Below are 115,343 nucleotides of genomic sequence, written 5' to 3'. Positions count from 1 at the left end.
CGAAGGGCAATTCAAAGATGACCATCGACCCGTCCTCCATTCCGAACTTCGGGGGCCAGCCCGATCCGCAGGATTCAGGACCGGCGGGCCCCGTCGTTCCCGACCAGGATCTGGTCAAGCAGCTCCTTGAGCAGATGGAGCTGAAGTACGTCCTGGACGACGAGGGTGACCTCGCCGCGCCGTGGGAGGAATTCCGCACGTACTTCATGTTCCGCGGTGAGGACGACCAGCAGGTCTTCTCCGTGCGGACGTTCTACGACCGCCCGCACGGCATCGAGGAGAAGGTCCAGCTCCTGGAGCTGATCGACGACTGGAACCGCCGCACCCTGTGGCCCAAGGTCTACACGCACACCCACGACGACGGCAGCGTCCGGCTCATCGGTGAGGCGCAGATGCTCATCGGCACCGGCGTGGCCCTGGAGCACTTCGTGTCGTCCACGGTCAGCTGGGTCCGCGCCTCGATCGAGTTCGACAAGTGGCTCGTCGAGCAGCTCGGTCTTGAGCAGGACCTGGAGTCCGGCAAGGGCGACGACGAGCCGGGCGGCGACGCCTGAGCGGAGTCGGCGCCTCGGCGAGCCCGCACTTGAGCGGAGCCCGCACTTGAGCGGAGTCGGCGGCAACCGCGCTCACAGCGGTACGTCCGCGTCCGTCAGGAGATAGGCGCCGTAGCCGAGCGACAGCCCGGCCAGGACGGTGATCACCACGATCACGGTCCTGGGCCGGGCTTTCGCCATTGCCCACGCCACCGGCAGCAGCAGCGGGAAGGCGGGCAGCAGGAAGCGCGGTCTGCACTCGAAGAACCCGCTGCCGCCCACGACCACCAGCAGCAGCGCGCCCGTGTACACGAGCACCGGCAGCGGCGGCCGGCCGCGGTCCCGCAGGAGCCGCACGAAGAGCACCGCGGCGATCCCCACGAGCACCACGCTGACCAGCACCGCAGGCGGCCGCTCACCCAGCGCGATCTGCTCCAGGACCGGCGGCCATCCCGCGCCGAAGTCGAACCGCGACCCCCAGCCGTCCTGCACGGTGAAGTACCCGCCGAGCAGATCGCCGGTGCGCGCCCCGGCCCACAGGACGTACCCGGCCCAGCCGAGCGGTGCGATCACCGCTGCCGCGTGGACCCTTCCGCGGGCGCGCCCCCGGACCATCTCGTACAGCGCGGCCGCGCACACCGCCGCCGCCACCGCGTACCCGTTGGGCCGGGTGAGCCCCGCGCCGACGGCCAGCGCGGCGGCCCACAGCCATCGCCCGGTCAGCAGCGCGTAGAGCGACCAGGCGGCGAACGCCGTGAGCAGCGGCTCGGTGTACGCCATCGACAGCACGACGGAGTGCGGCAGCAGCGCCCACACCAGCACCAGCAGCACCGCCACGCGGCGCCCGTACAGCCGTTCGCCCACCGCGTGGATTCCGCAGGCGCCCAGCGCGGCCGACGCCCAGGAGACCAGCAGCCCGGCGCCGCCCCCGCTGATTCCCAGCACGGCGGAGGCCGCCGCCACGATCCCCGGGTACAGCGGAAAGAAGGCCAGATCGCTGAAGACCCGTCCGTCCGGCCTGAGGAGCGTGCGGCCGTAGCCGTGCGCGGCGATCGAGCTGTACCAGCGGGAGTCCCAGGAGTTCCCGAGCAGCGCCACCGGGTCCCGCCCCTCGTACGAGGCCCAGAGGGCCAGCGCCGCGAGCCCGGCCAGCCGCACGGCGAGGAAGAGCGCGACGGCCGGGGCGGCCCGGCGCAGCAGCGCGGCGCCCCCGGGCAGCGGTGGTGCGCCAGGGGCGGGGAGAGCCGCGGGGAGAGACGGGGACAGAGACGGGCAGAGAGCTGCGGGGCTGGCTTCGGTGGGTCCGGTGTCGGTGGCTTCCGTGCCGGATCCTTCCGCGTCGGCGGACAGGGGGCACCTCCGTGGTGCGCGCTGAGTCGGTCGGTCCTTCCGACTCTCCGCGCCGCCCGGCGCCCGCGCGACCGGGGTCGGCCGACCGGGTCAGCCGACCGGGTCAGCCGCCCAGCCGGCTCAGCCGTTCGCTCGCGTCCCGGAGCACCTCGTCCCGCTTGCAGAACGTGAAGCGCACCTGACTGCGGCCCGGCTCCGGGTCGTCGTAGAACACCGAACTCGGCACCGCCACCACACCGCAGCGCTCCGGCAGCGCCCGGCAGAAGGCGAGCGCGTCCTTCTCGCCGAAGGGGGCGACGTCGGTGGTGATGAAGTACGTGCCCTGCGGCTCGTACACGGTGAATCCGGCGGCGCGCAGGCCAGCGTCGAGCAGGTCGCGCTTGCGCAGCAGATCGGTCCGCAGGGTGGTGAAGTAGCTGTCCGGGAGCCGCAGGGCCTCGGCGACGGCGTACTGGAACGGTCCCGCGCTCACATAGGTCAGATACTGCTTCGCCGTGCGGACCGCCGCGACCAGGGCCGGGGAGCCGGTGACCCAGCCGACCTTCCATCCCGTGAACGAGTACGTCTTGCCCGCCGACGAGATGGAGACGGTGCGCTCGCGCATTCCGGGCAGCGCCGCGATGGGGCGGTGGGTGCCTTCGTAGACCAGGTGTTCGTACACCTCGTCGGTGACCACGAGCAGGTCGTGTTCGACGGCGAGTCCGGCGATGGCACTCCGCTCGTCATCGGTCAGGACCATGCCGGTGGGGTTGTGCGGCGAGTTGAGCAGCAGCATCCGGGTGCGGGGTGTGACGGCGTCCCGCAGCGCGTCGAGGTCGGGGCGGAAGTCCGGGGCGCGGAGGGTCAGCGGTACGCGGACGGCGCCCGCCATGGCGATGCAGGCGGCGTACGAGTCGTAGAACGGCTCGAAGGCGATCACCTCGTCGCCCGGCTCCAGCAGGGCGAGCATCGCGGCGGCGATGGCCTCCGTGGCCCCCGCGGTGACCAGCACCTCCGTGTCGGGGTCGAAACCGATGCCGTAGAAGCGCCGCTGGTGGTCGGCGATCGCCGAGCGGAGTTCCGGGATGCCCGGACCCGGCGGGTACTGGTTGCCGCGGCCGTCGCGCAGCGCCCGGACCGCCGCCTCGCGGACTTCCGCCGGGCCGTCGGTGTCCGGGAAACCCTGCCCCAGATTGATCGCGCCGGTGGCCGTGGCCAGCGCGGACATCTCCGCGAAGATCGTCGTGCCGAGTCCGTCCAGCCGGCGGTTGAGCAGCGGCCGTCCGCCGACGTGTCCCGTGGAGCTTCGCGTAGTGGTCATGGCGGCCATCCTGCGCCGAACCTCTGGACTTCCTCAACTCCTGCTTGAGCGGGTGCGTACCGGGGATTTGCCTGTCACACGAGAAGTCCGGCAGCCGGGCGGGGACCGACGGGGGGCCCGCTCCGCCGGACGGAGAAGAGGTGAGGGCCGTGGGCGTTTTCATCTTGGCAGTGGTGGTGTGCGTGCTGGTCGCGCTGTTGGCCGCGGACCGGAAACGCCGTGGGCGGGGCGGGCGTGGCGGCAGCCGGAGCGGTTCGTCCACCGCGGGCGGGGTCGCGGGCGGTACGGCGGGCGGCAGCTGGTGGGCCGGGGACAGCGGCTCGGGGGGTCACTCGGGCGGCCACCACTCGGGCGGGCATTCCGGCGGGCACCACTCCTGCGGCGGTGGCGGCCACTCGTCCTGCGGCGGCGGGTCGTCCTGCGGGGGCGGGTCGTCGTGCGGCGGTGGCGGCGGGGGCTGCGGCTCCAGCTGACCGGGTGAGTCTTACGCGGGTCAGTCTTACGCGGGTCGGTTTGCGCGGGCCGGTTCGACGCCGTTCAGTTCTGCGGCCCCGGCCCTCGACTCCGCCCCGTGGCCCGTCTGTTCACCGGCCCGGACCCTCAACTCCGTACTGCGGGGGCCTTCCCAGGGCGCCCGCCGGTCAACACCCGGCGGGCGCCTTCTGTCTGTCTGTGCCGGTACCCGCTGTGTCCGCACCGGCGCCCGCTGCCGTGACCCATCTCTCCAGCTGGTCACGGAGCCCGGACGCTCAGCCGCTCGCGGCCCGGCAGCAGGGCGCACCGTCCGCCCCACAGCTCCCCTCTCGGCTTGCTCCGTATCCCCATCACCGCCGGTTTGTTGAACGTATGAACAGCGGAGCCCCCGGGGGGATGGAAACCCCTTCAACTTGGGTAAAAACGCTGTGAGCGTCGCGTACTTCGTGATTCCCTCCATGTGAGAAAGCAGCCCTCGGACCTGAGACCTGACCGTGGCCCATGCCGGCGTCTCTTTCCCTGACACCTGCTCCGGGGAGAACCCCGTCCATCTGCCGATTGTGTGTTTGCGGAGCCCACCCATGCTCACGACCCTCAGTACTGCCTACACCGACACCCGTGCCGCCGATCTGGCCTGGGCGCTGGGCCGCGAACCGCTGCCGGCGCTCGCGGTCCTCGATCTCGAACTCGGCGGCGCCAAGCTCCAGATGAGGCTCCTCGGCGCCTCCCACCAGGTACTTCTGGAGGAGGAGGGAGGCGCCTGTTCCGAGACCGTCGCCTGCATTCCGGGAAGCAGCACCCCTTTACCGCTCGGCGTCGCGGAGCGCGTCGGCGACTGGGGGTACGAGTTCGCGGCCTGCGTCGAGACGCTCTCGGAATGCTCGTTCGCGGGGCGCGCACAGGAGTTGCTCGCGCTGGTCGCCGACCATCCGAACGGCATCGCCGGTACGTTCCCCGGCTCGCCGCACGCCTTCACCGCGATGCTCGCGCAGCGGCACGAGGGCCAGGTGCACTGGCGCACCTGGCATGCGTACCCGCAGGAGGGGCAACTCGTGGTGACGCGCACCCGGGTTGGGGTGCGTATCCCCGTCGAAGCCTGATCCGCGCCCTCGTGGGTGACAGGTCGCGTGCGCTTCGTGACGTAGCGTTCGTAGCGTGATCGACCAGTCCGCGCCCCCCGAGACCCAGGACGCGCGGCTCTCCGTACGCCCGGGGACCGGCAGACTGCTGGTGCTCGCCACGGTCTTCGTCTGCGCCGCCTGCGGACTGGTCTACGAGCTCGAACTGGTCGCGCTCGCTTCGTACTTGATCGGGGACTCGGTCACCCAGGCGTCCGTCGTGCTGTCCGTCATGGTCTTCGCGATGGGGATCGGCTCGCTCCTCGCCAAACGGCTGCGGGTCCGTGCCGCCGTGGGCTTCGGCCTTGTCGAGGCGGCGCTCGCCCTGACCGGCGGCGGCTCGGCGCTCGTGCTGTACGCGTCGTTCGCCTGGGCGGGTGGCGGTGGTTCGCGGTATGCCCTGGTCGGATTCTCGCTGGCGATCGGTGTGCTGATGGGCGCCGAGATCCCGTTGCTGATGACGCTGATCCAGCGGGTGTCGCGCCAGGACGCGGGCGGCGCCGTGGCCGACCTGTTCGCGGCGGACTACGTGGGCGCCCTGGTCGGCGGTCTCGCCTTCCCGTTCCTGCTCCTCCCCCTGCTCGGCCAGCTCACCGGGGCGCTGCTCACCGGCACGGTCAACGCCGTGGCCGGCGGGGCGCTGGTGCTGTGGCTCTTCCGGCGCGACCTGACGACGCGCGCCCGGACGTGGCTGATCCTGGTGAACGCACTGGTGCTCGCCGTGCTGGCCACGGCGACGGCCCTGGAGAGCGACTTCGAACTGGCGGCGCGGCGTGCGGTGTACGGGGCGCAGGTGCGGGTCGCCGAGCAGACCCGCGTCCAGGAGATCGTCCTGACCCGGTCCGCGCACGGAACCCTCAACCTCTTCCTGGACGGCAGGCTCCGGGTCGATGGCGCGGACGAGCGGCAGTACCACCGGGCGCTGGTCGACCCCGCGATGCGCGGCCCGCACCGGAACGTACTGATCCTGGGCGGCGGCGACGGCCTCGCAGCCCGTGAGGTGCTGCGCCACCGGGGGGTGGCGTCGGTGACGCTGGTCGAGCTGGACCCCGGTGTCGAACGGCTGGCCCGCACCGATCCCGGTCTCTCCGCGCTCAATGGTCACGCGTACCGCGACCCGCGGCTGCGGGTGGTCACGGGCGACGCCTTCAACTGGCTGCGCTCGTCGAGGTCGGCGTACGACGTGGTCGTCACGGATCTGCCCGATCCCGGGATCACCGCGAGCACCAAGCTCTACTCGGAGGAGTTCTACGGGCTGGTGTCGCGGGTGCTGGCCCCGGGCGGCCGGCTGGCCGTCCACGCGGGCCCGGTCGCCACCCGTCCCGGCAGTTTCTGGACGGTCGACGCGACTGTGCGGGCGGCCGGTCTGCGGGCGGTCCCGTACCGGGCGACGGGCCGGGGTGCGGGCTTCGCCGCGGGCCCCGACCGGGCGAAGGGCACGGGGAAGACGTCCAGCGACTGGGGCTTCGTCCTGGCGGCTCGCAAGGATCCGTGGCTGGGGCGGGCTGCCGGGGGCACCTGGTCACGTGTGCCGGGGCGCCCGCCGGGTGTGCCGCCGTCGACGCTGGTGCATCCGCGGTACGGGGGGTGAGCGGGGTGGGGGCGGTGGAGGGGGCACCGGCCGGGGCCGTTTTCTGCCGGCGGGGGCCGAAAGGCAGACGAGTCGGCCGTGGCTGAGTAGGCTCGGCTTCCATGGAGCATGAGGTGTTCGTTCCGGTTCCGGCAGAGTCCGTCCGACGGGTCCTGGCGGACCCAGCCCGTGTGGCCCGCTGCGTACCGGGGCTCCAACAGGACGCGGACAGTACGGACGGCCGGGATGGCGCGCTCGCGGGCCGGCTCAAGGTCCGGATCGACGGGCACACGATCACGTACCGCGGCAGTATGCGCATCGCGGAGCGGCACGGTGGCTACGAGGTCGACGGCGAGGGCACGGAAGCGCGCGGACCGGGCTCGGTGAAACTCTCGCTGAAGGTGGAGCTGACCATGGCCGGTGCCGGTGCCGGTGCCGGCGCGGATGCGGGTGCGGACGACCCCACGGGTACGACCCTGAGGTGTACGGGAACGGTTCAGGCGACCGATGGCCGTCTGGCGGACCTTGCCCCCGAGGCGGTGCTGACGGCCGCGCGGCGCCTGCTTGACCGGTTCGGGGACCGCGTACGGGCCGAGGCCGAGTCTGAGACCGGAACCCAGGCCGGGGCGCGGGGCGCGGACCGCCCGGTACCGGATGAGGACCCGGCGCCTGCGGAGCAGCCGTCCGCGCCCGGCGATTCCGCGCCCGGCGACTCAGGGGGCAAGGGTTCCGGGGCAGAGGGTTCCGGGGCAGAGGGTTCCGGGGACGAGTCCGGGGCGTCCGTGTTCGATACGGAGGTGCCGCCGCCGTCGCTGGACCCGGTGTCCGACGCGGGCTTCACCTCGGCGGGCGATCCGCCAGTGGAGGCCGCACACGCCCGCCGCACGATGATCGGCCGCAGTGCGGAGGAGGTCGACCACGCCCCGCCCCGCGGCCGCTACGCCCCGGTGCCGGCCCCGTCGTCGAGCACGGCGGGAGCGACCCTGCGCTGGGCGGCCCCGGCGGCGGCACTGGCGCTGGCATCGGCGGTCGTGGTGGGCCGGGCGCTGCGACGCCGACGCTGAACCGGGCGGCCGAGCGGTCCCGGTCCCGTTAGGGTCGGGGCGTGAGTAGCGAAGAGGTCCGGCTGGTCGCCGGCGACGTCGAGTTGACCGTGAGCCCCGAGAACGGGTGCCGTATCCGCAGCCTCCGCCTCGGTGGCACCGAACTGCTGCGCCAGGGAGCCAAGTTCGGCTGTTTCCCGATGGTGCCCTGGTGCGGCCGTACCGGGAACGGGCGGTTCACCAACGGCGGCATCCCGCACCAGCTGCCGCTGAACTCCCCGCCGCACGCCATCCACGGCACCGGCCGCAGCACCGCGTGGCGGCGCTCCCGGCCCGGCAGCAACGACGGCTCCGGTGTGGCGGTGTTCACCTACGATCTGGCCGACCCCTGGCCGTACCCGGGCCGGGTCACCCAGTCCTTTGAGCTGACCGAGTCCGCCCTGACTCTCACGCTCGGTGTGGAGACCTACGGCGACTCGTTCCCGGCGCAGGCGGGCTGGCACCCCTGGTTCAACCGGAGCCTGGGCGCCGGAGGCGATGCGCAGGTCGACTTCCAGCCCGCCTGGCAGGAGGAGCGCGGCGAGGACCACCTGCCCACGGGCAAGCGGATCGACCCGCTCCCCGGTCCCTGGGACGACTGCTTCGGGATGCCGGACGGCGTGGATGTGACCCTCACCTGGCCCGGGCAGCTGGAGCTGAAGGTGCAGAGCCGCGACGAGTGGGTCGTGATCTACGACGAGCAGGCGGAAGCGGTCTGCGTCGAGCCCCAGTCCGGGCCGCCGAACGGCCTGAACACGCTGCCCCGCCTGGTGACGCCCATCGACCCGCTGGAGATCGCGACGACCTGGAGCTGGCGCCGCCTCTGAGCCATCGAGGAGCCGGAGTGGAACGGCCCCGAGCCGGCGTGGAACTGACCCCGAGCCGCCGCGAGGCCGCCCGCCGAGCCGCCGCGAGGAAGTCCGGGCGTCATCGCAATTAAGCTCGGGGGCATGACTGACGTACGCGCTGATCTGCTCCAGCACATCAAGAACAAGGCCGTGGTGCACGGCAAGGTGATGCTCTCCTCGGGGCTCGAAGCCGACTGGTACATCGATCTGCGCCGGATCACCCTGGACGGCGTGGCCGCGCCCCTGGTCGGCCAGGTGATGCTGGATCTGACCGACGAACTGGACTTCGACGCGGTCGGCGGCCTGACGCTCGGCGCCGACCCGATCGCGGACGCCATGCTGCACGCCTCCGCCGCACGCGGAAAGACGCTGGACGCCTTCGTCGTACGCAAGGCCGCCAAGGCCCACGGGATGCAGCGCCGCATCGAGGGCCCGGACATCAAGGGCCGCCGCGTCCTGGTCGTCGAGGACACCACCACGACGGGCGGTTCTCCGATGACCGCCGTGGAGGCGGTGCGCGAGGCCGGTGGCGAGGTCGTGGCAGTCGCCACGATCGTGGACCGTGACACCGGCGCCGCCGAGGTCATCGCCGAGGCGGGCGTGCCGTATGTCTTCGCGTACAGCCAGGGCGACCTCGACCTGTGAGGTCCTGACTACCGGGTGTGGTTTCACGTGAAACCACACCCCGTCGCCCGGGTCAAGGCACCACGCCCGGTGGACCCGCGCCAGGAGTCTGGAAAGATGGGGGCGACGATGACGTCGCCCCCAGGTCAGGGACCACATACGCACACCGCACATCCCAAGGAGCGGACAGATGCCCATCGCAACCCCCGAGGTCTACAACGAGATGCTCGACCGGGCGAAGGCAGGCAAGTTCGCCTACCCGGCCATCAATGTGACCTCGACCCAGACCTTGCACGCGGCGCTGCGCGGCTTCGCCGAGGCCGAGAGCGACGGCATCATCCAGATCTCCACCGGCGGTGCGGAGTTCCTGGGCGGCCAGTACGCCAAGGACATGGTCACCGGATCGGTCGCGCTCGCCGAGTTCGCGCACATCGTCGGCGAGAAGTACCCGGTCACGGTCGCGCTGCACACCGACCACTGCCCCAAGGACAAGCTCGACGGCTATGTCCGTCCGCTCCTTGAGGTCTCCCGCAAGCGGGTCGAGGCCGGTCTCAACCCGCTCTTCCAGTCGCACATGTGGGATGGCTCCGCCGAGACCCTCGCCGACAACCTGGCCATCGGCCAGGAGCTGCTGGCGCTGGCTACCGCCGCGAAGATCATTCTTGAGGTCGAGATCACCCCGACCGGCGGCGAGGAGGACGGCGTCAGCCACGAGATCAACGACTCGCTGTACACGACCGTCGACGACGCGCTGCGTACCGCCGAGGCGCTCGGTCTGGGCGAGAAGGGCCGCTACCTGCTGGCCGCTTCCTTCGGCAACGTGCACGGCGTCTACAAGCCGGGCAACGTCGTCCTCCGCCCCGAGCTCCTCAAGGACCTCCAGGAGGGCGTCTCCGCCAAGTACGGCAAGCCCGCCGGCAGCCAGCCGTTCGACTTCGTCTTCCACGGCGGCTCCGGGTCCTCCGCGGAGGAGATCGCCACCGCGCTGGAGAACGGCGTCGTGAAGATGAACCTCGACACCGACACCCAGTACGCCTTCACCCGCCCCGTGGTGGACCACATGTTCCGCAACTACGACGGCGTCCTGAAGGTCGACGGCGAGGTCGGCTCCAAGAAGACCTACGACCCGCGCACCTGGGGCAAGGCCGCCGAGGCCGGCATGGCGAAGCGCGTCACCGAGGCCTGCGCGAACCTGCGCTCCACGGGCACCCGCATCAAGTAGTAGGCACGTCCGTCACGCCGGGCCCGGTATCCCGACCAGGGGTGCCGGGCCCGGCGTATCCGCAGTCACCGTCGGATCAGCCAGGTCAGAGAGGGCACCGCACATGGGGTACGACGCGGAGTACGACTTCGACACCGCTGTCGACCGGCGCGGTTCGTGGAGCGTCCAGTGGGACGGGGTCGCGGACCGGTTCGGCGTGGCCGGGTTGCTGCCCTTCACCATCTCCGACATGGACTTCCGCTGCCCGCCCGAGGTCCTCGCCGCCCTCCACGAGCGGATCGACCACGGGGTCTTCGGCTACACCGACTGGCGGCTCGGGGAGTTCCGGGACGCGATACGCGACTGGTACGCGACCCGCTTCGACACCCGGATCGACACCGGCCGGCTCGTGTACGGGCCCTCCGTGCTCAACCAGCTCTCGCAGCTGCTGCGGATGTGGACCCACGAGGGCGACGGTGTGGTGGTTCACACCCCCACCTACGACGGCTTCACCAAGGCGGTCTCCGGCCTGGGCCGGGAGCTGCGCGGCTGCCCGGTGGACGACGACGCGGAGCTGGAGCGACAGCTCGCCCGGCCGGACAGCAAGGTCCTGCTGCTCTGCTCGCCGCACAATCCCACCGGCCGGGTGTGGACCCACGACGAACTGACCCGGTTCGCCGCACTCGCCGGGCGGTACGGCGCCGCAGTCGTCTGCGACGAGATCCACGCCGACTTCGTGCACGACGGGCACCGGCATCTGCCGTGGACCCGGTACGGGCGCGGCCGCTGGGCACTCGTCACCTCCGGCAGCAAGGCGTTCAACTTCCCGGCGCTGACCGGTTCGTACGGCATGATCGGCGACCCGGACGACCGGGCGGAGTACCTCACCCGTATGGAGACGGCTGAGGGGCTTGCCTCGCCCGCTGTGCTCTCGCTGACGGCGCACATCGCGGCCTACCGGTACGGGGCGGCCTGGCTGGACGCGGTGCGCGCGTACACCGCGGCGAATCTGTCGATGCTCGCCGAGCGGCTGGACACGGCCTTCCCCGGGCTGGGCTGGGCGCCTCCGCAGGCCGGCTATCTCGCCTGGATCGATCTGCGCCCACTGGGCATCGACAGCGCGGCGCTCCAGCGCCGGCTGATCGAGGTGGAGAAGGTGGCGATCATGCCGGGCTCGGTCTACCGGGCGGATGGGTTCGTACGGCTCAACCTGGGCTGCCCGCGGAACAAGGCGGAGGCGGGCGCCGACGCGCTCGTGCGGGCTGTCCGGGCCGTGCGGCCGTAGCCGGGAGCGCTTGCGGGCGACCACGCGACGTCGCGGCACGGCCTGGCGCGAGCGGCCGGGGGAGCGCCTGTCCGGTCCGGGGTCTGCTGCCCGTGGCAGCTGTATCCGCCGGGGCCAGGCAGACTGGCTTCCATGTCCATTCACGAGAATCTGCTCGGGGGCCCTCCCGAGACCCGTCTTCCCGACGACCCCGAACCCCGCGAGCTCCTCGCGGGTGGCACCGCCCCCGCCGATGTGGCGGCGAAGTACCCGACCTCCTCGCTCGCCTGGGCGCAGCTGGCCGACGACGCCTTCGAGCACGGGCGGGTCGTCGAGTCGTACGCCTACGCCCGTACCGGCTACCACCGCGGTCTCGACTCGCTGCGCCGGGCCGGCTGGAAGGGCCACGGCCCCGTGCCGTGGGACCACGAGCCGAACCGCGGCTTCCTGCGCGCCCTGCACGCCCTGGCCCGCGCCGCGCAGTCGATCGGTGAGCACGAGGAGTACGAGCGCTGCACGGAGTTCCTGCGTGACTCCTCGCCGGCTGCGGCGGACACGCTGGGCTGAGCCCGGCGGATTGTGTGCGGCGGCCGGTCCCCGGGGGGTTGCCCGGGGACCGGCCCACCGCGTTCCGGGAGCCGTCGGGCCGTTACGGAGGTGCCCCCATCGCGGCGCGGGCCCGCAGATCATTGCCTGTGCCAGAGCCGTTCCAGGTCGATCAGCTGTTGTTCCGAGCGTCTGTTCGGGCATGGCGGGCAAGGACCGGACACGCACGCATGTGTCCGGTCCTTGCTTGTCTTGCCGAGGAGGAGGTTTGGCGTCAATGATGAAGGTGGGGACCGGGGCCCACCTGTCGACGGAAGGGGCGGACCGCTACCTGGAGCACGACCGAGGAGACAGCGATGTCTACGCCTTCGCACGACCCCGCCCCGAACCACCACCCGGCCCCGAGCCACGCCCCGGCTTCGAGCGACCCGGCCCCGAATCTGGACTTCGCGGGGACCACCCCGTACGAGGACTACGTCCAGGCGGACGTCCTCACCCACCTCCAGCATCTGCGTTCCGACGATCCGGGCGAGATGGTCTTCCTGGTGACCACCCAGGTCATGGAGCTGTGGTTTACCGTGATCGTCCATGAGTGGGAGACCGCGGCGGCAGCCCTGCGCGGTGACGATCTGCCGGCCGCCCTCGCCGCCCTGAAGCGCTCCACGTACGAACTGCAGTCGCTCAACGACTCCTGGCGGCCGCTGGCCCAGCTCACGCCCGCACAGTTCAACGCGTACCGCGGTGCGCTCGGCGAGGGGTCGGGCTTCCAGTCCGCGATGTACCGCAGGCTGGAGTTCCTGCTGGGCGATAAGTCCGCTTCGATGCTGGTCCCGCATCGCGGAGCGCCGCGGGTCCACGCCGAGCTGGAGAAGGCGCTCCAGGAGCCGAGCCTGTACGACGAGGTGCTGCGGTTCCTCGCCCGGCACGGGCAGCCGGTGCCCGCCGCCGTGCTTGAGCGCGATCTCTCTGCGAAGTACGAGCCGTCGCCGGAGGTCGAGGCCGTCTGGACCGCGGTGTACACGGGGGAGCAGGACTCCCCGCTGGTACAGCTCGGCGAGGGGCTGACCGATGTCGGCGAACTGGTGTGGCGCTGGCGCAACGACCATCTGGTCGCGACCCGCAGGGCGATGGGGTCCAAGACCGGCACGGGCGGCTCGGCCGGGGTCGCCTGGCTGGAGAAGCGCGCCGCGAAGAGCGTGTTCCCCGAGCTGTGGACGGCACGCAGCCATGTCTGACCCAGCCACCCGGCAGGACCCGGCCACCCGGCAGGACCCGGCGACCCGGCAGGACCCGGCGACCCGGCAGGACCCGGCCACCCGGCAGGACCCGGCGACCCGGCAGGACCCGGCGACCCATGGCGAAGCCCCGGCGGTGCCGCATTCGCCGATGCCCCCGACGACCTCGATGCCCCCGACGACCTCGATGTCCCCGTCCACCGCGATCCCCCCGACGACCGAGGACCAGCTGATGAAGCCCGCACCGGTGCAGTCCGAGCCCGACCTGTCCGCCCTGCCCGGCCCCTCAGCCCCGTCCGCCCTGTCGGACCTGTCCGACCTGGCCCGCCGGGCCGCCGAGCTCGACGCCGCCGACGAACTGGCCCCGCTCCGGCAGCTGTTCACCGTCGCCCCCGGCACGGTCTACCTCGACGGCAACTCCCTCGGCGCCCTGCCCCGGCACGTTCCCGCGCGGATGCAGGAGGTCATCACCCACGAGTGGGGTGCGATGGGCATCCGCTCCTGGGAGGAGTCCGGCTGGTGGACCGCGCCGGAGCGCATCGGTGACAGGATCGCGCCGCTCGTCGGTGCGGCGCCCGGCACCGTGGTCGTCGGCGACTCGACAAGCGTCAACGTCTTCAAGGCACTTGTGGCAGCGGTCCGGCCGGCCGGGGACGACCGAGACGAGATCCTGGTCGACGCCGCGACCTTCCCGACGGACGGCTACATCGCCGCGTCGGCGGCCCGGATGACCGGCCGGCGGATCGTCCCGTACGCACCGGGCGACCCGGTCGGCCCCCGTACCGCCGCCGCCCTGGTCAACCATGTCGACTACCGCACAGGACGGCTGCACGACCTGCCCGCCGTGACCGCCGCCGTGCACGCGGCGGGCGCGGCGGTCGTCTGGGATCTCTGCCACAGCGCGGGTGCGCTGCCGGTCGGGCTGGCGGCCCACGGCGTCGACTTCGCGGTCGGCTGCACCTACAAGTACCTGAACGGCGGGCCGGGTTCGCCCGCCTTCCTGTACGTGCGCCCGGACCTCCAGGCCTCTTTCGACTCCCCGCTGCCGGGCTGGAACTCGCACCAGGACCCGTTCGGCATGGAGCCCGGATACACCCCGGCCGACGGCGCCCCGCGCGGCCGGGTCGGCACCCCCGACATCCTCTCGATGCTCGCGCTGGAGTCGGCGCTCGATGTATGGGACGGGGTGTCGGTCGAGGCGGTCCGGACCAAGTCACTCGCCCTGACGGACTTCTTCCTGGAGTGCGTGAACCTCGAATCGGTGACCCCGGCCATCCACGAACAGCGGGGCAGCCAGGTGTCGCTGAGGTGCGAGAACGCCGGGGCGGTCATGAAGGAGCTGATCGCCCGCGGCGTCGTCGGTGACTTCAGGCCGCCGGACATCCTGCGCTTCGGGTTCACCCCGCTCTACGTCAGTTTCGGCGATGCGCTGCGTGCCGCGCGCGTTCTGGGGGAGGTACTGGCCTGATAGCGTCCCCGCTGGTCAGGGCAATCCGGCCCGCACAGAGAGAGGTTGAAGCCGTATGTCGGACGACGCAGAGGCCGATTCGGTCCTCGCGCATCCCGCAGTCGCCCCCGATGCCACCGCTGCGTACGGCGAACACCCCGACCAGGCCGTGGACTTCTACGCCCCGCACGGCGGCGAGGGGCCGGTCCCGCTCGTCGTCGTGCTGCACGGCGGCTCCTGGCGGCAGCGGTACGACCGCGGGCACATCTCTCCGTTCGCGGCCTTCCTGGCCCGCCGGGGCTTCGCGGTAGCCAGTGTCGAGTACCGGCGGGGCGGTGCCGAGGAGGCGAGCGCCGGCCGGTGGCCCGACACCCTCGATGACGTCGCCGCCGCCCTGGACGCGCTGCCCGATCTCGTACCGTCCGGCCTGCCGCGTGCCGACCTGCGCCGGACGGTCCTCACCGGGCACTCGGCCGGCGGGCACCTCGCGCTGTGGGCGGCCGCCCGGCACGTACTGCCGCCCGAGGCGCCGTGGCACCGTTCCACGCCGCCCTTCCGTGGGGTGGTCGCGCTGGCCCCGCTCGCACACTTCGCCCTCGCCCGTGAGCTGGGGGTGTGCGAGGGCGCAGTGGAGCAGTTCCTGGCGTCCGCCGACACGGCAGCGGCAGGCACAGCGGGCGCGGACACCACAGCCGTGGTCCGTGCGCAGTGGGCGGACCCGTCCGCTCTGCTCCCCACCGGCATCGCGACCACGGTCGTCCAGGGCCGGGACGACACCACCGTTCCGCCGCAGCTCGCCGACGCGTACGCGGACGCGGCGGCCAAGGAGGGCGAGCTGGTCGGCGTGACACTGCTCGACGGCGTCGGGCACTACGCGCCGATCGACCCGGCGGCCGACGCCTGCGCGGTGGTCGTCGCGGAGATCGAGCAACTGGCCTGGTGAGGACCGGCGCCCGTCGGCAGCACAACTGACCTCAATGAGGTCCGTCCCCCACCGGTAGTACCTGAGGAGGACCTCCCAGGTTCCGCATCAGTGCGGACGACCGGGACGGCGCCGCCGCCTACCGTGGTGCTGTGACCGATACAGAGACGCGGAGCCCAGAGCTACGACTGGCCCAGGGAGTCCTGGCGGGCCTGCGCCAGGACCTCTTCAACGATGCCTTCGCCTACCGCCCGCTGCAGCCGATGCGGACGGACGGACCGCTGACCAGGCGGTTGCCCGGCCGGATACGGGCCCGCGCGAGGTGGATCCCGCACGCGGTGGTGCTGGGCTTCGCCCTGATCACGCTGCTGCTGGCCGCCCACGGCACCGTCAGCTTCGAAGGGCCCCTGTCTCTCCTGACCGGTCTGATCTCGGCCGCTGCGGTCGTGATGACCCTGGTCAGGCCGGTCGGCGCCTGGTGGGTGTCGCTGGCGTCCGCCCCCGTCGTCAGCCTGCTCGGCAGCAGCTGGGGGTCCTGGCCCTGGCCCGACAGCGTCTTCCTCGCGCATCTCGTGGTGGTGACCGTGGTCGCGGCCAGGACCAGTCCGCGGACCGCCGCCTGGATGTGGGCGGGTACGGCGCTGTACGGGTTCCTCACGGGGGCGGTGGTGGGCCCTGTCGATATGAACGGCTCCAACATGGCGCTGATGCTGTTCCTCTCCGCGGTCGCCCTCCTCGTCACCACGACGGTGCAGGTCCGCCGCGAGGCGCACCGCGAGGTCACCGCCCAGCAGACGGTCACCGCCATCGAACGCGACCGGCGCACCCTGCTGGAGGAGCGCACCACCATCGCCCGTGAGCTGCACGACGTCGTCGCCCACCACATGTCGGTGGTCGCCATCCAGGCCGAGGCCGCCCCGTACCGGGTGACCGATCCGCCGCCCGAGCTGACCAGGTCGTTCGAGGTGATCAGGGAGAACGCGGTGGCGGCCCTGACGGAGCTGCGCCGGGTGCTCGGCGTCGTACGGGCCGAGGACTACGAGGCGCCGGACGCCCCGCAGCCCACCCTCGCCGAACTCGAAGGGCTGCTCACCAACGTCCGGGAGGCGGGCCTCGCCGTGGAGAAGACCGTGACCGGCGCGGTACGTGAACTCCCGCAGGGCGTCGAGCTGTCGGCGTACCGCATCATCCAGGAGGCGCTGAGCAACACGCTGCGCCACGCGCCGGGCTCGCAGGCCCGGGTGGAGATCAGTTACGTCCTGGGCGGGCTCGGTCTGCGCGTGATCAACGGGCCGCCGCAGGGCCTTGTCAAGCCTTCCCCGGGAGCCGGCCACGGCCTCACCGGGATGCGGGAGCGGGTCACCATGCTGAACGGTGAGATCACCACGGAGAGCACGGAGGACGGCGGTTACGAGATAGCCGCGTTCATCCCGGTGCAGCGTTCCGCGGAGGAGTCCGAATGACGGCCGCGCCGGCCATCAGAGTCCTGATCGTCGACGACCAGATGATGGTGCGCGAGGGGTTCTCGGTCCTGCTCAACGCGATGCCGGACATCGAGGTGATCGGCGAGGCGGTCAACGGTGTCGAGGCGGTGGCCCAGGTGGCGGCCCTGCGCCCGGACGTGGTCCTGATGGACATCCGGATGCCCGAGCTGAACGGCATCGAGGCGACCCGCGAGATCGTCGCGGCGGACGAGGCGGCGAAGGTGCTGGTCCTGACCACCTTCGACCTCGACGAGTACGTCTACCAGGCGCTGCGCGCGGGGGCGTCGGGCTTTCTGCTGAAGGACGCGTCGGCCCGCCAACTGGCCGATGGCGTAAGGGTGGTGGCGGCCGGCGAGGCGCTGCTCGCCCCCACGATCACCAAGCGACTGATCGTCGAGTTCTCCCGGCTGTCGGACACCCCGAGGCAGCCCTCGCTCGCCCGGGTCGAGGAACTCACGGAGCGCGAGAGTGAGGTGCTGGTGCTGATCGCGCAGGGCCTGTCGAACGCGGAGATCGCCTCCCGGCTGATCGTCGCCGAGTCCACCATCAAAACGCACGTGAGCCGGATCCTGGTGAAACTCGGCCTGCGGGACCGGACCCAGGCGGCGGTCTTCGCATACGAGACCGGGCTGGTCAGGCCGGGGTAGCGATCACTCGAACGGGCGATCGTCGCGGGTTCGGGCCCGGATCGGCGTCCGCCTGGCGACACTGGTGCTCGCACAGAAGGGGGTGCAAGATGACGGTTATGGCAGAGCGCACGTCTCAGATCACGGTCGAGGAATTCGAGAAGATCGCCAAGTTCTCGGCTACGGAGTCCGATGCCGTCAGGCTGGAGTTCATCGACGGTCGGATCGGAGACAGCGGAGTGCCGGACGGGGATCACAACGAGATCTGGATGTGGCTGCAGGGAATCTGTATGCAGCACCGGCCCGAACTCGGACTGTACGGCGGTGACCAGGGTCTGAAGGTCGAGTCGTACCGTAACGGCAGGGCGCGTCCGGACGGTTCTCTTGCCCCGCGGGGCAACTTCGCGGGGCAGGGTGAGTGGGCGGATCCGGACGGTGTGCTGATGACCGTCGAGATCACTTCGTACGACCGTGACACCGACCGCCGGGACCGCAAGGAGAAGCCCGTCGCCTACGCCGGCGCCGGGATTCCCGTCTATCTGCTGGTCGACCGCGAGGCCGGTGCCGTCACGGTGTTCAGTGCGCCGGACCCGGAAGGCGGCGGCTACCGCGACAGTCACACCGTCAAGTTCGGCGAAGTGCTCATGCTGCCCGACCCGGTGGGTATCGAGCTCGACACCGAAGTGCTCCAGAACTACGTGCGCTGACCCCCCGGGGTGAGGGACCCGCCCCCTCACCCGTTCATGTCCCTCCGCCGCAGTGCCGTCAGGCCCCCTGCCACCGGCGCCGCCGTGAGCAGCAGCAGGATCACCACCGGTGACCAGGCCATCTCCGCGCCGGGCACTGGAACTCCCGCAGCCGGTCCTGGGCCAGCCGCGACATGGTCATCAAGCGCTGGGAGGACGCCCTGCGCGAAGGCGTCGCGAACCTGGGGCCCGACTCCCCGCAGGGCTGCGGCTGGGGGGAGACGCTGGCCTTCTTCGAGTTCCTGCACGGGGAACTGGCGGCGCTGATGGAGCGCTGGAACGTGGAGTGCGAGAAGCGCTTCGGCTGACGGTTACGGGGCGGCCTTCCCCGTCGTCCTGCACCGCGACCGCGACCGCGGGCAGCGTCAGCCGCCGCTCCACCGTCCTACACCGCGACCGCGGGCAGCGTCAGCCCCCAGACCCCCGCCCGCACCATCCACGTCCGGGTCCGCACCGGGCCGCCCACCAGACCGTCCCTGCGGTACCGGAAGTCCGCCCCGGAAACGGTCACCGCCAGCGCCTCGGCCGTCAGCCGGTCACCGGAGAGCAGCTCGATGGTCACCTCCGCCTTCCCCGCGCCGCCCCGCGACGAGACCCGGACGTCCGTGACCGGCCGGTCCAGATCGGCCAGCAGGACGCCGTCCGCCTCCACCCGCAGCCGCTGCACCCGGGGCGCCTCCGGCGCGGGCGCAGGCCCGACGAGGGTCCGTACGAGCGAGCGGCAGGCGCCCCACACCGAGTGCGCCCCTTCGTCGTCCGCGCCCGGCAGCCCGGAGCGCGGGGCCGGCACCGGGATCCGCAGATCGCCCAGCACCACCGCGTCGCTGTCGTCCACCAGCAGGTCCAGCCAGCGCACCGCGCCGTCGAGCACCGACCGCGCCGCGGCCACCGCACCCACCGGGACACCCAGCGACCGCGCCAGCTCCAGCGCGGGGGCCGGGCCGACCGGCACCAGGGACAGGGCGCCGCGTGCCCGGTCGGGCTCGCGGTGCAGCAGGGTCACCGCTCTGAGCAGCGCCCGGTCGTCGCCGACCACCACGAGGCGCCGGTGACCGCGTCTCGCGAGCGCCCGCGCGAACTCCTCCGGCCCCTCGGGCAGACAGATCTTGGCGTGTGCGCCGGCGCACAGCACGTCCTTCGCGATCCGTACGGATTCGCCGTCCGCACGGCGGGCGACCGGGTCGATGACCACCAGCAGCTGATGCTCGGTGCTCGCTGGGGGATCTGGAGCCGACACCTCGGTCCTTCCTCGGGTAGCATCTTTGTGCAAGAGCCCCTTGCGCTATTGCGCCAGGGGCTTCGTCTATTCCGGGGCAGCCGGTTCGACGGTTCAGGTATCGGCGTACGCCAGACGTGCGCCCCCTGACCTTGGACATGCCCCGCCCGGAAGGGGTGTACGCCTGTGCCCGCACTTGTGCTGCTCGGTGCTCAGTGGGGTGACGAGGGCAAGGGAAAGGCCACCGACCTCCTCGGTGGATCCGTGGATTACGTGGTGCGCTACCAGGGCGGCAACAATGCCGGCCACACGGTCGTCGTAGGCGACCAGAAGTACGCGCTCCACCTCCTCCCTTCCGGAATCCTCTCACCGGAGTGCACTCCGGTGATCGGTAACGGAGTCGTCGTCGACCCAGCGGTCCTGCTCTCCGAGCTGAGCGGGCTGAACGACCGCGGCGTGGACACGTCCAAGCTGCTGGTCAGCGGTAACGCGCATCTGATCACGCCGTATCACACCACGGTCGACAAGGTGACGGAACGGTTCCTCGGCAAGCGGAAGATCGGCACCACCGGCCGGGGCATCGGCCCGGCCTACGCCGACAAGATCAACCGTGTCGGTATCCGCGTCCAGGACCTCTACGACGAGTCGATCCTGGAGCAGAAGGTCGAGGCCGCGCTCGACGGCAAGAACCAGATCCTCGCCAAGCTCTACAACCGGCGCGCGATCGAGGCCGGCCAGATCGTCGAGGAGCTGCTCGGCTACGGCGAGCAGATCCGCCCGTACGTCGCGGACACCGCGCTCGTCCTGAACAAGGCGCTGGACGAGAACAAGGTCGTCCTCATGGAGGGCGGCCAGGGCACGCTCCTGGACGTCGACCACGGCACGTACCCCTTCGTCACGTCGTCCAACCCGACCGCGGGCGGCGCCTGCACCGGTACCGGCGTCGGCCCGACGAAGATCACCCGGGTCATCGGCATCCTCAAGGCGTACACCACGCGGGTGGGCGCCGGACCGTTCCCGACCGAGCTCTTCGACGAGGACGGCGACAAGCTGCGCTCGATCGGCCACGAGTACGGCGTCACGACCGGCCGCGACCGCCGCTGCGGCTGGTTCGACGCGGTCATCGCGCGCTATGCGACGCGGGTGAACGGGCTGACCGACTTCTTCCTCACCAAGCTCGACATCCTCACGGGCTGGGAGCAGATCCCGGTGTGCGTGGCGTACGAGATCGACGGCAAGCGCGTCGACGAGCTGCCGTTCAGCCAGACGGACTTCCACCACGCGAAGCCGGTCTACGAGTACCTGCCCGGCTGGACCGAGGACATCACCAAGGCGAAGACCTTCGCCGACCTGCCGAAGAACGCGCAGGCGTACGTGAAGGCGCTGGAGGAGATGTCCGGCGCACCGATCTCGGCGATCGGTGTGGGCCCGGGCCGGACCGAGACGATCGAGATCAACTCGTTCATCTGACGGACCTGAGAGGGACCGCGGGCGCACTGTGCGGCGGCCGACCTGTTGCTGTGGTGACGGGGCGGCCGCCGTCGCGCGTCCGGCCGCCCGGGCGAGGTGGTGTGATTACTCTGTCCGCCGCCCGGGCGATAGCTTGCCCGGATGACTGAACTAGGTTCCGCCTCCTGGCCACCCGTCCCGGTCAAGACCGAGCGCCTCGTGCTCCGCGAGTCCGAGGCCCGGGACCGTGCGGCGACCATCGAGCTGCTCGCCTCGCCGGAGGTGGGCGCCTACCTGGGCGGCCCTCGGCCGCGTGCTGAGTTGGAGCGCGCGTTGCCCGAGATACCCGGGAGACATCCGGGCCTTTTCGTGGTCGAGCTCGACGGGGCGATGATCGGCACCATCGAGCTCAATTGGCGCGGCCCGGAGCAGCGGAGTCGTGTCCGTCCGGATCTGCCCGCGCTCGGTTACCTGTTCCTGCCGGATGCCTGGGGACACGGGTACGCCGCAGAGGCGTGCGCGGCGGCGCTCGGCTGGTTCGCCGACGCGCTTCCCGGCCAGCCCGTGGTGCTCTTCACCCAGACCGCCAACGCCCGCTCGATGCGCCTCGCGGCGAAGCTGGGGTTCACCGAGGCGGAGCGGTTCGAGGCGTGGGGCGCCGAACAGTGGTGCGGCGTGTGGTCCCCGGCCACGCCGTAGGCTGGCCGAGGTCGTCGGGCGGAACGGAACTGCCCTGGCGAGGGAGGGAACTCGTGCCTGTCAGAAAGCCGTCCACGGAGCGGCAGCGACGTCTCGGTGCTGAGCTGCGCAGGATGCGGGAGCATGTCGGGCTCTCGCTCACCGACGCGGCCGCGCTGCACCGCGTGGACAAGACAGCGATCAGCAACACCGAGTCCGCCCGATTCGGCGTCAGCGCTGACCGCGTACGCGTCTGGGCGAGCAACTACTCCTGCCCCGACCAGGCTTACGTGGATGCCCTGGCGGACATGGCCAGGGAGCGCGCCGGGGCGAACTGGTGGGACGAGTTCCGGGACTCGATCGCCTCGTTCATGCTCGACCTCGTGGAGCTGGAGCATCACGCCGTCTCGCTGCGCCATGTGCAGATCACACACCTGCCCGGCCTGTTGCAGCATGAGGACTACGCCCGCGCCGTGTTCGGGGAGGCGGTCCCGCCGTTGACCCGCGAGGCGATGGATCTTCACGTGGAATTCCGGATGCGGCGTCGGGCACTGCTCGACCGGCCGAGTCCACCCGACTGTTCGTTTCTCCTCCACGAGGCCGCGCTGCGGATGCTATTCGGCGACCGAGCGGTAGTGCGCGGGCAGTTGGGAGAGCTGTTGAAGTGGTCGGAGCGGGACGAGGTGACGCTGCGCGTCATTCCTTTCGCTGCCGGAGGATTCCCCAGCGCGGGGAGCTCGACGATGTACGCGAGTGGTCCGGTCCGGCAGCTCGACACGGTGCAGATCGATGTGCCCGATGGCCTCACCTTTCTCGATGCCGAGACCCATCTGACGAACTACCGTGCGGTGTTGGATCGTATGGAGACACGGGCGCTGGAGCCTGGGCGGTCACGTGACTTCATTCGCAAGGTGCTGCACGAGCTATGAGAGCTTGAGGGTCGTGGACATTCAGTGGCGTAAGTCTTCGTTCTCGGAACAAGCGGGCAACTGCCTCGAACTTGCCATTGTCGACGGCGAGGTCCTGATGAGGGAAAGCGACGACCCTGCGGTGATCATCCGGACAACTCCCGTGAAGCTGGCGGCATTTCTGGCGGGAGCCAAGTCAGGCGAGTTCGACGACTTGGTGTGATGGCGCGGGGCGCTCCTCGCATATGCCGGTCTGCACATCTTGCGCATCAATGTTGATGCGGCAGCACTTTTGTGGCTAACCTGACGTCGGACGGTAGCCGCCTGGTTACCGTCTGGACCGGAGTGCCCCGGCGGTGTCATCAGCACCCCGGGGCATGGCCAACGCCACAGAGGAGCGTCAGCATGTTCCACCGTATCCGCACTCATCTCGCGCGAAGGCGCGTACCCCTGAACCTGGTGCCCGCCCCGCTCCCCTCCGCGTCCGCGCAACGCCCCCTGCGGCTGCCGCGTACCAGCCTCTGCGCGATCGACGTCGAGCGCCGCACCCGCCGTACCGCGATGCGGCTCGCGCTCGACGGGATCGTGGTCGTGGCAGGGGCGGGTCAGGCGTGCAGCGTCGGTGCCCTCGTGCTCAGGACGACGGGAGCGGCGGCCTGATGAGTGCGGACCAGGTACGGGTGAGCCGGGTGCCCAGCAAGCCCGTGCGGCGGGAGGCGGACGGGTCGCTCTCCATCGACCTGTGGCTGCGCCGCGACGGGGCCTTCGAGGCCGACGCCGCGCTGCGGCTGACGCCCGCCGAGGCCGAGACGCTGCACGCCCAGCTGTGTTACGCGCTCGATGACACCACCGCTGCCCTGATCACCCCGGCGACGAACCAGCCCGACTGCCGAAAGGCAGTCCTCGTCACGCGCCGCCAAGCCTGAGAGGTGCAATTCCCGGGCCCCGCGATTCCCATGCCGCAGCGGAGTTGTGGCGCCCGGGGAGTGGCTCACCGCTTCACAGCCCGCAGGATCACGAACTTCGGGTCGCTCGTCACGACCCGGCAGTTGCCGAACGTCTGCTGGAGCATGACGTGGTAGCTGAGGTGCCGGTTGCCGACGACCCATAGTTCGCCCCCCGTCCGCAGCGCCTCGCGCGCGCCGCGGAACATCCGCCGGGACGTCTGGTCGCTGGTCGCCTGGTGGGTGTGGAACGGCGGGTTGTTCAGTACGAGGTCCACCGAGCCCGCCTCGACGCCCGCGAAGGTGTCGCCGATGCGGAACTCGGCCGGGGCGTCGGGGCCGAGGTTCTTCCGGAAGGTGGCCTCGGCCGATGCGACCGCCTGGAACGACTCGTCGGTGAAGATCACTTCGGCCCGCGGGTTCGCCAGCGCGACGGCCGTGCCGACGACTCCGTTGCCGCACCCCAGGTCGACCACCCGCTCAGGGCCCTCGTGCTGCGGCAGGTGCGGCAGGAAGAAACGGGTACCGATGTCGAGGCGTTCGGCGCAGAAGACCCCCGCGTGGTTGACGACGGTCCGCCCCGAAGCAGCACCGACGCCGGCCGGCAGCTCGTAACTCCGCGGCCAGGGGCTGGGACCCGGGGCGAGCGACGGGTCGGGGGTGCAGAAGATCAGCCGGGCCTTCTTCACGGCGAGGGATGTCTTCGTGACCCCGATGATCTGCTCGAAGAGCTTGAGGGTCGAGGTGTGGATCTCCTTGACCATGCCGGTGCCGACGACGACGGTCCCGGCATGCACGGCGGGTGCGAGCCGGTGCAGCTGGTCCTCAAGGAGCGCGAGGCTCTTCGGGACCCGGACGATCAGCAGGTCGATGCGCTCAGGCGGCACGTCCTGCGTGGAGAGCAGCCGCACGGAGCCGGAGCCGATCCCGTTCCGTTCCAGGTTGGCGCGGGTCGCCTCCTGCCCGAGGAAGGAGTCGGTGATCTGGACGACCTCCCCGGCCCCGCCCGCCGCACCAGCGAGCGCGGTGGTGAGCGCCCCCCACCGGTCACCGGCCACGACGGTGGTTGGCGGGCCGGTGACCGTGGCGGCGATCCCGTTCTCCTCCAGATGGCGCAGGAGATATTCGTCAGCGGCGTCCCAGGCGCGCAGCTGGTCGCGGGGGTCCTCGGGGAACCGGGTGAGGGCGAGCGAGCCTGATGACGTCGGCAAATGGTTCATTGCCGACCAGGCTAGCGGTCTCAGGAAGCGGCCGTCTTCTCGGCCAGTTTCCGGAATTCGCCCAGGTCGTAATTTGCCAGGGTGGAGTCCAGGTTGGTGAGTGCGCCCAGGTGCTCGACGAAGCCCTTGGGGTCGTACTCGATCTGGAGCGTTACCCGGCTAGTGGTGTCGCTGAGGTGGTGGAAGGTGACCACACCGGCGTGGTGGACCCCCTCGATGGTCCGCCAGGCGATCCGGTCCTGCGGCACGACCTCGGTGAGCTCGGCGACGAAGTTCTTGTCGGCGCCCGGCAGCTCCAGCTGCCAGGCGAAGCGCTTCCCGTCCATCGGCTCGACGAGGCGTACGTGGCTCAGGAAGGCGGGCCAGCGGGTGACGTCGCTCCACAGGGCCCAGCTCACGGCGACCGGGGCATTGATGTCCACGGTTTCGACCAGCGATGACGACATGTGTGCCTCTCTTCGTTCGTGGGCTCGTGCTTCACGGGACCGGCTACCCGGAGACCGACCGGCCACACGGAACGGCTGTACGCGCGAGGCTCTTCGGGGCCCGGACGGTCAGGAGACCGGTCCGCTGGGGCGCGTCCTGCGCGGCGAGCAACTGCACGGCGTCGCAAGCGATCTCCTTCCGCCCCAGGCGCGCGACTGGGCGCGGTGGCCGGCCGCCTCAGGAGGCGGCCGCCTTCTCGGCTGGTGTGAGTGAGAACTGCGTTCACACCGCGATGACGTCGACGCCCTCCTCCAGGCCCTTGAAGTCGTCAGCATTCCGTGTGTAGAGCGGCAGGCCCTGAGCTGCGGCTGTGGCGGCGATCATCAGGTCCATCCGGCGGGGACGGACATCACGCTTCGCCCGGAGGGTGAGAGCGACGAGCGTGCCGAATCTGCGGGACGCCTCCCGGTCGAAGGGAACGACCGCAAACTCCCCTTCGACATCCGCAAGGCGCTGCGCTCGCGCCATCATCTCCACCGGGTCCCTCGTCATCGCCACCCCCTGGGCCAACTCCGCGAGGACGATCGAGGAGACGGCCGCCTCCACGGGGAGCAAGCCTGGGTCGATCACCGGCAGATCGATGACCACACATGTGTCCAGCAGCCCGCGCGGCCGCCTGCGGGTCACGTGCGGTCCCATGGATTCTCGTCGTCACCGACACGCTCCTCGGCGCCGAAGAACTCATCGGCCTCCGCGCGCATCCGAGCGGCGTCGACCTGCGGAGCCCGTCGCCATTTCCGCTGGAGCTCCTCCACCGGGACAAAGCGACGCCGGGCAGCGAGGGGGCGCACCTCGGCGATCTCATTGCCATTACGGGTGATGTGGTACGTCTCACCTGCCTCGACATCGTCGAGTACTGCCTTGGAGTGCGCGGCCAGTTCCCGTTGGGTGATGGTCTTCATGGAGCCAGCGTAACGCGCCGTAATGCAGTGTGCTACGCGGTTCCCGGTGCTGTCCGGTCGGCAGGGTCAGTCCTGCTTGGTGTACGTCAGCCTGTCGCCGGTCGCGGTGTTGACTCGGCGCAGGGTGCCGTCCGGCAGCAGGGTCAATTCCGTTGCCTCACCTGGATCGCAGGACGATTTCGGCTTTCCCGCGGTGACGGTCGACGGGCCGATCTCCAGCGGTGAGCCCTCCGCCCCGGCCTGCGCCAGCTCGGCCTTGAAGACGCAGTGGTAGCCGTCGCCGTCGGCGGTGAGGGAGAGGACCGTGTCGCCCGCCTCGCCCTGCCGTATGACCAGCCTGCGGGGGTTGCTGCCCGAGGCGCTGGGCACCGAGCCCTTCCAGGTGCCGAGGTACGCGTCCGGGACCGTGCCGGATGAGTGGGGCGGCGCGGAGGCGTTCGAGGTGTCCGGTGTCGCCGGCGAGCCGTCCCCGGCCGCGTCCTGGGGGCCGGTGGTGGAGTGGGACGCCGGGTCCTTCGGGCCGTTGCTGTCCGTGTTCATGACTGCGTACACCGAGCCGCCCGCGCCGACCGCCACTATCAGGGCCACCACGATCAGGGCGACCGTCCAGCGGCTGCTGCGGTCCGATGGCCCGGGTGCCGGCGCCGGGGTGTAGTAGCTGTATCCGGGCTGCGGCGGGGGCGGGGTCCGTGGATACGGGGCCTGTGGGTACGGGGATTGCGGATGGGCGTACGCGGTGGCGGCGGGATTGTCGCCGGGCGCGGGATCGCCGTTGTCGGACGTGGGACGCCCGTGCTCCGACGGTGGCTCCGGATCCGGCTCCGGTGGGGACTGCGCGTCCGGAAGCGCCCCCTGCCCCGAGCCCTCCCCCTCCCCAGGGTCGGGGTCCTCAGCATCCAGTAACCGGACCGCATGGCACCCCAGTTGGGCGACCAGGGGGGCGGGCAGCCAGGGGCTGCCCGGCGTGGGCTCGTCCGTGCGCTCCAGGATCCGGGCGAGCGTGGGCCGGGCCGCCGGGTCCTTGCGGAGGCAGTCGGCCACCAGGTCCCGCAGGCTCTCGGGCAGCTTTCCGAGGTCCGGCGGCTCCTGCGCGATCCGGAACATCAGCGCGTGCACCCCGCTCTCGGCGGTGCCGAACGGCAGCACCCCGCAGGCCGCGTACGCCAGCACCGTCCCGAGACAGAAGACGTCGCAAGCCGGAGTGATCCGGTCGCCGCGTATCTGCTCGGGAGCCATGAAGCCGGGGGAGCCGACCAGCGCGCCCGTCCGCGTCAGGCCGCTGTCCGACATCGTCTCCAGCGCGCGGGCGATCCCGAAGTCGATCACGCGCGGGCCGTCGATGGTGACCAGCACGTTCGACGGCTTGAGGTCGCGGTGGACCAGACCGGCCGCGTGGATGTCCGCCACGGCGTGGGCCAGGCCCGAGCCGAGAATCCGTACCGACCGCTCGGGCAGCGGTCCGTGCGCACCGGCGACCACGGAGTGGAGGCTGGGGCCCGCGACGTACCCGGTGGCGACCCACGGGGCCGGCGCCTCGGTGTCCGCGTCCAGAACGGGAGCGGCCCACGGCCCGGCGACCCGTCGTGCCGCCCGCACCTCCAGGCGGAAGCGGTCGCGGAACTCGTCGATCTCGGCCAGTTCCTCCCGGACGAGCTTGACCGCGACCGTACGGCCACGGTCCGAGCGCGCCAGATAGACCTGGCCCATTCCGCCCGTCCCGAGCCGCCCCAGCAGCCGGTATGCGCCGATATGGTGTGGATCGCCCGGCTGGAGCTTCTCCATGGCTGTGCCGCCTCCCCAAGGCCGCGCCACCGCGCGCCCGCTGGAGGCGAGGATAGTGCGCTCCGCGCGAGGCGCCGGTATGGCCGGGAGATCCGGGCCTGCAGACCATGCGGACCATTCCGTGACGGCGGACCGCCCGCCCGTTCCGTAACAGCGCCCCTGCCGGCTTTCCCGTTTGTCCGGCGGGGCGACATCCTGCCGACGAATGCCGCCGAGTCCATACAAGATGGCCATGTGCGTCCCGACCTGCGGCTCTCTACGCTGGGACGCATGACCCCTCAGACCCCGCAGCCCGATCCCCGTGCAGGGGCGGCCGTCAAGGCCGCCGACCGTGCGCATGTTTTCCACTCCTGGTCCGCCCAGGACCTGATCGACCCGCTCGCCGTCGCCGGTGCCGAGGGTTCGTACTTCTGGGACTACGAGGGCAACCGGTACCTCGACTTCACCAGTGGCCTCGTCTTCACCAACATCGGCTACCAGCATCCGAAGGTCGTCGCCGCGATCCAGGAGCAGGCGGCGAAGATGACGACGTTCGCCCCCGCCTTCGCGGTCGAATCGCGCTCCGAGGCCGCACGCCTCATCGCCGAGCGCACCCCCGGCGACCTCGACAAGATCTTCTTCACCAACGGCGGCGCCGAGGCGGTCGAGAACGCCGTCCGCATGGCCCGGCTGCACACCGGCCGCGCGAAGGTGCTGAGCGCCTACCGCTCGTACCACGGCGGCACCGCCACCGCGATCAACCTCACCGGCGACCCGCGCCGCTGGGCGTCGGACACGGCCTCGGCGGGTGTGGTGCACTTCTGGGCGCCGTTCCTCTACCGCTCGCCGTTCTACGCGAGCACCGAGGCCGAGGAGAGCGCCCGCGCCCTCCAGCACCTTGAGGACACCATCGCGTACGAGGGTCCGCAGTCGGTGGCCGCGATCATCCTCGAAACCATTCCGGGCACGGCGGGCATCATGACCCCGCCGCCCGGCTACCTCGCGGGCGTCCGGGAGATCTGCGACCGGTACGGCATCGTCTTCATCCTCGACGAGGTGATGGCGGGCTTCGGCCGGACCGGCACCTGGTTCGCCGCCGATCTCTTCGACGTCACCCCCGACCTGCTGACCTTCGCGAAGGGCGTCAACTCGGGGTACGTCCCGCTGGGCGGCGTGGCGATCTCCGGCAAGATCGCCGAGACGTTCGCCAAGCGCCCCTACCCGGGCGGGCTCACCTACTCCGGCCACCCGCTGGCCTGCGCGGCGGCCGTCGCGACGATCAAGGCCATGGAGGAGGAGGACATCGTCGGTCAGGCAGCCCGCCTCGGCACGGATGTCCTGGCCCCGGCCCTGGCGGACCTGGCCGCACGGCACCCGTCGGTCGGCGAGGTGCGCGGCGTGGGCGCGTTCTGGGCGCTGGACCTCGTACGGAACAGGGAGACGCACGAGCCCCTGGTCCCGTACAACGCGACGGGCGAGGCCAACGCGCCGATGGCGGCGTTCGGCGCGGCGGCGAAGAAGCACGGTCTCTGGCCCTTCATCAACATGAACCGCACGCACGTGGTGCCCCCGTGCAACATCACCGACGCGGAGGCGAAGGAGGGCCTGGCGGCCCTGGACGCGGCGCTGTCGGTGGCCGACGAGCACGTGGTCGCGTAGCGGGACCGAGTCGCGTAACGGGACTCACAGTCGGCGGGGGACGGGGGCGCTCAGCGCCTCAGCGTCCCCCGCACGTCTTCCGGTACGCCACCGACGGCAGGTAGGTCCGCCACTGCGCGCGCGACAGCCCGCCGGCCGCTCGCGCGCACACCTCGGCGGCGACCCGCCCCGGTCGCAGCTCCACGGTGCGCGATGCGGTGAGTGAGGCGACGGGCGTTGGCGTGTGTGAGGCCGTGGACGAGGAGGCTGTGTACGGGGTCGTCACCCGGAGTCCCGCGCCTTCGTGGGTGAAGGCCAGCTCCAGCACCGGGCCGTCCACCGGGGGCAGCGCGGCACCCTCGCTGGACGGGTCCGCCGTGTCCCACATCCGCAGCCCGCCGTCCGTGTCGCCGACGGCGACCGAGCGGCCGTCGGCCGAGAAGGCCAGCGCCGGTACGTGCCAGCCGGGCACTGCCCCGCTGGACGGCACACCGGGGGCGAGCACAGCCAGCAGCCGGGCTCCCGAGCCGTCCCACAGTGTCACGCGGCCATTGATGTCGCTCATCGCGAGATAGCGGCCGTCCGGGCTGAAGGCCGCACCGGCCAGCACGTTCTCACCGTGCATGATCCGTCTCGTGCGGCCTGTGCCGCCCGTGCGCGGGTCGGTCAACTCGCGCTCGTCGGTGAGAGTTTGTCCTTGCGGTCCGGTCACCTTCACACGACCGGTACGTGGGCGCGGCGCCCGCTCCGTGCGCAGGTGCACGCCCACGGCACTGTCCAGCGCGACGGAGTGCAGGGCATGGGCGCCCGCGCCGCTCTCTTCGTACCGCAGGACCCGGTGCGCCATGTCCAGGGTGATCCCGTTCAGGCCGGAACCCGTCGCCGCCACACGCAGTACCGGTGCGGCCGGGGCGGCGAGCCGCCAGAGCTGGACCTCGTCGCCGGTGAGCGTCGCCGCGTACGCGCCGTCCCGGCTGAACTCCGCCTCGGACAGGCCGGGTACGGAGAGGCGCGGGCGCTCGTGCCCGGAGCGTACGTCCCAGGTGCGGAGCGCCCCTTGCGCTGCGCCGGTATGCATCGTGAAGGCCAGCGCTCTGCTGTCCGGTGTGAACACGAAGTCCTGGGTGTCGCACAGATCGCGCGCCGCCCACGGCACCGCCACCTTCTGGTGCCGACGGACGTCCCAGACCTGGAGTGGCCCGCCCGCGCAGTACGCCATCAGCCGGTCGTCCGGGCTCATTCGGACCGCGCGCACCTCGTCGTGCGGTTCCGGGACCGTGAGCAGCAGACGCCCGGTGCGCAGATCCCACAGCTGGAGGTCGCGCCTCAGATCATTGACGGCGTATGTCCGCCCGCTCGCCATGAACCAGCTTTCGCCGCCGCCCTGCCCCGTACCTCCGAGGACCCGGCCGGTCAGCCGTCCCGCCACCAGATCCCACCTCCGCAGCCCGCCCGGGACGCGCACCACGGCGGCCCTGGTGTCCGGGCTGATCGCGGCGATCCGTTTCGCGTACGCCCCGAGCCCCGCATATGACGGCAGCCGCCGGTGCGTGGTCACGTCCCACCGGTCGGTGCGCGCCGGGCCGACGACCGTCAGCGTGCGGCCGTCCACGCTCGTCCGGCGCCAGGTGTCGTTGCTGTCCGTCGCGAACTCCGTCGAAGGCCCGCCGAAGACATCCAGGTCGCGCTGGGCGGCAGCCCCGTACAGCGCGCTGCGGGTCTCCGGGAGATCGGCGATCCGCCAGGCCGCGACGCTGAGCCGCATGGCCGTGCGGGGGTCGGTCGTCCGCAGAGCGGAGACGGTCGCAGCCACCCGCCGCGCCTCTGACTGTGCCGCATGCCGTGCGGCGATCCGGCTCTGCCGGCCGGCTGTCAGACCCGCGACGACCGCGACACAGAGCAGGACGGCGAGCGTGGCGGTCAGGCCGCGCAGCCTGCGGGTGGTGCGGGCCGCCGTACGCAGAGCGAGGTCGTGCCCGTCGAGGCTCGCGGCGAGGAAGTCCCGCTCGGACGCGGTGAGATCAGCGGTGGCCGGCAAGGCAAGGGTCGGCCCGGCCCCGAACGTCTCCCGCGCCGATGCCAGCCGCACCCCCCGGTACAGCGCCCCCGGGTCCCGCCCCAGCTCCTCCCACGTACGTGCCGCATCCGTCAGCCGCCGGTGCAGCCGCAGGCGTTCGCGGTCCTCCTCGATCCAGCCGTGCAGCCGGGGCCAGGAGCTGATCAGTGCCTCGTGGGCCAGTTCCACGGTCGTGGTCCCCGAAGTCAACAGGCGGGCTGCGAGAAGCTGTTCCAGTACGACGGCTGTCTCCGTCGAGGTCCCCAGTTCGGCGCGGGTGACCGGGCGCCGGGTGTCCTGGGTGCCGTCGCCGGGTGCGACCAGCCGCAGCAGCAATGCGCGTGCCGTGCGGGCCCGGCCGGCGGTTAATCCGGTGAAGACCTCTTCGGCGGTGTGGGCTATCGCGCCTGCACACCGCCGACCGCCTCGTACGCGGCGAGCGTCAGCGTCCGGCCGCGCCGCCTGCGCCACACTTCCCGCAGGGCGTGCGCCATCAGCGGCAGACCGCCCGGCTCGTCCGCCACATCGGCGACGACGCGTGCCGTCAGCGCCCGCTCGACGATCAGCCGCTCCGCCGTCGCCGGGCCGACGACGGCCTCTCGCAGCTGCGCCCTGGCCATCGGCCCGACCAGCAGGGTCGCGTCCCGCAGGGCGTCGGCCAGTGGCCGGTGTTCGGCGCACCGGCCGTAGAAGTCCGCGCGCACGGCGACGACGACGCGCGCCCCGCCGGTCAGCAGCAGATCGATGAACTCGGCGCGCTCGGCCGGATCGTGGCAGAGGGTGAAGAGTTCTTCGAACTGGTCGACCACGACGACGGTGTCGCCCGCGTCCGCGCTTCCGCGCTGCTCGCCGTCCGGTGTGACCCGCGCGGAGTGCGTGCGGACCGGCTGCCCGCCCGGGGTCAGGATGCGGATCGCCGCAGGCCGGGGGTTTTCCCCCATACGCAGTGCCGGGATCAGACCGGCCCGCAGCAGTGAGGACTTGCCGCTGCCCGACGCGCCCACGACCGCTACGAAACGGCGCCGCCCGGTCAACCGGACGAGGTCGGCGACGAGATCGGCCCGGCCGAAGAAGTGATCTCCCGGTTCGAGACGCCCCAGCCCCGGGTACGGCGATCGCTCCGGGCCGCCCGGTGCCGGCTCATCGGCTGCCGCTGCCTCCCGCCACCGCAGCTCCCAGTCGGCCGGGTCGCCGCCACACGCCGCCACGTAGGCGAGCGTCACAGGAAGCGACGGAAGCTTCTCGCCGGACGCTGCGGCGGAGAGCGTCGGGGCCGAGTACCGCCCGTCGGCGGCCATCGTCCGGTAGGTGGGGCCGCCCGCCCCACCCCGCAGCTTGCGCAGCTCGTAGGCGAAGCGCTGCACCGGGCCCGCCGCCGGGTCCAGCGGCCTCTCTGGACGCCCCATGGACTCAAGGTAATTGATGGGCGTGGCAGGCGGGGGCTGCCCATCAACACCGCTGAGGCTGAGCTGGCACGACGTACCCCTCCCGAACAACGGAGCCCGTCATCGCCACCGCCCTGCGGGCCGCCGGCCCGGCCACTGCCCCTGCCACACCGGCTACAGAGCCGTCCCACCCGTCACCGTGGGCGCCCCGCGCCACCGCCGGCCTCCCCGCCGTACTGGCGCTCGCCGTCGGGATGTGGGGGATCAGGCGCGACGGCACGCTCTGGGGCGACGAGGCGGTGACCTACGAGATGGCGCACCGCGGCGTCGCCGGGATCTGGCGCACGCTCGCCACCGTGGACGCCGTGCACGGGCTCTACTACCTGCTGATGCACGCCGTGTTCGCACTCCATGACGGCGGACTCACCACGCTGCGGCTGCCGTCCGTGCTCGCCACGTCCGCTGCCTCCGCCGGCGTCGGGCTCATCGGCCACCGGCTGGCCGGGCCGCGTGCGGGGCTGTTCGCCGGGCTTGCCATGCCGCTGATCCCGGCCGTGCAGCGGTACGCGCAGGAGGGCCGCTCGTACGCGCTGGTCTGCGCCCTGGTCGTCTGGGCGACGTGGCTGCTGCTCGCGAAACGCTGGACCGCGTACGGCTCGGTGATGCTGGTGGCCTGTCTGCTGCACGAGTTCGCGGTGCTGGCGGTGGCCGCGCACGGTGTGACGGTGTTCGCGCGGCGGGCCGGGCGGGCCGGGTTCGCGCTGTCACGGCGGGCGTTCACCTGGGCGGCCGCAGGCGTCGCGGTCGGTCTCGCGCCGCTCGCCGTGTTCTCCACCACGCAGTCAGCCCAGGTCGAATGGATCGGCAGACCCGGCGTCAGCACGCTCGCCGGGTACGCGGCACTGACCGCCGCCGCGCTGCTCTGCCGCCGGTTCGGCCCGGCTCCCGGGGTACGGGCGCTCGCGCTCCCGCTGCTGCTCGTCCCCAGCTGGCTGCTGCTGGCGGTGTCCTACGTCCACCCGCTGTACGTCGACCGCTATGTCCTCTTCTGCTCCGCCGGATTGGCGCTGCTGACCGGTGCGGTCCTGGACCACTGCTGGTCACGCGCGGTCGGGCTCGCGGCGGTGGCCGCCGCCCTGGTCGCGCTGCTCCCGGTCGGCCTGGAGCTGCGGACCCCGCAGAGCCGGAAGAACGACGTGACGGCGGTCTCCACGGCCGTCGAAGCCGCCGGGCGCCCCGGTGACGGGCTCCTCTTCACCCCCGCGAGGCGCCGGGTGTGGACGCTGTGGCGGCCCGCTGATTTTCGCGGGCTGACCGATCTCTCCCTCAGCCGCACGCCACGCGCCTCCCACACCCTGTCCGGCACCGAGTCGGCGCCGGGCCGTATCCGCGACCGGATCCGCGCCGCGCGGCGGATCGTGGTCGTCTCCGATCTGCCCGGTCAGCCGTTGGACACTGGTGCCCGCGAGGCGGTGAAGCGCCGCGCGCTGCGAACGTACTTCGTGAGCTGCGGCAGCCGGGAGATCACCTCGGCCCTGATCACCGTCTACGCCCGCCCCGGAGGATGCCCGTCCGCCTGGCCGTAGGAGGGCCTGAGCTGTCGCGCCCGGTGCCGGTCAGCGGTTCCGGTCAGCGGTGGCCGGTCAGCGGGATCCGGTCGAGGTCGCTGCCGACCAGCACCCGGCCGTGGAAGCCCTGTTGGGCCCGGCGCAGCCAGGAGCCGTGGGAGACCAGGAAGGTGTCGGCCGGGGTGATGTGGGTGAGCACCAGCGTGTGCACTCCGCAGCGCTGGGCCAGTGGTCCGACCTCGGTGACGTCGGTGTGCGCCGCCGCCATGTGGTGCAGCAGCGCTTCGCTGTAGCCGGTGCTGTTGCGGTAGAAGTCGAGGTCGATCACCTCGTGCACAAGGATGTCGGCGCCCCGCGCCAGCCGGACCATGTTGTCGGACAGCGCGGTGTCCCCGGAGAAGACCACCGAGCCGTCCGGGGTGTCGAAGCGGTACGCGAAGCAGGGGAAGACCAGCCCGTGCGGGACCAGGACCGCACTGACGCGAACCGTTCCGTCGTCCATGACCACGAACGGCTCCATGTCCGGCGCGGTGTTCCGGACCGGGTCGGCGCCCGCCCCGGGAGGCAGTTTGATCTCGCGCACGTCGACATGTGTGTGCGGGTCGGGGCGGCCGGACTCGCGCATGAAGATGTTGCTGCTGTACGCGGTGGCTTCGAGGGACTTCTCCGTCAGGTCCTGGAGACCGGGCGTCGGATCGGCCGGGTCGACGGTCCCCGCCTGCCCGCCGCCGTAGGCCTCCGGCAGCGCGCCCGCCGGGCCGGGGCCGTAGGCGTCGAACGGGGACAGGACGGCGTCACCCACGTCGTTGACACCGTGCGCGCCCAGCAGGATGAAGTTGGCGTAGTCGGCGATGTGGTCGATGTGCAGGTGGGTGATGAAGACCGACTTGAGGTCCTGGAACCTCAGCCCGGTCCTGCCGTACTGGGTGACGGCGGAGCGCCCGCAGTCGACTACGTAGACCTTTCCGCGTACGGAGAGCGCGGAGGCGGTTCCGGCCCGGGTGGTGACCGGCGGCGGGCCGCCGGCGGTGCCCAGCAGGAACAGTTCGGTTCCCTCCGGGGAGACCCGCGCGGGGCGCGCGCTCGACGAAGCCGCTTCGGCCGCTCGGGCAGGGTCCGCGCCGATGGCGGTCGCCGCCGTCCCGCCCGCGGCGAGGACGGCGGCGGAGGCGCCGAGCAGCCGGCGTCGGGAGAGGGGCCCCTCCGTGTTGCGGAGCCGGTCCTCGTCATCGGGGATCCCGCCCTCGGCGGAGGGGGCGGAGCGGTCTCGGCGGCGCTGAGCAGGTGCCATGGTGCGACTCCTGGGCGGGCATGGGGAGGTGGCGGACGCGTCGAGCATAGAGATAGTTAAGGGGTTAGAGAAGAGGAGAGGGGTAGCAGGGTGGAGTGGCGGGGTGAAGGGCAGGGTGAAGTGGCGGGATGGGCCGGCACCGTGAACCCCGGCCCCTCCGTCCGCGCCATGGGCGAGATCAAGCCTGGTTGTCGGGTGGAAACCGCAGCTGACGGACGAGACTCCGCCTCCTTCCGCGAGCCCCCACCTCCCCTCTGCCACCCCCACCGGAACCCCTCCGAGGCCTTCCGCGCACCAGCACTGGCCCCTTTCGGCGATCCGGTCTGATCCAATCGAAAGACGCTGGCCGTAGGGTGTCCCGGAGTCGGACGAGGGGAACAGGACCATGCCCGCGAGCGGAGCGGTGACCCGCAGTACTCTGCGGCAGCAGATCGCCGACGCGCTGCGTGACGAGGTGCTTGCGGGCCGTCTTCAGCCGGGCGAGGTCTTCACCGTCAAGCAGATCGCCGAAGGGTACGGGGTCTCGGCGACCCCGGTCCGTGAGGCGCTCGTCGAGATGTCCGCCCAGGGGCTGCTCGACTCGGACCAGCACAAGGGGTTCCGGGTCCACCAGTTCTCGGTCGACGACTACTGCGCCATGGTCGAGGCCCGGTCGCTGATCATCGACGGGATCTTCCGGCGGCTCACGCTGCGGGGCGTGGCGGGGGAGCCGCTGCTCTCCGTACGCCGCCGGGCCGAGGAGGCCGGGCAGGCCGCGCGTTCCGGCAGTCTGGAGATCCTCATCGGCTACGACCTGCGGTTCTGGCGTGAGCTCGGCGCGCTCACCGGCAACTCCTACATCTCCGACTTCCTGCACCGGCTGCGCGTGCAGTGCTGGGTGTTCGCGGTGCCGTATCTGCGTGGCCGCTCCGAACTGACCGACTGGCTGTGGCAGGGCCACGAGGAGCTGGCCGACGCGGTGACGAGCGGCGACGGCGACCAGGCACACGCGGTGATCGACGCGTACAACGCACAAGCCGTCCGCTGGGCGGAGCAGCTGCGCGCCACCGGTGCGGCCCCGCCACCCGGCGGCGCTCCACCGGAGGAGCAGCGGCCGGCCGCAGGGCCGTCCGACGACGGGGACGCCCGGTGAGCGTCGTGGAGCCGCAGGCCGCGGAGCTGACGGTGGCGCTGTCCGTCGTCGTGCCCGCGTACAACGAGGAGGGGCGCCTCGGCCCCACGCTGGACGCCGTCCGGACGTATCTGGACGGGCGGTCCGGCAGCTGGGAGCTGGTGGTCGTCGACGACGGTTCGGCGGACGGCACCGCGCGCATCGCCCGCGAGGCCGCCGCCGCCGACCCCCGGGTCCGGCTGGTCAGCAGCCCGGGCAACCGCGGCAAGGGGCACGCCCTGCGGCTCGGTGTGGCCGCGTCGAAGGGCGTACGGGTGCTGGTCACCGACGCCGATCTGGCCACGCCCATCGAGGAGTTGGCCCGGCTGACCCAGGAGCTGGAGACCGGGTACGAGGCCGCGGTCGGTTCGCGGGCGCATCCCGATTCCAGCGTCGAGGTGCACCAGGGGCGGCTGCGCGAGGCGATGGGGCGGATGGGCAACCGGCTCATACGGGCCGTGGCCGTCCCCGGTATCCGCGACACCCAGTGCGGATTCAAGCTCCTGGACGGCGACAAGGCACGCGAGGCGTTCGCCGACGCACGGCTCGACGGGTGGGGCATCGACGTCGAGATCCTCCAGTACTTCCGGCGCCAGGGGTGGGCGGTCGCCGAGGTCCCGGTGCGCTGGTCGCACCAGGAGGGCTCCAAGGTCGGGCCGCTGGACTATCTGCGAGTACTCGCCGAGCTGATCCGGCTGAAGGCCCGCGCGGTGCGCGGCACCGACCTGGCGGTCTGCGGTCTCTTCCTGCTGGCGTCCGTGCTGCTCTACAAGAACCTCTGGGCCGACCTCGGCCACGGCTACCTCCGCGACTCGCTCCAGGACCAGAACCAGTGGGAGTGGTTCTTCGCGGTCACCGCGGACAACGTCGCCCATCTGCACAACCCGCTCTTCACCACCGCGCAGAACTTCCCGGCCGGGGTGAACCTCATGGGCAACACCCCCATGCTGGGGCTCTCCGTCCCGCTCGCCCCGGTGACGCTGGCGTTCGGGCCGACCGTGACCTGGGCGCTGGTGCTGACCGGCGGGCTCGCCGCGACGGCCGCCGGCTGGTACTGGCTGATCGCCAGGCGGCTGGTCCGCAACCGGTGGGCGGCGGCGCTCGGCGGCGCGCTCGCCGCCTTCGCGCCGCCGATGATCTCGCACGGCAACGCGCACCCCAACTTCCTGGCGCTGTTCATGATCCCGGTCATCATCGACCGGGCGCTGCGGCTCTGCGAGGGGGGGAACGTCGTACGGGACGGGGTGCTGCTCGGCCTCTTCGCCACGTACCAGATCTTCCTCGGCGAGGAGCCGTTCCTGCTGGCGGCCCTCGGCATGCTGCTCTTCGCCCTGGCCTACGGGCTGCTGCGCAGGGAGGTGGCGCGGGCGGCGTGGCGCCCGCTGCTCAAGGGGCTCGGGATCGCCGCGCTGACCGCGCTGCCGCTGGTCGGGTACCCGCTGGGCTGGCAGTTCTTCGGCCCGCAGAGCTACCACAGCGTGCTGCACGGGAACAACGCGGGCAACAGCCCGCGCGCCCTTCTGGAGTTCTCCGGACGGTCGCTGTTCGGCAGCGACGCGACGGCCGACAAGCTGGCACTCAACCGGACCGAGCAGAACGCCTTCTACGGCTGGCCGCTGGTGGCGCTGGCCTTCGCGATCACGGTACGGCTGTGGCGGCGCACCCTGGTCAGAGCGCTGGCGTTCACCGCGGTGGCCGCCGCGGTCCTCTCCCTGGGCCAGAAGATCCGTATCCCGTACACGGACGTGGTGTTCCCAGGACCGTGGCGGCTGCTGGCGCACCGGCCGCTCTTCGAGTCGGTGATCGAGGGCCGGGTCGCGATGATCTGTGCCCCCGCGCTCGGCGTGCTGGTCGCGCTGGCGGCCGACCGGCTCATCCGTACCCGCGTCCGCGCGTACCGGGCCTTTGGGGGGCTGGCCGTCGCGGCCGCGCTGGTCCCGATCGTCCCCACCCCGATGCCGGTGCAGAGCCGCCCGGACGTCCCGGCGTTCATCGCCGACGGCATGTGGAAGAAGTACGTGGCCCCCGGCGAGTCCGTGGTCCCGGTGCCGCTGCCCGACCCGGGCAGCGCGGAGGCCCTGCACTGGCAGTCGGCCACCGGGGTCCACTTCCCGGTGCCCGGCGGCTACTTCAACGGGCCGTACGGGGCGGAGCGCACCGGCATCTACGGAGCGCCGCCCCGCTACACGTCGAACCTCTTCCGGGACGTCCGCTACGGCGCGAAGATCCCGGCGATCGGCCCCAACTGGCAGGCGCAGGCGCGCTACGACCTGGCGTACTGGAAGGCCGGCGTGGTCGTCATCCCGCCCGAGGACAACGACGCGGCTCTGTACGTCACCGTGGAGAAACTGCTCGGCAGGCCGGGGCAGCGGATCGGCGGCGCGTGGGTCTGGCCGGTGGGCAGGGGCGGCAGCTGAACCGGCGGTGCCGGTGGGCCGGGACAGCCAGGACGACCGGGGGTCTTCGCGCAGCGTGAACCGAGCATTACGCTGGCCGGACAAGCCCGCTCGGGGGGTGACCCCCGAACCCCGCTAGGAGCCCCGTTGGCCTGTGACCTGTGGCTGGTCCCCCTCGTCGATGTGCTGTGCCACAGCCCCGACAACCCCTTCGCGGAAGAGATAGCCGTCTACGACAAGGCACTCGGTGAAGCCGGTCTGCCGTCCGTACCCGTCTACGCCTATATGCCGGGCCTTTCGGGCGACGTGGCCCCGGTGGCCGGTTTCGACTACGACGCCCTGCACTTCCTGCGGCGCGCGTACCTCCTGAAGATCTGCGGCCTGGAGGTCGCCCCGGTCGATCACCTGGGCGGCGACTACGAACAGCTCCTGGAGATGTTCGAGTCCACGGCGCAGCAGTCCCATCTGGTGTGGCACTACGACCACGCGGGGGCCTATGTCCCGGTCGACTTCGGCGCACCGCTGTCCAACGACGAACTCCTCGAAGGCGGCGGCCCGCTGGGCTCCGCCCACGGCCTGCTCCGGGAGCTGGAGGTGGTGGCCGAGGCCATCGGTATCGACGCGGCGAACCCTCCGGAGACCCCGCAGGCTCCGTCCCGTCCGACGTCGCTGGAGGAACCGGCAGGCCCGGTCCCGCTGGACGACAGCCCGTTCGCCCGGGAACGGCATGTGTGGCTGGGACTGCACGCGGCGGCCACGCGCAGCCTCGCGCAGGGGTCGATGATCGTCTTCAGCTGACCGGAGTTCCGCCCGGCCTGAGGGGAGGGCTCCCCCCTGGGGGAGCCCTCCCCTCCCCGACATCCCCCCCCGTAACGCGTCCCGTGGTCGGGGTCGGCGCGCGGCCGGACGTACGCTTCACGGCATGCGTGTACTTGTCACTGGAGGCGCGGGTTTCATCGGCTCGCACATCGTCGCCGACCTGACCGCCCGGGGGCACGAACCGGTCGTGTTCGACGCCCTGTTGGCCGCGGCGCACGCCCAGCGGCCGACCCCCACCGGAGCGGAGTGGATCGAGGCCGACGTCCGGGACAGGGCAGCGGTGGAGAAGGCCCTGCACGGTGTGGACGCGGTCTGCCACCAGGCTGCGATGGTCGGCCTCGGCAAGCACTTCGCCGACGCGCCGGACTATGTGAGCTGCAACGACCTGGGCACCGCTGTGCTGCTCGCGGCCATGGAGGGCGCGGGCGTGCGCGACCTGGTGCTGGCCGGGTCCATGGTGGTCTACGGGGAGGGCCGTTACGACTGCGCCCGGCACGGCGTCGTACGCCCCGGCCCGCGCTCACCCGCCGATCTCGAAGCGGGCCGGTTCGAGCCCGTGTGCCCGCAGTGCGGCGACGAAGTGGCGCCGGGCCTGGTCACCGAGGAAGCGCCGGTCGACCCGAGGAACGTGTACGCGACGACGAAGCTCGCCCAGGAACACCTGGCCGCGGCGTGGGCCCGGGCGACCGGCGGCCGGGCGGTCGCGCTGCGCTACCACAACGTGTACGGGCCCGGGATGCCCCGGGACACCCCGTACGCGGGTGTGGCGTCCTTCTTCCGCTCGGCCCTGGCACGCGGCACCGCGCCGGTCGTGTTCGAAGACGGCGGGCAGCGGCGGGACTTCGTCCATGTGCGGGACATCGCGTCCGCCAACACCGCGGCGCTGGAAGGGGTCCCGGCCCGCGCGGACGGGGAGCTGCGCGCGTACAACGTGGGCAGCGGCGAACCGCACACCATCCTGGACATGGCGCAGCAGCTCGCCACGGCGTACCCGGGGCCGGCCCCGCTGGTCACCGGGGAGTACCGGCTGGGCGACGTCCGCCACATCACGGCGTCCTCCGCGCGGATCCGGGCCGAACTGGGCTGGCTGCCTTCGGTGCCGTTCGCCGACGGGGTGGCGGAGTTCGCGCACGCGTCAATGCGGCCGTCGGCCGTGGCCCCGGCCTGAGGCACCAACCGGGCCGTAGCGATGCCCGGCCCGCGCGACCCGGCACCTATGACCGCGACGGTCGTGGAGGCGGCCGGCTCCGTTTCTGTCGGCTTCACCACCGGCTCGTCTCCCCGAAGAAGTCGGCGACCTGACGGCTGTCCCGGCCCTGTGCGCCTCATTCTGCCGGTTCTGCGGTGCAGTCTTATACCTTCCTGAGAATATGCCTGCGGTCCGCCTTGCAGCCGATCTCCGAGGCTACGGTGGCCGGTATGACAGCTCGTCCACTGCACCGCCGCCAGTTCGTACGTATCGTGACCGCGGCTTCGGGCGTCGCCGCCATGGGTGCGACCCACGTGTCCGAAGCCTCAGCCGTCGAGCCCGCCACCGGCCCGTGGCTCCGCGACACCGCGGCGTCGGAGATGTTCGCGCACGGCGTCGCTTCCGGAGATCCGATGCACGATCGCGTGATCATCTGGACGCGCGTCACCCCCACTTCAGCGTGCATGCCCGGCCAGGACAGCGGACCGGCCACCGACGTGACATGGGAGGTCTCCGAAGACCCGGCCTTCCAGCACATCGTTCGAACCGGCACGGCCCGTACCGATGCCGACCGCGACCACACGGTGCACATCGACGTGATCGGACTACGTGCTGCCTGCACGTACCACTACCGGTTCCAGGCGGGAAACCAGACCTCACCGGTCGGCCGCACCCGCACCGCTCCCGAGCCCAGTTCCCAGGCCGGCGTCCGGTTCGGCGTTGTCTCCTGCGCCAATTACCGCGCCGGGTACTACACCGCCTACCGCCACCTCGCGGGCCGCCGCGACCTCGATGCGGTCATCCACCTCGGTGACTACATATACGAGCAGGGGCCCCAGGGCACCGACGTGCGGGCCCTGTCCCCGACGCATAAGTGCGTCTCGCTCGCCGACTACCGTGCCCGGCACGGCCAGTGTCGCACCGACCCGGATTTGCAGGCCCTTCACGCGGCTGCGCCGTTCATTGCCACCTGGGACGACCACGAAGTGTGCGGCAATGCGTGGTCCGGCGGAGCGGGCGACCACGATCCCGCTACAGAAGGCTCCTGGGCCGACCGGGCCGCAGCGGCCAAGCGAGCCTATTTCGAGTGGTTGCCGGTACGCCAATCCCTGGCCAACTCCACACGTCGGCGCCTGCACTTCGGCACGCTCGTCGACCTGACCATGCTGGACCTGCGCAGCTTCCGGTCCGAGCAAGTCGCCCCGACTGACGCAGCCGGAATAAGCGATCCGTCACGGACTCTGCTCGGCCGCTCTCAGATGGCGTGGTTCAAGGACGGGCTCGCACGCACCACCGCCACCTGGCAACTTATCGGCAGTTCCGTCGTAGCCATGCCGTGGCTCGTGCCCACCGGCCGACCCGAACCTGCCACCTCGGTCAACACGGACGCGTGGGACGGTTACCAGGCGGACCAGAACGAACTGTTCACGCATCTGCGCAACCACGGCACGCGCAACGCGGTGATCCTCAGCGGGGACGTGCACTCCTCGTGGGCGGGACAAGTACCCGCCCAGGGCGGCGGAACTCCTCTCGCCTCACAGTTCGTCGTCTCCTCGATCACCAGCCCGACACTCGGCAGCGTCAGCGACGGTCTGTCGGCGCATGCCGTCCTCGCGGTGAATCCCCATTTGTCGTGGGGCGATGTCGCATCGAACGGATGCGGCATCGTCGATGTCAACGCTGATCGGGTCCAGTTCGACTGGTACAAGACCGCCGATCGCACACTGCCGGACAGCCCGGTCACCCACCTCACCTCCTATGCAGTGGCCGGAGGGTCCGGCAGTCTGACCGCTGTCGACAACCCGGTCTGAAGGGGAGTTCACCGAGTTCCTCTCTGGTCCCGGCACCGGGACCAGCTCAAGCACGGAGGTGGGAGACTCCCGCGACCGCGGGTCTCGCCCTGCCCTTCCTCCCCCCGGCGCCGGTGCGGCATGGGTGAGGACCGGCGCTCTCGTTACCCACTGTCGTGCCGTGCCATGCCGACCGCGTGTCTGTATGAACGCCCCTCCGCGCGTCCTAGCCTGGCGACACCCCGTCAGCCTGGAGAGTGATCACCGTGGCGCAGTACCTCGTCGGCTCGCGCGCGAGCAACCTTGCCAAAGCTCAGGTCCGCGAATATCTGAAGCCCTTGCGGGAGCGGTATCCCGAGGTCACCTTCACCCACCGGGTGATCCTCGAAGGGGGCGACAAGGACCGCAGGGCGGCGATGTCCAGTGTGAGCGCCGTCAGCGGTGGTTCCGCTTTCAGCACCGAGCAGGAAGCAGCCCTGGTACGGGGTGACGTGGACGTCGTCATCCACTCGCTCAAGGACCTTCCCACGTCGAATCCGCCCGCACTCGTCCTGCTGCCCCCGCCGGCGCGCGAGGACGTGCGGGACGCGCTCTGCGGCTCCACTCTCGCGGGGCTCCGGAAGGGCGCCCGCGTGGGTACCGGTGCGCCGCGCCGTATCGGGCAGCTGCTCGCCGTGCGGCCCGACCTCGAAATGGTGCCGATCCGGGGGAACGTGCCGCCCCGGCTGAAGAAGATCGAAACGATGGGCCTGGACGCGGTCGTCCTCGCCGCCGCGGGGATCCACCGGCTCGGCCTCGACGACGCGATCGGTGAACTGCTGCCGCTCGACAAGTTTCCGCCGAGCCCCGGCCAGGGGGCGCTGGGGATTCAGGTACGCGAGGACAACACGGCTCTGCGCGAAATCCTCGTCGGCGCGGGCGACATCACCGTGGACGCGGCGGTACGGGCGGAGCGCTCCCTGCTCGCCGAGCTGCACGGGGGCTGCAGTGTCCCCCTGGGTGCGTACGCCGAACTCCTCGCGGACGGCAGCCTCGGTCTGTCCGGCCAGGTGACGTCGCTGGACGGCACCGAGCAGATCTCGGCACGGCTCACCGGTTCACCCGATGAACCGGAGAAGCTCGGCGCTGCCCTGGCCGCCCTGCTCGTCGACCAGGGCGTACTGCCCCTGCTCGACGCGGCGCGGGCCGCCACCGCCGCCGGGGCCGCGTGATCCCGCTACGCGGTCTTCCTGCCTACGGGACAGCCCTCGGCTAGCGCGAGGGCTGCTCCGGTGGGCGCTGGCGCGGCATGTTCGGGCGTACGCCCATCGCCGGCGCCGCGCGGCCCACGGGCGCCGGCTCGCCGCCGCGCGCTTCCCCGGGGCCCCGCACCGACACGGGCACCGCGCCGCCCGTACGGAACCCGATCATCCACTCCGCCGTCTCACCCCGTACGAGGTCGGTCATGTCGTCCGAGAACCTGCGCAGCACTCCCAGGCAGCGTTCGGTGGCCTCGCTCGCCGTGCCCTCCGCCGGGCCGAGCGCCTCGCGGACGCTCTCCGACGCCCAGTCGAACTGGAGCACCTGGAGCCGCCGCTGCACCGCCTGCGCCGTCGCCACGTCGCGCATCCAGCCGGCGGTCAGCCCGAACCAGCGGTCGCCCGCCGCGCACGCCACTCCGGCCAGCAGCGCCGGATAGCCCCACTCCGCCGCACCGTGCAGACCGGCCGCCAGGTCGAGCAGCGGCAGTAACGCCCCCACGATCGCACCCCCGGCCGCCCCCGCCCGCAGGGCCCGCGCCCCCCGGCGCTTCCAGGTCCGGTCGGCCAGGTACCAGCCCGCGGTCCGCAGAGCGGCCGACTCCACCCACCGGTACAGCTCGTCCAGGCGCTCGACCGGCTCGCCCCAGTCACCCGGCGGAAACGGTTCACCGGTCAGGTCCGCGCCCGGATCGGCGAGGGTGCCGGCGCCTGTGCACGTCCAGGTGTCCATGCCCGGAGCCGCGGCTGTATCCGTACCCGTAGCAGGACCGGCCGCGGGTACGGGTTTCGTACCCGGATCCGTGGCCGGGGCGCAGGCCCCCGTCTCCGGTCCCGTGTCCGCCCGGGGACCCGTGCCGGGGCCGCCCCCGGGTCGTACGGCGTCCTCATCGGGCTGCGGCATCTCCGGCTGGCCCACCAGGCTCCTCCCCTCCGTCACGCACGGTGCGCGCGTGCCTACCGGGCCGCGCCGGACCGTGCCGGACACCGGCCGTACTGGCGCACCGGCCCTGACTGGACACCGGCCGTGCGAACGCTGCTGATGCGAGTGCCCTTCATACCGCCGAATGGTGGGCGATGGCGCCGTTATGCCAGGGTTTACGACTGTAAGCGGGCCGTGATCAGGTAGAGGAGCCGTCGTACTCTCACCCGAAAGAGTTGGTCCTCGCGGTGGAGGGCGGGCCGACCGGGGACCACGTAGGCTCGTTTTACGCAGTGAAACGCGGCAGGAACACAGTCCTGGCGCAGTCGGAATGTCGTCGAACAGCCTCGGAGTGACCCGTGATTCCCGGTGGTGGCCAGCCCAATATGCAGCAGCTGCTTCAGCAGGCCCAGAAGATGCAGCAGGATCTCGCGCAGGCTCAGGAGGAACTGGCACGGACCGAGGTCGACGGCCAGGCGGGCGGCGGTCTGGTCAAGGCCACCGTCACCGGCTCCGGTGAGCTGCGCGGCCTGGTGATCGATCCCAAGGCCGTCGATCCCGAGGACACTGAGACCCTGGCGGACCTGATCGTCGCCGCGGTCCACGCCGCCAACGAGAACGCTTCGGCGCTCCAGCAGCAGAAGCTCGGTCCGCTCGCCCAGGGGCTCGGCGGTATGCCGGGTCTCGGTATCTGAGGCGTGCGGGGCGGGTGACACCAGAGCTTCCGAAGGTCTTCACGCTCCCGAGGTTCTAAGGGAACCCCACACCAACTACCGTAAGTTCCACAGCAGAACGAAAGAGGCGCTCCGTTGTACGAAGGCGTGGTCCAGGACCTCATCGACGAGTTGGGCAGGCTGCCCGGCGTCGGTCCCAAGAGCGCGCAGCGGATCGCCTTCCACATCCTCCAGGCCGAGCCCACCGACGTGCGTCGCCTCGCGCACTCGCTGCTCGAAGTGAAGGACAAGGTCCGGTTCTGCGCGGTGTGCGGCAATGTCGCGCAGGCCGAGCTCTGCGGGATCTGCCGGGACACCCGTCGCGACCAGACGGTCATCTGTGTCGTCGAGGAACCGAAGGACGTCGTGGCGGTCGAGCGGACCCGTGAGTTCCGGGGCCGCTACCACGTGCTCGGTGGCGCCATCAGCCCCATCGAGGGCGTCGGACCCGACGATCTGCGGATCCGGGAACTCCTGGCCAGGCTCGCGGACGGCGCCGTCACGGAGCTGATCCTGGCGACCGACCCGAACCTGGAGGGCGAGGCCACGGCGACGTACCTCGCGCGAATGATCAAACCCATGGGTTTGAAGGTCACACGCCTGGCGAGTGGTCTTCCTGTCGGTGGAGATCTGGAATACGCGGACGAGGTCACGCTCGGTCGTGCTTTTGAGGGGAGACGACTACTCGATGTCTGACGCAACGCTGAACAAGGTCACGGAAGACCCGAACGACTTCGACGTCCAGATCGCCGACCAGGTCGAGTCCTTCATCGTCGCGGTCACCGAGGTGGCCAGGGGTGATGAGCCGGACAGGGCGGTGCCCTTCCTGCTGCTGGAGATCTCCCAGCTCCTCCTGGCCGGCGGCCGCCTCGGCGCGCACGAGGACATCCTCCCGGCCGACCGTTACGAGCCCGACCTCGGCCCGGAGCCCGACGCCGACGACCTGCGGGAGCGCTTCGCGCAGCTGCTGGAGCCGGTCGACGTGTACTCCGAGGTGTTCGACCCGTACGAGCCGCACAAGGCCCCCGTCGCCTGCCGCATCAGCGACGACCTCGCGGACATCCTCACCGACCTCCGTCACGGCATGGCCCATTACCGCGCGGGCCGGACCACCGAGGCGATGTGGTGGTGGCAGTTCTCGTACTTCTCCAACTGGGGTTCCACCGCGGCGGCCGCGCTGCGCGCACTCCAGTCCCTGGTCGCCCACGTCCGTCTCGACCAGCCGCTCCCGGCCCTCGACGGCCTGGACACGGACCAGGACCTGAGCGAAGAGGTACTGGCCGAGGAGGCGGGCCGCGTCATGGCCGAGGAGATCGGTGCTCCGCTGGGACTCCCCTCGGTCTGAGCGGTGAGTGGTGGGTGCTGAGCGGGTCGCTTGATGCTGAGCGGCCCGCTGAGTGCTGAGCGGCCCGTGTCGCTGTGCCGTCGGGCCGGCGATGGTGTGGCCCGGCAGACAGTGCGCCAGGAGCAGATCCCCGGCCCGGCCCCAGATCTGCTCATGGGCGGCGCTTGCAGTGGGAGAGGGCGCAGCGCTCTCCACTGCGCTCACCCGCGGCTCTACCTCATCGCGTGGGTGCTGCGGCGGTACGACGTGCCGTCCATCGGGTGAATATCGGCCGGTCCTGAACTCATTGAGCCCATGCCTTCACTCGGATGCCCCGGTCTCCGGTGGCGGGGCGTCATATTCCTGCTGATGGTGAGGACGTCGCTTCTGCGAATCGATGAGCCGACGGAGTGTCAGCCGTCGCAGTCGTGGCGAAAGGAATCCTCTCAATGCGCACTGCCCGTACCTTGCTCGCGTCAGCTGCTGTGACTGCCGCCCTTGCCTTCACCGCTCCCGCCGCGTACGCCCTGACGACGGCCGTCACGCCGGCCTCGGACAGCGGCGCAGCCGCTAGTAGCGGCCATGACAACCCCGGCAACAGCGACGGCGGCGGCCGTGGCGACCACGGCCATGACCACGGGCAGGGCGACCACGGTGACCACGACCACGGCGACCACGGCGACCACGGTCACGGTGACCACGACCACGGCGATCACGGCCACGGTGACCACGACCACGGCCGGCCGCACGGTGGGATGCGTACGGGTGGTGGCGCTCTCGCGATGACTCCGATGGTGACGACGGGCGACGACGGCGGCGACGCGTACGGCGGCGACGGCCACGGTGACCACGGTGACCACGACCACGGCGACCACGGCGACCACGACCACGGCGATCACGGCCACGGTGACCACGACCACGGCCGGCCGCACGGTGGGATGCGTACGGGTGGTGGCGCTCTCGCGATGACTCCGATGGTGACGACGGGCGACGACGGCGGCGACGCGTACGGCGGCGACGACCACGGTGACCACGACCACGGCGACCACGGCGACCACGGTGACCACGACCACGGTGACCACGGGGATCACGACCACGGTGACCACGGCGATCACGACCACGGCCGGCCGCACGGCGGGATGCACACCGGCGGTGGTGCCCTCGCCATGAACACGGCGCTGACCATGGGTGACGACGAGGGCTCGTCCGCCGGCATGGACGAGGGCGGCTCCTGGAAGGACGACTCCTGGAACAACGACCAGGACGGTTCCTGGAACGACCAGGACGGTGGCCGTGACCACGGCCGGCCGCACGGTGGGATGCACACCGGTGGCGGCGGCCTCGCGGCCAACAGCGGCGTGGCCGCTGGTTCGGTGCTGCTCCTCGGCGGCGTCGGCGCGGGCATCTACATGGTCCGCCGCCGTCGCAACGCCTCCGGCCTGTCGGTGGCCTGACCGCCATACCGGTAGCAGAACCGGCGTTGACGAGGCCACCGCCCCCCCGGGGCGGTGGCCGCAACGGTTGCGAGCCCCGCCTGCGGACGCCCCCGACTCGCCCTGAACGCACCGCGAACACGTACTGATCAGACAGACCTTGCACCCCCACCGGAACACCTTCCGCCCCGCCCACCTTTTCCGCCGCCCCGCCCGAAAGGCAGCACCCGATGGCCGCTGAGAAGCTTCCCCAGCCGAAGCCTTCCGTCCCGTCCCCGAAGAACGTTGTGCGACCCCTCCACCGAGTACTGCTGTGGCCTGTCGCGGCAGCGGGCGTGGGCGCTCTCCTGCTCTGCAACTCCTTCGGAATCGGGTTCGGGAACCCGGCGGGTGACGCCAAGGTGCAGTCCGGGCCCGCGGCCGAGGTCTCCGCGGCCCCGCGGGCACCCCTGCCCGCGGCCGTCGACCCGCTGCCCCGTTCCGAGCCGACGAGGCTGACGATTCCGACGATCGCGGTCAACGCACCGTTCACGCCACTGGACCTCGGCACATCGGGCCGGCTCAACCCGCCGCCGGCGGACAACACCAACATGGTCGGCTGGTACAAGGGCGGCGCCACTCCCGGGGAGCGCGGCGCGGCGATCGTCGCGGGCCACGTCGACACGAAGACCGGTCCCGCGGTGTTCCTGCTGCTGCGGACCCTCAAGCGGGGAAACGAGGTGGACATCACCAGGAAGGACGGCACGGTCGCCACCTTCAAGGTCGACTCGGTGGAGACGTTCAGCAAGGCCGACTTCCCCGACAAGCGCGTCTACGGCGACACCCCCGACCCCCAGCTCCGCCTGATCACCTGCGGCGGCGAGTACGACCGGGCGGCCCAGGACTACGTGGACAACGTGGTCGTCTTCGCCCACCTCGCCTCGTCCAAGGGGGCCTGAGACGCGGCCTGGTGACGGCACCCGCCCCCGTCGATGGGCGGGTCACCGGGCCGGCCCCCGCTCTTGCATGAGCCGCACGGGTGTGACGCGCCCCACGTTCCGAGTGGCCTGGTTGATAGGGGGCAGGCATCCTCACCGAGCGGCCGTGCCACCGGACGATGATCATTGAGTGAGCGGGACATCTCACGATCTGATACATACGAGGTGTCGTGCGGCCGCTCGTTAGACTGAGCCGACCGCAGAAATGACTGGATCGAGGAGCGCACGTGGGCCTTGTCGTGCAGAAGTACGGAGGCTCCTCCGTAGCCGATGCCGAAGGCATCAAGCGGGTTGCCAAGCGAATCGTCGACGCCAAGAAGAGCGGCAACCAGGTGGTTGTCGTGGTGTCAGCGATGGGCGACACGACGGACGAGTTGATCGATCTTGCCGGGCAGGTGTCGCCGATTCCTGCCGGGCGGGAGTTCGACATGCTGCTGACCGCCGGAGAACGGATCTCCATGGCCCTGCTGGCCATGGCGATCAAAAACCTGGGCCACGACGCCCAGTCGTTCACGGGCAGCCAGGCCGGTGTCATCACCGACTCGGTCCACAACAAAGCGCGGATCATCGATGTCACGCCGGGGCGGATCCGTACCGCTCTCGACGAGGGCAACGTGGCCATCGTCGCCGGTTTCCAGGGTGTGTCGCAGGACAAGAAGGACATCACCACCCTCGGCCGCGGCGGTTCGGACACGACTGCCGTCGCACTCGCGGCGGCCCTCGACGCCGAGGTCTGCGAGATCTACACGGACGTGGACGGTGTCTTCACCGCTGACCCCCGGGTCGTCAAGAAGGCCCGGAAGATCGACCGGATCTCCTTCGAGGACATGCTGGAGCTCGCCAGCTCCGGTTCCAAGGTGCTGCTGCACCGCTGCGTGGAGTACGCACGCCGCTATGACATTCCGATCCATGTCAGATCCTCGTTCTCGGGGCTCCAGGGCACATGGGTCAGCAACGAAGCACGAGTCGAAGCACAAGGGGAACCGACAGTGGAGCAGGCCATCATCTCCGGTGTCGCGCATGACACCTCCGAGGCGAAGATCACGGTCGTCGGTGTGCCCGACAAGCCGGGTGAGGCCGCCGCGATCTTCCGCGCCATCGCGGACAGCCAGGTCAACATCGACATGGTCGTCCAGAACGTCTCCGCCGCGTCGACCGGTCTGACCGACATCTCCTTCACGCTCCCCAAGGACGAGGGCCGCAAGGCCGTCGACGCGCTGGAGAAGTCGAAGCCGGTCGTCGGCTTCGATTCGCTGCGCTACGACGACCAGATCGCCAAGATCTCTTTGGTCGGGGCCGGTATGAAGACCAACCCCGGCGTCACGGCGACCTTCTTCGAGGCGCTCTCGGACGCGGGCGTGAACATCGAGCTGATCTCGACATCCGAGATCCGCATCTCGGTGGTCACGCGTGCCGACGAGGTCAACGAGGCCGTGCGCGCCGTGCACACCGCCTTCGGTCTCGACAGTGACTCCGACGAGGCAGTCGTCTATGGAGGCACCGGGCGATGACCGGCACCGGCCTCCGGGCAGGAGGCCGTAAGCCGGCGCTCGCGGTCGTGGGAGCGACCGGGGCCGTGGGCACCGTGCTGCTCCAGATGCTGTCGCAGCACGCCGACATCTGGGGCGAGATCAGACTCTTCGCCTCCCCGCGCAAGGCCGGCCGCAAACTGGTCGTGCGCGGGGAGGAGACCGAGGTGCTCCCTCTCGCCGAGGAGGCCTTCGAGGGCGTCCAGGTCGCGCTCTTCGTCGTCCCCGACGACGTCGCGAGCGAGTGGGCGCCCGTCGCCGCGTCCAAGGGCGTGGTGGTCGTGGACAGCTCCGGTGCCTTCCGGATGGACCCGGACGTGCCGCTCGTGGTACCCGAGGTCAATCCGCACGCCGTACGGCTCAGGCCGCGCGGCATCATCGCGTCCCCGCACTGCACCACGCTCGCGATGATCGTCGCGGTCGGCGCTCTGCACGCCGAGTTCGGGCTGCGTGAGCTGGTCGTCTCGACGTACCAGGCGGTGAGCGCCGAGGGGCGCCCCGGTGTGGAGGCGCTGCGCAGCCAGACCGCGCTCGTCGCCGGTACGGAGCTGGGCACGCACCCCGGTGACGTCCGCAGGGCCGTGGGCGACGACACCGGGCCCTTCGCGGCCCCCATCGCGCTCAACGTGGTGCCCTGGTCCGGCTCGCCGGCCGCCGACGGCTGGTCGTCCGAGGAGCTGATGCTCCGCGCCGAGACCCGCAAGATCCTGGACCGGCCGACGCTCCCGGTGGTGGCGACGTGCGTGCGGGTCCCGGTCGTCACCACGCACTCCCTCTCCGTGCACGCGCGCTTCGAGAACGAGCTGACGCTCGGGCGGGCGCACGAGATCCTGGCGACCGCGCCCGGGGTGGTGCTCTTCGACGACCCGGACGCCGGGGACTTCCCGACTCCGGCCGACGCGGTGGGCACGGATCCGGCCTGGGTGGGGCGAGTACGGCGGTCGCTGGACGATCCGCAGGCGCTCGACCTGTTCGTCTGCGCCGACAACCTCCGCAAGGGGGCCGCCCTCAACGCCGCACAGATCGCCGAGGCCGTCGCGGCCGAGCTCTCGGTGCCGGAAGGCTGAAGGGCACCCCCGTCCGGTGTCCCGTACCTGATCCTTTGTAGATTTTGTGTGCCCGCTGTGAGCAAGACGTGAGTCTGAACCACTTGAACTGGGGCTCGTGCCTGTTACACGATTCAGTCTCCCGAACCTCTGCAACCGCAGCCGGGGCGTGTGCGTCTTTGGGGTGGCCTCTTCCCGCGCAAGATGCCGTGGAAAAAGGGGCATTGGGGGAGATCGGGTACGCATGAGGGCATTGGCCGCATCGTCAAAGGCGACGCCATACGCGTACAACCCTGGCGGGGGGAAGCGTGTCCAACTGGCGTGGCAGAGGTTCTCGATATTGCAGTGGTGCCCGGACGGGGCGGAGTGGTCCTCCCGCTCCGGCGACCGCGCGTGTCCGGCGGTATGCCGGTGATCGCCCCCGTGCCGACCACCCGGTCCGGTGCTGTCGCCTCCCAGAGCGGCGAGGGCGCTGACGACTCCATGGCCGCCGGCACCACCGTCGATCACCTGACTGAGACCTACCGCGCCCACTACCGGTCGCTGCTGGGGCTCGCGGCGCTCCTCCTCGACGACACGGCCTCCTGCGAGGACGTCGTCCAGGAGGCGTTCATCCGCGTCCACTCGGCGCGCAAACGGGTCAGGGACCCCGAGAAGACGCTCGCGTATCTGCGCCAGACCGTGGTGAACCTGTCCAGGTCAGCGCTGCGCAGGCGCATCCTCGGGCTGAAACTCCTCTCCAAGCCGATGCCCGACATGGCGAGCGCCGAGGAGGGGGCGTACGACCTCCTGGAGCGCGACGCGCTCAAGAAGGCCATGCGCAACCTCCAGCGTCGCCAGCGCGAGGTCCTGGTGCTCCGTTACTTCGGTGACATGACGGAGGCGCAGGTGGCCGACGCGCTGGGGATATCGCTGGGTTCGGTGAAGGCGTACGGTTCGCGCGGCATCGCAGCGCTGCGGGTGGCCATGGAGGCACCGGCATGAGCGACGCAGACCAGGCAAACGACGGGCAGGACGGCCCCGACGGGCCTCAGGGCCCTCGGCGCACGCCCGAGGAGCGGGACATGCCCGCCGAGTGGCGCAAGCAGCACGGCCGGCCCACCCGGCCCGTGGACGACCAGGCGGGGAACGGAATGCAGAACGACGGTTCCCACGACGCTGTTGACGGCCTCGACGAGGACGAACTCGAACTGCGCAGGATGATGCACGGCGCCGTGCGGGGGCTCACCCCGTCCGACGACGCGCTCGACCAGCTGCGCAGGGCCGTACCCGCGCGCAGGGCCCGGCGGCGGCAGATCGTCGTCGGCACGGCCGCGGCCGCGCTGCTCGTCGGGACCGCGATCCCGGCGTTCATCCATGTCGCCGGTGCGGGGGACGGAGTCAGGAACAGCCCCGCGATGGCGGGCGGTGGCCACCACACCCCCGGCGGCACGGGCGCCGCGGCTCCCGACGGCGGCAAGAAGGACAGCAAGCCGTCAGGCGACAGCGGCACCGACGGCGGGAACAAGAAGAAGGGCGCGTCGAAGGGGGCCGGGAGCGGCACCCACGGCGGTTCGGACGGCGGGGTGACCGGCCCGTCAGGCAAGGCGCCCGACTCGCTGCCGTCCTGCGCGGCCCAGCAGCTCGGGGTCACATCGGCGGCCACCGGCACACCGAACGCCGACGGCACGGTCTACGGAACCTTCCGGGTCTCCAACGTCTCGCACAGCCAGTGCGCGGTCAGCGACGCGGGCACGGTCAACTTCCAGGCGATGGGCGCCGCCGACGCCGCCCGCATCACCGTGGTCGACCACACGGCGGGCGACGCGGCGGCCGGTCTGCCCGACCCGTCGCAGGACGCGACCGGTCTGGTGCTCGGCCCGTCCCAGGCGTACGAGGTGAAGTTCGCCTGGGTGCCGACCGCGACCTGTCCCACCGGTGGCGGTGCCACTCCTGACCCGACCCCGTCGGCAGGCTCCGGTGACACCGGAGGATCCACGGCCTCGGCGGGAACGGGTGACGGGGCCCCGCCGGCCGGCGGCGACACCGGAACCACCCCGCAGCTCGGCAGCGGCGACGGTACGTCGGACGGCAGCGTGGCCGTGGTGCACGAGGCGGAACCGGGCGTACCGGCCGCGGAGGCGACCATCCCCAACGCGTGCGCGGGGACGATCTACCGCACCGGGCTGCTGACCGCGCCGTAGCGGCCGCACCGGGACCCGTGCGTGGGCCGGGCTTGAGCCCGGGCATGACGGGCCGTACACCGGCTAGTGCCTCGGCCTGCCACGGCACTAGCGGCGCCCGGAGACCTCCGGAGCGGCCGCCTCGTCGGGCGTAGCCGCCCCGTCGGAAGTAGCAGAAGTAGCCGCCACGGTGACCGGTTCCGTGTCCTCCGGCACGATCCCCAGCTCCAGGTCCCTGAGTGCCTCGGCCTCGCGCCTGGCCAGCCGGAACCACATGAAGACCACGAAGCCCGCGAAGACGAACCACTCGCCGGTGTAGCCGAGGTTCTGGAAGGACTGCAGGTCGAGCCCGCTGTTCTGTGGCGCCGTCGCCGGGACGGGCTTCAGGCCCGCGGAGGCGCGCGGCAGGGTGATCCATGCGTCGTACACGGGGTACGGCACGACGTTCACCAGGGAGGCCGCGCTGATGACCCCGATCTGGCCGGCCGGCAGCCCGGCCCCGGTGTACGCCCCGTCGGTCCCGCTGTTCTCGGAGGGCTGGAGCGATCCGGTGACCTTGACATCGCCCTTCGGCGCCGCGGGCACCTTCGCGCCGTGCGGCAGCCAGCCGCGCACCACGGGGAGTGCCTTGCCGCCGTCGGTGCGGAGCAGGGCCAGCACGTACGACCCCTCCTTGCCGTCCACGACCCGGTCCGGCACCAGGAACTGCTCGCCGTACGTGCCGGTCGCGCTGGCCTGCCGCCCGGAGGTGTCGAGGTTCACGGGCAGCAGGGAGTCGAGCGGCGCCGAGGCCTGACGGGCCGGGTCGGGCCGGTGCTCGTCTGTCCGGTGGGTGGCCACCCGGGCCTCGAACCTGCTCAGCTGCCAGGACCCCATGAAGATGCAGAAGGGGATGGCGAGCAGGGCGAAGACGGTGATCCCCAGCCAGCGGGGTGTCAGCAGGAACCGGTACACATCTCTTACGGTACGGGGCGCGGTTCGGGGCCGGTGCCCCGGACCCCGGGCAGCGCCGCCACCCCGTCCCGTCGCCCCCGTACCGTAAGAGCCGGAATGGCCCTGGCCAGTGCCCGCCGAGGCACTAGCCCGCGTTCACGTACCGCTGGGCGAAGTCGAGCTCCAGCCGGACCTGCTTGATCCGCTCCTCCACCACCAGCGAGCCGTGGCCCGCGTCGTACCGGTACACCTCGTGGACCGCCCCGCGGCCGGCCAGCCGGTCCACGTAGTTCTCGACCTGCCGGATCGGGCAGCGCGGGTCGTTGACGCCCGCCGAGATGTAGACCGGCGCCCGTACCGCGTCCACATAGGTCAGCGGCGACGAAGCGGCGAACCGCTCGGGCACGGTCTCCGGGGTGCCGCCGAGCAGCGTCCGGTCCATCGCCTTGAGCGCTTCCATCTCGTCGTGGTACGCCGTGACGTAGTCCGCGACCGGCACCGCGGCCAGCCCCACCGCCCACACGTCCGGCTGGGTGCCGAGCCCGAGCAGCGTCAGATAGCCGCCCCAGGAGCCACCCGCCAGGACCAGCCGGGCCGGGTCGGCGAGGCCGGACGAGACCGCCCAGGCGCGGACGGCGGCGATGTCCTCCAGCTCGATCAGCCCGACCCGGTGCTTGAGCGCGTCGGTCCAGGCGCGGCCGTAGCCGGTCGAGCCCCGGTAGTTGACCCGTACGACCGCGTAGCCGTGGTCGACCCAGGCCGCCGGGCCCGAAGCGAACGCGTCGCTGTCGTGCCAGGTCGGGCCGCCGTGGATCTCGAAGAGCGTGGGGAACGGGCCGTCCCCCGCGGGCTGCTGCACCAGCGCGTGGATCCGGCCGCCCGGTCCCTCCACCCAGACGTCCCGCACCGGCACGGACTCCGGCGCCTTCAGGCCCGGCGGGTCGAGCACGACCGCGCCCGACGTGGAGCGCACGACCGGCGGCAGCGCGGCCGACGACCACAGGTACTCGACCGTGCCGTCGGGCCTGGCGGTCGCGCCGGACACCGAACCGGCCGGGGTCTCGACGCGGACGAGCTGACCGGTGGCCAGCTCGTACCGCCACATCTCGCTGCGCGCCTCGAAGCTGTGCACGATCAGCAGCGCGGACCCGTCCGGATACCACTCGGCGCTGACGTCGCCCGGCAGCTCGATCGCCGGGGCGCTCTCGGTGTCGGCCGCCACGTCCCACACCATCGGCTCCCAGCGGCCCCGCCGCTGGTGCCCGACGAGCAGCCGGGTGTCCCCGGCGACCGGCGCGAACCCGAGCACCTGGAGCCCCAGTTCCTCGGTGCCGCCCTTGGTGTCGTCCAGCTCGGCGACCGTGGACCCGTCGGTGCGGACCACCCGCAGTGCGGAGTGCATCGCGTCGCCGTGCTCGGTGTGCTCAAGCGCGATGAGCGTCCCGTCGTACGAGAGGTCGCCGACCCCGGCGGACTCCCGGTGCCGGTAGATCTCGACCGGACCGGCGCCCGGCCGCACGACGTGGACCGTCGAGCCGTCCTCGTCCGTCGACCGGCCGACCACGGCGGTGCCGTCCCTGCCGATCCCCAGGCCGCCCGGGTAGGAGGGAGCGAGACCCGGGGTGGCGGGTTCGTCGGGTCCGCCGCGGAAGGGCTGGCGCATCCAGACACCGAATTCGTCCCCGTCGGTGTCGTTGAACCACCACAGCCACTCGCCGTCGGGCGACAGGGTCCCGTCGGTCGTCCCTCCCCCGGAGGGGGTGCTCCCAGGCCGGTCGGTGGCCCGGCGCTGCTCGCCGCTCGTACGGTCCCAGGTGTACAGCTCGTACCTGCCGGTCGCGTTGGAGACGAAGAGCGAGCGGTCCGGGGCGTCCTCGGCCCAGTCGGGCAGCCCTACACGCGGGGCCCGGAAGCGCTTCTCCCAGTCGGGCATGGACTTCTCGTCGTCACTCATGCGCCCCATTGTGGCTGCCCCGCCCGGCGGGCCGGGCCGGACGCCCCGGTCAGATGTCCTGCGCGGGCCAGTTGAGCAGCCGGGCGCCGATGACCGCGGTCTGGAGCGTGTAACGGTGCCCGGGATCGGCCGGGTTGGCGCCGGTCAGCTGGCGGATCCGCTCCAGCCGGTAGGTGAGCGCCCGCACGCTCAGCGACATCCGGCGGGCCGCCTCGGCCGCCACGCAGCCCGCGTCGAAGTAGTGGCCGAGCGTCGAGACGAGCGGTTGCGCGCCGCCCCGGGCCTGCTGGAGCGGTCCGAGCGCGCTGTGCACCAGATCGACCAGGGCCTCCCGGTCGCGGGTGAGTACCGGGTAGACGAGCAGGTCGGCGGAGCGCAGCAGCGGGCCCTCCAGGTTCATGCGGGCCGCGAGTTCCAGGGCGTTGAGCGCCTCCTCGTAGCTGTGCACGATGCCGCCGGAGCCCGGGTGCGGGCGGCCTATCGCCACCTGTACGCCGTCCTCGGCGGTGGCCGCGTACGCCTGCTTGGCGAAGTACGTCAGGACGTCGTCCTGGTCGCCGGGGGCGATGCAGATCAGCCGTCCGTCCTTCGTGGTCAGCAGGATGCTGCGGTTGCCGAAGCGGCTGAAGAGGGCCAGCTCGACGGTGCGCGTGACGGCGGCGCCCTCGTCGTACGCGCCGGCGCACTGCGCGACCGCGACCGCGTGGGTACGGGACAGCCGCAGCCCGAACCGCTCGGCGCGCTCCGCCAGCCGCCCCAGGTCGCTGCCGCCGTACAGCAGGTCGTCGATGAACTCCCGGCGCACGGCCTCCTCCTGGCGTACGGCCATGCGCTGGGCCCGCTCGTAGCCCTCCGCGAACGCGTCGACGGCCAGCTCGACGGCGGTGAGCACGCTGGCCGCCGTGTTCCCGCTCACCGCTGCCGACCCGGTGGGCCAGGCCGAACGGGCGGCCGCGAGATGTGCGGCGACCAGGGAGCGCAGCGAGTGGCCGTCCTCCGCCGCCTGCTCGCCGAAGGTGCGGCGTGCGTCGAGTTCGGGCCGGGTCGGGCGCCTGCCGGTCACCAGGACATCGGCCAGCATGCGGGCGTACCCCTCCAGATATGTCCCGGGGGGCTTCTCGGATATGTAGGGCCCTGTCACACGCTCTCCTGCTTCTCCCTGTCGTCCGGCGGCGGTCCGGCCGGCCGGACCGGCAAACGGTCCGGCCGGCCGCTCCGGCGGTGTCCGCCCGCCGCACAGCCGCAAGGGTGGCAGACCGCGACGGATGGCGGAGCCAGGGGTTCGGCTCCGGCATCCGGTGAGAGCCAACTTTGCCGGGTCACGGCAATGCGGCGGCCGTCGCAGTCCCGCCAGAATGGGCATTGCGGAAACGGGGGAGAGCGGCCCGGTGCCGGGTTACGGAAACGTACGCCCGGCACCGGGGCGCCCTGCACGGGGGACGCACGGGGGAAACAAGGGGAAAAACGGGGGAATGGGGCTGCTCGATGGATGAGTTCATGGGCGCCGCGCTGGGTTTTCCGGCGGTTCTCTTCGGTGCGGCGCTGTTGGTGGTCATCGCCTTCTGGCTGCTCGTACTGGTGGGGGCCGCCGAGCACGACGCCTTCCATCTGCACCTCAGTACGGGGGAGACGGGCACGGCCGCTGCGGGGGGCAGCGGCGTGCCCGTCACCGTGCCGGTATCGCTCTTCACCCTCCTCGCCTGGTTCGCGAGTCTCGCGGGCTCGGTGCTGGTGCGCAGGGCCGAGCCGCCGGGCGGGGTCCGGACCGCGCTCGACGCCGCTGTGCTGGCCGCCGCGCTGCCGGCCGCCTGGATCGTGACGAGGTTCACCGTCCGCCGGATGCGCGCCCTCCTCCCGGCGCAGCCGCCGCCGTCCCGGCTGGACTTCGTCGGGCTCGTCTGCACCGTCCGCACCGGTTCGGTGACCGCCCGGTTCGGACAGGCCGAAGTCGCGTCCGACGACGGCTCGACCGCCGTGGTCCAGGTCAGGGCCCACGGCGACGACATCCTGCCCGGGCTCAGGTCCGGGGACACCGCGCTGCTGTACGCCTACGACGAACCGGGCGAGTTCTTCTGGGTCGCGCCGTTCGACGCGGCGCTCGATCCACGCGGCACCGGCTGAGTCCGCGCCCGGCGGCCCTCCCCCAGCCTCCGGCCGGGGCCCCACCCGCGCTCACAGCCGCACCACAAGCACCGTTCAAGACACCCTTCGAGGAATGTTCATGGATGCCATCTCCCTGGGCATCGGCGTGCTCGTCGCCGTTGTCCTGCTCATAGCCGTCGCACTCGTCCTGGTGCTCAGCAGGTTGTTCCGCAAGGTGGAGCAGGGCCGGGCACTGATCATCTCCAAGACGAAGAAGGTCGACGTCACCTTCACCGGTGCCGTGGTGCTGCCCGTGCTGCACAAGGCCGAGTACATGGACATCTCGGTGAAGATCATCGAGATCAGGCGGACCGGGCGCGAGGGCCTGATCTGCCAGGACAACATCCGGGCCGACATCCACATCTCGTTCTTCGTACGGGTCAACAAGACCGTCGAGGACGTCGCCAAGGTCGCCCAGGCGATCGGCACCCAGCGGGCCAGCGACAAGGCGGCGATCCAGGAGTTCTTCGCCGCCAAGTTCTCCGAGGCGCTGAAGACCGTGGGCAAGCAGCTGGACTTCGTGGACCTGTACACGAAGCGCGAGGAGTTCCGGGACCGGATCATCCGGGTCATCGGCACCGACCTCAACGGCTACCACCTGGACGACGCGGCCATCGACTTCCTGGAGCAGACGCCGATGGCGCAGCTCGACGGCGCCAACATCCTGGACGCCCAGGGCATCCGCAAGATCACCGAACTGACAGCCGTCGAGCACGTTCGCACCAACGAGTTCCAGCGCACCGAGCAGAAGGAGATCACCCGGCAGAACGTCGACGCCCGGGAGACCATCCTGGAGCTGGAGCGCCGGCAGGCCGAGGCGGAGATCAAGCAGCAGCGCGAGGTCGACACCCTGCGGGCCCGCGAGGAGGCGGTGACGGCCAAGGTCCAGGAGGAGGAACGCCTGGGCGCGCAGACCGCGTTCCTGCGCACCGAGGAGCAGCTCGGGGTGCAGCGCGAGAACCAGGCGCGCGAGATCGCCGTGGCGCAGAAGAACCGCGAGCGGGTCATCGCCGTCGAGAACGAGCGGATCGAGAAGGACCGGCTGCTGGAAGTCATCGGCCGGGAACGTGAGACGCAGCTGTCGATGATCTCCAGGGACAAGGAGGTCGAGGCGGAGCGCCGTGAGGTGGCCGACGTAGTCCGCGAGCGGATCGCGGTGGACCGTACGGTCGCCGAGCAGGAGGAGTCGATCAAGAAGCTGCGGATGGTCGAGGAGGCCGAGCGCACCCGGCAGGCCGTGATCATCGCGGCCGAGGCGGAGGCGCAGGAGCGGCTGGTCAAGGACATCAAGGCAGCCGAGGCGGCGGAGGTCGCGGCGACGCACCACGCGGCCGAGCAACTGACCCTGGCCGAGGCGCGGCTGAAGTCCGCCGACCTCGACGCCCGGGCCAAGCTGCGGCTCGCCGAGGCGATCCAGGCGGAGGCAGCCGCACCCGGACTGGCCGATGTCCAGGTACGCGACAAGGAGGCCGACGTCATCGAGAAGGCGGGCCGCGCCGAGGCGGAGGCCACCGAGGCCCGGCTCAGGGCCGAGGCCTCGGGGGCGCGTCTGAAGGCACTGGCCGTGGCGGAGGGCACCAGCGCCCAGGCCACCGCGGACGCGGCGATGATCGGCGAGAAGCTGAAGGCGGAGGCCGCGGGCCTCACCGAGAAGGCGGCGGCGATGGCCGCGCTGGACGACGCGTCGCGCGGACACGAGGAGTACCGGCTGCGCGTCGCGGCCGAGAAGGAGATCAGGCTGGCCGGGATCGACGTCCAGCGCCAGGTCGCGGAGGCACAGGCCACGGTGCTCGCCACCGGCCTGGAGAACGCCGACATCAGCATCGTCGGCGGCGAGTCGGTCTTCTTCGACCGCCTGGTGTCGTCGATCTCACTGGGTAAGGGCTTCGACGGCTTCATGGAGAACTCCAGGACGGCCCAGACGCTCGCCAGGCCGTGGCTGGACGGTTCGGCCAGCTTCCCGGAGGACCTGACGAAGATACTCGGGTCGGTGTCGAGTGGTGGTGTACGGGATCTGACGGTGTCGGCGGTGCTGATGCAGCTTCTGAAGTCGGGGGGTGCGGAGGCGGGTCCGGTCCAGCAACTCCTGGACCAGGCGGACCGGTTGGGGCTCTCGGATGTGCCGGTCGCTGCGCTGGACGGGGCGGCGAAGGTCTGAGGGGTGGGCCGGGGGCGCTGCCCCCGGCCCCCCCTTGTCCTCAATCTCCCCCAGCTACCGCTGGGAGGTGCCCCCAGGACGGGCTGGATTCTGCCGGACACCTTCCCCAACCACCACCACCGCCCACCCACACCACAGAAAGCAGCCGATGACCACCACCTCCGTAGACGTCGGCACCTACGAGGTGCTCCGGGACCGGCTGACCGTTCAGGCCGCCGAGCTGGCCCGCAGGGCCACCACCCTCAACACCCGCCGCACCGAGACCTTCGGCTCGATGGAGCTGGCCCTCACCCGCACGGAACACCTCCGCACCGACAGCAGCTGCGTCCCGCGCGACACAGTCGCCATCGGCAACCACCTGCTCATCGGCGGTAACACCCCACCAGGGCAGAAGCAGACATCCGACCCGACCCGCGCGGCGGCCGCGGCCGACGTGTTCGCCCTGTACGACACCGCCCTCAACCGCCTCCCCGACACCGCCGTGCCGGGCCTGCTCGACGACCCCGCCTTCACCAGGGAATTCGCGGAGCTGCACCGCTACTACCGCGACGCCCGCCTCCTCCAGCTCCGCCACACCGACGGCAAGCTCCTCGCCGTGTTCCGTACCGGCGAGACCGCCGACGACATCCGCGTACTGCGCTGGACGCTCGCCGCCGACGGCAGCGCCACGTACCTGGACGCACGCGGCGACCGCGACCACGTACTCCCGCCGCCGCACGACTTCGAGTGGACCGCGACCACACGCCAGGACCACGTGCTCGGCCGGCACCCGCACATCGCCCTCCCCGGCGGCGTGTACGTGACGACGGTCGGCGGAGCCCTCACCGTCAAGGACGAGGACGACACCGGGACGGCAGAGGGGATCTGGTCCGAGCCGGTCGATGAACCGCTCCAGTCGCTCGCCGACGCCGAGGTGGAGTACGCCCGCGTCGGCGTCCTCCTCCTGGTGCGCGTACGCCCGTACAAGGAGGAGGGCCGGCGCCACCTGGTCTTCAACACGGTGACCCGCGCGGTCGTCCGCCTCGACGGCATCGGGCAGGCCTGCCGCAGACTCCCCGAGGACCAGGGCATCGTCTTCCCCGGCGGGTACTGCCTGGCCACAGGCGCGTGCAAGTCCTTCGAACTCGACACGACAGGGCTGGAGTTCGACCGGCCGCTCCGCTCCCCGAACGGCGAGGACGTGCTGTACGTCTTCCACGCCCGCGCCGACGGCCGCACCCTGCTCCTGCCGTACAACCTGATCCGCAAGGAGACCGGGACCCCGATCGTCTGCCGGGGATACGCGCTCTTCGACGACGGCACCCTCATCGTCCTGCGCGGCGAGTCGGACGAGCCCGCCCGCCTCCACCCCCTCCAGCGCTGGCGCTCCCCGTACGTGTCCGACACCTACGCCGACACGGCCCCGGCAGGAGAAGGGACTCTCGCCCGCATCGGCAACGCCGACCTGGTGCGCGGGATCTCCGACTGTCTGTCGCTGGCCCGCGCGGTCACCGAGAACACCGCTCCCACCACCGGCGTGTACGAGACGCTGCTGGCCTCCTGCGTACGGGCCGCCGACACCCACCACTGGCTGGGCGACGAGGGAACGGGCGGCCTGCTGGAACCGCTCGACGGACTGCGGACCACTGCCGGGCAGGTGCTCGCCGAGTTCGAGACCGTCCGGACGCTGACCCGGCAGGCCTCCGACGCGCTGGACGCCGCCGAGGCGCGGACCGCCGGGCTTGTGCGCCGCGTCCGCGGTGAGGCGCCCGGTTCGGCCGCCGAGTGGGTCACCCGGCTGACCGAACTGCGCCGCGCGCACGGGCAGGTGCTGACGCTCAAGGAGCAGCGGTACGCGGACACCGCGCGCATCGACGTGCTCGCGGGCGGAGTGGAGGCGGACATCGCCGCGTTCGCGCAGCGGGCCATCGGCCGGCTGCGCCGCGACGACGCGTTCGCCGGGTACCACGCGGAGACCGAGCGGCTCACCGCCGACGCGGAGGCGATCGGGACGGTCGCCGGGGCCGCGCCGGTCACCGAGCGGCTTGACGAGCTCGCGGAGGGGCTGCGTACCGTCACCGAGGTCGTCACCGGACTCGACATCGGCGATGCCACGGTCCGCACCTCGGTGCTTGAGCGGCTCGCCGGGGTTGTCGGCGCCGTCAACCGCGCCCGCGCCACGCTCGAAGCCCGCCGCCGGGAGCTGCTCGACCACGAGGGTCGGGCCGAATTCGCCGCCGAGCGCGCCCTGTTGGGGCAGTCGGTCACCGGCGCGCTGACCGCTGCCTCCACCCCGGAGGCCTGCGACGACCAGCTCGCGGGCCTGCTGCTGAGGGTGGAGGACCTGGAGTCGCGGTTCGCCGGGTCCGACGACTTCCTGGCCGAGCTGGGCGCGCAGCGGACCGAGGTGTACGAGGCGTTCTCGGCCCGTAAGCAGACTCTCCAGGACGACCGCGCCCGCCGCGCGGAGCGGCTCGGCGCCTCGGCCTCGCGCGTCCTGGAGACCGTCACCCGTCGGGTGACCTCGCTCGGTTCGGCGGATGCGATCAGCACCTTCTTCGCATCCGACCCGCTGGTCGCCAAGGTCACCCGCACCGCCGCTGAACTGTGCGAACTGGGCGACCGGGTCAGGGCAGAGGAACTGGCCGGCCGGATCGGGGCGGCCCGCCAGGAGGCCGTCCGCGCGCTGCGCGACCGCACCGATCTGTACGCGGACGGCGGCGCGGTCATCCGGCTCGGCCGGCACCGTTTCGCGGTCAACTCCCAGCCGCTCGAACTGACCCTGGTCCCGTACGGCGGCCCCGGGCACACCGGCGACAGCGACGACAGGGCCGCCGCCGGGCTGGCCTTCGCGCTCACCGGCACCGACTACCGCTCCCCGGTCACCGACCCCGCGTTCGCCGCCTGCCGCCCGTACTGGGGCCGCACCCTGCCCTCAGAGTCACCCGCGCTCTGCCGGGCCGAGTATCTGGCGGCCCGGCTGCTCGCCGAACACGGAGCCGGGGCACTCGCCGCCGCCGATCTCCCGGCGCTGGTACGGCAGTCGGCCGAGGCCGCGTACGACGAGGGGTACGAACGCGGCGTCCACGACCACGACGCCGCGCTGATCCTCGGCGCGCTGCTGCGGCTGCACGCCGGAGCCGGGCCGCTGCGCTTCCCGCCGCAGGCCCGCGCCGCCGCCCAGCTGTTCTGGGCGCACTCCACGACGGACACGGCACGGCGGGCCTGGACCCACAGGGCCGTGTCGATGGCCCGCGCCCGCGAGACCTTCGGGCTGGCCCCGGCCATCACGGACTGGCGGGACGAGCTGGCGGGCGTGATCGGAGGGCCGGACGCGCCGGAAGCAGCGGCGTACCTCTTCGAGGAGCTGACATGCCGTCCCGAGGGCTTCGTCACCCACGCGGTGGCCCGCACTCTGCTCGACAAGTTCCGCGGTGCTGTGGGCACTTCGGCGTACGACGACGACCTCGCGGGGATCGGCGAGGACGACCCCGCGGCCCGCCGCCAGCTGGTGGAGAACTGGCTGGGCGCGTACACCCGGTCCGGGGGCCAGGGCAACACCCGCCCCGGCGACCTCGCCGAGGCGGTCGCCGTAGAGCTCTGCCCGGACCTCCCGCGCTACGAGTCGGCAGCTCCGCTGGCGGAGACGGTGGAGGGGCTGCTCGGGACGCACCCGCGCATCGAGCGCCGCCGTCTGACCGTCCGTATCGACGAACTCCTCCCGGCAGCAGCCGAGTTCCGACGGACGGAAGTACCCGGATTCCGCGACTGCCAGCGGCAGCGCACCGCCCTGGTCGCCGCCGAGCGCGTCCGGCTGCGGCTGGACGACTACCGCCCCCGGGTCATGTCGTCGTTCGTGCGCAACCGGCTCATCGACGAGGTCTACCTCCCGCTGATCGGCGACAACCTGGCCAAGCAGCTCGGCACCGCGGGCGACGCGAAGCGAACCGACAGCAACGGCCTGCTGCTGCTGATCTCGCCGCCCGGCTACGGCAAGACCACGCTCATTGAGTACGTGGCCGACCGGCTCGGCCTGGTCCTGGTCAAGGTCGACGGGCCGGCGCTCGGCCACCAGGTGACGTCGCTCGACCCGGCCCAGGCGCCGGACGCCACCGCGCGCCAGGAGATCGAGAAGATCAACTTCGCGCTGGCCGCTGGCAACAACACGCTGCTGTATCTGGACGACATCCAGCACACCTCGCCCGAACTGCTCCAGAAGTTCATCCCGCTCTGCGACGCCCAGCGCAGGATCGAGGGCGTCAGGGACGGCGCCGCGCGCAGCTACGACCTGCGGGGCAAACGGTTCGCGGTCTGCATGGCGGGCAACCCGTACACCGAGTCGGGGCAGCGGTTCCGGATCCCCGACATGCTGGCCAACCGCGCCGACGTCTGGAATCTCGGTGATGTGCTCACCGGCAAGGAGGACGTCTTCGCGCTGAGCTTCGTGGAGAACGCGCTCACCGCCAACCCGGTGCTCGCCCCGCTCGCGGGCCGGGGCCGCGACGACCTGGCGCTGCTCGTACGGCTGGCCGCGGACGATCCCACCGCACAGCGCGACCGGCTCCAGCACCCGTACCCACCCGGGGAGCTGGACCGGATCGTCGCGGTGCTGCGCCATCTGCTGGCAGCGCGGACCACGGTGCTCGCGGTCAACGCCGCGTACATCGCGTCGGCGGCCCAGTCCGAAGCGGCCCGCACCGAGCCGTCGTTCCAGCTCCAGGGCTCGTACCGCAACATGAACAAGATCGCAGCGAGGATCGACCCGGTGATGAACGGCGCGGAGCTGGCCGCGGTGATCGACGACCACTACAGGGGCGAGGCCCAGACGCTGGCCGGCGGCGCCGAGTCGAATCTGCTGAAACTGGCCGAGCTGCGCGGCACCCTGACGCAGGCGCAGGCGGCGCGCTGGGCGGAGATCAAGGCGGCCGACGTCCGCGCCCGGACGCTGGGGGGCGGTGCGGGCGACGATCCGCTGCCGCGCGCCGTGGCGGCGCTGGGGCTGCTCGCGGACCGGATCGCGGCGGTCGAGACGGCGATCAGCCGGGCGGCGGACCCCAGGTAGCCGGCGTTTTCGCAGACCACCATGGGTGCGCCTGCTCAACTCCGCGTCTCTTCGGGTGAAGTGACGATGCGGAAGCGGCGCGAGCGGGCAGGCATAGCGGAGGTCCACACAAGAGGGCCCGCGTGTATCCGGCCCCGGAGTGCTCCTACGGAAGGGTTTGTGTCTACATGTCTCGAATCGTGCGGATGACCGTGCTGTCTGCCATCGCTGCCGCCGCCACTGTGCTGGGGGGTGCGTCGATCGCCTCCGCGGACAGCGGGGCCGAGGCCGCAGCCATCGGCTCGCCCGGTGTGCTCTCCGGCAACGTCGTCCAGGTGCCGATCGATGTCTCGGCCAACGTCTGCGGCAACAGCGTCAACGTCATCGGCCTGCTCAACCCGGCGTTCGGCAACACCTGCGTGAACGGCGGCCGCGACCGCGACCACGGCCGTGACCGCGACCACGGCCGCGACCACGGGCGCGACCGCGACCACGGGCGTGACCACGACCACGGGCGTGACCACGACCACTGCCGTGACCACGACCACGGCCGTGACCACGACCACGGCGGCTGGAACCACGGCTGGAACTGACCGAAGCACCGTCGGTCAGCCAGTAGCGAGCCTGTAGTGCCCCAGCAGTGAATCAGCAGTGAAGCAGTGAGCACCGTGCCCCGGGCGGCCGTCCTTTCGGCCCTTCCGGGGCGCGGTGCTGTCCGCTGCCGTCACCGGCTCATACATCCATGACAGCGACTCGGAAGGGCACATGAACGTCGACCGGAGATCGGTACTGAAACTGGCCGGAGCGGGCATGGTGGCCGCCGGCGTCACCACGGTGGCCTCGGCAACCGGTGCGTCCGCGGCCGTACGGAGCGTCGCCCCCGGGGCGGTGCGTACGGTCCCGGCAGCGCGGCCCGGCTCGTCCCAGGCCGCCGCCAGGGCCGCCGGACTCGTCGCCCGGATGACCCTGGACGAGAAGATCGCCCTGCTGCACGGCGAGGGCTGGTCCACCGGGTCCGTGGGCTACGCGGGCCGGGTCCTCGCCAACACCCGGCTGGACATCCCGGCCCTGTACCTCGGCGACGGGCCGAACGGCGTGGGCAACCGCTCGACCGGCGTGACCCAGTGGCCCGACTGCAAGACCCTGGCGGCGACCTGGGACCCGGACACAGCGCGGACCTACGGTGCCGCATACGGCGCCGAACAGGCGGCCAAGGGGCACAACATCGCCCTGGCGCCCTGCATCAACATCCTGCGGGTCCCTTACTGGGGGCGGTCCTTCGAGACCTTCACCGAGGACCCCTTTCTCAACGCGGAGCTGGCCGCCCGGGTCGTCGAGGGCATCCAGGCCAACCCGGTGATGGCCACCGTCAAGCACTTCGCGGCCAACAACCAGGAGATCCACCGCGGCTCGATCGACGTGGTGGTCTCCCAGCGGGCCCTGCACGAGATCTACTACCCGGGGTTCCGCGCCGCCGTCCAGCGGGGTGGCGCCGGCGCCGTGATGACCTCGTACAACAAGGTCAACGGCCACTGGTCGCACGAGAACCGCACAGCGGTGCAGGACACCCTGCGTGACGCGTGGGGCTTCGACGGCCTGGTGATGTCCGACTGGGGCGGCACTCACAGCACCGTGCGCACCGCCCGGGCGGGCTCCGATATGGAGATGCCTGGCTCCACCTATCTCGGCGGCAAACTGAAGGACGCCGTCGGCGCGGGCACGGTGAGCGCGGCCACCGTGAACACGATGGCGGTCCACGTCCTCACCGCGATGTACCGGACCGGGCTCTTCGACCACCGACTTCCGGACCCGGCCGCCGTGCTCTCCAAGGTGGTCAGCACCGACGCGCATCGCGCGCTCGCCCGCAGCATCAGCGTCCAGGGCAGTGTGCTGCTCAAGAACACGCGGGTGCTGCCGTTCGCCCGCCCCGCCTCCCTCGCGGTCATCGGCGACGCGGCCGACGCCGGGGCCCGTACACACGGCGGCGGTTCGGGCGCGGTCAAGGCCAGCGGCACCGTCGTCACCCCGCTCGCCGGGATCAGGGCGAGGGCCGGGCGCATCCCGGTGACGTACACCAAGGGCCTCGCGGGGGCCGCCGACGCGGCGCGGGCGGCGGAGGTGGCCGTCGTGGTGGCGGGCGACTACACCAGCGAAGGCGCGGACCGCACCACGCTCGCCCTGCCGGACGGCCAGGACGAGCTGATCGCGGCGGTGGTCGCGGCGAACCCCCGTACGGTCGTCGTCCTGAACACATCGGGCGCGGTCCTCATGCCGTGGCTCGACGGCGCAGGGGCCGTCCTCGCCAACTGGTACGGCGGACAGGAGCAGGGCAGCGCGCTGGCCGCGATGCTGTTCGGCGACGCCGAGCCGGGCGGCCGGCTGCCGGAGACCTTCCCGGCCTCCGAGGACCAGGGCCCGGCGAAGACGGCCGTGCAGTACCCGGGCGACGGCGTGCAGGTCTACTACGACGAGGAACTCGCGGTCGGCTACCGCTGGTACCGGAGCTCCGGCGAGAAGCCGCTGTTCCCCTTCGGTCACGGCCTCTCGTACACCACGTTCCGGCTGTCGGACCTGCGCCTCGACGGGCACGGGGACGGGTACCGCGCGAGCGTCGGCATCCGCAACACCGGCCACCGCACCGGCAGCGAGGTCGTCCAGCTGTATCTGACAGCGCCCGCGGCGGCCGGGGAGCCGGCCGGGCAGCTGAAGGCGTTCGAGAAGGTCACCCTGAAACCGGGCGAGAGCCGGACGGTGCGACTCGCCCTCCCCCGTGAGGCGTTCGCGGTGTGGCTGACGGCCGGGACCGGCTGGACGGTGGTGCCGGGGACCTACACGGTGGCGGTCGGCCGGTCGTCGGCGGACCTGCCGCTGGAGACGGAGGTACGGATCGGGTGAGGCCGCCCGGTATCCGCCCGTCCCGTGGCGACGAGGCGCAGTCGGCGCACTGCTGACGGTGGGCCCCGGTCCGTCGCCGCCTGCTCCGTCTCCTGGTAACGTAACTCCGTTTTGCGCAAGGCGACGTGGCCCGAACCGTCCTGCGCCTCAGGGCCGTGCGGGCGCCGCGCCCGGCTGGGGCGGCTGGAGGATGGAGAGCGGCGCGCTGGTGGGGGAGACGAGGTACTTGGCCAGGTAGGCGGGCCTGCCGCCCAGCTGTGCGGTCTGCGTGATGATGAGCAGCGGATCGGTGGGGCGCAGCCCGAGGAGCCTGCCGCGGGTGGCTCCGGCGATGCCGGCGGTGATCGTGCATTCACCGGGGCCGAAGACCGGGCCGAGCATGCCGGTCATGGCGCCGAGCAGGGTGCGCGGGCTGTCGTGCAGCTCCTGGACCCGGTCGGCGACCACGGGGGAGAGCGCACGGAGGTCCGAACCGCAGGCGATGTGCTCCTGGACCAGGGCCAGTTGCTCCGTGCCACGGGTCAGCCGGGTTTCGCAGAACCACGCGTTGCTGCCCTCTTCGAGCCCGAGGCCCTGCAGGACGAAGTCCGTCGTGCGCTGGAGGTTCATCTCCAGGCGCTCGGCGCGCACGGGCTGTTCGGGCGTGGTGAGCGTCTCCTCGAACGGCTGCAGCTGCTCCAGGCCCTGGCGCGGGAGCGTCTGGCTGACGAACCGTCCCACTCCACGGCGGGTGCGGATGAGCCCGTCCTCCTCCAGCAGCATGAGGGCCTCGCGCACCACGGTGCGGCTCACCCCGAGCCGGGTGCCGAGGTCGGCCTCCTTAGGCAGGGCCGAGCCCAGCGGGAAGACCTGGTCCCGGATGCCCTGCGCGAGGCGTGAGTAGACGGCCACCCGCAGCGGCTGGCCCACGGAGACGGTCATGGGTTCGGCCAGAAACCCGTCGACGGTGGGGGCGGTGACAGGCACGGCGTACCTCGCTTCGCTACGGGCCGGTGATCCAGACCATCTAACCAGAAATCCATCGACACTAGACGCATGTCAGACGGAGAGGTATAACATCTCACATCAGCCAAGAGTGTGACTCACTGTAACGATGAGGTTCCTTGTGAACACAGGCAGTCCGGGCGGCAGCTCAGGTATCAGAGACAGAAACCCGCTGGAACAGGGTGAAACGCCGAATGAAACGCCGCTCCTCCAGGGGAGGAAGGCGGTCGCCCTGGTGGCGACGCTGTTGCTGAGCGTCATCGCCTTTCAGCTGAACGCCAGCATGATCACCCCTGCGCTGCCGGAAATGGCGCGTCAGCTCCACGGAAGCGTGGACGGGATAGCCCAGGTCTCTTCGCTGTTCTTCCTGGCCGGAGCGATCACGGGCGTCGTCCTGAGCCGCCTCAGCGACTTCCGGGGGCGCCGCCGGATCCTCATCGCGGTCCTGATCGTGACCACCGTGGGCACGGTCCTCTGCATCGTCGCCCCGAACCTGCCGGTCCTGCTGACCGGCCGGGTGCTGCAGGGCGCGTCGAGTGCCGCCTTCCAGATCGCGTACGTCGTCCTCAACGAGCGGCTCAGCAAGAAGGTCTTCGCCACCGCGCTCGGAGTGATCACCGCGATCAACGGCGGTGTCGGCGGTGTGGACGGGCTCCTCGGCGGCCGGATGTCCGACGCCTTCGGCTACCGGTCGATCTTCGCCGTCATCCTGGTCATCGGCGTCGCCGCTTCGGTCTGTGTGGTGTTCGTCCTGCCCAAGGACGGGCAGCCGGTCAAGGGCCGGATGGACTGGTGGGGCGCGGCCACCCTGTCGATCGCGCTGTACTGCGTCACCTACCTCGTCTCGCACGGTTTCGCCGACGGCTGGCACAGCACGAGCACCCTCGCCTATCTGGCAGGCACCGTCGTCTCGGCCGTCGCCTTCGGAATGGTCGAGCGCCGCAGGACCACCCCCCTGATCGCGCTCAGGCACCTCAAGTCCCGCCAGGTGTGGCCGGTCATCGCGACGACCGTGATCTCGCTGTCCGGGATCTTCGCGGTCATCAACTTCACCGTTGTGGTCATCAGCCAGAACCCGGGGGCCGGCTTCGGTATGACCGCCACCGAATCGTCGCTGCTCTTCCTCACACCCGCGGCGCTGATCGGGCTGGCCGCCGCCCCGATGGCCGGGCGGCTGGCCGACAGGCAGGGCTGGTTGATCACACTCCGTGCCGGTCTCGTCCTGAGCATCGTGGCCCTGTGCGTCATCGCCTCGTACCCGCTGGAGAAGTGGACCGTCTTCGCGGCGGTTGCCTTCCTCGGCATCACGTACAACGGCCTCGTCCTGACGACCGTGAACGGCCTCGGGGTACTGAACTCGCCCAAGGACGCGCCCGCTGCGCTGCCGGGCCTCAACAGCGCCGCCTTCGGGATCGGCGCGAGCACCGGCATCGGCATCGTCGCCCCGTACGCGGCCCGCGCCACGCACGCCGGCTACAGCACCGCCCTGTGGATCTCGGTGGGGATCTCGGTTCTCGCTTTGGTGGCCAGCCTGTTCATCACCCGGCGGGCGGACTGACGGCCGCCACCCCACTCGCCCCCATACCCTCCCCGGCAGCCACTGCCCCGACCGTGAAGGACCCCCCATGACAGCCCAGCCGCTCTACTTCGACTGCGACACCGGCATCGACGACTCGATGGCGCTCGCCTACCTGCTGGCCTCGCCCGAGATAGAGATAGTCGGCATCGGCACCGTCAGCGGCAACGTCAACTCCACCCAGGCGGCCCGAAACACCCTGGCGCTCACCCAGCTCGCCGGGCGCGCCACCATCCCCGTGGCCGTCGGCGCGGCCGACCCGCAGGCCGGTACGTACGCGGGCTCCGTGCCCCACATCCACGGCCACAACGGCATCGGTGACATCACCGTGCCCGACTCGGTCCAGTCGGCCGTCGCGCAGGACGCCGCCGACATGATCATCGAGCTCGCCCGCGCCCACCGGGGGAAGCTGCGGCTGCTCACCACCGGCCCGCTCACCAACGTGGCCGAGGCCCTCCGCCGGGAGCCCGGACTGCCCTCGCTGGTACAGGACATCACCATCATGGGCGGCGCCGCCCAGCAGAGCGGAAACGTCACGCCGGTCGCCGAGGCGAACATCCACAACGACCCCGAGGCCGCAGCCGAAGTCCTCGCCGCGCCGTGGGACATCACGCTCGTCCCGCTCGACGTCACCCTCGCGCACACCCTCGAAGAGACGGACCGTCAGCGTCTGCTGGACTCGGGCCGCCCGCTGCCCACCGCCCTGGGCGAGATGATGGACCTCTACTACGACTTCTACCTGGAGACGTTCGGCCGCCGCTGCTGCGCGGTGCACGACCCGCTGGCGGCGGCCATCGCCGTCGGAGGCGTGGTACCGACGCTCGCGCCCAACGTGCACGTCGTGGTCGACGCGACCCAGGGCCCCGGCCGCGGCCAGACCGTCTGCGACCTGCGCGGCCAGTTCCTCAACTACCCACCGCAGGAAGGTGCCCACTGCCGCGTCGTACTGGCGGCCGGCCCGGACTCGGCCGCCCACCTCGTCGAGCGGCTCCTGACACTCTGACCGGTCTGTGTGCTCTGCCCTCCCCTGCCGTCACCCGGGTCGGCACCCGCTTCGGCGGCGAAGGCCGACCAGGCGGCGGGGGTGAGGGTAGTGCGGGGAGCCGGACATCTTCCGAGTCGCGGACGCGGACGACCCCGGGGCGGATGGGGGCCTCCTCGCCCCCTCAGACGAACAGTCCCAGCGCCGCATCGAGCGACCAGGCCTGCCAGCACATGCCGAGCAGCCCGACGGCGGAGATCAGCGCCATCATCAGGTTCTGTCCCTGCTCCGACACGTCGTGGATCATCAGTACGAGATAGATCAGGCTGAGAGCCAGGCCGGCCACCAGGGCGACCGGCGTGAGGAGACCGGCGATCAGTCCGAGGCCGAGGGCCAGTTCCGCGTAGGCGACGACGTACGCCATCGTGCGCGGCCGTGGCTTCACCATGAGGTCGAAGCCCGAACGGACGAAGGCCCAGCGGTGCTCGGACGCGATGCCGGCCGCCCACTGGATTCCGCCGCCGCCGAACCACGTCTTCTTGTCCTTGTGGCGCCAGCTCTCCAGCCACCAGAGGCCCAGCCCGATCCGGAGCACGGCGAACCACTCGGCTCCGCTGATCCACATCGTCTGCATCGGCCGCACTCCCTAGATTTAACTGATGAGGCGTCAGTTCAACGGATCCGCCCCGATCGCGCAAGGGTGCGCGAGGGGCCGTTTCCGGTGGGGTGCTTGTCGTCCATCGGCGTACGCCATACCCTGAATCTGATGGAGCGTCAGATTCGAGTCGGTGAAAACCGGCAGGCAGTTGGGGGTAAGTGGAGTGGTCAGCAAGAAGATTGACAGCAGTGAGCTTCCCCGCGTCATCAGCGTGGACGACCACGTGATCGAGCCCGCGCACCTCTTCGAGACGTGGCTACCGAGCAAGTACCGGGACCGGGGACCGAAGCCGTTCACGGCCGGCATCGGTGAGCTGGCGTACGTCGGCGGGAAGTACAAGTTCACCACCGATCCGGAGGGGCAGATCACGGACTGGTGGGAGTACGAGGGCAGCATCTTCCCGTACAAGCGGATCATTGCCGCCGTCGGCTTCTCCCGGGACGAGATGACGCTCGACGGCATCACGCGCGAACAGATGCGCCGTGGCTGCTGGGACCCGAAAGCCCGTCTGGAGGACATGGAGCTGAACCACGTCGAGGCATCGCTGTGCTTCCCGACCTTCCCGCGCTTCTGCGGGCAGACCTTCGCGGAGGCCAAGGACAAGGAGGTGGGCCTCGCCTGTGTCCGCGCGTACAACGACTGGATGGTCGAGGAGTGGTGTGGTGACAGCGGCGGCCGGCTGATCCCGCTGTGCCTCATCCCGCTGTGGGACATCGACCTCGCTGTCGCGGAGATCCGGCGCAACGCCGCTCGCGGCGTGCGGGCGGTCACCTTCTCCGAGATCCCGACGTACCTCGGGCTCCCGTCCATCCACTCCGGCTACTGGGACCCGTTCTTCGCGGCCTGCGAGGAGACCGGAACCGTCGTCAACATGCACATCGGATCGTCGTCGCAGATGCCTGCGGCGTCGCCCGACGCTCCTCCCGCCGTGCAGGCGTCGCTGAGCTTCAACAACGCCATGGCGTCGATGATGGACTTCCTGTTCTCGGGGGTCCTGGTGAAGTTCCCACGGCTCAAACTCGCCTACAGTGAAGGCCAGATGGGGTGGATCCCCTACGCCCTGGAGCGCGCCGACGACGTCTGGGAGGAGCACCGGGCCTGGGGCGGGGTCAAGGATCTGATCCCGGAGCCGCCCTCGTCGTACTACTACCGGCAGATCTTCTGCTGCTTCTTCCGGGACAAGCACGGGGTCGAGTCGATCGAGACGGTCGGCGTGAACAACGCGACCTTCGAGACGGACTACCCGCACGTCGACTCGACCTGGCCGAACACGAAGCAGGTGGCGGCGGACCACATGGCCGGGCTGTCCGACGAGGTGGCTTACAAGCTTCTGCGGGGCAACGCCATCCGGATGCTGGACCTCCCGTTCGACCGTGACCGGTAGTCGCTGCCGTCAGTAGCCACCACCGCGTCGCCGGTGCGGCCCTTCCCCCGCCGCGGGAAGACCCGCGCCGGCGTCAGTCCAGCACGCTCGCGTCAGTGTCCAGTGCGCCCGCGTCAGTCCAGTAGGCCCACGTCAGTGCAGTACCTCGGCGTCGATCCGGGAGAAGACCAGCTCCGTCTCCCCGGTGACCGGCCGGTTCCACCGGCGCGGCGGCTCGGGGTGGCTCAGGGCTCGCGGGTAACTCCCGGGCCGGTAGTCGTTCGGCAGCCGGTACGCGTGGAAGCCGCGGCTTCGCATGGTCTCCATCAACTCATCTACGGTAAAACCGAGTTGGGCCATGCGAGCCGGTGTGACCTCCACGGCGATCTCCACGTCCGTACGCATCCGGTCGAGTACCGGGGCCAGCCCGCGGACGACACCGCCCTCGGCGCCCTCGACATCGATCTTGACGACCCTTGCCCGGGCGATCTCGTCCGCCTCCAGGAGCTCCGCCAGCGGGTACGCCTTCGCCTCGAAGGTCGACTCGGCCGGCCCGTCGTACGGCACGATCGAGTTGGCCCCCATGTTGGCCGAGCTGGCGAGCACGAACGTCAGCGTCTCCTGCCTGTCCGACACCGCGGCGTTCACCGCACGGATGTTGTCGCAGTGGTTGAGTGCCGCATGCTGCAGCACCCGCTGGTGGAACGCCGGTGACGCCTCGACGGTGACCACCCGGCCCTCCGGGCCAACGAGACGCGATCCCAGCAACGCGAAGTAGCCGACATTCGCACCTACGTCCACCAAGACATCTCCGCTGGTCAGCCGCCCCTCCAGCCACCGGGTCATATGCGGCTCCCACACGCCTGACAGCTGGACGAACCGTTGAATGAGATCGCGCGAATCGCAGGCCATGAGCGCGCCGAAACGGGTCGTGACCACACGCCGGCGCGGGTGGTCACGGAGGTACGGGTTCAGGTAGCTGGCCACGAGAGGCCCCTTGAGGACGGAGCCAGGGGCGTTGCGCACGTACCCACGGACCAACGTGGCCATGAGCTCCGATGCGCGACGGCGGGCGGAAGGAGGCATGTCGTGACGGTATGAGGCGGACCGGTCCTCAGCAAGATCCCCCGGCCGCCCCCGGTGGAGAGGGGGCGGGCATGACGTACGAGTAGGGGCATGACGTATGAGTGGGGGCGGGGATGGCATCGGCTCTGACCGTCGGCTACGTTGAGCGGCATGACTACCGGGACGGCCTCGCGCCACACACGGATTGGTGACCCGGTGCTCTTCTGAGCACCGTACGGGCCGGTGCTGGCCCGCTGTCCGTCCGAGGGCCAGGCGCTGCCGCGCGCGCTCCGCCTCCGTCGTGTTGATCACAGGCTCGATACATCAACCACGACAGGAGAACTCCCATGGCCACGAAGGCAATCAAGACGATCAAGGCGCTCAGGAAGCTGCAGATTCCCACCGCGGACGGCCAGGCCGACGCCTTCGCCGCCTTCCCCGACGACGGCGAGCGGCATCCGGGGGTGCTCATGTACTCGGACGCCTTCGGCGTGCGGCCCGTGCTGGAGGAGATGGCCCGTGAACTGGCGGGGCACGGCTACTACGTACTCGTCCCGAACCTCTACTACCGGCACGGCCCGGCACCGGTGGTGGAACTTCCTGAGTACATCGGGGAAGAGGCCCGGCCCGCGGTCTTGGCCCAGCTGCTGCCCCTGCTCAAGGCGCACACCCCCGCACGTGTCCTGCGCGATGCCGACGCCTACCTCGGGTTCCTCACCGCCCGGCCCGAGGTCAGCGCCGGACCGGTCGCCGTGACCGGCTACTGCATCGGCACCCTCTTCGCGCTGCGCACCGCGGCGGCCCACCCCGGTCAGGTGGCCGCCGTCGCCGGATTCCACCCCGGGTTCGTGGTCACCGACGCGCCCGACAGCCCGCACCGCCTCGTCCCCGAGCTCACCGCCGAAGTCCATCTCGGCCTCGCCGAAGGAGACTTGACGCCAGAGATCATCAACGAGCTCTACCAGGCCCTGGACGCGGCGGGTGCCGGCCACACCACTGAGATCTACCCCGGCACCGCCCACGGCTTCACCATGGCCGACACAGACACGTTCAGCGCCTCCGGGCTGAAGCTCCACTGGGACCGTCTGCTCTCTCTCCTCGGCCGTGCCCTGGCCGGCAGCTGAGGCTCAGGCTCGGAAGCCCCGGACACCCGGATATGCCCAGGCCTCCCCGGACCGCCGCGTACGGCCCCGGTCACTCCGAGTCCGAACTGCTCATCGGGTAGCGCCACCGGAAGGAGCGCAGCGCCCGCGCCCGAGCTTCGACAATCGCCATGCGGGCGTTCCGCTCGGTGGTGTCGGTGTGCGCCGCCTGCCCGGTGGCCTGGCCCTCCCACTTGCGGTAGAAGAGCCCCGCATCGGACGAGAACCAGCCGCGCGCCACCGAGTTCAGGGCGAGCAGCAGACCGGTGTCCTCGGAGGCCGGAAGCGCCATCCAGCCTCCGAGGGCGACCAGGAGATCGCGGCGTACGAAGAGCGTCGCCGGGTGGACCTGCGCGCGGAAGTCGTGCGCCGCCCAGTAGTCGAGTACGGCACCGGGTTCGACCGGCCCGTGGTCCGGGTCGCCCGGGAACCCGGCAGTCGATCCGTCGGGGAGCAGATCGAGTACGCGCGAGGTCGCCCAGCCGATGGCCGGGTCGGCCTCCAGCGCCGCGAGGTCGCGGGCCAGCGCGCCCGGGGCGAGCTGGTCGTCGGCGTCCAGGACCTTCACGTACTCGCCGTCGGCGCCCGCCAGGGCGATGGTGCGCGCGACTCCGGGTCCACCCCGGCGGCCCTGGCCGAACGTGATCCGCTTGTCGTCGGGGATGTGCGGAGCGACCTCGTCGGTCGTGCCGTCCTCCTGGATCAGCCAGTGCCATTCCCAGCCCTCGGGAAGCTCCTGAGCGCGGAGGGAGGCGTACGCGTCTTGCAGGAACCGGGCGGATGGGGCGTGTACGGCCGTGACGATGATGATGCGCCGGGTCACGGCTCACCACCTTTCCAAATGAGTCGTGAAGATCGTTTCGGTACGGTCCCCGGGGTGCGTGACGTCCGACATCTCGGCAACGAGGCCTCCGGTGTCGACCAGCGTCTTGCGGAGCACCAGGACCGCCGTGCCTGGAGGCAGGTCCAGCTCCTCCGCCTCCTCGGCTGTCGGCGGACGAGCGCTCACCCGCTCTTCGACGCGGTCGATCTCGACGCCGACGGTGTGGAGCTGGTTCCAGGTGCCGCCGGGCCAGGGCTCCTTGGTCTCGTCCAGGAGGTCGGGATTGCTCTCGATCCGCTCGCGGACCAGATAGGACGTGACCAGGCTGAAGGGGGCGCGCTCGGCGCTGTGGCGCGTCCGGTAGGTGCGCTCGACGAGCACCGTGCCCTCGGCGATCCCCATGGCCGCCGCGATGTCCTCGTCCGCCGTGATCTCGCGGTAGGCGGCGCGGAAGATCAGGTCGCCGACCTCAAGGCCGGTGTCGTGCTCCGTCGCCCCGGTCTGCGCGCGCTTCTCGTGCGGCTGGCGTGCCCGGTCCTTCTCCCACTGGTGCCGGGTGTTCGTCCGCTGCACCGCCGTGCGGGCGCGACGGACGAAGCTGCCGCGGCCGTGCACCTTCTCGATCAGCCCCTCCGCCTGGAGGAGACGCAGGGCGTCCCGGACTGTCGGCACGCTCCGCCCGTACTGCTCAGCGAGCCTGGTCTCCGCGGGGAGTTGGTCGCCGGGCCCGAGCCGGCCTGTACGGATGGACTGCCGGAGCTCGTCCGCGATCCGCTCGTACGCCTTCGCCACCGGTGTCCACCGCTTCCCTGGCCCACGGCTTCTGGCCTGCGTCCTCCTCACTCTACGACTCCTCAAGAGGTCTTGACGAGTGGAGAAGGCTGGCTTGCGGAGGGCGGCACCTACGGCAATCCGGAGAATCAAGGATTAATCGCGACCGCATATTGCCTGAAGGTGCGCGCTGTCTCTTTCTTGAAATTTCCTCAGCTTTGCTGAATTTTCTTCAATGTGAACCAGCCGCGATGTGAACCAGCCGCGACGTGAACCGGGTGTGATGCGAAACAGCCGTGACGTGAACCCGTCGCCCGGCTGAAATCCACCGCCCCGCGCAGTGAGAGGCAGGCGGGGCAAGTGTTCACGCACATGGAAGCGCCCGATCGCTGGCGACGGGGGATGCGTCAGCGATCGGGCTGTATCCAACAGTAACAAGGCTTGCTTGCGCAGTGGGAGAACTGCCGCACCACAATGAGGAGTTGTGACCTAGATCACCACTAGGGGTTAGCCGGCGCGGTTACCTGGAGCCCCGGCTCCGTCACTGATCGCACGGAGGGTCGTACGGGAGGCGGGGCAGATACTCGAGCCATTTCTCCGGTGTCAGAACGCCCCGCGTGAACGAGCAAATGCGAGTGATCGCCTTGTCGGGATCCAGGTTCCAGAGCCGGACGCTATCGGCGCCGCTGGACACTCCGAGCAGGTGGCTGTTGGGGCTGAACGACAGGAAATTGCCCGTCTTGGCATTCGGGCTCAGCGATTGGCCGATGGGGGTGGCCCTGGCCGGGTCGCTGACCTTCCAGAGCCGGACGGTGTCGTCGTTGCCGCCGCTCGCCAGGGTGTGACCGTTCTGATTGAACGTCAGGGACACCACCGCTTCGGTATGGCCGGTGAGGGGCGGACCCAGCCGTGTCGCCCCGCGCGGCTCGGTGACGTTCCAGAGTCTGACCGTGCCGTCGTCGCTGCCGCTGGCCAGTGTGCGGCCGTCCGGACTGTAGGCGACCGCGTTGACGGGCCCGAGGTGCCCTTTCAGCGGTGCGCCGAGCCGGGCGGCGTGACGCGGGTCGGCCACGTTCCAGAGCCGGATGACGCCGTCGGCGCTGCCGCTCGCGAGAGTGCGGCCGTCGGGGCTGAAGACGAAGGCGTTGACCCAGCCGCTCTGGCCGCTGAGCGGCGCGCCGAGCGGACGGAGGCGGGACGGGGCGCTGACGTTCCACAACCGTATGGTGCGGTCGTCGAGGGCGGTCGCCAGCGTGCGCCCGTCCGGGCTGAACGCCAGTACGTCGGGGCCGGCGAAACGTGTCCGCAGCGGGACGGGCGGACCGTAGGGGACCGGCCGGGCCGGATCGGCGACGTTCCACAACTGCACGGCGCGGCTGCCGGTCAGCACCGCGAGTGTGCGGCCGTCGGGGGAGAACACCAGCGAACGCACGTCCCCCTCCCCGGGCATGAACGGTTTGCCCAGCTGCACAGGGGTGTTGGGTGCCGCCACGTTCCACAGCCGGATCTTCTCGTCGCGCGCGGCCGTGGCGAGCACCCGCCCGTCCGGGCGGAACGCTCCGATCCGGCCGATCATGTCCGACGTCGGTATCGACCACAGACGGACCTTGTTGTCGCCGCTCCCGGTCGCGAGGGTCCGGCCGTCGGGGCTGAAGCCCACCGCGTACATCTCACCGCTGCTGCCCGAGAGAGGCTCGCCGACCTGGGAGGGGAACGCCGGATTACGGACGTTCCACAGGCTCGCCGTGCTGTCCGCGCTGCCGGCGGCGAGTTTGGTTCCGTCGGGGCTGAAGGCCACTGACCAGATGGGGCCGGTGTGGCCGGTGAGGGGCGCGCCGAGCTGGGAGGCGTGACGCGGGTCGGCCACGTTCCAGAGCCGGATGGTGCTGTCCGCGCTGCCGCTGGCGAGCGTACGGCCGTCCGGGCTGAAGGCGACGGAGTGCACCGTGCTCGTGTGGCCGGTGAGCACCCTGCTGACCGGTTTCGGGTGACGCCGGTCGGCCATGTTCCACAGCCTGATCGTGCTGTCGTCGCTGCCCGCTGCCAGCGTCCGTCCGTCAGGGCTGAACGCCACGGACCGCACGGCGGCGGTGTGGCCGGTCAGAGTACCGATCGGCTTCGGCCGGCCCGGGTCTGTCATGTCCCAGAGCCGCACGCTGTGGTCTTCGTCGGCTGAGGCCAGAGTGCGTCCGTCGGGGCTGAAGGCAAGCAGGTACGACGTGCCGCCATGGCCGGTCAGCGGCGCGCCCATCGGCTTCGGGCGGCTGGGATCCCGTACGTTCCACAGCCGGATCGTGCCGTCGTCCGAAGTACTGGCGAGGGTGTGGCCGTCCGGGCTGAAGACCGCGCTGCTCACCCAGCTCGTGTGGCCGGTGAGAGGTTTGCCCAGCTGCCTGGGGTGAGTCGGGTCCGCCACGTCCCACAGCCGGATGGTCCGGTCGTAGCTGGCGGTGGCCAGTACCCGCCCGTCCGGGCTGAACGTGGTGAGGTATACGGCGCCGGTGTGGCCGAGCAGCGGCGTGGCCAGCGGTGCGTTCACGATCGAGATCAGCCGGTTGTTGGTGGCCTCGTCGCGCGGCCGCAGACGGTGTGCCACCAGGTCGAGCTGGGCCGACAACGACGGATCCGTGAACTGGACGCGATCGGCTTCGGCCACCACCTGCTCGAACACGGCGTCGTCACGCTGCTGCCACGCGACCACAGCCGAACCGACAGCCACCATCGCGAGGACGACCAGGGCCGACACCGCACCACGGCTGATCCAGACGGTGCGCTTGCGCAGCCTGACCGAAGCGGCCAGGAATTCCACCGCGCTCCGGGTCAGGAAGGTGTCACCTGCGGTCTTCGCCCAGCTGCGGGCCTGCTCCAGACGCGAACCCCGGTAGAGGAGTGAACTGTCGCGGTTCGTGCCCTCCCAGGCCCGGCCGTCCTCCTCCAGCTGCTGGCGGAGCAGGTTGCCGTTCCGGTCCTCGCCGATCCAGTCCCGCAGGCGCGGCCAGGCGTGGAGCAGTGCTTCATGGGTGATCTCCACGGTCTCCGCGTCGAGTGTCACCAGTCGCGCGTTCACCAGCGCTTCGAGTGATTCCTCCGCCTTGTCACGGTCTGCCGACTCTTCCGCGAGCTGGCGCCGCGTCTCCCGTCTGCGGGTTGCCTGGGTGTCCTCGCCCACCCGGACCAGCCTGAGGAGGAGCAGTCTCGTGGCCGTGCGCGCTGCCGGGTCGAGGCTGGACCAGGCCCGCTCGGCGGACGCCGCCACCGCACCCCGGATTCCGCCCGCCGCGCTGTAGCCGGCCAGCGTCAGCCTTCCCGCCTTACGCCGCTGCCAGGTGGCGAGCAGGGCGTGGGAGAGGAGCGGCAGCACGCCCGCGTGCGTCCCGCGGGGGCCGTCGTCGCTCACTTCCCGGACGATCAGTTCCGCCAGCCCCGGTTCGAGCTCCAGACCCACGGCCTTGGCAGGGCTCGTCACCGCTTCGCGCAACTCCGATGGGGTCAGCGGCGCGAGCACCATGTGCCGGTGTTGCAGGGCGTCGGCCAGTTCGGGGTACCCGAGGCACTGCTCGTAGAAGTCGGCGCGTATGCCGAGGACTACGAGCACGGGGGCGGGGTCGCCGGTGTCCGTGGGTGTGCACGCGGCGTGCAGGAGCTGGATGAAGGTGCGCTTGTCCGCGGCGTCGGAGCCGAGGGTGAAGACCTCCTCGAACTGGTCCACGATGACGACCGGGCGGGCGGGGGATGTCGTCTCGCGGCGCGCCCATGCGGCGACGGCCTCCCGCGCCGCGTGCGCGAACCGGTGCGTACCGGGCTCCCCGGCCGCGCGTATCCCTACCGCCGGTTCCTTCGCCGCCGGTTCCTTTACCGCGGGTTCCTTCGCGGCCCGCTCCTCCGCGGTCCGTCCTTCCGCCGCTGAAACGATGGGCTCGAGCTCAGGGATCCGGCGAGTCAGCTCCGCGAGAGGATCGTTTCCCGGCACCAGCTGGAGCACGTCCCCCGCCTGGCTGCTTCCGTCACGCAGTACGCCGTTCCGCAGTGCGGGCACCAGGCCGGCGTTCAGCAGGGAGGACTTTCCCGACCCCGAGGCGCCCACGAGCATGACCAGGCCGCCCGTACTCTCCGCTGTCCGGAGCTGAGTAGCGAGGGCGTCCGTGCTCCGGTCCCGGCCGAAGAACCACCTGGCGTCCTGCTGACGGTACGGAGCCAGCCCCCGGTACGGACACACGCCACCGGGGACGGCGGCCAGGGCCTCGTCGCCCGGCGGGCGTCCCTTCTCCTCCGCGGAAGCGGCGGGTTGCTCGCCCACCGGGTCGGCTACCGCGCGCTCCCACAGGCGCTGCCACTGGGCCAGGTCGTACAGGCCGATGGACACCGGCACGGGCTGCGCGCGCCGTGCTTGAGGTATCAGGACGTGCAGTACGGCCGCGAGGGCTATGAACTGGGCCGGCACGTTCCTGGCCCGTCGCCAGTCGCTGATCCGCTGAGCGGAGACCCGTACGGGCCGCCCTCGTTCGTCGGCCCGCTGAAGCCGGACGACCGCGTCGGACACGCTCTTGAGGGGAGGGTTGCCGGCCTCCCTGTAAAGCAGTGCGAGACGCTCCGCCAAGGCTGTGCGTGCCCCTGAGTCGGAACTCAAGGTCTCCACTCCTTACTTCCCCCCACGCCTGGCATCCGGACCGGAAAACTCACCTTATAGGGCTGACCTGGGGTTAGTCGTCGGTCCGGAACCGGAACATCTTCGGCGGTGGCAGTAGATGGCAGGATCACGTCGCAGCAGCGCAGCCACCGGGCGCCGCCCGGCCGGCCGACCAGCTCAGCGCTCGGAGAGGCACATCATGACGCCGCATGTTCTCGGTCGAATTCCACCGGAGTCACGAGAGAGCGGCGGCGGTCTCGCCGCCTGAGCCCGAGAGACCCGTGAAGCCGGTCCCGTCCGGACGGCTGCCGTATCGACCACGTCGACGACGGGTCGAGCCAGACCTCGATCCACGCCGGTACGCCGTCACGGCCCGGGTCGACCCCGCCCGCGTCGTTCAGCACCGGTCCCCACGAGGGGAGGGACCGGTGCCGGACGGCGCGGTGTGTATGCAGGCAAAGCAGTGTGTATGCAGGCAAAGAGGCCGTCCTCTCACGACGAGAGGGCGGCCTCTTCGGTGTGAGCGGACGGGGGCGGAGGCGACCCCGCCGTCGTCACGGCCGGGTCCCTCAGGCGCCGGCGTCCTGGCCCTGGGTCCAATCCTGGTCCTGGTCCTGGTCCTGGTCCTGGTCCTGGGCTCGCGTCTCCACCGGGCGGCTGGGGCCCACACCGGCGGTGATCGTGAGGAGGTCCGTCGTGCCGGCCTCCAGGGCCTGGGCGAAGTCGGTTCGCTCGTCGGTAGCCCATTTCTCGGAGGCCAGGCGGACGACCATCAGGCCGACATCGGTGGTCGGCTGGGCGGTCTGCTGATCGAGGCTGTCGGTCGCGTCCCAGTTGGCAGCGGCCAGTTCGGCTCTGGTGATCCAGGTCGTGCCATGGTTGGGGGCGGTACCGGCGATGACTCCGGTCAACAGCTCGGCGCGCAGGAGCGTGCGGCGCCGGACTGACGTGAGGTGGGCTGGTCACAGATGCGTCCTTCGCGAGGGATCTGGAATCGGAAAAGGGGCGAGCAACGGCCGCCGGCGCGGCCTGCCGCTCGCCCTCGGGCGGACGCGAGTCAGGCGTCCAGGCGGCGCTTGGCGAGCCAGGTGACCATCTCGGGGTCGTGGTGGTCGAAGAACAGCGAGGCACCGGTGTCGAGGGTGGCGATCTGTGCCATCTGCTCGTCGGTGAGCTGGAAGTCGAAGACGTCGATGTTCTCGGCCATGCGCTCGGCGCGCACCGACTTGGGGATGGCGATGACGCCGCGCTGGGTCAGCCAGCGCAGCACCACCTGGGCCACCGACTTGTCGTATTCCTTGCCGATCTCGGCCAGGAGCGGGTTGGTGAACAGGTCGTTCTTGCCTTCGGCGAAGCCGCCCCAGGACTGGATCTGCACGCCGTGCTCGCGCATCAGGTCCTGGTAATCGGCGCGCTGGAAGAAGGGGTGGGTCTCGATCTGGTTGACGGCCGGTGTGATCTCGTTGTTGGCGATCAGGTCGATCAGCCGGTCGGGGTAGAAGTTGGCGACACCGATCGCCTTGGTGCGGCCCTCACGGTTGAGGGCTTCCATCGCCCGCCACTGGCCGTAGACGTCGCCGAAGGGCTGGTGCATCAGGTACAGGTCGAGGTAATCCTGGCCGAGTTCGGCCAGTGACGTCTCGAAGGCGCGCTTGGTGTTGTCCTCGGCGGGGGCGTCCTGCACCCAGAGTTTGGTCGTGATGAACAGGTCTTCACGGGCGATGCCGCTGGACTTGATCGCGCGGCCCACGGCCTCTTCGTTGGCGTAGGCGGCGGCGGTGTCCAGAAGGCGGTAGCCGGCGACGAGGGCGTCGGAGACGGCGCGTTCGGTGTCCTCGGCGGGGATCTGGTAGACGCCGAAGCCGAGGAGCGGCATCTCGACACCATTGTTCAGGGTTACGTACTGCATGGGAGACGTCCTTCGCTGTGGGGCCGGGTGCGGGGCCAAGGGGTGATGAGGGCCTTGAGGACCTGCCGGTCGGCCATGGCCTGGTAGGCGTCAGGTGTCTGGTCGAGGGTGAAGGTCCGGTCGAAGACACGGCCGGGTGCGATGGTGCCGTCCAGGACGTCGGGCAGGAGCTGCTCGATGTAGGCCCGAGCGGGGCTCGCGCCGCCTGTCAGGGTGATGTTGCGCATGAACTCGGCCGGGCCGATCGGGCCCTGCTCGTACTGCGGGACCCCCAGGCGGCTGATGGTGCCGCCGTCCAGGACCGCGCCGAGCGCGGTGTCGAGGGCCTGGCGGGTGCCGACGGCCTCGATGACCTTGTCCGCACCGCCGGTCAGCTCGCGGATGCGGGCGATGCCTTCCTCGCCGCGTTGTGCGACCACATCGGTGGCGCCGAACGCGCGGCCCAGGCCGGTGCGCGCCTCATGGCGCCCGGCGAGGACGATCCGCTCGGCTCCGAGCCGCTTCGCGGCGATCACCGCGCACAGGCCGACCGCGCCGTCGCCGACCACCAGCACCGCATCGCCGCGGGAGACGCCCGCGGTGACGGCGCCGTGGTGGCCGGTGGTCATCACGTCCGACAGCGCCAGCAGCGAGGGCAGCAGCTCCGAATCGGCGGCCACGGGCAGTTTCACCAGGGTGCCGTCCGCCTGCGGGACGCGGACGGTTTCGCCCTGACCGCCGTCGACCCCGTCGAGGCCGTAGCGGCCGCCGTTGCGGCACGAGACGTGCAGGCCCTTGGCGCAGTGGTCGCAGGTGTTGTCGCTGTACGTGAACGGCGCGACGACCAGGTCACCGGCCCGCAGCCGGGTCACATCCATGCCGGTCTCCTCGACGACGCCGAGGAACTCGTGCCCCATGGGGCGACCGGTGTCCGTGGCGGGCATCGAGGCGTAGGGCCACAGGTCGCTGCCGCACACACAGGAGGCGACAACGCGGACCACAGCGTCAGTGGGCTGGATGATCTTCGGGTCGGGCCGGTCCTCGACGCGGACGTCTCCGGCCCCGTACATCACTGCTGCACGCATAAGAAGCGTTACTCCAAACGGGGGGTTCTGGCGGTGAGAGGATCAGCGTTCGAGCATTTGCGCCTGGGCCTCGGTGTGGTTGTCGCCGGGGCGGGAGGCAAGCTGGAGAGCCGCCGTGGGACACGAGGCCGAACTTGGTGGCCAGCACCACATGGTCCCGGCGCCCGTTCAGGGCCGCGCCCAGGAGCTCCTCGTTCGTGTAGGGGCCGTAGATCTCTGCGGTGTCGACGAGCGTCGCGCCCAGCTCCAGCGCCCGGTGCACGGTCCTGATCGACTCCGCGTCGTCGGTGCCGGAGCCGGTGTAGCGGTGGGACATCCCCATCGCACCCAGCCCGATCCGGGACACCTCCAAGTCACGCGGTCAGTGTGATGTAGCGCATCTCGCCCTCTCCGCATCGTCGTACCGGCGTCTTCTCCTTCACCTTCGCCCAGAACGCGCCGGTGTGGCAGGGCGGGCTCTTCAGGGGTAACAGCAGGGCCCCTCTCCGCTTCGCGCAGCGGCTGGCCGGCGGGTGAAACTGGGTTCATGGCATCCCAGAGCGTGAACAGCGAGGGCGCCGAGCTGGGCCGCTATCTGCGCGCCCGCCGCACCCAGACCAACCCCGAATCCGTGGGCCTCACCGTCGGTGCCGGCATCCGCCGCACCCCCGGTCTGCGCCGCGAGGAGTTGGCCACCCTCGCCGGGATCAGCATCGACTACTACGTACGGCTGGAACGCGGCAAGGAGACCCGCCCCAGCCCTGCCGTCCTCGATGCTCTCGCCCGCGCCCTGCAGATGGACGACCAGGAACACCAGCATCTGCGCGAGCTCGCCGCCCGAGCCGCCCGCTACGCCCCCGAACCGCCGCCCGCCCCGAGCCGCACGGTGCGCCCCCACCTCAAGCTGCTGCTCGAATCGCTCCGGCCGAACCCGGCCTACGTCATCAGCCGCAGCATGGACCTGCTCGCCTGGAATCCCGGCGGCCTCGCCCTGTACGCGGGCCTGGACGACTGGCCGGTCAAGCACCGCAACCTCGCCCGGTACCTCTTCCTGCACCCCGCAGCCCGCACCCTCTTCACCGACTGGGACCGGCAGATCACCGCCTGCGTCGCCCGGCTGCGGGCCACCGCCGGCACCGCCCCCGACGCCCCCGACCTCACTCAGCTCGTCGGCGAACTCCTCCTCAAGAGCCCCGAATTCGCGGGCCTTTGGGAGCGTTACGAAGTGACCGGACGCAAGCCCGCCCACAAGACGTTCCAACACCCGCAGGTCGGCACGCTCACCCTCACGTCCCAGTCCCTGCAGGTGGAGGGCACGCCCGGTCAGCGCATCGGCGTCTACACCGCCGAGCCCGGCAGCTCCGGCCACGACGCCCTGCTCCTCCTCGACATGACCGCACCCCGATCAGCGCATGCTCCCGCGTCGACCGACCCGAGACCCGCCGGGCAGCAGCCGTCAGGCGGCAAGCCCGCGATCGGGAATTGAAGAGTCCAGGGGTCACGCGTTGAGGTCGAACTCAGTCGCCGCAGCTCAGCGCTCCGCACGTGCTCCCCGCCCAGCGCCTGTTCGGCGAACCCGACTACCCCCTGCGCGTCGCCACCACCGACCTGACTGCCTTCCAGCAGCTTTACGACGCGCAGCTGGCCCGACTCCCGGGCGCCCAGCGCCTGACCTCCACCCTGGTCATGAAGAACGACACCAGGTCAGGCGGTGGCCGGGCGCGGGCTGCCGTGGAAGACCTGGCTGGTGTGCCAGGAGCGGTTGGCTGCCGATATGGGCGGCAGCCCGGGTTGAGGGCCTATGAGCGGACGGCCCGCGAGTGCGGTGACATGCTCGCGGGCAGCCTGACTGCGGCCGATGAATTGCTGCGAGACCAGGATGCGGTGGCCGTCGCCTATGCCGAGGACGCCCTTGTCCAAGAGTTTGTGGTGCAGCGAGCACAGGCACACCCCGTTGTCGACGTCGTCCGGGCCGTCGAACGCCCACCAGCGCACGTGCGCGGCCTCCAGTCCGACGGGCGCCGAGCCGATCATGCCGTCATAGCCGCAGAAGGCGCACTGGTACTCGTACGCGGTCAGCACCATCTCCCGCATCCGGCGGCTCCGCTGCCGCCTCCCGGGCGTTGGCGGAACGTCGGTCTCCGCGAGTTCCAGTTCCAGGCCCACTGCGTCGCACAGATCCTGGTGTAGTGACGCTGGGAAGTGCAGATCCAGCAGCACCCTTGCCATGCGGCCCAGCAGCGACGGTTCCCTCTGGAGCGCCACCCGAAGGTCCGGGGCCAGCCGCCCAGTGGCCCGGCTGGCTCGTAGTTCCCGCACGCCGGTGCCCGGGCTGCCGGCACCGTGCTCGGTCCGCACTTCCCACACCCCGTCGCTGACCAGATGGTGGAAGGGATAGGCGGGCGTGGTCCCGCGCGGTGGGCCGTACTCCGCCAGCAGTTGCTTCAGATCCGACTCCACCGCGCTGTATGGCAACTCGTCCGCGGCATCGGCCTGAAAGCGGCCCAGCGCGTACAGCAGCAGCAACGGCTTGTGCGGCGCCCGCACCCCGTCCCGGCTCCACTGCCTCAGCTTCGCGGCCCGCTCCAGCCAATCCATGACGGTGATCGTAGTGATGCCTGGTCGCACCTCATGCTGTCCGGGCGGCTCGTCCTGTACCTGCGACGGGCGCACCGGCTTCGCCCATGCGTCTGCCGGCCCGCCATTCCAGCGCCTGTGGTTCCTCGGTGAACTCGATCAGATGCTGTCCGGCGAACCGTTGCAGCGCATCGCGCACCTCCGCCGGGGTGGCATAGAAGAACTCCTTCCGGCTGTTGACCTGGTTGACCCGCTGCGAGGCGAACTGGCGGTGGAGTTCCGTCTCCAGGCCGACCGCGTCCTTGCTGAAGATCAGCGCGTGCACATCGAAACGGAAGGGGACGGCTGCGCCACTCAACTCGTAGACACGCTCCAGAGGTTCGAGTCGGCGCGTCATTCCGATCTTCACCATACGATCGCCGAAGGCGCCAATGTTCGAGATGACGTACACATAGCCGGCGCGGACGTTCGCCGTACGGGACTCGACGTCCTGCTCGCTTCTGTGATGGAGGGGCCAGTCGTGTCCGTTGGCCGGAGTCTGTTGACCGCTGCCTGCACTGACCTGGTTCAGGCCGGTCCGGGTGATGGCCGTGCTCCAGATAGAAGCGTCCGGCGTCAGTGATCTCCGCCTGCCACTTCCCACTTTGCTTGGGCATGGTGATCAGGCGCCGCTCCTTGAGCGCGCGGGCGGTGAGAGCGAACTCGGGGCTGTCCGACGTGACGGGGTCGGCTCCGTCCCCGATGCGGGTGAGGAGCGCGAGCTGCCGGTCATTTAACGGAGACCAAAGGTGCATGGCGATCGTCGTACCGTCTGCGGGCTCCTTGGCACAAGCCGTGGGGATGGCTCTCCCGGGGCACATGCGGTGCACGGCATGCTCGAAGGCGGAACGCCACTCGCTGGGAGCCGCCGGGGACCTCCCAAATGGCTCCCAAAATGGGCCCGCAACGCAAATCAGGGCCGGTGCTGATCTCTCAGCACCGGCCCTGACCTGCTGTTTCAGCTGTCGGGGTGGCGGGATTTGAACCCACGACCTCTTCGTCCCGAAGCAACTCGGGATGCTCGCTGTCCTTGGGGCGATGCGCTCGCCATCTGCGCTCATGGTCCGCTGGCGTCCACGGTTGTTCGCGGCTGTGCGTCGGCGTTGTCACGCAGTTAGACACTCAGCCGGGAGGCGGTAATCCGCCACGGCCATCGGTCTCGGCTATGTGTCTCTGTCCCTGCCAGCGATCCTAGAGGTGTCGCTTGGCGCCCATCACCAGTTGCTGGATCGCATCCCGAGTCTCGGCTCTGCGAATATCGAGCTCGGCCCGGGTGTCGACCTTGTATAGCGCAGTGACCTCCGTGAGGACGTCCGCCGCGACACTGGACAATACGGCGTCGTCCGTGAGCATCTGCACTCGAAACAGAGCTTCTTGGGCCCGGGAGCGGAGATCGTAGGTGCGAGCGCGCACCTGATCTGCATCTTCGGGGGGAGGCTGCTCATGTACGCAGATCCATAGATGTACAAGGGTCCGGCGGTAGTTGACTAGCGCGCCAGCATAGGTGGAGTACGCCTCCAGCATTTCCTGCCGGACGCGCTCGCCACGTGCGAACTGGTGGCCCTTGTCCGTGGTCCGTTGCTGAACAACCAGGGTGATCCCGGAGCCCAGCAATGTGCCAAGGACGGCTATGGCGCTAGCGATGATGGCTTCCACCCTGCAAGGTGATCACGTGTGTCGTGGCTCGGTGTGAAGTTGACCCAAGAGGGGCGTACCAACACTCTTCCAGGGCGGGTCGGCGGTAGGCAGGGGCAGGCCCTGTGCTCCTGGGCCCGTCTGGCCGGTGCAGTGCAGATTCGGCTTCCGCTCTAATCGACCGGGCTGCAACATCGGGTTGCCAGCCGCTCAGCCCCCGCTAACGATCGATGGGGATCTCGTAGACGATCTCGCAGTGAGCGGCGGGCACGATGATGTCCGCAGTCTCCACGGGCCGTCCCTCGTCGCTGTAGTACGTCCGTCGGATGTGAGTGACGAGTGCGGCCTTCTGGATGCCGAGGAGTGATGCCTCCTCGGTGGTCGCCTGCCGTGGCTCCGGCTGTTCCACCGCGTGGCTGACAGTGATGCCGATCTCGGCCATGCGGTTCACGACGCCCGCCCCGGCGTGCGGCCCGCCCTCGGGGAGGACGACGAGCGTGCCGGCAGTGAGGTCGTATGGTTCCCAGCTCGTCGACAGCTGCACCGGCCTGGCGTCGGCCAGGAACTCGTACACGGTGCGGACGCACAGCTCACCTTCGGCGATACCGAGCCGCGCCGCGATGTCCGTCGGTGCGGGGACCTTGGCCTCGGTCCTGCTCTCCCAGTCCCCCTGCTTGCCCACGGCCCTCATATCCGCGCGGAACGGGGAACCGCCGCGCTGCTCGCGCGCCGTGGAGCGGACCACTCGAACGCGCTGGCGCGGCTCGGCGACGTATGTGCCAGAACCGGCACGACCCTCCAGAACCCCTTGGGAGATCAGTAGCTCCTGAGCCCGCCGGACCACGTTCTCGCCTACGCCGCACTCCTGGGCGATCTGGGCGCGTGAGGGCAGCCGGTCACCCGGCGTCCACTCGTGGTCCGCGATCCGTTGCCGAAGGGTGTCGGCGATGCGGAGATAGGGCGGCTGCTCAGGCATATGGAAAATCTAGTCCACTAGCTCTAACCTAGTTAACTAGATTCACGTACTGTGATCGCCTGGCGACGGAGACACCTGTGCCCGCTTCCGAACTGAGCGCCGAGAACATCGCCGCCCGGTTGTCCGCCGCCGGACTCACCCCGCGCGTGGAACAGCACGCGCGACACACGTCGATCGAAGTGGAGGTGCCGGACGACTTCCCGGCCGGCTCGTGGAGGGAGGTCCTGGAAGTGGTGGCGGATGCCGGTCGATTCGGCCTTCTCGCCAGCAATGTGAACGGCCGCACCTTATGGGCCGCCGTACGCAGAACGGTCCCCGCGACGGGCGATGTCCGGGGACCTGGCCATCAGCGATAGGAGCTGATCAGCGTGTTCAACCGTATCCGCCGTGCCCTCTCACGCACCAGTGAGCGGTGCCTCTCGAAGAGTCTGCACAGCCACCCCTTAACGCCCACCCGAACGAGAGTCGTGCACCTTAGCGCCTTCAATCCGCCCTCGCTGCCGACAGGGCGGCCCCAAGCCCACACCGAGGTTCTCGCCGGGGAGGAGACGGAGCTTGTCCGCCCCTATGTGCTGGCCAGTGAGAAACGGAGGCGGCGACACCAGGCAGCTGTACTGCCCGCCTCCCTTCCCCGCACCCGGCTTATCGCGGCGGAGGCCCCCTGATGCCGACTCGTCACCAGCCACGTGTGTCGATGAAGCCGGCCCCCTACAAGTCGAGTTCGTGCTCGATCGGTACTCACCGTGAATGCGCGCACTCCTCTCCGGCCCTGGCACCGGTCGGAGTCCCCGTGATCTACGAAGCGTGCGACTGCTCCTGCCACCCGACCGTCGTCCCGACCACCCCGAGGGAGGTGGCCACGTGAGGAGACGGTCGCCCAGCGGGAGTATCGCCGCCAACGTCGAGATCACCTCGGCCAGCGTCCAGCGCGGCGACGTCATTCAGATCGGCGGCCAACCATGCCGCGTGGCCGACATCTTCCAACTGCCGCGATCCGCAAAGCAGCTTCGCTTCGAGTCCGGCGAACTGTTCACCATGCACTCGCGGACCCGGCTCGTCGCCCTGCGGATGTCGGGAAGGTGGTGACGGTGTCCGTGGCTTCCCGCCGTCAGGTCATCGCCGACGATCTCCGGAAGCAGATCTCGACCGGCCGCATCAAAGCTGGCGAACGGCTCCCCTCGGAGGCAAAGCTCGCCACTCGCTACACGGTCAGCACGCCAACGTTGCGGAGTGCCCTCGCGGTCCTCCAAGGAGAAGGGCTTGTGGAGAAGATCCACGGCAAGGGGAACTTTGTCCGGTACCCCCTGCACAGAATCACGTACGTCGGGGGCGGTCGCACCTCAGATATGGCAACAGCGACCCCGGCGCCCCTCCGCATCACCGTCCGCGCCACCCAGCTTCAAGCGCGAGGAAATCTGGCCAGTCTCCTGCGCGTGCCGGCAAGCAGTCCGCTGACGGAATTCCTCTGCCTCTGCCACGACGGGAACTCACCGCACAGCCTGGCCCACATCTACGTTCCTCGCGACCTGGCGCCCGTTGAGGGGTACGACGAGTCCCTCTGGCGCGAGGCGGTCCATTCCCGGCTTGCTCAACTCCGCCCGCCTTTGGCCGAGGTCCAAGAACAGGTCACCGCGCGCTTCCCGACACCATCGGAAGCAGCGACTCTCCGAATCAGCTCGGCCCTTCCAGTTCTCGCGATAACTCGCCTGGCGGCCGACACCACGGGACGCGTCGTCGAGGCGGCGCTCCTGGTGCTTCCCGGCGACCGCGCAGACGCCCTGTTCACCAGCCTCACGACGACCGAAGAGAGGGGAACGGAAAGATGATCACCCATAACGAGCTGCGACTCCTCCCATGGTCGGGCCCCGAGGGCAAGCCGTGTTACCTGAGTGCCGACGACGGCGACAGCTACCTGTCCCGCCTGGCTGACAGCACCGAAGCGGTACAACTTGGCCTGGCAGATGAACTTCTGGAGCACGCGCCGGAAGTTCTCGGGGATGGGTCAGCGGAACTGGAAGAACTGAGGCTGCTGGCGGCGTCCCTCGCAGGAGCCCTGCGCGACGTCCTCCGGGTGGCAATCAGCCGCGGTCATCGCTTGTCGGTGCCGGGGCTCGGCACTGGTGAGGAAGACAACAAAGGGCCACATCTGCCGGCGGCGGCGTTCGGGTAGAAGCAACCGATCCGTTGATCCCAGAAGGGCCAGTGGCTCCCAACCATGATCGGTTGGGAGTCACTGCGTTGCTGGGCGTGGACGGCTTTGAACCGCCGACATCTGCTTTGTAAGTTCGCCCGGACCACAACCAACGAGGGCACACGCCAGCTCGCGGACACCACGAAGGGCCGCACAGGACTGCTGTCATCCACCGTCGTTGATGTCAGATTTAGATGTCGGCTGTCGCCGATCCGCGAATGGCCGCCGGTAGTCCGAGGCGTCCCTGACCAGGGTCCCTGCCGAAGGCCTGGTCATCCCGCACCGCCGAGAAAGCGGCCAGGTTGAGCTATCGGCCTGGAAGAGGGGCTGCAACGTCTCCCACCGTAAATAAGCGCCATAGCCGAACGCACCTTCGACCGCATGAAGACCTGGAAGATTTTCCGCGACTGCCGCCTGAAGGGTGGCGCGTCCACCATGCCTTGCTCGGCATCGCCCGCCTCCACAACCTCGCCCTCACCGGATCTGTACCGACAGCCGATGAGCAGCATGCCTGAGATCACTAGCGGGACAACCCTCAACCCGATTGCCTGTCAGTCGGTCACGCGGACCGGTATCATGCCGCGCATGAAAAAATGTGCCAGGTGCGGCGAGCCTTTCGATGAAGCAAAGGCGCGAAAGATTTTCGACCCCGAATACGGGAAGAATATCTATGACGGGAAATATCGAGCAGAGGTCTGTCACGATTGCGTGATGCTCGACATAAATTCTGATGACCCCGAAGAGATTTGGTTCGAGTGCGACGACTGCGTAGGGAGTGCTGAAGTATTCGTCCCAAACGGCCCAGACGAGAACGTGGGAAGCATGCAGAAGTGCCCTGGATGCGACGGGTTCGGCACGTACGAGGGCACGCCGAATGACTTGCCGTCCAAATCCAAGCGGGTCTTCAATTTCTGACCGCTCGGCAAGCTGTCAGGGGCCCCGAGAGGGCCTCCTCAGCACGGTTGAACCAGCAGCGGCCATCCCTGCTGTCCACGGTGCTTCAGGAAAATCACGCGACCCAGTCTGCGAGTCCTTCATGATGTCGGGCATGCACCCTCGCGACGAAGAGATATGGCGGGCGATCGATCAGGGCCGTCGGGCGATCGACTGGGGGGCGTGGTTCGGTGCCCCGGAGGGCGCCGACTACCTCACCCCCGCAGGCCACGCCGTGACCAACCGCGCGGTGGCAGGCCTCACCACGTTCTTCGATAACCGCTGGCTGCCGAAGGCCGTCACCCCTCCCCTGCGTCGGGCAAGGCCAGCGACACGTTCGTCGGTCTGGGCGGCGCCCGCAGGCACTCTCAGCGGGCAACGACCCTTCACGTGGTCACGGATCGATGGTTGCAGCCACTATCCGGGTGGGCATGTTCGTGTCTTACGATCTCGCTGGAACGTCGGCCAGTCGCATCTTGATCGCCTAGTCTGCTCAACGGGACATGTTTGGAGCAGTGTTGGGGGATCACTGTGTGCGATGAGACTGAAGCGGTAGTGGCACCACGCGCCTCAGCGCTGATGGACTCTCTCCGGGCATTCGGTTACGACATGGCTACTGCGCTTGCCGATCTCGTCGACAACAGCTTGGCTGCGTCAGCCCGTGAAGTGCGTGTGGAATTCAACACCGATAAGGGTGCGAGCTGGGTCGCAGTCGTCGACGATGGCGACGGCATGACGGAAATAAGGCTTCATGAAGCAGTCCGCTTCGGGGGAAGCGGACCGACGGCGGAACGGCAGACAGGTGATCTGGGGCGTTTCGGGCTTGGGCTGAAGACGGCATCCCTGTCGCAGTGCCGCGTGCTCACGGTGCTATCCCGCACGTCCGACGGTCTCGCGTGTCGAACCTGGGATATAGACCTGGTCCGTGCCACTGACGACTGGCGCGTCCGTGTCGTCGCTGACAGCGAAGCCACCGACATCGCGCAGAGGATCGGCTTCGTTGGGACTGGCACGATGGTGCTGTGGAGGCGGCTCGATCACGCTGGCGAAGGACCGGTACTGGCCCGGAAGCTAGGACAAAGCCGCAATCGACTGCGGATGTGGTTCCACCGCTACATCGCCCGTGGGAGGCTCCGCCTCGTGGTGGGTGGGCATGAGTTGACCGCATGGGACCCATTCTGCCGCCAGCACATGGCGACGCAGGATTTGGGAACTGAGCGGCTGGAGGCCGGAGGGCTGGTCCAGGTCATTCCGTACGTCTTGCCCCACCCGTCCCGACTGAGTGAGGCCGAGATCAAAGACGGTGCGGGGCCGCGCGGCTGGAACGCCCAACAAGGCTTCTATGTCTACCGTGGGGACAGGATGGTTTCGGCAGGCGGCTGGCTCGGTATGCCCGACATGGTCATAGCGCCGCAGACCCGCCTGGCGAGGATTGAGGTCTCCATGGACCCCGCGTCCGACCACGTTTGGCAAGTGGATGTACGCAAGTCCCGGGTGCACCCCCCTGCCGGCATCGAGGAGGATCTCGCCAGACTCGCTGCCTCAGCCCGCTCGGCGTCGGTCGCTGTGTTCCGCCGGAGGGTCACAACCGCTGCAGGACGGCAGGGACGTGATCGTGAGCTCACCTTCGGGTGGATACAGGAGCGGAGAAATGGCACTTCCCGGTATCTGGTCAACCGTCAGCATCCTGTTGTCCAAGCCGCTCTGGTCGCAAGTGGGACAGCACCGATCGAGGCCGTCCTCCGGTTGGTGGAGCGGACCCTGCCGGTCGGCGTGATCGCCATCGAGGCTGAGAACGACCCGGGGCGCATGCCTCAAGCAGCGTTGGAGGGAGTCGAGGAAGCCGAAGCCAGGGCCGACCTGGTGGCCATGCTTGCGGCTCTGCCTGACGATGCGCACGCTCGGGCTGTTGCCGTTCGCGCCTTGGGGTCTGTCGAGCCATTTAACCGATTCCCCGACTTGGTCGCAGAGATCGTCGGCCAGATGAGCCCGGGAGTATGACGATGAGTATGGATCCCCTGACACTCGCTCTGCGCACGGCTGAGGCAATGCTGCTGGAGACGGAGAAGTCGAACCGTACGCCGGAGATGCTCAGGAGCATCGCGGAGACGGTTCGGATCATGCTGGCCGCGACGGGAAAGGACGTGTCCGCCAATCAGATCGCCCGTGAGCTGGAGGCCCGGTTCGAAGTATGGGTGCCCCCTGCGGTCTATGTTGAGGACCCGTACGATCACCAGCAATGGCTGACCGATCGCCAAGAGAAGATCGAGTGGGCTTACTGGGATCGGTACAGGACGTGGCTGACGCACCGTTCGGGATGGAAGCCTCCCACAGTGGAGGCACTCAACGACTCCACAAATACGGTGCTCTCCTTGCTGGAAAGTCCTGAGCGACCGGGCGAATGGTCTGTGAAGGGCCTGACCTACGGGCAAGTACAGTCGGGCAAGACGGCGAACTACACCGGTCTCATCTGCAAGGCTGTCGACGCTGGCTACCAGGTCGTAGTCGTTCTCACCGGTGCTCACGAGAGCCTCCGTCACCAGACACAGGCCCGCTTGGACCTGGAGTTCCTCGGCTTCAACAGCCGCTTCACGCGCCAACAGACCAACGACTCCACCTATATCGGGGTCGGGAACCTGAACTTGAAGAACCCGCCGTTGTGTCTGTCGATCACGACCCGGGACAAAGACTTCAGTGCGAGCGTCTTTGAGAGCACCCCGGTGGATCCACGTCGTGTGCGCCTGCTGGCCGTCGTCAAGAAGAACGCCCGTATCCTGGAGAATCTGCGGGACTGGCTGGGGAACTTCACTGCCACGCAGGACGATGGTCGTCAGCTCATCAGGGACTTGCCGCTGCTGCTGATCGACGACGAGGCCGACTACGCCTCGGTGGACACCCGCAAGCCGCGCAGGGGAAAGAGCGCCAGCGACTCGGAGCACGATCCGACACGGATCAACCAATGCATCCGTGACCTGCTGAACCTCTTTGAAAAGCGCGCTTACGTCGGCTACACAGCCACGCCCTTCGCAAACATCTTCATAAATGACCAGACCAATCACCCCGACTTCAAGGACGACCTCTTTCCCCGCAATTTCATGGTGGCTCTACGCCCGCCGACCAACTACTGCGGCCCCGAGGTGGTCTTCGGGCTAGACGATGCGTCCGCGGACGTTATTCGTGATCCTCTTCCGGTCATCCGGGCGGTGGCCGACGAGAAGCTATGGATACCTGACAACCACGGCAAGGAGCATCAGCTCCACCGGTTGCTGCCCGATTCGCTGCGGCACGCCCTGGATTCGTTCGTGCTGGCTACAGCGGTGCGTAAGGCCCGAACCAAGTACCTCGGCAGCCGGCCAGGCCACAACACGATGCTCGTGCACGTCACCCGGTTCAAGGCGGTTCAGGTCGCGGTGGCCCAGCAGCTGACGGCTCATTTGACCGGGATGGAGAACCTCTGGGGGGACCGGGGGTCCGCGGGATCCGCTCTACAGTTGCGCCTGCGGGAACTGTGGGAGAGCGATTTCGTTCCCACGTACACGGAGCTCGCGGAGCGCAGCGATCTTCCCGGCCTAGTGGGCGAAGCGGTGGCCTGGAAGCAGGTCGAATCGGTGATCGCGGGGGTCCTCTCTGAGTGCGCCGCTGGCGTGAAGACCATCAACGGCGATGCCGCCGATGTCTTGGAGTATGAGGCGAGCACACCAGCGACCGTGGTTGCGGTCGGCGGCGACAAGCTCTCGCGCGGCCTGACGCTGGAGGGGCTGACAGTCTCCTACTACCTCAGGACCTCCAAGACCTACGACACGCTCATGCAGATGGGGCGCTGGTTTGGCTACCGGCCCGGCTATTTGGACGTTACCCGGCTCTACACCACCAAAGACCTGGTGGACTCTTATGTTCACGTAACCCGGGCCAACCGAGAACTGATGGACCTTGTGTCCTACCTGGCTGAGACCGGCCGCAAGCCGAAGGACGTGGGCCTGCGTGTCCACGACGGCTATGAGCACCTGCAGGTCACCGCAGCGGCCAAGATGCGCAACTCCACCACAGTGTCACTGTGCTCCTCCGGGCAAAGGCCGGAGACCCTCTATATGCGCACAAACGAGCAGGCCATGCGGGACAACTATGCGCGCCTGGAGCGGCTTGTGACCGCAGTGGAGGGCTGCGATGGGGTATCTCAGCCGCTACGGCACGGGGCGCAGGGCTTTTTCCGTCAGGGCGTGCCGGCATCGACCGTGCTGCGCTTCCTCGACGGGTTTGCCGCTTCGCCCCGCACCCTGCAAGCCAATCCACAGACTCTCGTCGACTACATCTCCCGGCAGAACACCCTTGGTGAGCTAACCCGGTGGACCGTTGCGGTGACGACGGGCAATGCGCCGCGCAGCTTCACGCTCGACGGCAGAGAACTGCGGATGGTGAAGCGCAAGCTAGCTGGCCTACAGGAGACCATCCGGGCTGGCACCGACTACCAGGTGGGTGTGCTGGTGAGCCCGGTTCATGAAGCCATCGGCCTGCCCGCGGATGCCTACCGACAGCCGACGAGCGTTGCGGGGGGCGCGGGGGTGGCCAGTAGGACGCCCTCACGGGCTAGCGGCCATGCTATTCGCAGTCGTCGGGATCCGGGCGAGGGCCTTCTGCTCGTCTATCCAGTGGACCCAGGAGACCAAGTAGACGGCGTCCTGCCTGAGGGACTCCCGCTGATCGGCTACGCACTGTCCTTGCCCGTCTCCACCACTGCACGCCCGAAGCGCTACCGAGTTAACGACATCTATCTGCGTGAGCTACAGAGGATGCTTTCCGGAGCAGGCGAGGACCCTGAGGAGGGCGAGGAGTGACCCGGATTACTCCTCAGGAGGTGGCCGAGTCCTTCGCGGCTATCGAGCGAGTGCGTGCCGCCTCCCACGGCAGTTCGCGGCGCCGCCTGTTGCCCGATCACCCTCTCGACGTCTTCCTCGAAGTGCGGTTCCCCGGGCGCGAACGAGCCTTGGTGATCGCAAGCGGCGAGCAGCTCGGGAACCGGCAGCTCGTCATGGCCAACGGGCTGACCTGCTTCTTTCGGGAGGGTCACGTGGAAGTCGTGGCCCAGCCGACCACGGACACTCACATCTTCTGCACCTTGCTGGCCGACCTCGTAGATCACCTAGAGCGCACGTCGGTCGCCCCTGCTGCGGCAGTGGTGCGCAGGATCGCCTCCTGGCAGCGGGTGCTGGGCAGGGGGCTGGGCGGGGTACTTAAGCCCGAGGCCCGGATCGGTCTCTTCGGTGAGTTGTTGGTGCTGCGGGACCTTGTGCTCCCCGCCTGTGGCCGGGACGCCGTATCGAGATGGCAGGGGCCGGCGAGCGGCGTGCGGGACTTCGCATGGGGGGCGTGGGGCCTGGAGGTCAAGACGGCTTCCGGCGACCGCCGCAACCCCCTGCGGTGCCGCATCCATGGAGAAGAGCAGCTGAACGACGGTTCGCTCGACTACCTGGCGCTCGTCCATCAGCAACTGCAAAGCGATCAGGCAGGGTCGAGTCTGTGCGATCTCGTCGACGAGCTGCGGGGCCACCCTGGCATTGCTGGACAGCGAGCGGTATTGGAGAACTGTCTTGTCGAGGCCGGGTGGTTCGACGTGCACCGCAGTCACTATGAGGGCGAACGCTGGCAGTTGGGCACCCGCCGCTGTTTCCGGGTCACCGAGGAGTTCCCGCGGCTGGTTCCTCACCTGCTGCCCAAGGGCATATCCAGCGTGTCGTACGATTTGGACCTAGGTGCCTGCGGGCAGGCCTTGGTCGGGGAGGCCGAGGTCTTGGCCGTGCTTGGCGCTGGTGTGCACCACCCTGGGGAGGGGAACGGTTGAGCGAGAACGAGCTCACGGAGTTCGCAGAGTATCTATACGAGGACGCGCGAGCGCGCACCGACTCCCCTGTGGGTACCAGGTTCAACGGTGCATTCGTCGACGTCTTCCGCGAGTATCTCGTGGAGGACGGCGTCTTGGAGGACGTCGAGTCGTGCTACTGCCGTAAGCAGGTCGGCCGGAGCACTGCCGAGGTGTACGGATATGCACTGAGCGACGGCGGATCGGTCTTGGACATCGTCACCGCGGAGCATGGCTGGAAAGCCCAGACCATCCACAAGGCCGATGTCCAGCGTGCCCTGCGCCGGGCCCAGATCTTTGTCGAGAAGTGCCGTAAAGGTCTCCATCTGGAGATGGACGAGACCGAACAAGCCTACGCGATGGCCCAGAGCATTTACGAGGCTTGGCCGGGCATCAACCGGGTGCGTATCTTCCTGTTTACCGACGCCCGGCTCACCGTGGAGTCGATGCCCCCCGGAGAGACCGAGGGGCTGCGGTGTACCTACGAGCTGTGGGATATCGCCCGTCTGCACCGACTGGCCTCGTCGGGGCGACGTGAAGAAGAGACGGTAATCGAGCTCGACCAGCCTCTCCCATGTCTGAGTGCGCCGGGTGACGCGGACTTCGACTGTTTGCTGACCGTTCTGCCAGGCCAGCTCCTAGCTGAGCTCTATAAGGAGCACGGTGGCCGCCTGCTCCAGCGCAACGTCCGCGCGTATCTGCAGGCTCGTGGCAAGGTGAACAAGGGCATTAGCGAGACGGTGCGTCAGGAGCCCGGACGGTTCCTCGCGTACAACAACGGAGTTTCGGCAACCGTCACCACGGCGGACACGACGGTAACGCCGGACGGCGCAGTCGTACTTACCCGGCTGGTCGATCTACAGATCGTCAATGGCGGACAGACCACAGCTTCCCTGCACCACATGATGCAGAAGGGCGTCGATCTCTCTAAGGTCAGGGTGCCCGCGAAAATCACCGTCATCCGGGAGGAGATGCTGGACGAGCTCGTCCCGAATATCTCGCGCTTCGCCAACTCTCAGAATGCGATCAAGGAAGCCGACCTCCAAGCTAACAGCCCCTACCACCGCAGGCTGCAGGCACTGTCTCGGTCGATATGGGCACCAGCCCCGGAGGGCAGCACACGTCAGACTCGCTGGTATTACGAGCGTGTCCGCGGGCAGTACCAGGTGGACCTGAGCGACTTGGAGAAACAGGCCGAGAAGGCAAGGTTTACGCGTGAGCATCCGTTGGCCAAGAAGTTCGGCAAGACGGATGTGGCCAAGTATGAGCTCACCTACCTTGGGCGCCCGCACGACGTGTGTCTGGGCGCGGAGAAGTGCTTCCACGCTTGGACGACGGACGTCGTCAACTTCTTCGACGGCTCTCCTGATGCTGGCCATTTCAAGCAAGTGGTAGCCAAGCGCATTCTCTTTGAGCACACGCGCAGGACGATCCAGAAGATGAGACTGGGCGGCTACTTGGGACCGACCACGGCCTACGCAGTGGCACTCTTGGTCGACAGGTACGGCACCCAGGTCGATCTGGACAATATCTGGCGGACCCAGGCCCTCCCGCGATGGATCGACGACCTTGTGCCCGAGCTGGCAGTCGACGTCGTGCGGCCACTCCTGGTGGCTGCCCCCGGCTCGGGAAACGTCACCGAGTGGTGCAAGAAGCCTAAATGCTGGGAGACAGTCCGCGCGGTGGACTGGGCTTCCCGCACCTGACGTGCCGCCGGCAGAAGAGCCGAGCAGAGCATCATCCCCGCCCTTGGACGGACGATAGAAAATCCAAGGTCAGAAACCTGGGAGATTCCGCCTGGCCAGGTGGATGTATGGTCTCTTGGTGCTCGTTGTTGTTATCAAACGGAGGTTGGACAGTGGGGGGTCACTACGGTGTACCTCTCGTGCGGAGCGACTATCTCAAGCTCGATCCGCACGAGAACAGCTGTACGCCGGAGACCTTCACGACTTGGCTTGCGGAGCACGGCGACCACCGGCCTCTGGCCGTTGACCTCTTCTCCGGCGCGGGCGGCCTCAGCCTCGGCATCAAGCAGGCCGGCTGGCAGGTGGCGGCGGCCGTCGATGCTGACGAGCGCGCCCTTGAGACCCACGCTGCCAACTTGCCTGGCCTGAGCCTCCACTTGGACCTGGGCAATCCCGAGCACCGGGAGCGGCTGGTCAAGTTGCTCCAACCGGCTGGTATCGACCTCGTCGCTGGGGGTCCTCCGTGCCAGCCGTTCAGCCGAGCCGGTCGCAGCAAGATCCGTAGCCTCGTGCAAAAGCACGGCAGGGACCCTTACGACCGCCGCAAGGAACTATGGGTCGCCTACCTCGACATAGTTCTCGCGCTCAGGCCACGGGCTGTCCTGATGGAGAACGTCCCTGATATGGGACTCGGAGACGACTTCTTCGTGACGCGCACGATTGAGGAGAGGTTGCAACAGGAGGGCTACGTAACCCAGGTTCGCCTCGTTAACGCCTGGACATACGGAGTGCCCCAACACCGCAAGCGTCTTATTCTCCTAGCTCGCAACGATATCGACCGGATCTCTTGGCCTGAGCCGGTGAGTAAGCGGACTTCGCTCCGCGACGCCATCGGAGACCTGCCACTTATCGGAGAGGGAGAAACGGGCGGCCGTGCTCTCACGTACAACGAGCCGGGCAGCCTAGCCACCTTCGCGCAGCAGATGCGCGAGCAGGCGCCTCAGGGGATCGTGCATGACCACATGACCCGGCACGTCCGGCCAGACGACCGGGAAATCTTTGAGGGCATGACCTCCCGCACCCTTTACCGGGACATTCCTGAACGCCTCCAGCGCTACGACACAAAACACTTCAAGGACAAGTACAAGAGGCTTGGCTGGGACGACCTCAGCCGGACCATCACTGCCCACATCGCCAAGGACGGGTACTGGTACATCCACCCGGAGCAGCACCGGACTCTCTCAGTTAGAGAGGCCGCCCGTATCCAAACCTTCCCTGACTGGTTCCGCTTTGCCGGCGTGCGCAGTGACGCCTTCCGGCAGATCGGAAATGCGGTTCCGCCCATGCTCGGACAGGCAGCAGCAGAGGCCCTGCTTCCTGCACCGGGGGTGGCCGCGTCGAAAGCTCCGTTGAGGGCTCATTGGCTGGACCTACGCGACGACCTGACAGTCTGGACCGAAAAGCAGCGTGCCACCGATGCTTGGTTCCATTTCCCAGGAGATGAGATGGGGCCCGTCCAAGCTGCGGTCGCAGCTGCCCTGTCCTCCTCGAAACTGATCAGCTCTGCACAGGTCACCATGATGAATCTCGTTAAGGGTGAGCAGACCCTGAGGAGGAAGATCTTTGCGGACCTCATCAAACTCGCTCCCACGGACAGGCTTGTTGCTTCCTTCGAGCGGCTGCGGCCACTCGTTGGCAAGTCAGTCGTTTGGGCGGAGCCGCTTGAGATTCCGAATAGAGTTGGATTCAAGGCGGCCGAAGCCTCTTTGTACCGACTTCTTTTGGAAGAGGATGTCCTCCTCGTTGGACAGGGCCAGCTTCGCGTAGCTGCGCGTGTCAATGGCAGCAATACCGACCGGTCCAACCGGCTTAGCGATGGCCGAGTGGACCTGGCGAGGTTGATAGGAGCGGGTGAGAACGCACCATTGCGAATGGCTGGCATACGCCGGATCGGCATGACTGCCTGTCGCGAGAGTGCGCCCTACTGCACTGACTGTCCGCTCCGACCGCACTGCGTCCAACGAGCCAACACGCTCTAGCGACCGGGCGCCTGCACCCTTACGCGCAGTTCGAAGCTGCGAGACAAGAAGTCTCCTCGGCCCACCACTCACCCCAGCTCCCATCCCGTCCGCCTTCGACCCACACACCGTGGAGCAGGCGTGGTTCAGGGCGTCAAGGTGGAGCGCGCCACTGTACGAACGACCTTGACGCCCTGGGCCGCGACTGCTCGGCTCTGCCTGGGTCGAAGGTGGTCGGGATGGGAGCCCCCACGACGCTCACCACGCTCCGGCCGGCACTCGCGAACGGCGCCATCACCATCCCGGAGTCTGAGCGCCCCCGCCGGAGGCATCCCCTTGAAGCCGCGGGCTTGGTTCTCGTCTCATGCCCTCCGGGCCTATCCACTGCGGGCGCGCGTCGGCGGCGGCAGCGCCGAGCGGGCCGAAGGCAGGAGCGCGGGCGCAGCCAGAGCCGGGAAGCGCGCCCGGCGGAGCGGAGCGCAGCCGGGTGCCTTGATGAAGTAGGGAAAGTTCTATCGCGTGCTCTGGTCGTGCTCGGCTCGGTACTCGTCGAAGAGGCCGAAGAACATGTCGATGGGCTGCTGATCGGTCGCCTGGGACTCGCGTTCGATCTCAACCGCCCAGCCCAACGGGCTTGGCCGTCCTAGCTGTTGCCACAGCCACTCGGCGAATGGCCCCTGACCGTTGGGACTCCAGAAGGGCCAGTCTTCGGCCACGCTGTGAGCGGACAGGGCGACCCGGTAGCCCATCAGGATCGATTCGAGGTGGAGCAGCGAACTGCCGCGCACCCACATCCCAGGGCGCAGGCGAACCTCTTCGAGGAAGTCGTAGACGTCGTCCAGCTCGGTTGGGTGCTTCGGTGTGCGGCGTGGCTCGTTCGGCGTCTGCATGGTCTCCGCCTACTGGTGGAGGAGCCGTCGGCCGTCGTGGCTCCGCACATGTGGCCCCGCCCCGTCCAAGGCATCCAGGAGCCGGACCGCGTACACCTCGCCCATCCGCTCGGAGACTTCGTCGGGCGTGAGCCAGTCAACCGCGGTCGATTCGCTGGATGTTCGCTCGGTGCCGCCTGCCGGCTTGCATCGGAAGACCAGCGCCACGATGCCTCGCGTTGTGTTCTTGTAGACCCCGGTGAGCTCGTCCACCTCTACGTGTATGCCCGTCTCTTCCCAGACTTCCCGCTGGACGCCTGCCTCGGGAGTCTCATTGAGTTCGAGCACGCCGCCCGGGAGCTCCCAGGCGCCATTGTCGGCGCGGCGGATCGCCAGGAGTCGTCCGTCCTCGCGTACCACCACTCCGGCCACGGACACGGAGTGGAGCGGCGTTGACGTGCCTTCCTGGGCGCTGTTACTCATGTACAGGAGCATAGGAGGAAGAGAAGGACTATGGGAACAGCAACAGGAGGTGGGAAAGCCGTACCTCGGTACGTGCAGATCGCCGACGAGATCGTTGAGCAGATCCGGGCCGGGATCCTCAAGCCCGGCAACATGGTGCCCAGCGAGTCGGAGCTGGTCGAGCGCTACGGAGTTTCGGGCGGCACGATCCGCAAGGCCATGGTGGAGGTGCGCGCGAGTGACCTTGTCGAGACCCGTCAGGGCAAGGGCTCCATGGTCAAGGCGCGGCCCCCGGTACGGCACCGCTCCTCCGACCGCTTCCGGCGCTCGCACCGGCAGGGCGGAAAGGCTGCGTACCTGGCTGAGTCCGAGCAGTCGGGGGCGACCCCGAGCGTCAGCGTCCTCTACATCGGTCCGATGGCGGCCCCGGAGGACATTGCCGAGCGGCTGGACCTTGCGGCCGGCACTCAGGTGCTCGCGCGACGGCGCCTGTACTTCCGTAACGGCACGCCCGTCGAAACCGCTACGTCGTACCTGCCGTGGGATGCCGTGAAGGACATCCCCGAGCTGTTCGCCGAGAACCCCGGCGGGGGAGGGATCTACGCCAGGCTAGAAGAGCACGGGCACGAGTTCGCCGAGTTCGTCGAGACCCTGCAAGCCCGGCTCGCCACCAAGGCCGAGGCCTCCGAACTCGCCCTGAGCCCCGGTGCGTCGGTGGTTCATCTGATCCGTGAGGCCAAGACCACCGAAGGCCGGGTGGTGGAGGTCTGCGACACCCTCATGGCTGCTGACCAGTTCGTTTTCAGCTACCGAATCCCCGCGACCGACTGACGCTCGCTCAACTCTTCACAGCCCGCCGCGACTTCTTCTCCGCGGCGGGTTGACTCATGTACAGGAGTGATGCACTCTTCTTCATGTCACTCATGTATATGAGTGAAGGAGTTCAGGACATCTATAGGAGTGATCTTCTGTGCGTACGATCCCCGTCGACACCTCCAGCGCTTCCGTGATGGTCGCCAAGCCCCCGGCGATCAAGGTCAAGGACCGCCGTACCGGCGAGATCGCCATGGACATCGAGAGCGGCGCGAAGCTCATGACCGTGGACGTGATGTTCGCGGCCAACGATGAGGTGGAGATCCTTTCGGTGACGGTCCCCGAGCCGGGCATCTCCGGCGAGCTGATGATGGGTACGCCCGTCGCCGTCACCGGTCTGATCGCCCGCCCGTGGGAGAACGACTTCAACGGGCAGAAGCGGCACGGCATCGCCTTCCGCGCGGTTGCCGTCACGTCCCTCGCCGCTGGTGGCGAGAATTCCAAGGCGGCCTGACCGTGACCACCTTCCTGGTCACGCTGCTGCTGGTCGTCGTCACCGCAGTGATCCTGCGGTGGCGGCGCCCCGCCTGGTACTGGCTGGCCTTCGGGGTCACCTTCGCCGCGCTGCGGGTCGCGATCCGCTACACCTCGGTCATGGACGCCTGCGGCCTCACCGTCCCGCCCTCGCGCTGGCGTCTCTCGCTCGCCCGTCTCGCCCACCGGCCCGTCCCTGAGTTCCGTGCCCCGCTCATCCTGCGGCTGCGTCCGACTCGCACCGGGTTAGTGATCCGCCTCAAGCTCCGTCCCGGCCAGGACGCTTTCGACGTCTCGGCGGCCACCGACCGGCTTCGGCACTCCTTCGGGATGTACGGCGTCACGTCCCGGGAAGTCCGTTCCGGGGTGGTCGAGTTGCGCATGACCGGCTACGACGTTCTCAAGCGGGTGCAGATGCCCGCCAAGACCGACCAGGCACCGATGCGTATCCCCGTAGCTCTCTGCGAGGACGGTGCCGTGCACTACCGCGACTACCGGGCCGTTCCGCACGGGCTGACCCTGGGTGCCACCGAGTCCGGGAAGTCGGTCTACCAGCGCAACCTGGTCGCCGGCCTCGCGGCTCATGACGTCGCCCTGGTCGGTATCGACTGCAAGCAAGGCGTTGAGCTCTTCCCGCTCGCCCGCCGGTTCTCCGCTCTCGCCGACAACCCGGACACCGCGCTCGCACTGCTCGATGCCCTGGTGGGACACATGGAGGATGTCTACCAACTGATCCGTACCGCCCAGCGCATCACGGTCGACCTCCCCGATGCCGAGATAGCCGCTGACATCTGGGACCTGCCCGAGGACATGCGCCCCACCCCAGTCGTGGTCCTGGTCGACGAGGTCGCTGAGCTCGCTCTCTACGCCACCAAGGACCAGGAGAAGCGTCGGGACCGGATCATCACTGACCTGGTCCGTCTCGCCCAACTCGGCCGTGCCGCAGGGATCTACCTGGAGATCTGCGGACAGCGCTTCGGCTCGGAACTCGGCAAGGGCATCACGATGCTCAGGGCCCAGCTCACCGGCCGGACCGCTCACCGCGTCAACGACGAGTCCAGCGCCAACATGGCCTTCGGCGACATCGCCCCGGACGCGGTCATCGCCGCGATCCAGATCCCCACCGACGTTCCCGGCATCGCCGTATCCGGCGACTCCACCGGCGGATGGACTCGTATCCGTGCGCCGCACACCTCACTGCGCCAGGCCGTGAACATCTGCAACCGGCACGCCGACCGCACCCCGGCCCTGCCCGCGCTCGCGGCCTTCCGGCCCGACGTCGCCCCACTGGCCCCGGCCTCCGTGTCGCTCTCCAAAGCCGCGACAGCCACCGCCTGATCTCCCCGCACTCCGGTCGGCGCGACCTCATCGCGCCAGGTCCTTACCCGCCCCATGCCGAAAGGAGAAGCCCGCGATGGCCCGTCCCACCGTCCGCGTGGACGCCGTACTCGTCCAAGCCGTGATTGCAGGCGCGCTGTCCTTCGCTCACCTTCACGACCTCGCATCCGCCGCCGGACAGGACGGATGGAAGGCGTGGGCCTACCCGATCAGCGTCGACCTGCTCCTGGTCGCCGCCTGGCGCCGACTCCGGAACGACGGGCCCTCCCGGCTCGCCTGGTGCTGGTTCGTGGTCGCGCTCATCGCCTCCCTTGGAGCCAACGTCGCCACAGCGGGGTTCCTCGATCTGCAACACCCGCCGGGCTGGCTGCGCTTCGGCGTCGCCGGGTGGCCCGCGCTCGCCTTCCTCGGCGGCACGCTCCTCGCCCACACCGCGCACGCGGCCGACCCTGTCGACGCCCCTGCGCCCGATGCCCCCGTGCAAGAGCCGGTGCCCGCCGAAGAACCGAGCGCCCCGGCACTCGCACCGGTCGCGGCTCCGGAGAACGAGGACGTTCCCGCGCTCCCCGTCGCCGACCCAGCCCCCAACGTCCCGGCCGCCCTGGTCGACCACGCCCGGAAGGTCGCCGCAGACCACCACGCCCGCACCGGATCCCAGATCGACACCGACACCCTCCGCGCACGCCTCGGCGTCCCGCCCCAGCTCGCCGAGGCCATCGCCGCCCAACTCACCTGACCCGCAAGGAGACCCACATGCCCGCCCGAGATCACTTCCACTCCGTCATGCGGATCGGCCCCGTGCAGATCGGCACCCACCGCGACCGGCACGGCCGCACCAAGCACGCCGCCGTCTGCACCGCCGACCGCTGCGGCTGGTCGTCCGACTTCACCAGCCAGTCCGCCGCCCAGCTCGCCGCCCGCACCCACCGCTGCGACCCCCGCTGAAGGAGGCCACCGTGCACGTCCCTCTCTGGCTCTCCCTGATCGTCGTCGGCTGGCTCGGCCTGAAGCTCATCCGCCCGCCGTGGTGGCTCGTGCTCGTGCTGCTGCTCGGTGGCTACCTCCTCGCCGACAGCCTGCTGGCCCCCGTGATCAACACCGCCGTCAAGTGACCCCCGCAGAAAGGACAACCGCCATGTTCCGTCCGAAGATCCCGGCCAACCCCGCGCCGACCGGCATCGTCGCGGCATCCGTCACCGCCGAGCGGCCCGCCGTGATCCATCACGCCCCGGCCCCGGTACCTACGACTCCGGCTCTGGCCCGTCCCACGGTCCAGCTCACGCCCGGCGCTGTCGTCGCCCTCGTCGGTGGCGGTACGGCCGTGGTCCTGGTCGTCGGTGCCGTACTCGTTTCCATGCTCCTCGCGGTCGCGGTCACCGCCGCCTCGCTCGCCGTGTGCGCGCTGGTCATCCGCTCGCTGATCGCCTCGCAGAACCGCCGCTGACCGGCCTCCGGGCGGCCTCGATACCGCCAAGCATCCGCCGCCCGGAAGCCGTGCCCCTCTCCGAACCACAGATCCGGAAGGAAGCACCATCATGACCGACCGCACCCGCCCACCGGCGCCGGAACGAGCCGTCCGGACCGTCGCCGGAAAGGCGTCCGTGCCTGACGCACTGCGCGACCGGATCACCCTCAACGACCTGCTGAGGGTGGCCTCGGCCCCCGACTTCGATCGCTGGGAAGACCAGATCCGCCGCACCGGCGGCTGCTCCGACCCGATCCACCTGACCGGCTGGACCCGCACCAAGGACAAGATCACCGGCGAGACCCTGCACGAGTACTCCACCGGTACCGAGCCCGGCGGACGCCTCCGCCTCGCCTGCGGCAACCGCCGGGCCTCCCGCTGCCCGTCCTGCGCCTGGACGTACGCCGGAGACACCTACCACCTCATCCGCGCGGGCCTGGCCGGAGACGACCGTCGCGACATCCCCTCCACCGTCCGCGACCACCCCCGCGTCTTCGCCACCCTCACCGCTCCGTCCTTCGGCCCGGTCCACAACCGGCCCGACCGTGGCACCTGCCGCTGCGGCAGCCGGCACCCCGAGAACGCACCGGAACTCGGCACCGCGCTCAACCCCGAGACGTACGACTACGCCGCATCAGTCCTCTTCAACAACCACGCAGGCGACCTCTGGATGCGCTTCACGACCCGCCTCCGCCGCGAGATCGCCGCCCGCGCCGGACTCACCCAAGCCGAACTCAAAGAATCGGCACGGCTCTCGTACGGCAAGGTCGCAGAATTCCAGAAGCGAGGAGCGATCCACTTCCACGCCGTGATGCGCATCGACGGCCCCGACGGACCAGACAGCCCGCCCCCGTCCTGGGCCACCGTCGACCTCCTCACCGACGCGATCCACGCCGCCTCCCAGCACAACTACACGTCCGTATCCGTCCCCGCGGCCGATGACCAGTCAGCCCGTACCTTTCGCTGGGGTGCACAGCTCGATGTCCGCCCCGTCATCGCCTTTGGCGACGGCTCCGACCTCACCGAGCAGGCCGTGGCGTCCTACGTCGCCAAGTACGCCACCAAGGCCGCCGAGAACACCGGCACCCTCGACCGCCGCATCGGGGAACTCTCCGAACTGGACCGCCACGGCGTACCCGACCATGCTCGCCGTCTCATCAACGCATGCAAGACCCTCGATCCGCTCTACCCGGACCGCCGCCTCTGGGCCTGGGCGCACATGCTCGGCTTCCGCGGCCACTTCTCCTCCAAGTCCCGCCGGTACTCCACGACCCTCGGCGAACTCCGCCAAGCCCGCGCCGACTTCCGCTCGGCCCAGGAGCGCCAGGCCCTCGGCCTAGACGACCGCCAACCGGACACCGTGCTCGTCCTGGCCGACTGGCAGTACGCGGGGCACGGCCACAGCCCCGGCGAAACTGCCCTCGCCGCCACCATCGCCCGCGACCTCCAGCTCAACCGCGAGACAGCCCGCGAAGCCCTACGCGATCAACTCCCTCTGGAAGGCAGGGCCGCATGACCACCACCGCGCCTGAACTGTTGACGGTGACCGACGTGATGGGGCGACTCAAGCTCGGCCGCTCCAAGGTCTACGACTTGATGCGCACACACCGACTTGCGTCCATCAAGATCGACGGCGCTCGCCGCGTACCTGCTGACGCCGTGCGCGACTTCATCCAGAACCAGATGGCAGAGGCCGCCTGATGCCCCTGCGTCGGAGCCGCGGTGACGGTGGGCTGCACTGGGACGAGAAGAGACAGCGTTGGATCGCCACGGCGAACCTCGGCTTTGATCCGAGCGGTAAGCGGATCGTCCGGCGGGGGAGTGGCAAGACCAAGACGGAGGCGAAGAACAAGCTCAAGGAGGTGTTGCGGGACTTTGAGGACGGTCTCGCCATCGCGCCCACGAACTACACCGTCGCCGACGCCGTGAATGACTGGCTTGCTTACGGTCTGGCGGGCCGCGATCAGCGCACAGTCGAGAACTGCACCAATCTGAGCCAGAAGCACGTCATCCCTGCGCTCGGCGCCCGGAAGCTGCGCGATCTGAGCGCAGAGGACGTCGACCGCTGGTTAGCGGTCAAGGCCAAGATCCTCAGCACGCGCACGCTTCAAGCCGTCCACTCCTGCCTGAACCGTTCGGTCAAGCGAGCCATGGCCCGGGACAAGGTCAAGCGCAACGTCGTCGAGCTGTGCTCCGTGCCGCAGGGGCAGGCGGGTCGTCCGTCCAAGGCACTCACGTTCGCCCAGGCCGAGTCCGTGCTGAAGGCCGCTGAGGGGACTTCGATGCACACGTACATCGTCGTCGCCTTGCTGACCGGTGCCCGTACCGAGGAACTGCGAGCTCTGTCCTGGGACCACGTGTTCCTGAAGGGGCAGCCGTTTTCCGATCCGCCGCAGCCTCCGCACATCGCGGTGTGGCGCTCGGTCCGTCGTGGCGGAGACACCAAGACTCGGAAGTCGCGGCGCACGCTCGCACTGCCGGCACGTTGCGTCGAGGCCCTCTGGCAGCAGTTCGAAGAGCAGGGCTGGGAGCGGCTCGCCGCTGACGACAGCTGGGAAGAACACGGACTCGTCTTCTCGTCGGCCGTGGGTAAGCCTCTCGACGCGACCAACGTCCGGCGGGCCTTCCGACAGGCGCTCAAGAAGGCCGAAGGGATCGACGCCGACGACTGGACGCCTCGCGAGCTCCGCCACAGCTTCGTGTCCTTGCTCTCGGACCGGGGCATTCCGCTGGAGGAGATCTCCCGCCTCGTCGGCCACTCCGGGACGGCCGTGACCGAAGAGGTCTACCGGAAGCAGATCCGGCCCGTCATCCAGACCGGGGCCATTGCCATGGACGGTATCTTCAGGCGCGATCAGGACCGCTAGTCACGCAGATAGACACGCATCAACGCCAGAGGGCCCTTACCGAATCGGTAAGGGCCCTCTGACCTGCTACTTAGCTGTCGGGGTGGCGGGATTTGAACCCACGACCTCTTCGTCCCGAACGAAGCGCGCTGCCAAGCTGCGCTACACCCCGATTGTCGCTCGCGTGGCGGCGACATCGTTTACTTTAGCCGACCCGGGGCCTGAGACGAAATCCGGTTTCCCCTGGCGGGCGGGCCGGGCCGGATTCCGTCCCGGGGGCGGTTCCTACCGCCTCGCCGTGAGCGTCAGCAGCGTGGCCTCCGGGGCGCACGCGAAGCGCACCGGGGTGTAGCGGTTCGTGCCGCAGCCTGCTGAAACGTGCAGGTAGGAGCGGTTGCCGCCCGACTCGTGGGCCGAGAGGCCCTTGACCCGGGCCGTGTCCAGGTCGCAGTTGGTGACCAGTGCTCCGTAGAACGGGATGCACAGCTGGCCGCCGTGGGTGTGACCCGCGAGGATCAGGGGGTAGCCGTCCGTCGTGAACGCGTCCAGGGTGCGCAGGTACGGCGCGTGCACCACCGCGACCGAGAGGTCTGCGCCCGCTTCCGGGCCGCCCGCCACTTCCGCGTACCTGTCCCGCTTGATGTGCGGGTCGTCCAGACCGGTGAAGGCGATCTCCATGCCGTCCACCTTCAGCCGGCCGCGAGTGTTGGTGAGGTTCACCCAGCCCGCCGCGTCGAAGCCGTCCCGCAGGCCCTCCCATGGGTTGTGCACCACGCCCACCGCCGGCGCCTTGCCGTTGAGGCCGTGCTTGCCCTGCGCCTTCTCGAAGAGGTAGCGGGCCGGGTTACGGAACTTCGGGCCGTAGTAGTCGTTCGACCCGAACACGTACACCCCTGGGAACTCCATCAGCGGCCCCAGCGCGTCCAGGACCTCCGGTACGCCCTCCGGGTCCGAGAGGTTGTCCCCGGTGTTGACCACGAAGTCCGGCCGCAGTCCGGCCAGCGACTGGAGCCAGCGCTGTTTCTTGCGCTGGCCGCCGACCATGTGGATGTCCGAGACCTGGAGTACGCGTACGGGCCGGGCACCCGGCGGCAGCACCGGCACGGTCACCCGCCGGAGGCGGAACGAGCGCGCCTCGAATCCGGCGGCATAGGCGATGCCTGCCGCACCAACGGCCGTGATTCCTGCGGTGACTTTGAGGGGGATCCCATAGCGTGCGCGCATACCTCCATCGTCGCAGACAGCGGGTCACCGCGAAATCCGCGGGCGGCGTGGGGACCGTACCTGCGACACTTGGCCCTATGACCACGCTCAAGTCCAAGCTGCACGCAGAACTCACCGAGGCCATCAGGGCGCGTGACGAGCTGCGCTCCTCGACGCTCCGGCTGACCCTCTCCGCGATCACGAAGGAAGAGGTCTCGGGTACGTCGGCTCGCGAGCTGACCGACGACGAGGTGCTGAAGGTGATCGCCAAGGAGGCGAAGAAGCGCCGCGAGGCGGCCGAGGCCTTCGAGCAGGGCGGCCGTACCGAGAGCGCCGCGCGGGAGAAGGCGGAGGGCGAGCTGCTCGCCACATATCTGCCGAAGCAGCTGAGCGACGACGAGCTGGGCGCCATCGTCACGCAGGCCGTCGACGAGGCGAAGGCCGCGGGGGCCGAGGGGCCGCGTGCCATGGGCGCCGTCATGAAGATCGTGAACCCGAAGGTGGCCGGGCTCGCCGACGGCGGCCGGGTGGCCGCCGAGGTGAAGAAGCGCCTCGCGGGCTGAGCCTGCCTGGCGGTCGGAAAAGTCGCAGAAGGGCGGGGCGCCGGTGGATTCCCACCGGGCGCCCCGCCCTTCTGCGCGCATCGCGTCTGTCGCGCCTTCTGCTGCGTACCGAGTCCGCCGCGCCGGCCCGCTACCCGCTATCTGTGGTGGTGGCCGTTGCCGTTGTTGCCGCCGATGAAGCCCGGCGGGAACGAGATGCCGCCGCCTCCGGGCTGGCCGCCGTTGCCCTGGTCGCCGCCGTTCGTGCTGCCGTCGGTTCCGCCGTTGTCCGTACCGCCGGTGCCCTGGTCGCCGCCGCTCTGGTGGTGGTCGTGGCTCTTGCCGCCGCCCCCCTGCCCGCGCGGGACGTCGACCTTGTTGAAGGAGGGCGTCTCGGAGGGTGACAGCGCGCCGGTCATCGCCGTTTTCCAGATGGGGCCGGGGAGACAGCCACCGCAGACCTCGTCGTAGTAGTGGCCGCCGATGTTGATGTTGGACATCGGGATCTGCCGCGCTCCGTCGCTGCCGACCCAGACCGCCGTGGCCAGGTTGGGCGTGTAGCCGACGAACCACGCGTTCTTGCGCTCGTCGGTGGTACCCGTCTTGCCCGCGTTGTCGCGGTCGTTCAGCCCGGCCTGCTTACCGGTGCCGTCCGCGACCACGCCCTTCAGCATCTGGTTGATGGTGTCGGCCGTGTGCTGGCTCATCGCCGACGCGCAGGTCGACTTCGGCACCGGGAGCTGCTTGCCGCCCGGCGC

Annotated in this window: 103 protein-coding genes, 2 tRNA genes and 4 pseudogenes (1 of these 109 only partly in view); 73 read left to right on the top strand and 36 right to left on the bottom strand. The window is 69.9% G+C overall.

Annotation, left to right across the window (positions count from 1 at the left end):
* Nucleotides 1-17: 17 nt before the first annotated feature.
* The gene (locus OG452_RS16010) at nt 18-554 is read left to right on the top strand and encodes a YbjN domain-containing protein (protein WP_327296273.1); all 537 of its coding nucleotides are present in this window, start codon (nt 18-20) and stop codon (nt 552-554) included.
* Nucleotides 555-626: 72 nt separating this feature from the next.
* On the opposite strand, the gene OG452_RS16005 is transcribed toward OG452_RS16010, so the two are convergent.
* A complete protein-coding gene (locus OG452_RS16005) occupies nt 627-1,691 on the bottom strand; it encodes a hypothetical protein (protein WP_327296272.1) in 1,065 nt (354 codons plus the stop codon).
* Between the two features lie 295 nt (nt 1,692-1,986).
* Nucleotides 1,987-3,192, bottom strand: coding sequence for a pyridoxal phosphate-dependent aminotransferase (locus tag OG452_RS16000; protein ID WP_405562027.1), 1,206 nt, complete (start codon nt 3,190-3,192; stop codon nt 1,987-1,989).
* 140 nt (nt 3,193-3,332) lie between these two features.
* On the opposite strand from OG452_RS16000, the gene OG452_RS15995 reads away from it, so the two are divergent.
* The 16 genes from OG452_RS15995 to OG452_RS15920 all read left to right on the top strand — a co-directional run bounded on the left by OG452_RS15995 (nt 3,333) and on the right by OG452_RS15920 (nt 18,678).
* Nucleotides 3,333-3,656 carry a hypothetical protein gene (locus tag OG452_RS15995; RefSeq protein WP_327296270.1) on the top strand — a complete coding sequence of 108 codons (324 nt, stop codon included), beginning with the start codon at nt 3,333-3,335 and terminating at the stop codon, nt 3,654-3,656.
* Nucleotides 3,657-4,238: 582 nt separating this feature from the next.
* The gene (locus OG452_RS15990; protein WP_327296269.1) at nt 4,239-4,757 is read left to right on the top strand and encodes a DUF2617 family protein; all 519 of its coding nucleotides are present in this window, start codon (nt 4,239-4,241) and stop codon (nt 4,755-4,757) included.
* A gap of 55 nt (nt 4,758-4,812) precedes the next feature.
* On the top strand, nt 4,813-6,366 hold the full coding sequence (locus OG452_RS15985) for a polyamine aminopropyltransferase (protein ID WP_327296268.1): 1,554 nt from the start codon (nt 4,813-4,815) through the stop codon (nt 6,364-6,366).
* Nucleotides 6,367-6,536: 170 nt separating this feature from the next.
* Nucleotides 6,537-7,409 carry a carbon monoxide dehydrogenase gene (locus OG452_RS15980; protein ID WP_442810025.1) on the top strand — a complete coding sequence of 291 codons (873 nt, stop codon included), beginning with the start codon at nt 6,537-6,539 and terminating at the stop codon, nt 7,407-7,409.
* A gap of 41 nt (nt 7,410-7,450) precedes the next feature.
* Entirely contained in the window at nt 7,451-8,254 is an 804-nt protein-coding gene (locus OG452_RS15975) for an aldose epimerase family protein (RefSeq protein ID WP_327296266.1), read from the top strand.
* Between the two features lie 123 nt (nt 8,255-8,377).
* Complete coding sequence (gene pyrE / locus OG452_RS15970) at nt 8,378-8,920, top strand: orotate phosphoribosyltransferase (RefSeq protein ID WP_327296265.1); 543 nt, start codon at nt 8,378-8,380, stop codon at nt 8,918-8,920.
* Between the two features lie 169 nt (nt 8,921-9,089).
* The gene (gene fbaA, locus OG452_RS15965; protein ID WP_327296264.1) at nt 9,090-10,121 is read left to right on the top strand and encodes a class II fructose-bisphosphate aldolase; all 1,032 of its coding nucleotides are present in this window, start codon (nt 9,090-9,092) and stop codon (nt 10,119-10,121) included.
* Nucleotides 10,122-10,224: 103 nt separating this feature from the next.
* The gene (locus tag OG452_RS15960) at nt 10,225-11,385 is read left to right on the top strand and encodes a MalY/PatB family protein (protein ID WP_327296263.1); all 1,161 of its coding nucleotides are present in this window, start codon (nt 10,225-10,227) and stop codon (nt 11,383-11,385) included.
* Between the two features lie 132 nt (nt 11,386-11,517).
* Nucleotides 11,518-11,931, top strand: coding sequence for a DUF3151 domain-containing protein (locus OG452_RS15955; protein ID WP_327296262.1), 414 nt, complete (start codon nt 11,518-11,520; stop codon nt 11,929-11,931).
* Nucleotides 11,932-12,266: 335 nt separating this feature from the next.
* Nucleotides 12,267-13,145, top strand: a complete 879-nt coding sequence (locus tag OG452_RS15950) for a tryptophan 2,3-dioxygenase family protein (protein ID WP_327296261.1) — start codon at nt 12,267-12,269, stop codon at nt 13,143-13,145.
* A 310-nt stretch (nt 13,146-13,455) separates the two neighbouring features.
* On the top strand, nt 13,456-14,613 hold the full coding sequence (locus OG452_RS15945) for a kynureninase (RefSeq protein ID WP_327299652.1): 1,158 nt from the start codon (nt 13,456-13,458) through the stop codon (nt 14,611-14,613).
* A 55-nt stretch (nt 14,614-14,668) separates the two neighbouring features.
* Complete coding sequence (locus tag OG452_RS15940) at nt 14,669-15,535, top strand: alpha/beta hydrolase (protein WP_327296260.1); 867 nt, start codon at nt 14,669-14,671, stop codon at nt 15,533-15,535.
* Nucleotides 15,536-15,666: 131 nt separating this feature from the next.
* Nucleotides 15,667-16,977 (top strand): sensor histidine kinase, encoded by a 1,311-nt coding sequence (locus tag OG452_RS15935; RefSeq protein ID WP_327296259.1) that lies wholly within the window; start codon nt 15,667-15,669, stop codon nt 16,975-16,977.
* Entirely contained in the window at nt 16,974-17,645 is a 672-nt protein-coding gene (locus OG452_RS15930) for a response regulator transcription factor (RefSeq protein WP_327296258.1), read from the top strand. Before OG452_RS15935 ends, OG452_RS15930 begins: the two co-directional genes overlap by 4 nt.
* An 89-nt stretch (nt 17,646-17,734) precedes the next feature.
* Nucleotides 17,735-18,331, top strand: a complete 597-nt coding sequence (locus OG452_RS15925) for a Uma2 family endonuclease (RefSeq protein WP_327296257.1) — start codon at nt 17,735-17,737, stop codon at nt 18,329-18,331.
* Between the two features lie 173 nt (nt 18,332-18,504).
* Nucleotides 18,505-18,678 carry a hypothetical protein gene (locus OG452_RS15920; RefSeq protein ID WP_327296256.1) on the top strand — a complete coding sequence of 58 codons (174 nt, stop codon included), beginning with the start codon at nt 18,505-18,507 and terminating at the stop codon, nt 18,676-18,678.
* A gap of 77 nt (nt 18,679-18,755) precedes the next feature.
* Here the strand turns inward: OG452_RS15920 and OG452_RS15915 are convergent, their stop codons facing one another.
* Nucleotides 18,756-19,607 carry a diacylglycerol kinase gene (locus OG452_RS15915; RefSeq protein WP_327296255.1) on the bottom strand — a complete coding sequence of 284 codons (852 nt, stop codon included), beginning with the start codon at nt 19,605-19,607 and terminating at the stop codon, nt 18,756-18,758.
* Nucleotides 19,608-19,772: 165 nt separating this feature from the next.
* Here OG452_RS15915 and OG452_RS15910 point away from each other — a divergent pair, with 165 nt between their 5' ends.
* The 6 genes from OG452_RS15910 to OG452_RS15885 all read left to right on the top strand — a co-directional run bounded on the left by OG452_RS15910 (nt 19,773) and on the right by OG452_RS15885 (nt 23,547).
* The gene (locus tag OG452_RS15910; protein WP_327296254.1) at nt 19,773-21,056 is read left to right on the top strand and encodes an adenylosuccinate synthase; all 1,284 of its coding nucleotides are present in this window, start codon (nt 19,773-19,775) and stop codon (nt 21,054-21,056) included.
* Between the two features lie 141 nt (nt 21,057-21,197).
* Nucleotides 21,198-21,734 carry a GNAT family N-acetyltransferase gene (locus OG452_RS15905; protein WP_327296253.1) on the top strand — a complete coding sequence of 179 codons (537 nt, stop codon included), beginning with the start codon at nt 21,198-21,200 and terminating at the stop codon, nt 21,732-21,734.
* Nucleotides 21,735-21,787: 53 nt separating this feature from the next.
* Nucleotides 21,788-22,642: a Scr1 family TA system antitoxin-like transcriptional regulator gene (locus OG452_RS15900; RefSeq protein WP_327296252.1), complete on the top strand. Its 855-nt coding sequence runs from the start codon at nt 21,788-21,790 to the stop codon at nt 22,640-22,642.
* 13 nt (nt 22,643-22,655) lie between these two features.
* Nucleotides 22,656-22,844, top strand: a complete 189-nt coding sequence (locus tag OG452_RS15895) for a DUF397 domain-containing protein (protein WP_327296251.1) — start codon at nt 22,656-22,658, stop codon at nt 22,842-22,844.
* Between the two features lie 182 nt (nt 22,845-23,026).
* The gene (locus OG452_RS15890) at nt 23,027-23,281 is read left to right on the top strand and encodes a hypothetical protein (RefSeq protein WP_327296250.1); all 255 of its coding nucleotides are present in this window, start codon (nt 23,027-23,029) and stop codon (nt 23,279-23,281) included.
* Nucleotides 23,281-23,547, top strand: coding sequence for a hypothetical protein (locus tag OG452_RS15885; protein ID WP_327296249.1), 267 nt, complete (start codon nt 23,281-23,283; stop codon nt 23,545-23,547). The genes OG452_RS15890 and OG452_RS15885 overlap by 1 nt, the downstream gene beginning before the upstream one ends.
* A gap of 65 nt (nt 23,548-23,612) precedes the next feature.
* Here the strand turns inward: OG452_RS15885 and OG452_RS15880 are convergent, their stop codons facing one another.
* The 5 genes from OG452_RS15880 to OG452_RS15860 form a co-directional block, all read right to left on the bottom strand.
* On the bottom strand, nt 23,613-24,785 hold the full coding sequence (locus OG452_RS15880) for a methyltransferase (protein ID WP_327296248.1): 1,173 nt from the start codon (nt 24,783-24,785) through the stop codon (nt 23,613-23,615).
* Between the two features lie 20 nt (nt 24,786-24,805).
* On the bottom strand, nt 24,806-25,231 hold the full coding sequence (locus OG452_RS15875) for an SRPBCC family protein (RefSeq protein WP_327296247.1): 426 nt from the start codon (nt 25,229-25,231) through the stop codon (nt 24,806-24,808).
* 262 nt (nt 25,232-25,493) lie between these two features.
* Nucleotides 25,494-25,910, bottom strand: coding sequence for a type II toxin-antitoxin system VapC family toxin (locus OG452_RS15870; protein ID WP_327296246.1), 417 nt, complete (start codon nt 25,908-25,910; stop codon nt 25,494-25,496).
* On the bottom strand, nt 25,895-26,173 hold the full coding sequence (locus OG452_RS15865; protein WP_327296245.1) for a type II toxin-antitoxin system Phd/YefM family antitoxin: 279 nt from the start codon (nt 26,171-26,173) through the stop codon (nt 25,895-25,897). Before OG452_RS15865 ends, OG452_RS15870 begins: the two co-directional genes overlap by 16 nt.
* Before the next feature lie 66 nt (nt 26,174-26,239).
* Nucleotides 26,240-27,955 (bottom strand): protein kinase domain-containing protein, encoded by a 1,716-nt coding sequence (locus OG452_RS15860; protein ID WP_327296244.1) that lies wholly within the window; start codon nt 27,953-27,955, stop codon nt 26,240-26,242.
* A gap of 270 nt (nt 27,956-28,225) precedes the next feature.
* On the opposite strand from OG452_RS15860, the gene OG452_RS15855 reads away from it, so the two are divergent.
* Nucleotides 28,226-29,593: an aspartate aminotransferase family protein gene (locus tag OG452_RS15855; protein WP_327296243.1), complete on the top strand. Its 1,368-nt coding sequence runs from the start codon at nt 28,226-28,228 to the stop codon at nt 29,591-29,593.
* Nucleotides 29,594-29,651: 58 nt separating this feature from the next.
* Here OG452_RS15855 and OG452_RS15850 read toward each other — a convergent pair whose 3' ends face one another.
* Together OG452_RS15850 and OG452_RS15845 are read right to left on the bottom strand one after the other, a co-directional pair.
* Nucleotides 29,652-30,137, bottom strand: a complete 486-nt coding sequence (locus OG452_RS15850; RefSeq protein ID WP_327299651.1) for a hypothetical protein — start codon at nt 30,135-30,137, stop codon at nt 29,652-29,654.
* 1,602 nt (nt 30,138-31,739) lie between these two features.
* A pseudogene (locus OG452_RS15845) lies at nt 31,740-32,926 on the bottom strand (nSTAND1 domain-containing NTPase); the annotation flags it as partial.
* 341 nt (nt 32,927-33,267) lie between these two features.
* On the opposite strand from OG452_RS15845, the gene OG452_RS15840 reads away from it, so the two are divergent.
* Nucleotides 33,268-34,599: a glycosyltransferase family 39 protein gene (locus OG452_RS15840; protein ID WP_327296242.1), complete on the top strand. Its 1,332-nt coding sequence runs from the start codon at nt 33,268-33,270 to the stop codon at nt 34,597-34,599.
* 43 nt (nt 34,600-34,642) lie between these two features.
* Here OG452_RS15840 and OG452_RS15835 read toward each other — a convergent pair whose 3' ends face one another.
* The gene (locus tag OG452_RS15835; RefSeq protein WP_327296241.1) at nt 34,643-35,872 is read right to left on the bottom strand and encodes an MBL fold metallo-hydrolase; all 1,230 of its coding nucleotides are present in this window, start codon (nt 35,870-35,872) and stop codon (nt 34,643-34,645) included.
* Nucleotides 35,873-36,257: 385 nt separating this feature from the next.
* Here OG452_RS15835 and OG452_RS15830 point away from each other — a divergent pair, with 385 nt between their 5' ends.
* The 6 genes from OG452_RS15830 to hemC all read left to right on the top strand — a co-directional run bounded on the left by OG452_RS15830 (nt 36,258) and on the right by hemC (nt 44,427).
* Nucleotides 36,258-37,004, top strand: a complete 747-nt coding sequence (locus OG452_RS15830; protein ID WP_327296240.1) for a GntR family transcriptional regulator — start codon at nt 36,258-36,260, stop codon at nt 37,002-37,004.
* A complete protein-coding gene (locus OG452_RS15825; RefSeq protein WP_327296239.1) occupies nt 37,001-39,439 on the top strand; it encodes a dolichyl-phosphate beta-glucosyltransferase in 2,439 nt (812 codons plus the stop codon). The genes OG452_RS15830 and OG452_RS15825 overlap by 4 nt, the downstream gene beginning before the upstream one ends.
* A gap of 126 nt (nt 39,440-39,565) precedes the next feature.
* Complete coding sequence (locus OG452_RS15820) at nt 39,566-40,216, top strand: hypothetical protein (RefSeq protein ID WP_327296238.1); 651 nt, start codon at nt 39,566-39,568, stop codon at nt 40,214-40,216.
* A 124-nt stretch (nt 40,217-40,340) separates the two neighbouring features.
* Nucleotides 40,341-41,405 carry an NAD-dependent epimerase/dehydratase family protein gene (locus OG452_RS15815; protein ID WP_327296237.1) on the top strand — a complete coding sequence of 355 codons (1,065 nt, stop codon included), beginning with the start codon at nt 40,341-40,343 and terminating at the stop codon, nt 41,403-41,405.
* A gap of 176 nt (nt 41,406-41,581) precedes the next feature.
* Entirely contained in the window at nt 41,582-43,237 is a 1,656-nt protein-coding gene (locus OG452_RS15810) for an alkaline phosphatase D family protein (RefSeq protein ID WP_327296236.1), read from the top strand.
* A 245-nt stretch (nt 43,238-43,482) separates the two neighbouring features.
* Entirely contained in the window at nt 43,483-44,427 is a 945-nt protein-coding gene (gene hemC, locus OG452_RS15805; RefSeq protein ID WP_327296235.1) for a hydroxymethylbilane synthase, read from the top strand.
* A gap of 40 nt (nt 44,428-44,467) precedes the next feature.
* Here hemC and OG452_RS15800 read toward each other — a convergent pair whose 3' ends face one another.
* Nucleotides 44,468-45,187 (bottom strand): SLATT domain-containing protein, encoded by a 720-nt coding sequence (locus OG452_RS15800; RefSeq protein ID WP_327296234.1) that lies wholly within the window; start codon nt 45,185-45,187, stop codon nt 44,468-44,470.
* A 548-nt stretch (nt 45,188-45,735) separates the two neighbouring features.
* Here OG452_RS15800 and OG452_RS15795 point away from each other — a divergent pair.
* The 3 genes from OG452_RS15795 (at nt 45,736) to OG452_RS15785 (ending at nt 47,434) form a co-directional block, all read left to right on the top strand.
* Nucleotides 45,736-46,071, top strand: a complete 336-nt coding sequence (locus OG452_RS15795; protein ID WP_164262774.1) for a YbaB/EbfC family nucleoid-associated protein — start codon at nt 45,736-45,738, stop codon at nt 46,069-46,071.
* Nucleotides 46,072-46,185: 114 nt separating this feature from the next.
* Nucleotides 46,186-46,785 (top strand): recombination mediator RecR, encoded by a 600-nt coding sequence (recR, locus tag OG452_RS15790; RefSeq protein WP_327296233.1) that lies wholly within the window; start codon nt 46,186-46,188, stop codon nt 46,783-46,785.
* Entirely contained in the window at nt 46,778-47,434 is a 657-nt protein-coding gene (locus tag OG452_RS15785; protein WP_327296232.1) for a DUF5063 domain-containing protein, read from the top strand. The genes recR and OG452_RS15785 overlap by 8 nt, the downstream gene beginning before the upstream one ends.
* Before the next feature lie 455 nt (nt 47,435-47,889).
* Here OG452_RS15785 and OG452_RS15780 read toward each other — a convergent pair whose 3' ends face one another.
* On the bottom strand, nt 47,890-48,558 hold the full coding sequence (locus OG452_RS15780; protein ID WP_327296231.1) for a hypothetical protein: 669 nt from the start codon (nt 48,556-48,558) through the stop codon (nt 47,890-47,892).
* 21 nt (nt 48,559-48,579) lie between these two features.
* Here OG452_RS15780 and OG452_RS15775 point away from each other — a divergent pair, with 21 nt between their 5' ends.
* The 6 genes from OG452_RS15775 to OG452_RS15750 all read left to right on the top strand — a co-directional run bounded on the left by OG452_RS15775 (nt 48,580) and on the right by OG452_RS15750 (nt 54,581).
* Complete coding sequence (locus tag OG452_RS15775; RefSeq protein ID WP_327296230.1) at nt 48,580-48,867, top strand: hypothetical protein; 288 nt, start codon at nt 48,580-48,582, stop codon at nt 48,865-48,867.
* Nucleotides 48,868-49,076: 209 nt separating this feature from the next.
* The gene (locus OG452_RS15770) at nt 49,077-49,784 is read left to right on the top strand and encodes a class F sortase (protein WP_327296229.1); all 708 of its coding nucleotides are present in this window, start codon (nt 49,077-49,079) and stop codon (nt 49,782-49,784) included.
* Nucleotides 49,785-50,050: 266 nt separating this feature from the next.
* Nucleotides 50,051-51,334: an aspartate kinase gene (locus tag OG452_RS15765; RefSeq protein WP_327296228.1), complete on the top strand. Its 1,284-nt coding sequence runs from the start codon at nt 50,051-50,053 to the stop codon at nt 51,332-51,334.
* Nucleotides 51,331-52,419 carry an aspartate-semialdehyde dehydrogenase gene (locus OG452_RS15760; RefSeq protein WP_327296227.1) on the top strand — a complete coding sequence of 363 codons (1,089 nt, stop codon included), beginning with the start codon at nt 51,331-51,333 and terminating at the stop codon, nt 52,417-52,419. The genes OG452_RS15765 and OG452_RS15760 overlap by 4 nt, the downstream gene beginning before the upstream one ends.
* A 300-nt stretch (nt 52,420-52,719) precedes the next feature.
* A complete protein-coding gene (locus OG452_RS15755) occupies nt 52,720-53,382 on the top strand; it encodes a SigE family RNA polymerase sigma factor (RefSeq protein ID WP_405562046.1) in 663 nt (220 codons plus the stop codon).
* The gene (locus tag OG452_RS15750; RefSeq protein WP_327296226.1) at nt 53,379-54,581 is read left to right on the top strand and encodes a hypothetical protein; all 1,203 of its coding nucleotides are present in this window, start codon (nt 53,379-53,381) and stop codon (nt 54,579-54,581) included. The genes OG452_RS15755 and OG452_RS15750 overlap by 4 nt, the downstream gene beginning before the upstream one ends.
* Before the next feature lie 87 nt (nt 54,582-54,668).
* Here OG452_RS15750 and OG452_RS15745 read toward each other — a convergent pair whose 3' ends face one another.
* The 3 genes from OG452_RS15745 to OG452_RS15735 form a co-directional block, all read right to left on the bottom strand.
* Complete coding sequence (locus OG452_RS15745; protein WP_327296225.1) at nt 54,669-55,514, bottom strand: SURF1 family protein; 846 nt, start codon at nt 55,512-55,514, stop codon at nt 54,669-54,671.
* 124 nt (nt 55,515-55,638) lie between these two features.
* The gene (locus OG452_RS15740) at nt 55,639-57,456 is read right to left on the bottom strand and encodes a S9 family peptidase (RefSeq protein ID WP_442810024.1); all 1,818 of its coding nucleotides are present in this window, start codon (nt 57,454-57,456) and stop codon (nt 55,639-55,641) included.
* A gap of 40 nt (nt 57,457-57,496) precedes the next feature.
* Nucleotides 57,497-58,528, bottom strand: a complete 1,032-nt coding sequence (locus OG452_RS15735; protein WP_327299649.1) for a PucR family transcriptional regulator — start codon at nt 58,526-58,528, stop codon at nt 57,497-57,499.
* Nucleotides 58,529-58,932: 404 nt separating this feature from the next.
* Here OG452_RS15735 and OG452_RS15730 point away from each other — a divergent pair, with 404 nt between their 5' ends.
* The 5 genes from OG452_RS15730 to OG452_RS15710 all read left to right on the top strand — a co-directional run bounded on the left by OG452_RS15730 (nt 58,933) and on the right by OG452_RS15710 (nt 69,662).
* Nucleotides 58,933-59,568, top strand: a complete 636-nt coding sequence (locus OG452_RS15730) for a hypothetical protein (protein ID WP_327296223.1) — start codon at nt 58,933-58,935, stop codon at nt 59,566-59,568.
* 100 nt (nt 59,569-59,668) lie between these two features.
* Nucleotides 59,669-61,747 (top strand): flotillin family protein, encoded by a 2,079-nt coding sequence (locus tag OG452_RS15725; protein ID WP_327296222.1) that lies wholly within the window; start codon nt 59,669-59,671, stop codon nt 61,745-61,747.
* Between the two features lie 148 nt (nt 61,748-61,895).
* A complete protein-coding gene (locus OG452_RS15720) occupies nt 61,896-66,788 on the top strand; it encodes a DNA repair ATPase (RefSeq protein WP_327296221.1) in 4,893 nt (1,630 codons plus the stop codon).
* Nucleotides 66,789-66,973: 185 nt separating this feature from the next.
* Nucleotides 66,974-67,360: a chaplin gene (locus tag OG452_RS15715; RefSeq protein ID WP_442810023.1), complete on the top strand. Its 387-nt coding sequence runs from the start codon at nt 66,974-66,976 to the stop codon at nt 67,358-67,360.
* Nucleotides 67,361-67,532: 172 nt separating this feature from the next.
* Complete coding sequence (locus tag OG452_RS15710) at nt 67,533-69,662, top strand: glycoside hydrolase family 3 C-terminal domain-containing protein (RefSeq protein WP_327296219.1); 2,130 nt, start codon at nt 67,533-67,535, stop codon at nt 69,660-69,662.
* Between the two features lie 147 nt (nt 69,663-69,809).
* On the opposite strand, the gene OG452_RS15705 is transcribed toward OG452_RS15710, so the two are convergent.
* Nucleotides 69,810-70,628: a GntR family transcriptional regulator gene (locus OG452_RS15705; protein WP_327296218.1), complete on the bottom strand. Its 819-nt coding sequence runs from the start codon at nt 70,626-70,628 to the stop codon at nt 69,810-69,812.
* Between the two features lie 127 nt (nt 70,629-70,755).
* Between OG452_RS15705 and OG452_RS15700 the strand changes: the two genes are divergently transcribed.
* Nucleotides 70,756-72,204 (top strand): MFS transporter, encoded by a 1,449-nt coding sequence (locus OG452_RS15700; RefSeq protein WP_327296217.1) that lies wholly within the window; start codon nt 70,756-70,758, stop codon nt 72,202-72,204.
* 67 nt (nt 72,205-72,271) lie between these two features.
* On the top strand, nt 72,272-73,225 hold the full coding sequence (locus OG452_RS15695) for a nucleoside hydrolase (protein WP_327296216.1): 954 nt from the start codon (nt 72,272-72,274) through the stop codon (nt 73,223-73,225).
* A gap of 163 nt (nt 73,226-73,388) precedes the next feature.
* On the opposite strand, the gene OG452_RS15690 is transcribed toward OG452_RS15695, so the two are convergent.
* Complete coding sequence (locus OG452_RS15690) at nt 73,389-73,838, bottom strand: DoxX family protein (protein ID WP_327296215.1); 450 nt, start codon at nt 73,836-73,838, stop codon at nt 73,389-73,391.
* A gap of 187 nt (nt 73,839-74,025) precedes the next feature.
* On the opposite strand from OG452_RS15690, the gene OG452_RS15685 reads away from it, so the two are divergent.
* Nucleotides 74,026-75,246, top strand: a complete 1,221-nt coding sequence (locus OG452_RS15685; RefSeq protein WP_327296214.1) for an amidohydrolase family protein — start codon at nt 74,026-74,028, stop codon at nt 75,244-75,246.
* 132 nt (nt 75,247-75,378) lie between these two features.
* On the opposite strand, the gene OG452_RS15680 is transcribed toward OG452_RS15685, so the two are convergent.
* Nucleotides 75,379-76,275 carry an FkbM family methyltransferase gene (locus tag OG452_RS15680; protein ID WP_405565514.1) on the bottom strand — a complete coding sequence of 299 codons (897 nt, stop codon included), beginning with the start codon at nt 76,273-76,275 and terminating at the stop codon, nt 75,379-75,381.
* A 362-nt stretch (nt 76,276-76,637) separates the two neighbouring features.
* On the opposite strand from OG452_RS15680, the gene OG452_RS15675 reads away from it, so the two are divergent.
* Entirely contained in the window at nt 76,638-77,414 is a 777-nt protein-coding gene (locus OG452_RS15675) for a dienelactone hydrolase family protein (RefSeq protein ID WP_327296212.1), read from the top strand.
* 70 nt (nt 77,415-77,484) lie between these two features.
* Here the strand turns inward: OG452_RS15675 and OG452_RS15670 are convergent, their stop codons facing one another.
* From OG452_RS15670 to OG452_RS15640, 7 genes and pseudogenes are all read right to left on the bottom strand, one after another.
* Nucleotides 77,485-78,255, bottom strand: a complete 771-nt coding sequence (locus tag OG452_RS15670; RefSeq protein WP_327296211.1) for a glycosyltransferase family 2 protein — start codon at nt 78,253-78,255, stop codon at nt 77,485-77,487.
* Between the two features lie 3 nt (nt 78,256-78,258).
* Nucleotides 78,259-79,047: a GntR family transcriptional regulator gene (locus OG452_RS15665; RefSeq protein ID WP_327296210.1), complete on the bottom strand. Its 789-nt coding sequence runs from the start codon at nt 79,045-79,047 to the stop codon at nt 78,259-78,261.
* 520 nt (nt 79,048-79,567) lie between these two features.
* Complete coding sequence (locus OG452_RS15660) at nt 79,568-83,662, bottom strand: NACHT and WD repeat domain-containing protein (protein WP_327296209.1); 4,095 nt, start codon at nt 83,660-83,662, stop codon at nt 79,568-79,570.
* 560 nt (nt 83,663-84,222) lie between these two features.
* Nucleotides 84,223-84,564, bottom strand: a complete 342-nt coding sequence (locus tag OG452_RS15655; RefSeq protein ID WP_327296208.1) for a hypothetical protein — start codon at nt 84,562-84,564, stop codon at nt 84,223-84,225.
* A 146-nt stretch (nt 84,565-84,710) separates the two neighbouring features.
* Nucleotides 84,711-85,562, bottom strand: a complete 852-nt coding sequence (locus OG452_RS15650; protein WP_327296207.1) for an aldo/keto reductase — start codon at nt 85,560-85,562, stop codon at nt 84,711-84,713.
* Nucleotides 85,550-86,626, bottom strand: a complete 1,077-nt coding sequence (locus tag OG452_RS15645) for a zinc-binding dehydrogenase (protein WP_327296206.1) — start codon at nt 86,624-86,626, stop codon at nt 85,550-85,552. The genes OG452_RS15650 and OG452_RS15645 overlap by 13 nt, the downstream gene beginning before the upstream one ends.
* 100 nt (nt 86,627-86,726) lie before the next feature.
* Nucleotides 86,727-86,948, bottom strand: a pseudogene (locus OG452_RS15640) (aldo/keto reductase); the annotation flags it as partial.
* A gap of 204 nt (nt 86,949-87,152) precedes the next feature.
* On the opposite strand from OG452_RS15640, the gene OG452_RS15635 reads away from it, so the two are divergent.
* Complete coding sequence (locus OG452_RS15635) at nt 87,153-88,091, top strand: helix-turn-helix transcriptional regulator (RefSeq protein ID WP_327296205.1); 939 nt, start codon at nt 87,153-87,155, stop codon at nt 88,089-88,091.
* A gap of 53 nt (nt 88,092-88,144) precedes the next feature.
* Nucleotides 88,145-88,300, top strand: a pseudogene (locus tag OG452_RS15630) (Lrp/AsnC ligand binding domain-containing protein); the annotation flags it as partial.
* A gap of 9 nt (nt 88,301-88,309) precedes the next feature.
* Here the strand turns inward: OG452_RS15630 and OG452_RS15625 are convergent.
* The 5 genes from OG452_RS15625 to OG452_RS15605 form a co-directional block, all read right to left on the bottom strand.
* Complete coding sequence (locus OG452_RS15625; RefSeq protein ID WP_327296204.1) at nt 88,310-89,203, bottom strand: phosphorothioated DNA-binding restriction endonuclease; 894 nt, start codon at nt 89,201-89,203, stop codon at nt 88,310-88,312.
* Nucleotides 89,204-89,234: 31 nt separating this feature from the next.
* On the bottom strand, nt 89,235-89,633 hold the full coding sequence (locus OG452_RS15620) for a GIY-YIG nuclease family protein (RefSeq protein WP_327299648.1): 399 nt from the start codon (nt 89,631-89,633) through the stop codon (nt 89,235-89,237).
* Between the two features lie 560 nt (nt 89,634-90,193).
* A tRNA-OTHER gene (locus tag OG452_RS15615) sits at nt 90,194-90,279 on the bottom strand.
* 133 nt (nt 90,280-90,412) lie between these two features.
* On the bottom strand, nt 90,413-90,877 hold the full coding sequence (locus OG452_RS15610; protein WP_327296203.1) for a hypothetical protein: 465 nt from the start codon (nt 90,875-90,877) through the stop codon (nt 90,413-90,415).
* A gap of 199 nt (nt 90,878-91,076) precedes the next feature.
* A complete protein-coding gene (locus OG452_RS15605) occupies nt 91,077-91,832 on the bottom strand; it encodes a GntR family transcriptional regulator (protein WP_327296202.1) in 756 nt (251 codons plus the stop codon).
* A gap of 77 nt (nt 91,833-91,909) precedes the next feature.
* Between OG452_RS15605 and OG452_RS15600 the strand changes: the two genes are divergently transcribed.
* The 11 genes and pseudogenes from OG452_RS15600 to OG452_RS15550 all read left to right on the top strand — a co-directional run bounded on the left by OG452_RS15600 (nt 91,910) and on the right by OG452_RS15550 (nt 104,534).
* Nucleotides 91,910-92,188 carry a hypothetical protein gene (locus OG452_RS15600; RefSeq protein WP_327296201.1) on the top strand — a complete coding sequence of 93 codons (279 nt, stop codon included), beginning with the start codon at nt 91,910-91,912 and terminating at the stop codon, nt 92,186-92,188.
* A gap of 505 nt (nt 92,189-92,693) precedes the next feature.
* Complete coding sequence (locus tag OG452_RS15595; RefSeq protein WP_327296200.1) at nt 92,694-92,918, top strand: hypothetical protein; 225 nt, start codon at nt 92,694-92,696, stop codon at nt 92,916-92,918.
* Entirely contained in the window at nt 92,915-93,658 is a 744-nt protein-coding gene (locus tag OG452_RS15590) for a GntR family transcriptional regulator (protein ID WP_442810022.1), read from the top strand. The genes OG452_RS15595 and OG452_RS15590 overlap by 4 nt, the downstream gene beginning before the upstream one ends.
* Nucleotides 93,655-94,002: a hypothetical protein gene (locus OG452_RS15585; protein WP_327296199.1), complete on the top strand. Its 348-nt coding sequence runs from the start codon at nt 93,655-93,657 to the stop codon at nt 94,000-94,002. Before OG452_RS15590 ends, OG452_RS15585 begins: the two co-directional genes overlap by 4 nt.
* Nucleotides 94,003-94,279: 277 nt before the next feature.
* Nucleotides 94,280-94,538: pseudogene (locus tag OG452_RS15580) on the top strand (hypothetical protein); the annotation flags it as partial.
* The gene (locus OG452_RS15575) at nt 94,531-94,938 is read left to right on the top strand and encodes a hypothetical protein (RefSeq protein WP_327296198.1); all 408 of its coding nucleotides are present in this window, start codon (nt 94,531-94,533) and stop codon (nt 94,936-94,938) included. The pseudogene OG452_RS15580 and the gene OG452_RS15575, both read left to right, overlap by 8 nt.
* A 627-nt stretch (nt 94,939-95,565) precedes the next feature.
* A complete protein-coding gene (locus OG452_RS15570; protein ID WP_327296197.1) occupies nt 95,566-96,957 on the top strand; it encodes an ATP-binding protein in 1,392 nt (463 codons plus the stop codon).
* An 8-nt stretch (nt 96,958-96,965) separates the two neighbouring features.
* Nucleotides 96,966-99,788, top strand: a complete 2,823-nt coding sequence (locus OG452_RS15565; protein ID WP_327296196.1) for a Z1 domain-containing protein — start codon at nt 96,966-96,968, stop codon at nt 99,786-99,788.
* Nucleotides 99,785-100,792, top strand: coding sequence for a PD-(D/E)XK motif protein (locus OG452_RS15560; RefSeq protein ID WP_327296195.1), 1,008 nt, complete (start codon nt 99,785-99,787; stop codon nt 100,790-100,792). The genes OG452_RS15565 and OG452_RS15560 overlap by 4 nt, the downstream gene beginning before the upstream one ends.
* Nucleotides 100,789-102,516 (top strand): AIPR family protein, encoded by a 1,728-nt coding sequence (locus tag OG452_RS15555; protein WP_327296194.1) that lies wholly within the window; start codon nt 100,789-100,791, stop codon nt 102,514-102,516. Before OG452_RS15560 ends, OG452_RS15555 begins: the two co-directional genes overlap by 4 nt.
* A 179-nt stretch (nt 102,517-102,695) precedes the next feature.
* The gene (locus OG452_RS15550; RefSeq protein ID WP_327296193.1) at nt 102,696-104,534 is read left to right on the top strand and encodes a DNA cytosine methyltransferase; all 1,839 of its coding nucleotides are present in this window, start codon (nt 102,696-102,698) and stop codon (nt 104,532-104,534) included.
* Nucleotides 104,535-105,025: 491 nt separating this feature from the next.
* Here the strand turns inward: OG452_RS15550 and OG452_RS15545 are convergent, their stop codons facing one another.
* Entirely contained in the window at nt 105,026-105,403 is a 378-nt protein-coding gene (locus OG452_RS15545) for a hypothetical protein (RefSeq protein ID WP_327296192.1), read from the bottom strand.
* Nucleotides 105,404-105,412: 9 nt separating this feature from the next.
* Nucleotides 105,413-105,877 (bottom strand): NUDIX hydrolase, encoded by a 465-nt coding sequence (locus OG452_RS15540; protein WP_327296191.1) that lies wholly within the window; start codon nt 105,875-105,877, stop codon nt 105,413-105,415.
* 18 nt (nt 105,878-105,895) lie between these two features.
* Here OG452_RS15540 and OG452_RS15535 point away from each other — a divergent pair, with 18 nt between their 5' ends.
* The 10 genes from OG452_RS15535 (at nt 105,896) to OG452_RS15490 (ending at nt 112,861) form a co-directional block, all read left to right on the top strand.
* Nucleotides 105,896-106,675 carry a GntR family transcriptional regulator gene (locus tag OG452_RS15535; RefSeq protein WP_327296190.1) on the top strand — a complete coding sequence of 260 codons (780 nt, stop codon included), beginning with the start codon at nt 105,896-105,898 and terminating at the stop codon, nt 106,673-106,675.
* Nucleotides 106,676-106,814: 139 nt separating this feature from the next.
* Nucleotides 106,815-107,171: an SCO3933 family regulatory protein gene (locus tag OG452_RS15530; protein ID WP_327296189.1), complete on the top strand. Its 357-nt coding sequence runs from the start codon at nt 106,815-106,817 to the stop codon at nt 107,169-107,171.
* A 2-nt stretch (nt 107,172-107,173) separates the two neighbouring features.
* Entirely contained in the window at nt 107,174-108,529 is a 1,356-nt protein-coding gene (locus OG452_RS15525; protein WP_327296188.1) for an FtsK/SpoIIIE domain-containing protein, read from the top strand.
* Between the two features lie 76 nt (nt 108,530-108,605).
* Complete coding sequence (locus OG452_RS15520) at nt 108,606-109,265, top strand: DUF2637 domain-containing protein (protein ID WP_327296187.1); 660 nt, start codon at nt 108,606-108,608, stop codon at nt 109,263-109,265.
* Between the two features lie 17 nt (nt 109,266-109,282).
* On the top strand, nt 109,283-109,474 hold the full coding sequence (locus tag OG452_RS15515) for a mobile element transfer protein (RefSeq protein WP_327296186.1): 192 nt from the start codon (nt 109,283-109,285) through the stop codon (nt 109,472-109,474).
* Nucleotides 109,475-109,485: 11 nt separating this feature from the next.
* Nucleotides 109,486-109,641, top strand: a complete 156-nt coding sequence (locus OG452_RS15510) for a hypothetical protein (RefSeq protein WP_327296185.1) — start codon at nt 109,486-109,488, stop codon at nt 109,639-109,641.
* 23 nt (nt 109,642-109,664) lie between these two features.
* A complete protein-coding gene (locus OG452_RS15505) occupies nt 109,665-109,973 on the top strand; it encodes a SpdD-like protein (protein ID WP_327296184.1) in 309 nt (102 codons plus the stop codon).
* Between the two features lie 91 nt (nt 109,974-110,064).
* The gene (gene repSA, locus OG452_RS15500) at nt 110,065-111,510 is read left to right on the top strand and encodes a replication initiator protein RepSA (RefSeq protein WP_442810021.1); all 1,446 of its coding nucleotides are present in this window, start codon (nt 110,065-110,067) and stop codon (nt 111,508-111,510) included.
* Nucleotides 111,507-111,695 (top strand): helix-turn-helix domain-containing protein, encoded by a 189-nt coding sequence (locus OG452_RS15495; RefSeq protein WP_327296183.1) that lies wholly within the window; start codon nt 111,507-111,509, stop codon nt 111,693-111,695. Before repSA ends, OG452_RS15495 begins: the two co-directional genes overlap by 4 nt.
* A complete protein-coding gene (locus tag OG452_RS15490; RefSeq protein ID WP_327296182.1) occupies nt 111,695-112,861 on the top strand; it encodes a site-specific integrase in 1,167 nt (388 codons plus the stop codon). The genes OG452_RS15495 and OG452_RS15490 overlap by 1 nt, the downstream gene beginning before the upstream one ends.
* Nucleotides 112,862-112,938: 77 nt before the next feature.
* Here the strand turns inward: OG452_RS15490 and OG452_RS15485 are convergent.
* Both OG452_RS15485 and OG452_RS15480 read right to left on the bottom strand, forming a co-directional pair.
* A tRNA-Pro gene (locus OG452_RS15485) sits at nt 112,939-113,012 on the bottom strand.
* A 113-nt stretch (nt 113,013-113,125) separates the two neighbouring features.
* The gene (locus OG452_RS15480; RefSeq protein WP_327296181.1) at nt 113,126-114,064 is read right to left on the bottom strand and encodes a metallophosphoesterase; all 939 of its coding nucleotides are present in this window, start codon (nt 114,062-114,064) and stop codon (nt 113,126-113,128) included.
* Between the two features lie 77 nt (nt 114,065-114,141).
* On the opposite strand from OG452_RS15480, the gene OG452_RS15475 reads away from it, so the two are divergent.
* Nucleotides 114,142-114,606, top strand: coding sequence for a GatB/YqeY domain-containing protein (locus OG452_RS15475; RefSeq protein WP_327296180.1), 465 nt, complete (start codon nt 114,142-114,144; stop codon nt 114,604-114,606).
* 137 nt (nt 114,607-114,743) lie between these two features.
* Here the strand turns inward: OG452_RS15475 and OG452_RS15470 are convergent, their stop codons facing one another.
* On the bottom strand, nt 114,744-115,343 hold the 3' end of the coding sequence (locus tag OG452_RS15470) for a transglycosylase domain-containing protein (RefSeq protein ID WP_327296179.1). It continues 1,668 nt past the right edge of the window; 600 of the gene's 2,268 nt are visible here — the last part of the coding sequence; its start codon lies beyond the right edge, outside the window; the stop codon is at nt 114,744-114,746.

Source organism: Streptomyces sp. NBC_01197 (assembly GCF_036010505.1).
In the GTDB taxonomy this organism is placed as follows: Bacteria; Actinomycetota; Actinomycetes; order Streptomycetales; family Streptomycetaceae; genus Streptomyces.
This window is presented reverse-complemented; position numbering and strand designations above follow the sequence as displayed.

What these genes read in the sequence shown, in the direction of transcription:
- OG452_RS16010 (WP_327296273.1), top strand. Translation starts at nt 18, where the DNA reads ATGACCATCGACCCGTCCTCCATTCCGAACTTCGGGGGCCAGCCCGAT.
- OG452_RS16000 (WP_405562027.1), bottom strand. Translation starts at nt 3,192, where the DNA reads ATGGCCGCCATGACCACTACGCGAAGCTCCACGGGACACGTCGGCGGA.
- OG452_RS15990 (WP_327296269.1), top strand. Translation starts at nt 4,239, where the DNA reads ATGCTCACGACCCTCAGTACTGCCTACACCGACACCCGTGCCGCCGAT.
- pyrE (WP_327296265.1), top strand. Translation starts at nt 8,378, where the DNA reads ATGACTGACGTACGCGCTGATCTGCTCCAGCACATCAAGAACAAGGCC.
- fbaA (WP_327296264.1), top strand. Translation starts at nt 9,090, where the DNA reads ATGCCCATCGCAACCCCCGAGGTCTACAACGAGATGCTCGACCGGGCG.
- OG452_RS15960 (WP_327296263.1), top strand. Translation starts at nt 10,225, where the DNA reads ATGGGGTACGACGCGGAGTACGACTTCGACACCGCTGTCGACCGGCGC.
- OG452_RS15955 (WP_327296262.1), top strand. Translation starts at nt 11,518, where the DNA reads ATGTCCATTCACGAGAATCTGCTCGGGGGCCCTCCCGAGACCCGTCTT.
- OG452_RS15950 (WP_327296261.1), top strand. Translation starts at nt 12,267, where the DNA reads ATGTCTACGCCTTCGCACGACCCCGCCCCGAACCACCACCCGGCCCCG.
- OG452_RS15940 (WP_327296260.1), top strand. Translation starts at nt 14,669, where the DNA reads ATGTCGGACGACGCAGAGGCCGATTCGGTCCTCGCGCATCCCGCAGTC.
- OG452_RS15930 (WP_327296258.1), top strand. Translation starts at nt 16,974, where the DNA reads ATGACGGCCGCGCCGGCCATCAGAGTCCTGATCGTCGACGACCAGATG.
- OG452_RS15925 (WP_327296257.1), top strand. Translation starts at nt 17,735, where the DNA reads ATGACGGTTATGGCAGAGCGCACGTCTCAGATCACGGTCGAGGAATTC.
- OG452_RS15920 (WP_327296256.1), top strand. Translation starts at nt 18,505, where the DNA reads ATGGTCATCAAGCGCTGGGAGGACGCCCTGCGCGAAGGCGTCGCGAAC.
- OG452_RS15905 (WP_327296253.1), top strand. Translation starts at nt 21,198, where the DNA reads ATGACTGAACTAGGTTCCGCCTCCTGGCCACCCGTCCCGGTCAAGACC.
- OG452_RS15890 (WP_327296250.1), top strand. Translation starts at nt 23,027, where the DNA reads ATGTTCCACCGTATCCGCACTCATCTCGCGCGAAGGCGCGTACCCCTG.
- OG452_RS15885 (WP_327296249.1), top strand. Translation starts at nt 23,281, where the DNA reads ATGAGTGCGGACCAGGTACGGGTGAGCCGGGTGCCCAGCAAGCCCGTG.
- OG452_RS15880 (WP_327296248.1), bottom strand. Translation starts at nt 24,785, where the DNA reads ATGAACCATTTGCCGACGTCATCAGGCTCGCTCGCCCTCACCCGGTTC.
- OG452_RS15875 (WP_327296247.1), bottom strand. Translation starts at nt 25,231, where the DNA reads ATGTCGTCATCGCTGGTCGAAACCGTGGACATCAATGCCCCGGTCGCC.
- OG452_RS15870 (WP_327296246.1), bottom strand. Translation starts at nt 25,910, where the DNA reads ATGGGACCGCACGTGACCCGCAGGCGGCCGCGCGGGCTGCTGGACACA.
- OG452_RS15865 (WP_327296245.1), bottom strand. Translation starts at nt 26,173, where the DNA reads ATGAAGACCATCACCCAACGGGAACTGGCCGCGCACTCCAAGGCAGTA.
- OG452_RS15860 (WP_327296244.1), bottom strand. Translation starts at nt 27,955, where the DNA reads ATGGAGAAGCTCCAGCCGGGCGATCCACACCATATCGGCGCATACCGG.
- OG452_RS15855 (WP_327296243.1), top strand. Translation starts at nt 28,226, where the DNA reads ATGACCCCTCAGACCCCGCAGCCCGATCCCCGTGCAGGGGCGGCCGTC.
- OG452_RS15850 (WP_327299651.1), bottom strand. Translation starts at nt 30,137, where the DNA reads ATGAGCGACATCAATGGCCGCGTGACACTGTGGGACGGCTCGGGAGCC.
- OG452_RS15840 (WP_327296242.1), top strand. Translation starts at nt 33,268, where the DNA reads ATGTGGGGGATCAGGCGCGACGGCACGCTCTGGGGCGACGAGGCGGTG.
- OG452_RS15835 (WP_327296241.1), bottom strand. Translation starts at nt 35,872, where the DNA reads ATGGCACCTGCTCAGCGCCGCCGAGACCGCTCCGCCCCCTCCGCCGAG.
- OG452_RS15830 (WP_327296240.1), top strand. Translation starts at nt 36,258, where the DNA reads ATGCCCGCGAGCGGAGCGGTGACCCGCAGTACTCTGCGGCAGCAGATC.
- OG452_RS15815 (WP_327296237.1), top strand. Translation starts at nt 40,341, where the DNA reads ATGCGTGTACTTGTCACTGGAGGCGCGGGTTTCATCGGCTCGCACATC.
- OG452_RS15800 (WP_327296234.1), bottom strand. Translation starts at nt 45,187, where the DNA reads ATGGACACCTGGACGTGCACAGGCGCCGGCACCCTCGCCGATCCGGGC.
- OG452_RS15785 (WP_327296232.1), top strand. Translation starts at nt 46,778, where the DNA reads ATGTCTGACGCAACGCTGAACAAGGTCACGGAAGACCCGAACGACTTC.
- OG452_RS15775 (WP_327296230.1), top strand. Translation starts at nt 48,580, where the DNA reads ATGAACACGGCGCTGACCATGGGTGACGACGAGGGCTCGTCCGCCGGC.
- OG452_RS15770 (WP_327296229.1), top strand. Translation starts at nt 49,077, where the DNA reads ATGGCCGCTGAGAAGCTTCCCCAGCCGAAGCCTTCCGTCCCGTCCCCG.
- OG452_RS15760 (WP_327296227.1), top strand. Translation starts at nt 51,331, where the DNA reads ATGACCGGCACCGGCCTCCGGGCAGGAGGCCGTAAGCCGGCGCTCGCG.
- OG452_RS15750 (WP_327296226.1), top strand. Translation starts at nt 53,379, where the DNA reads ATGAGCGACGCAGACCAGGCAAACGACGGGCAGGACGGCCCCGACGGG.
- OG452_RS15740 (WP_442810024.1), bottom strand. Translation starts at nt 57,456, where the DNA reads ATGGGGCGCATGAGTGACGACGAGAAGTCCATGCCCGACTGGGAGAAG.
- OG452_RS15735 (WP_327299649.1), bottom strand. Translation starts at nt 58,528, where the DNA reads ATGCTGGCCGATGTCCTGGTGACCGGCAGGCGCCCGACCCGGCCCGAA.
- OG452_RS15730 (WP_327296223.1), top strand. Translation starts at nt 58,933, where the DNA reads ATGGATGAGTTCATGGGCGCCGCGCTGGGTTTTCCGGCGGTTCTCTTC.
- OG452_RS15725 (WP_327296222.1), top strand. Translation starts at nt 59,669, where the DNA reads ATGGATGCCATCTCCCTGGGCATCGGCGTGCTCGTCGCCGTTGTCCTG.
- OG452_RS15720 (WP_327296221.1), top strand. Translation starts at nt 61,896, where the DNA reads ATGACCACCACCTCCGTAGACGTCGGCACCTACGAGGTGCTCCGGGAC.
- OG452_RS15715 (WP_442810023.1), top strand. Translation starts at nt 66,974, where the DNA reads ATGACCGTGCTGTCTGCCATCGCTGCCGCCGCCACTGTGCTGGGGGGT.
- OG452_RS15710 (WP_327296219.1), top strand. Translation starts at nt 67,533, where the DNA reads ATGAACGTCGACCGGAGATCGGTACTGAAACTGGCCGGAGCGGGCATG.
- OG452_RS15700 (WP_327296217.1), top strand. Translation starts at nt 70,756, where the DNA reads ATGAGGTTCCTTGTGAACACAGGCAGTCCGGGCGGCAGCTCAGGTATC.
- OG452_RS15695 (WP_327296216.1), top strand. Translation starts at nt 72,272, where the DNA reads ATGACAGCCCAGCCGCTCTACTTCGACTGCGACACCGGCATCGACGAC.
- OG452_RS15690 (WP_327296215.1), bottom strand. Translation starts at nt 73,838, where the DNA reads ATGCAGACGATGTGGATCAGCGGAGCCGAGTGGTTCGCCGTGCTCCGG.
- OG452_RS15680 (WP_405565514.1), bottom strand. Translation starts at nt 76,275, where the DNA reads ATGGCCACGTTGGTCCGTGGGTACGTGCGCAACGCCCCTGGCTCCGTC.
- OG452_RS15675 (WP_327296212.1), top strand. Translation starts at nt 76,638, where the DNA reads ATGGCCACGAAGGCAATCAAGACGATCAAGGCGCTCAGGAAGCTGCAG.
- OG452_RS15650 (WP_327296207.1), bottom strand. Translation starts at nt 85,562, where the DNA reads ATGCAGTACGTAACCCTGAACAATGGTGTCGAGATGCCGCTCCTCGGC.
- OG452_RS15645 (WP_327296206.1), bottom strand. Translation starts at nt 86,626, where the DNA reads ATGCGTGCAGCAGTGATGTACGGGGCCGGAGACGTCCGCGTCGAGGAC.
- OG452_RS15635 (WP_327296205.1), top strand. Translation starts at nt 87,153, where the DNA reads ATGGCATCCCAGAGCGTGAACAGCGAGGGCGCCGAGCTGGGCCGCTAT.
- OG452_RS15625 (WP_327296204.1), bottom strand. Translation starts at nt 89,203, where the DNA reads ATGGATTGGCTGGAGCGGGCCGCGAAGCTGAGGCAGTGGAGCCGGGAC.
- OG452_RS15605 (WP_327296202.1), bottom strand. Translation starts at nt 91,832, where the DNA reads ATGCCTGAGCAGCCGCCCTATCTCCGCATCGCCGACACCCTTCGGCAA.
- OG452_RS15585 (WP_327296199.1), top strand. Translation starts at nt 93,655, where the DNA reads ATGATCACCCATAACGAGCTGCGACTCCTCCCATGGTCGGGCCCCGAG.
- OG452_RS15575 (WP_327296198.1), top strand. Translation starts at nt 94,531, where the DNA reads ATGCCTGAGATCACTAGCGGGACAACCCTCAACCCGATTGCCTGTCAG.
- OG452_RS15570 (WP_327296197.1), top strand. Translation starts at nt 95,566, where the DNA reads ATGGCTACTGCGCTTGCCGATCTCGTCGACAACAGCTTGGCTGCGTCA.
- OG452_RS15565 (WP_327296196.1), top strand. Translation starts at nt 96,966, where the DNA reads ATGGATCCCCTGACACTCGCTCTGCGCACGGCTGAGGCAATGCTGCTG.
- OG452_RS15545 (WP_327296192.1), bottom strand. Translation starts at nt 105,403, where the DNA reads ATGCAGACGCCGAACGAGCCACGCCGCACACCGAAGCACCCAACCGAG.
- OG452_RS15540 (WP_327296191.1), bottom strand. Translation starts at nt 105,877, where the DNA reads ATGCTCCTGTACATGAGTAACAGCGCCCAGGAAGGCACGTCAACGCCG.
- OG452_RS15535 (WP_327296190.1), top strand. Translation starts at nt 105,896, where the DNA reads ATGGGAACAGCAACAGGAGGTGGGAAAGCCGTACCTCGGTACGTGCAG.
- OG452_RS15520 (WP_327296187.1), top strand. Translation starts at nt 108,606, where the DNA reads ATGGCCCGTCCCACCGTCCGCGTGGACGCCGTACTCGTCCAAGCCGTG.
- OG452_RS15515 (WP_327296186.1), top strand. Translation starts at nt 109,283, where the DNA reads ATGCCCGCCCGAGATCACTTCCACTCCGTCATGCGGATCGGCCCCGTG.
- OG452_RS15505 (WP_327296184.1), top strand. Translation starts at nt 109,665, where the DNA reads ATGTTCCGTCCGAAGATCCCGGCCAACCCCGCGCCGACCGGCATCGTC.
- repSA (WP_442810021.1), top strand. Translation starts at nt 110,065, where the DNA reads ATGACCGACCGCACCCGCCCACCGGCGCCGGAACGAGCCGTCCGGACC.
- OG452_RS15495 (WP_327296183.1), top strand. Translation starts at nt 111,507, where the DNA reads ATGACCACCACCGCGCCTGAACTGTTGACGGTGACCGACGTGATGGGG.
- OG452_RS15490 (WP_327296182.1), top strand. Translation starts at nt 111,695, where the DNA reads ATGCCCCTGCGTCGGAGCCGCGGTGACGGTGGGCTGCACTGGGACGAG.
- OG452_RS15480 (WP_327296181.1), bottom strand. Translation starts at nt 114,064, where the DNA reads ATGCGCGCACGCTATGGGATCCCCCTCAAAGTCACCGCAGGAATCACG.
- OG452_RS15475 (WP_327296180.1), top strand. Translation starts at nt 114,142, where the DNA reads ATGACCACGCTCAAGTCCAAGCTGCACGCAGAACTCACCGAGGCCATC.